105 protein-coding genes are annotated in these 115,343 nt (G+C 41.5%); 73 read left to right on the plus strand and 32 right to left on the minus strand.

Features of this window, described 5'->3' with window-relative positions:
* The 5 genes from NYF15_RS12440 to NYF15_RS12460 form a co-directional block, all read right to left on the minus strand.
* On the minus strand, positions 1-490 hold a 490-nt coding region (locus NYF15_RS12440; RefSeq protein ID WP_371353741.1), incomplete at its 3' end, for a hypothetical protein.
* A 52-nt stretch (positions 491-542) separates the two neighbouring features.
* Positions 543-1,100 (minus strand): hypothetical protein, encoded by a 558-nt coding sequence (locus NYF15_RS12445; protein WP_371353742.1) that lies wholly within the window; start codon positions 1,098-1,100, stop codon positions 543-545.
* Positions 1,101-1,330: 230 nt separating this feature from the next.
* Positions 1,331-2,398, minus strand: coding sequence for a zinc-binding dehydrogenase (locus NYF15_RS12450; protein WP_371353743.1), 1,068 nt, complete (start codon positions 2,396-2,398; stop codon positions 1,331-1,333).
* Positions 2,399-2,597: 199 nt separating this feature from the next.
* Positions 2,598-4,031 carry a sodium:proton antiporter NhaD gene (gene nhaD / locus NYF15_RS12455; RefSeq protein WP_371353744.1) on the minus strand — a complete coding sequence of 478 codons (1,434 nt, stop codon included), beginning with the start codon at positions 4,029-4,031 and terminating at the stop codon, positions 2,598-2,600.
* A 238-nt stretch (positions 4,032-4,269) separates the two neighbouring features.
* Entirely contained in the window at positions 4,270-4,998 is a 729-nt protein-coding gene (locus tag NYF15_RS12460; RefSeq protein ID WP_371353745.1) for a glutathione peroxidase, read from the minus strand.
* A 115-nt stretch (positions 4,999-5,113) separates the two neighbouring features.
* On the opposite strand from NYF15_RS12460, the gene NYF15_RS12465 reads away from it, so the two are divergent.
* The gene (locus NYF15_RS12465; RefSeq protein ID WP_371353746.1) at positions 5,114-6,013 is read left to right on the plus strand and encodes a LysR substrate-binding domain-containing protein; all 900 of its coding nucleotides are present in this window, start codon (positions 5,114-5,116) and stop codon (positions 6,011-6,013) included.
* Here the strand turns inward: NYF15_RS12465 and NYF15_RS12470 are convergent.
* Positions 5,996-7,186 (minus strand): flagellar assembly protein FlgT, encoded by a 1,191-nt coding sequence (locus tag NYF15_RS12470; RefSeq protein WP_130150448.1) that lies wholly within the window; start codon positions 7,184-7,186, stop codon positions 5,996-5,998. The genes NYF15_RS12465 and NYF15_RS12470 overlap by 18 nt on opposite strands.
* Before the next feature lie 111 nt (positions 7,187-7,297).
* Here NYF15_RS12470 and NYF15_RS12475 point away from each other — a divergent pair, with 111 nt between their 5' ends.
* The 3 genes from NYF15_RS12475 to NYF15_RS12485 all read left to right on the plus strand — a co-directional run bounded on the left by NYF15_RS12475 (position 7,298) and on the right by NYF15_RS12485 (position 10,545).
* Positions 7,298-7,756 carry an LPP20 family lipoprotein gene (locus NYF15_RS12475; protein ID WP_062569692.1) on the plus strand — a complete coding sequence of 153 codons (459 nt, stop codon included), beginning with the start codon at positions 7,298-7,300 and terminating at the stop codon, positions 7,754-7,756.
* A 120-nt stretch (positions 7,757-7,876) separates the two neighbouring features.
* Positions 7,877-8,584, plus strand: coding sequence for a transglutaminase-like cysteine peptidase (locus tag NYF15_RS12480; protein WP_371353747.1), 708 nt, complete (start codon positions 7,877-7,879; stop codon positions 8,582-8,584).
* The gene (locus NYF15_RS12485; RefSeq protein ID WP_237118121.1) at positions 8,578-10,545 is read left to right on the plus strand and encodes a LapD/MoxY N-terminal periplasmic domain-containing protein; all 1,968 of its coding nucleotides are present in this window, start codon (positions 8,578-8,580) and stop codon (positions 10,543-10,545) included. The genes NYF15_RS12480 and NYF15_RS12485 overlap by 7 nt, the downstream gene beginning before the upstream one ends.
* Here the strand turns inward: NYF15_RS12485 and NYF15_RS12490 are convergent.
* From NYF15_RS12490 to NYF15_RS12505, 4 genes are read right to left on the minus strand one after another with little or no spacing between them, the layout of a single operon-like run.
* The gene (locus NYF15_RS12490; RefSeq protein WP_130150451.1) at positions 10,542-11,129 is read right to left on the minus strand and encodes a response regulator transcription factor; all 588 of its coding nucleotides are present in this window, start codon (positions 11,127-11,129) and stop codon (positions 10,542-10,544) included. The genes NYF15_RS12485 and NYF15_RS12490 overlap by 4 nt on opposite strands.
* Before the next feature lie 38 nt (positions 11,130-11,167).
* Positions 11,168-12,589 carry an HlyD family type I secretion periplasmic adaptor subunit gene (locus NYF15_RS12495; protein WP_130150452.1) on the minus strand — a complete coding sequence of 474 codons (1,422 nt, stop codon included), beginning with the start codon at positions 12,587-12,589 and terminating at the stop codon, positions 11,168-11,170.
* Positions 12,586-14,724, minus strand: coding sequence for a type I secretion system permease/ATPase (locus NYF15_RS12500; RefSeq protein WP_371353748.1), 2,139 nt, complete (start codon positions 14,722-14,724; stop codon positions 12,586-12,588). Before NYF15_RS12500 ends, NYF15_RS12495 begins: the two co-directional genes overlap by 4 nt.
* A gap of 31 nt (positions 14,725-14,755) precedes the next feature.
* A complete protein-coding gene (locus tag NYF15_RS12505) occupies positions 14,756-16,774 on the minus strand; it encodes a TolC family outer membrane protein (protein WP_237118123.1) in 2,019 nt (672 codons plus the stop codon).
* 242 nt (positions 16,775-17,016) lie between these two features.
* On the opposite strand from NYF15_RS12505, the gene NYF15_RS12510 reads away from it, so the two are divergent.
* Positions 17,017-27,738: an Ig-like domain-containing protein gene (locus tag NYF15_RS12510; protein ID WP_371353749.1), complete on the plus strand. Its 10,722-nt coding sequence runs from the start codon at positions 17,017-17,019 to the stop codon at positions 27,736-27,738.
* A 275-nt stretch (positions 27,739-28,013) separates the two neighbouring features.
* Here NYF15_RS12510 and flgN read toward each other — a convergent pair whose 3' ends face one another.
* From flgN to flgA, 3 genes are all read right to left on the minus strand, one after another.
* Positions 28,014-28,445 (minus strand): flagellar protein FlgN, encoded by a 432-nt coding sequence (flgN, locus tag NYF15_RS12515; RefSeq protein ID WP_130150455.1) that lies wholly within the window; start codon positions 28,443-28,445, stop codon positions 28,014-28,016.
* Positions 28,438-28,758 carry a flagellar biosynthesis anti-sigma factor FlgM gene (gene flgM, locus NYF15_RS12520; RefSeq protein WP_130150456.1) on the minus strand — a complete coding sequence of 107 codons (321 nt, stop codon included), beginning with the start codon at positions 28,756-28,758 and terminating at the stop codon, positions 28,438-28,440. The genes flgN and flgM overlap by 8 nt, the downstream gene beginning before the upstream one ends.
* A gap of 78 nt (positions 28,759-28,836) precedes the next feature.
* Positions 28,837-29,541 carry a flagellar basal body P-ring formation chaperone FlgA gene (flgA, locus tag NYF15_RS12525; RefSeq protein WP_130150575.1) on the minus strand — a complete coding sequence of 235 codons (705 nt, stop codon included), beginning with the start codon at positions 29,539-29,541 and terminating at the stop codon, positions 28,837-28,839.
* A gap of 142 nt (positions 29,542-29,683) precedes the next feature.
* On the opposite strand from flgA, the gene NYF15_RS12530 reads away from it, so the two are divergent.
* The 17 genes from NYF15_RS12530 to fliD all read left to right on the plus strand — a co-directional run bounded on the left by NYF15_RS12530 (position 29,684) and on the right by fliD (position 48,046).
* A complete protein-coding gene (locus NYF15_RS12530; protein WP_130150457.1) occupies positions 29,684-30,616 on the plus strand; it encodes a chemotaxis protein in 933 nt (310 codons plus the stop codon).
* Positions 30,617-30,637: 21 nt separating this feature from the next.
* Positions 30,638-31,468 (plus strand): protein-glutamate O-methyltransferase CheR, encoded by an 831-nt coding sequence (locus tag NYF15_RS12535; RefSeq protein ID WP_130150458.1) that lies wholly within the window; start codon positions 30,638-30,640, stop codon positions 31,466-31,468.
* Between the two features lie 136 nt (positions 31,469-31,604).
* Positions 31,605-32,015 (plus strand): flagellar basal body rod protein FlgB, encoded by a 411-nt coding sequence (flgB, locus tag NYF15_RS12540; RefSeq protein ID WP_062569702.1) that lies wholly within the window; start codon positions 31,605-31,607, stop codon positions 32,013-32,015.
* A gap of 2 nt (positions 32,016-32,017) precedes the next feature.
* Positions 32,018-32,449, plus strand: a complete 432-nt coding sequence (gene flgC, locus NYF15_RS12545; RefSeq protein ID WP_062569703.1) for a flagellar basal body rod protein FlgC — start codon at positions 32,018-32,020, stop codon at positions 32,447-32,449.
* Between the two features lie 13 nt (positions 32,450-32,462).
* Complete coding sequence (locus NYF15_RS12550; protein WP_371353750.1) at positions 32,463-33,143, plus strand: flagellar hook assembly protein FlgD; 681 nt, start codon at positions 32,463-32,465, stop codon at positions 33,141-33,143.
* A gap of 56 nt (positions 33,144-33,199) precedes the next feature.
* Positions 33,200-34,567, plus strand: coding sequence for a flagellar hook protein FlgE (flgE, locus tag NYF15_RS12555; protein ID WP_371353751.1), 1,368 nt, complete (start codon positions 33,200-33,202; stop codon positions 34,565-34,567).
* A 192-nt stretch (positions 34,568-34,759) separates the two neighbouring features.
* The gene (locus NYF15_RS12560; protein WP_062569706.1) at positions 34,760-35,524 is read left to right on the plus strand and encodes a flagellar basal body rod protein FlgF; all 765 of its coding nucleotides are present in this window, start codon (positions 34,760-34,762) and stop codon (positions 35,522-35,524) included.
* 21 nt (positions 35,525-35,545) lie between these two features.
* Entirely contained in the window at positions 35,546-36,334 is a 789-nt protein-coding gene (gene flgG / locus NYF15_RS12565; protein ID WP_062569707.1) for a flagellar basal-body rod protein FlgG, read from the plus strand.
* A 15-nt stretch (positions 36,335-36,349) separates the two neighbouring features.
* Complete coding sequence (gene flgH, locus NYF15_RS12570) at positions 36,350-37,033, plus strand: flagellar basal body L-ring protein FlgH (protein ID WP_130150461.1); 684 nt, start codon at positions 36,350-36,352, stop codon at positions 37,031-37,033.
* A 12-nt stretch (positions 37,034-37,045) separates the two neighbouring features.
* Complete coding sequence (locus NYF15_RS12575; protein ID WP_130150462.1) at positions 37,046-38,140, plus strand: flagellar basal body P-ring protein FlgI; 1,095 nt, start codon at positions 37,046-37,048, stop codon at positions 38,138-38,140.
* 125 nt (positions 38,141-38,265) lie between these two features.
* Positions 38,266-39,222 carry a flagellar assembly peptidoglycan hydrolase FlgJ gene (flgJ, locus tag NYF15_RS12580; protein WP_371353752.1) on the plus strand — a complete coding sequence of 319 codons (957 nt, stop codon included), beginning with the start codon at positions 38,266-38,268 and terminating at the stop codon, positions 39,220-39,222.
* A gap of 13 nt (positions 39,223-39,235) precedes the next feature.
* Positions 39,236-41,233: a flagellar hook-associated protein FlgK gene (flgK, locus tag NYF15_RS12585; protein ID WP_130150464.1), complete on the plus strand. Its 1,998-nt coding sequence runs from the start codon at positions 39,236-39,238 to the stop codon at positions 41,231-41,233.
* Between the two features lie 2 nt (positions 41,234-41,235).
* Entirely contained in the window at positions 41,236-42,489 is a 1,254-nt protein-coding gene (gene flgL, locus NYF15_RS12590) for a flagellar hook-associated protein FlgL (protein WP_130150465.1), read from the plus strand.
* A 234-nt stretch (positions 42,490-42,723) separates the two neighbouring features.
* Complete coding sequence (locus NYF15_RS12595) at positions 42,724-44,130, plus strand: flagellin (RefSeq protein ID WP_371353753.1); 1,407 nt, start codon at positions 42,724-42,726, stop codon at positions 44,128-44,130.
* Positions 44,131-44,607: 477 nt separating this feature from the next.
* A complete protein-coding gene (locus NYF15_RS12600; RefSeq protein WP_371353754.1) occupies positions 44,608-46,026 on the plus strand; it encodes a flagellin in 1,419 nt (472 codons plus the stop codon).
* Positions 46,027-46,151: 125 nt separating this feature from the next.
* The gene (locus NYF15_RS12605) at positions 46,152-46,562 is read left to right on the plus strand and encodes a flagellar protein FlaG (protein WP_371353755.1); all 411 of its coding nucleotides are present in this window, start codon (positions 46,152-46,154) and stop codon (positions 46,560-46,562) included.
* Between the two features lie 44 nt (positions 46,563-46,606).
* Positions 46,607-48,046, plus strand: coding sequence for a flagellar filament capping protein FliD (gene fliD, locus NYF15_RS12610; protein WP_371353756.1), 1,440 nt, complete (start codon positions 46,607-46,609; stop codon positions 48,044-48,046).
* Between the two features lie 281 nt (positions 48,047-48,327).
* On the opposite strand, the gene NYF15_RS12615 is transcribed toward fliD, so the two are convergent.
* On the minus strand, positions 48,328-48,660 hold the full coding sequence (locus NYF15_RS12615; RefSeq protein ID WP_371353915.1) for a hypothetical protein: 333 nt from the start codon (positions 48,658-48,660) through the stop codon (positions 48,328-48,330).
* The gene (gene fliS, locus NYF15_RS12620) at positions 48,617-49,018 is read right to left on the minus strand and encodes a flagellar export chaperone FliS (RefSeq protein WP_062569718.1); all 402 of its coding nucleotides are present in this window, start codon (positions 49,016-49,018) and stop codon (positions 48,617-48,619) included. Before fliS ends, NYF15_RS12615 begins: the two co-directional genes overlap by 44 nt.
* A gap of 307 nt (positions 49,019-49,325) precedes the next feature.
* Here fliS and NYF15_RS12625 point away from each other — a divergent pair, with 307 nt between their 5' ends.
* The gene (locus NYF15_RS12625) at positions 49,326-50,765 is read left to right on the plus strand and encodes a sigma-54 dependent transcriptional regulator (protein WP_237118130.1); all 1,440 of its coding nucleotides are present in this window, start codon (positions 49,326-49,328) and stop codon (positions 50,763-50,765) included.
* Positions 50,766-50,876: 111 nt separating this feature from the next.
* Here the strand turns inward: NYF15_RS12625 and NYF15_RS12630 are convergent, their stop codons facing one another.
* Entirely contained in the window at positions 50,877-51,464 is a 588-nt protein-coding gene (locus NYF15_RS12630; protein ID WP_341803082.1) for a DNA-3-methyladenine glycosylase I, read from the minus strand.
* 128 nt (positions 51,465-51,592) lie between these two features.
* On the opposite strand from NYF15_RS12630, the gene NYF15_RS12635 reads away from it, so the two are divergent.
* The 31 genes from NYF15_RS12635 (at position 51,593) to NYF15_RS12785 (ending at position 81,594) form a co-directional block, all read left to right on the plus strand.
* The gene (locus NYF15_RS12635; RefSeq protein WP_237118132.1) at positions 51,593-52,705 is read left to right on the plus strand and encodes an ATP-binding protein; all 1,113 of its coding nucleotides are present in this window, start codon (positions 51,593-51,595) and stop codon (positions 52,703-52,705) included.
* The gene (locus NYF15_RS12640) at positions 52,702-54,108 is read left to right on the plus strand and encodes a sigma-54-dependent transcriptional regulator (RefSeq protein ID WP_371353757.1); all 1,407 of its coding nucleotides are present in this window, start codon (positions 52,702-52,704) and stop codon (positions 54,106-54,108) included. Before NYF15_RS12635 ends, NYF15_RS12640 begins: the two co-directional genes overlap by 4 nt.
* Positions 54,109-54,275: 167 nt before the next feature.
* Complete coding sequence (gene fliE / locus NYF15_RS12645; RefSeq protein WP_062569723.1) at positions 54,276-54,608, plus strand: flagellar hook-basal body complex protein FliE; 333 nt, start codon at positions 54,276-54,278, stop codon at positions 54,606-54,608.
* A 20-nt stretch (positions 54,609-54,628) separates the two neighbouring features.
* Entirely contained in the window at positions 54,629-56,344 is a 1,716-nt protein-coding gene (gene fliF, locus NYF15_RS12650; protein ID WP_130150473.1) for a flagellar basal-body MS-ring/collar protein FliF, read from the plus strand.
* Positions 56,337-57,374 (plus strand): flagellar motor switch protein FliG, encoded by a 1,038-nt coding sequence (fliG, locus tag NYF15_RS12655; protein WP_062569725.1) that lies wholly within the window; start codon positions 56,337-56,339, stop codon positions 57,372-57,374. Before fliF ends, fliG begins: the two co-directional genes overlap by 8 nt.
* 3 nt (positions 57,375-57,377) lie before the next feature.
* Positions 57,378-58,196, plus strand: coding sequence for a flagellar assembly protein FliH (gene fliH / locus NYF15_RS12660; RefSeq protein WP_371353758.1), 819 nt, complete (start codon positions 57,378-57,380; stop codon positions 58,194-58,196).
* A gap of 18 nt (positions 58,197-58,214) precedes the next feature.
* The gene (gene fliI, locus NYF15_RS12665) at positions 58,215-59,546 is read left to right on the plus strand and encodes a flagellar protein export ATPase FliI (protein ID WP_371353759.1); all 1,332 of its coding nucleotides are present in this window, start codon (positions 58,215-58,217) and stop codon (positions 59,544-59,546) included.
* Positions 59,546-60,001, plus strand: coding sequence for a flagellar export protein FliJ (fliJ, locus tag NYF15_RS12670; protein ID WP_062569728.1), 456 nt, complete (start codon positions 59,546-59,548; stop codon positions 59,999-60,001). Before fliI ends, fliJ begins: the two co-directional genes overlap by 1 nt.
* A gap of 92 nt (positions 60,002-60,093) precedes the next feature.
* Positions 60,094-61,944 (plus strand): flagellar hook-length control protein FliK, encoded by a 1,851-nt coding sequence (locus NYF15_RS12675; protein WP_371353760.1) that lies wholly within the window; start codon positions 60,094-60,096, stop codon positions 61,942-61,944.
* Between the two features lie 78 nt (positions 61,945-62,022).
* Positions 62,023-62,547, plus strand: coding sequence for a flagellar basal body-associated protein FliL (fliL, locus tag NYF15_RS12680; RefSeq protein WP_062569730.1), 525 nt, complete (start codon positions 62,023-62,025; stop codon positions 62,545-62,547).
* 9 nt (positions 62,548-62,556) lie between these two features.
* Positions 62,557-63,648, plus strand: coding sequence for a flagellar motor switch protein FliM (fliM, locus tag NYF15_RS12685; RefSeq protein WP_062569731.1), 1,092 nt, complete (start codon positions 62,557-62,559; stop codon positions 63,646-63,648).
* 22 nt (positions 63,649-63,670) lie between these two features.
* Positions 63,671-64,072, plus strand: coding sequence for a flagellar motor switch protein FliN (gene fliN / locus NYF15_RS12690; RefSeq protein ID WP_062569732.1), 402 nt, complete (start codon positions 63,671-63,673; stop codon positions 64,070-64,072).
* Positions 64,069-64,452 (plus strand): flagellar biosynthetic protein FliO, encoded by a 384-nt coding sequence (gene fliO / locus NYF15_RS12695; RefSeq protein ID WP_130150476.1) that lies wholly within the window; start codon positions 64,069-64,071, stop codon positions 64,450-64,452. The genes fliN and fliO overlap by 4 nt, the downstream gene beginning before the upstream one ends.
* A 4-nt stretch (positions 64,453-64,456) precedes the next feature.
* On the plus strand, positions 64,457-65,197 hold the full coding sequence (fliP, locus tag NYF15_RS12700) for a flagellar type III secretion system pore protein FliP (RefSeq protein ID WP_062569734.1): 741 nt from the start codon (positions 64,457-64,459) through the stop codon (positions 65,195-65,197).
* 39 nt (positions 65,198-65,236) lie between these two features.
* Complete coding sequence (gene fliQ / locus NYF15_RS12705) at positions 65,237-65,506, plus strand: flagellar biosynthesis protein FliQ (RefSeq protein ID WP_062569735.1); 270 nt, start codon at positions 65,237-65,239, stop codon at positions 65,504-65,506.
* Positions 65,507-66,286: a flagellar biosynthetic protein FliR gene (fliR, locus tag NYF15_RS12710; RefSeq protein WP_371353761.1), complete on the plus strand. Its 780-nt coding sequence runs from the start codon at positions 65,507-65,509 to the stop codon at positions 66,284-66,286.
* A gap of 9 nt (positions 66,287-66,295) precedes the next feature.
* A complete protein-coding gene (gene flhB / locus NYF15_RS12715) occupies positions 66,296-67,426 on the plus strand; it encodes a flagellar biosynthesis protein FlhB (RefSeq protein ID WP_062569737.1) in 1,131 nt (376 codons plus the stop codon).
* 71 nt (positions 67,427-67,497) lie between these two features.
* On the plus strand, positions 67,498-69,609 hold the full coding sequence (gene flhA / locus NYF15_RS12720; protein WP_062569738.1) for a flagellar biosynthesis protein FlhA: 2,112 nt from the start codon (positions 67,498-67,500) through the stop codon (positions 69,607-69,609).
* A gap of 20 nt (positions 69,610-69,629) precedes the next feature.
* On the plus strand, positions 69,630-71,105 hold the full coding sequence (gene flhF, locus NYF15_RS12725; protein WP_371353762.1) for a flagellar biosynthesis protein FlhF: 1,476 nt from the start codon (positions 69,630-69,632) through the stop codon (positions 71,103-71,105).
* Entirely contained in the window at positions 71,098-71,958 is an 861-nt protein-coding gene (locus tag NYF15_RS12730; protein WP_062569740.1) for a MinD/ParA family protein, read from the plus strand. The genes flhF and NYF15_RS12730 overlap by 8 nt, the downstream gene beginning before the upstream one ends.
* Before the next feature lie 26 nt (positions 71,959-71,984).
* Complete coding sequence (locus tag NYF15_RS12735) at positions 71,985-72,695, plus strand: RNA polymerase sigma factor FliA (protein ID WP_130150577.1); 711 nt, start codon at positions 71,985-71,987, stop codon at positions 72,693-72,695.
* A 40-nt stretch (positions 72,696-72,735) separates the two neighbouring features.
* Positions 72,736-73,119, plus strand: coding sequence for a chemotaxis response regulator CheY (gene cheY / locus NYF15_RS12740; protein WP_016708035.1), 384 nt, complete (start codon positions 72,736-72,738; stop codon positions 73,117-73,119).
* Positions 73,120-73,136: 17 nt separating this feature from the next.
* The gene (locus tag NYF15_RS12745) at positions 73,137-73,904 is read left to right on the plus strand and encodes a protein phosphatase CheZ (RefSeq protein WP_130150479.1); all 768 of its coding nucleotides are present in this window, start codon (positions 73,137-73,139) and stop codon (positions 73,902-73,904) included.
* A 15-nt stretch (positions 73,905-73,919) separates the two neighbouring features.
* Positions 73,920-76,202 carry a chemotaxis protein CheW gene (locus NYF15_RS12750; protein WP_371353763.1) on the plus strand — a complete coding sequence of 761 codons (2,283 nt, stop codon included), beginning with the start codon at positions 73,920-73,922 and terminating at the stop codon, positions 76,200-76,202.
* A gap of 75 nt (positions 76,203-76,277) precedes the next feature.
* Positions 76,278-77,402, plus strand: a complete 1,125-nt coding sequence (locus NYF15_RS12755) for a chemotaxis response regulator protein-glutamate methylesterase (protein ID WP_371353764.1) — start codon at positions 76,278-76,280, stop codon at positions 77,400-77,402.
* Positions 77,395-78,159, plus strand: coding sequence for a flagellar motor protein (locus NYF15_RS12760; RefSeq protein WP_237118149.1), 765 nt, complete (start codon positions 77,395-77,397; stop codon positions 78,157-78,159). Before NYF15_RS12755 ends, NYF15_RS12760 begins: the two co-directional genes overlap by 8 nt.
* A gap of 5 nt (positions 78,160-78,164) precedes the next feature.
* Positions 78,165-79,124: a flagellar motor protein MotB gene (locus tag NYF15_RS12765; RefSeq protein ID WP_371353765.1), complete on the plus strand. Its 960-nt coding sequence runs from the start codon at positions 78,165-78,167 to the stop codon at positions 79,122-79,124.
* 11 nt (positions 79,125-79,135) lie between these two features.
* Positions 79,136-79,906: a ParA family protein gene (locus NYF15_RS12770; RefSeq protein ID WP_130150484.1), complete on the plus strand. Its 771-nt coding sequence runs from the start codon at positions 79,136-79,138 to the stop codon at positions 79,904-79,906.
* Between the two features lie 2 nt (positions 79,907-79,908).
* Complete coding sequence (locus NYF15_RS12775) at positions 79,909-80,658, plus strand: chemotaxis protein CheW (protein ID WP_371353766.1); 750 nt, start codon at positions 79,909-79,911, stop codon at positions 80,656-80,658.
* A 21-nt stretch (positions 80,659-80,679) separates the two neighbouring features.
* Complete coding sequence (locus NYF15_RS12780) at positions 80,680-81,177, plus strand: chemotaxis protein CheW (RefSeq protein WP_058586379.1); 498 nt, start codon at positions 80,680-80,682, stop codon at positions 81,175-81,177.
* Positions 81,178-81,192: 15 nt separating this feature from the next.
* A complete protein-coding gene (locus NYF15_RS12785; protein ID WP_371353767.1) occupies positions 81,193-81,594 on the plus strand; it encodes a DUF2802 domain-containing protein in 402 nt (133 codons plus the stop codon).
* Positions 81,595-81,614: 20 nt separating this feature from the next.
* Here NYF15_RS12785 and NYF15_RS12790 read toward each other — a convergent pair whose 3' ends face one another.
* Both NYF15_RS12790 and NYF15_RS12795 read right to left on the minus strand, forming a co-directional pair.
* A complete protein-coding gene (locus tag NYF15_RS12790) occupies positions 81,615-81,923 on the minus strand; it encodes an EscU/YscU/HrcU family type III secretion system export apparatus switch protein (RefSeq protein WP_130150486.1) in 309 nt (102 codons plus the stop codon).
* Between the two features lies 1 nt (position 81,924).
* Positions 81,925-84,225, minus strand: a complete 2,301-nt coding sequence (locus NYF15_RS12795; protein ID WP_371353768.1) for a flagellar hook-length control protein FliK — start codon at positions 84,223-84,225, stop codon at positions 81,925-81,927.
* A 102-nt stretch (positions 84,226-84,327) separates the two neighbouring features.
* Between NYF15_RS12795 and ccmA the strand changes: the two genes are divergently transcribed.
* Genes ccmA through NYF15_RS12845 form a run of 10 tightly spaced genes read left to right on the plus strand, consistent with a single transcriptional unit; the run spans position 84,328 to position 92,040 of the window.
* Positions 84,328-84,948: a cytochrome c biogenesis heme-transporting ATPase CcmA gene (ccmA, locus tag NYF15_RS12800; RefSeq protein ID WP_237118153.1), complete on the plus strand. Its 621-nt coding sequence runs from the start codon at positions 84,328-84,330 to the stop codon at positions 84,946-84,948.
* Positions 84,948-85,634: a heme exporter protein CcmB gene (ccmB, locus tag NYF15_RS12805; protein WP_062569752.1), complete on the plus strand. Its 687-nt coding sequence runs from the start codon at positions 84,948-84,950 to the stop codon at positions 85,632-85,634. Before ccmA ends, ccmB begins: the two co-directional genes overlap by 1 nt.
* A 1-nt stretch (position 85,635) precedes the next feature.
* Positions 85,636-86,373 (plus strand): heme ABC transporter permease, encoded by a 738-nt coding sequence (locus NYF15_RS12810; RefSeq protein ID WP_371353769.1) that lies wholly within the window; start codon positions 85,636-85,638, stop codon positions 86,371-86,373.
* Between the two features lie 2 nt (positions 86,374-86,375).
* Positions 86,376-86,579, plus strand: a complete 204-nt coding sequence (gene ccmD, locus NYF15_RS12815) for a heme exporter protein CcmD (protein ID WP_130150489.1) — start codon at positions 86,376-86,378, stop codon at positions 86,577-86,579.
* Positions 86,576-87,055, plus strand: a complete 480-nt coding sequence (gene ccmE, locus NYF15_RS12820; protein WP_062569755.1) for a cytochrome c maturation protein CcmE — start codon at positions 86,576-86,578, stop codon at positions 87,053-87,055. Before ccmD ends, ccmE begins: the two co-directional genes overlap by 4 nt.
* Position 87,056: 1 nt before the next feature.
* Positions 87,057-89,012, plus strand: a complete 1,956-nt coding sequence (locus tag NYF15_RS12825) for a heme lyase CcmF/NrfE family subunit (RefSeq protein WP_062569756.1) — start codon at positions 87,057-87,059, stop codon at positions 89,010-89,012.
* On the plus strand, positions 89,009-89,581 hold the full coding sequence (locus NYF15_RS12830) for a DsbE family thiol:disulfide interchange protein (protein WP_371353770.1): 573 nt from the start codon (positions 89,009-89,011) through the stop codon (positions 89,579-89,581). Before NYF15_RS12825 ends, NYF15_RS12830 begins: the two co-directional genes overlap by 4 nt.
* Positions 89,578-90,039, plus strand: coding sequence for a cytochrome c-type biogenesis protein (locus NYF15_RS12835; protein ID WP_237118154.1), 462 nt, complete (start codon positions 89,578-89,580; stop codon positions 90,037-90,039). Before NYF15_RS12830 ends, NYF15_RS12835 begins: the two co-directional genes overlap by 4 nt.
* Complete coding sequence (ccmI, locus tag NYF15_RS12840; RefSeq protein WP_371353771.1) at positions 90,040-91,299, plus strand: c-type cytochrome biogenesis protein CcmI; 1,260 nt, start codon at positions 90,040-90,042, stop codon at positions 91,297-91,299.
* A 9-nt stretch (positions 91,300-91,308) separates the two neighbouring features.
* Positions 91,309-92,040 carry a VacJ family lipoprotein gene (locus NYF15_RS12845; protein WP_130150494.1) on the plus strand — a complete coding sequence of 244 codons (732 nt, stop codon included), beginning with the start codon at positions 91,309-91,311 and terminating at the stop codon, positions 92,038-92,040.
* A 61-nt stretch (positions 92,041-92,101) separates the two neighbouring features.
* On the opposite strand, the gene NYF15_RS12850 is transcribed toward NYF15_RS12845, so the two are convergent.
* Positions 92,102-93,325, minus strand: coding sequence for an EAL and HDOD domain-containing protein (locus NYF15_RS12850; RefSeq protein ID WP_130150495.1), 1,224 nt, complete (start codon positions 93,323-93,325; stop codon positions 92,102-92,104).
* 375 nt (positions 93,326-93,700) lie between these two features.
* On the opposite strand from NYF15_RS12850, the gene putP reads away from it, so the two are divergent.
* Positions 93,701-95,212: a sodium/proline symporter PutP gene (putP, locus tag NYF15_RS12855; RefSeq protein WP_130150496.1), complete on the plus strand. Its 1,512-nt coding sequence runs from the start codon at positions 93,701-93,703 to the stop codon at positions 95,210-95,212.
* 73 nt (positions 95,213-95,285) lie between these two features.
* Here the strand turns inward: putP and NYF15_RS12860 are convergent, their stop codons facing one another.
* Positions 95,286-95,591, minus strand: coding sequence for a YebG family protein (locus NYF15_RS12860; protein WP_371353772.1), 306 nt, complete (start codon positions 95,589-95,591; stop codon positions 95,286-95,288).
* A gap of 249 nt (positions 95,592-95,840) precedes the next feature.
* Here NYF15_RS12860 and NYF15_RS12865 point away from each other — a divergent pair, with 249 nt between their 5' ends.
* Positions 95,841-96,134, plus strand: a complete 294-nt coding sequence (locus tag NYF15_RS12865) for a helix-hairpin-helix domain-containing protein (protein ID WP_062569763.1) — start codon at positions 95,841-95,843, stop codon at positions 96,132-96,134.
* Between the two features lie 17 nt (positions 96,135-96,151).
* On the opposite strand, the gene NYF15_RS12870 is transcribed toward NYF15_RS12865, so the two are convergent.
* The 3 genes from NYF15_RS12870 to NYF15_RS12880 all read right to left on the minus strand — a co-directional run bounded on the left by NYF15_RS12870 (position 96,152) and on the right by NYF15_RS12880 (position 98,253).
* On the minus strand, positions 96,152-96,454 hold the full coding sequence (locus tag NYF15_RS12870) for a DUF6170 family protein (RefSeq protein WP_130150498.1): 303 nt from the start codon (positions 96,452-96,454) through the stop codon (positions 96,152-96,154).
* On the minus strand, positions 96,454-96,972 hold the full coding sequence (gene dsbB, locus NYF15_RS12875) for a disulfide bond formation protein DsbB (protein ID WP_371353773.1): 519 nt from the start codon (positions 96,970-96,972) through the stop codon (positions 96,454-96,456). Before dsbB ends, NYF15_RS12870 begins: the two co-directional genes overlap by 1 nt.
* Positions 96,973-97,101: 129 nt before the next feature.
* On the minus strand, positions 97,102-98,253 hold the full coding sequence (locus NYF15_RS12880) for a chorismate mutase (protein WP_062569766.1): 1,152 nt from the start codon (positions 98,251-98,253) through the stop codon (positions 97,102-97,104).
* Between the two features lie 333 nt (positions 98,254-98,586).
* Here NYF15_RS12880 and NYF15_RS12885 point away from each other — a divergent pair, with 333 nt between their 5' ends.
* From NYF15_RS12885 to NYF15_RS12895, 3 genes are all read left to right on the plus strand, one after another.
* Entirely contained in the window at positions 98,587-101,589 is a 3,003-nt protein-coding gene (locus tag NYF15_RS12885) for an EAL domain-containing protein (protein WP_341803070.1), read from the plus strand.
* 224 nt (positions 101,590-101,813) lie between these two features.
* Positions 101,814-102,047, plus strand: coding sequence for a hypothetical protein (locus tag NYF15_RS12890; protein ID WP_371353774.1), 234 nt, complete (start codon positions 101,814-101,816; stop codon positions 102,045-102,047).
* Entirely contained in the window at positions 102,044-102,433 is a 390-nt protein-coding gene (locus tag NYF15_RS12895) for a type II toxin-antitoxin system VapC family toxin (protein WP_237118159.1), read from the plus strand. The genes NYF15_RS12890 and NYF15_RS12895 overlap by 4 nt, the downstream gene beginning before the upstream one ends.
* Positions 102,434-102,637: 204 nt before the next feature.
* Here NYF15_RS12895 and NYF15_RS12900 read toward each other — a convergent pair whose 3' ends face one another.
* Entirely contained in the window at positions 102,638-102,967 is a 330-nt protein-coding gene (locus tag NYF15_RS12900; RefSeq protein ID WP_130150501.1) for a stress response translation initiation inhibitor YciH, read from the minus strand.
* Between the two features lie 141 nt (positions 102,968-103,108).
* On the opposite strand from NYF15_RS12900, the gene NYF15_RS12905 reads away from it, so the two are divergent.
* The 4 genes from NYF15_RS12905 to NYF15_RS12920 all read left to right on the plus strand — a co-directional run bounded on the left by NYF15_RS12905 (position 103,109) and on the right by NYF15_RS12920 (position 107,056).
* The gene (locus NYF15_RS12905; RefSeq protein ID WP_062569768.1) at positions 103,109-103,414 is read left to right on the plus strand and encodes an STAS domain-containing protein; all 306 of its coding nucleotides are present in this window, start codon (positions 103,109-103,111) and stop codon (positions 103,412-103,414) included.
* Positions 103,414-105,084 (plus strand): fused response regulator/phosphatase, encoded by a 1,671-nt coding sequence (locus NYF15_RS12910; protein ID WP_341803068.1) that lies wholly within the window; start codon positions 103,414-103,416, stop codon positions 105,082-105,084. Before NYF15_RS12905 ends, NYF15_RS12910 begins: the two co-directional genes overlap by 1 nt.
* 46 nt (positions 105,085-105,130) lie before the next feature.
* Positions 105,131-105,790 carry a GAF domain-containing protein gene (locus NYF15_RS12915; protein WP_237118161.1) on the plus strand — a complete coding sequence of 220 codons (660 nt, stop codon included), beginning with the start codon at positions 105,131-105,133 and terminating at the stop codon, positions 105,788-105,790.
* Between the two features lie 75 nt (positions 105,791-105,865).
* Complete coding sequence (locus NYF15_RS12920; RefSeq protein ID WP_130150504.1) at positions 105,866-107,056, plus strand: amino acid aminotransferase; 1,191 nt, start codon at positions 105,866-105,868, stop codon at positions 107,054-107,056.
* A gap of 75 nt (positions 107,057-107,131) precedes the next feature.
* On the opposite strand, the gene NYF15_RS12925 is transcribed toward NYF15_RS12920, so the two are convergent.
* The 8 genes from NYF15_RS12925 to NYF15_RS12960 form a co-directional block, all read right to left on the minus strand.
* Positions 107,132-107,881, minus strand: a complete 750-nt coding sequence (locus NYF15_RS12925; protein ID WP_237118162.1) for a DUF3379 family protein — start codon at positions 107,879-107,881, stop codon at positions 107,132-107,134.
* Complete coding sequence (locus NYF15_RS12930; RefSeq protein WP_130150506.1) at positions 107,881-108,396, minus strand: sigma-70 family RNA polymerase sigma factor; 516 nt, start codon at positions 108,394-108,396, stop codon at positions 107,881-107,883. The genes NYF15_RS12925 and NYF15_RS12930 overlap by 1 nt, the downstream gene beginning before the upstream one ends.
* Positions 108,397-108,499: 103 nt before the next feature.
* Positions 108,500-110,143 carry a BatD family protein gene (locus NYF15_RS12935; protein ID WP_371353775.1) on the minus strand — a complete coding sequence of 548 codons (1,644 nt, stop codon included), beginning with the start codon at positions 110,141-110,143 and terminating at the stop codon, positions 108,500-108,502.
* Complete coding sequence (locus tag NYF15_RS12940; protein WP_371353776.1) at positions 110,137-112,008, minus strand: VWA domain-containing protein; 1,872 nt, start codon at positions 112,006-112,008, stop codon at positions 110,137-110,139. The genes NYF15_RS12935 and NYF15_RS12940 overlap by 7 nt, the downstream gene beginning before the upstream one ends.
* Position 112,009: 1 nt before the next feature.
* The gene (locus tag NYF15_RS12945) at positions 112,010-112,996 is read right to left on the minus strand and encodes a VWA domain-containing protein (protein ID WP_237118165.1); all 987 of its coding nucleotides are present in this window, start codon (positions 112,994-112,996) and stop codon (positions 112,010-112,012) included.
* Positions 112,989-113,429 carry a DUF4381 domain-containing protein gene (locus NYF15_RS12950; protein WP_341803064.1) on the minus strand — a complete coding sequence of 147 codons (441 nt, stop codon included), beginning with the start codon at positions 113,427-113,429 and terminating at the stop codon, positions 112,989-112,991. The genes NYF15_RS12945 and NYF15_RS12950 overlap by 8 nt, the downstream gene beginning before the upstream one ends.
* A gap of 2 nt (positions 113,430-113,431) precedes the next feature.
* A complete protein-coding gene (locus NYF15_RS12955) occupies positions 113,432-114,376 on the minus strand; it encodes a DUF58 domain-containing protein (protein ID WP_205989527.1) in 945 nt (314 codons plus the stop codon).
* Between the two features lie 3 nt (positions 114,377-114,379).
* On the minus strand, positions 114,380-115,336 hold the full coding sequence (locus NYF15_RS12960; RefSeq protein ID WP_062569779.1) for a MoxR family ATPase: 957 nt from the start codon (positions 115,334-115,336) through the stop codon (positions 114,380-114,382).
* Positions 115,337-115,343: the final 7 nt, after the last annotated feature.

Here is a 115,343-nt window from a genome sequence, read left to right on the forward strand (position 1 = left end):
GTTTTTTATCAATATTTTTAACTTTGATCGCTTCAAAAATCGTGAGTAACTTTTTTAAGTCAGTTCTCTGTGATTTCGTTCCAACAATATATTCTTGAGTAATTATTGTGCAACCATACACAGGACCAGCTTGACCTATACTTCCAAAATATATGGCTCTTACTGACTCTGGGGTATTTTCTGAAGCTTCAATAATCGGTGTTCTAGTACCTGTCCTGCTCACTGAGAAAAACTTAATTTTATCACTTTCTATCCAGCCTGCATTCGCATCCACCTGTGTCACAAGTACACCTGATGGAGGAATATCGTATACCCGAGAATCACCTTCGTATTGTGGCGGCTTACCATTAGGGGCATTAAATATTACGTGTAATCTCCCAGAAAACCCATCAGGTATGAGAATAATTTCAGGCTCACTTTCTTTTACTTCTGTACAGGCTGACAGTAACGCAACTATTAAACCTATAAGCGATATTTTGAGAAACTTCATAGAGTTACCTTTTGAAGTTGTAGAGCTCCATAGAAATTACAATGAGCAAGCCTCAACACATACCTTCAAATAGTTTTTTATCAATATTTTTAACTTTGATCGCTTCAAAAATCGTGAGTAACTTTTTGGTATTTCTTTGCTCAGCATCTGTACCAACCGTAAAGTTTTTATTTATGACTGTACAGCCGTATATTGGACCTGAATGCCCTAAGCCACCGACATAAACGGTTCGTTCAGTTTTTGGTGTATTTTCTGACGATTCATACATAGGAGTTCGCTTGCCGGACTTACTTACAGAGAAGTACTTAATTTCACTGCTTTCACTCCAACCTTCATTGGCATCCATTTGTGTTACAAGCACACCTGATGGGGGAATATGATACACCCTTGAGTTACCCTCGTATTTGGGAGGTTTACCATTTGGTGCGTTGAATACAATATATAAAGACCCTACGTATTCTTCTGGTATCAGGTAAATTGCAGGCTCTCTTTTTTTTACCTCTGTACAGGAAGATAAAAACGAGATCATGAACCCGATTGTTAGGGTTTTAAAAAAGTGAGCATACAAGGGGACTTTACTAATTTCATAGTCTGCTAATTGGAGAGTCATGCGATAATTCCATTTATCAATAAGTTAAAGTCCGTTTCGATTAGGGTAACACCGAGCTTGGTTAAAAACAAACCAAAAAACACCGTGTAGCATCTCGGTAAAGGATGATAAAACTGAATGTAGGCAACTTGCTTAGTTTGTCGTTATATTTAGTGAGAAACCTGATGGTTGTATGGCTTTAAGCTATTCAAGCAGTATCAACAGCTTGAATAGCTTTTAAAGTAAGCGGCTTAGTTTGTTACTCTTTCTAATGCACCAGCACGCCATGGTTCAATGATGATTTTGATATGATCATTGGGTTTGAACAAGGTATCAAACGCCCCTTGTACGCCGTCGATACCCACTTTTCCTGTGCGCATTTTTTGCCATGCAATTTTACCTGAAGCGATGTTCTCAAGTGATTCTGCAAATTCTTCTGGTTGATAGTAATAAGAGAAAATAAGGTCGAGCTCTTTTACTGTTGCGTAGGCAAAGTTAACGTTAAGTGGGGCGGTATGAACGCCAGTAACAACAATTTTTGCTTTTGCGGGAGCACGTAAAATGTAGTCGTTTAATAAACGGCTTACACCTGCGCATTCAAAAATAACCACTTTATTGCTACCTGCAAGTGCTGTGGCTCTAGCTACTTCATCATCAGCCATTGGGTTAACATATTCTGTGGCGCCAAATTCAAGGGCAATTTGTTTTTTGCTCTCTTGCGGATCAGAAGCAATAATATGCTTAACGCCTTGTAGTTTTAGCGCGGCGATAGCGGCAAGGCCAATCGGACCACAGCCTACGACGATGGCAGCGTCGTCAGTATTTATCTGCGCACGATTTACAGCATGTAGGCCAACAGCGAGTGGCTCTGTAATTGCTGCCGCTTCTGAAGGAACAGCATCTGGAATAGGCAGTAGTAGGGCTTCATCAACAATGAAGTACTCAGAATAAGCGCCGTATAAACCGGGTGTGACGCCAACCCCAGCACCACCAGCCGAGAGTAAAATAGGGACTGATGTAACGCGAGTGCCTATGGCCAGCTCTTTTTTTGTTTCTGGCCCGTAGCTCACAATTTCTGCGGCATATTCATGGCCGAGTAAAACTTCCTGCTCATTACTTGCTTCCTGTTCCATAGTACCTAGGTTCTTATAGATATCGAATACATCTGCTGTGTGTCGAGTAATATGAATATCAGAACCACAAATACCGCAAGCCAAGCTCTTTACGAGCACTTGACCTGCACTTGGTGTTGGAATATCAATTTGTTTTACATGTAGTTGACCATTTTGCATAGCAACAGAATTCATTTTGTTCATCATGTGTATCCTCAATTAGGCGGGGAAGGGGTCTTCTCTTTAGGATCTACATTAAGGGAAATAGCCTGAGGATATCTTTACTTTTTGCGACAAAAACATGACAAATTACGACATGGGAATGTATAGGCGGATAAACCTGTAAGCGCGGCTGTTATTCGTTTTTAAGACAAGCCCTAGGCATATAGCTTAGGGCTTGGTTAACTTAGTTAAAGTAAGACGTGTTTAAATATAAATGGGTGAAAACCCCAGCAAAGTAGCCAAGTAATATTACCGGAGACCATTTTAAATGACTGTTAAAGGTGTAAATACCTCTTGCTTGGCCCATTAATGCAACACCCGCAGCAGAGCCAATAGACAATAAACTACCGCCAATGCCTGCTGTGAGGGTTATTAAAAGCCATTGCCCATGAGACATGTCTGGCATCATTTGCAGCACAGCAAACATGACAGGAATATTATCAACAACAGCAGACATTAACCCTAAGATGATATTTGCCCCTGTTGCAGACCAGTTTGTGTAAAGTAGGTCAGACAAGAGCGCTAAATAACCTATAAAGCCTAAACCGCCTACACAGATAACGATGCCATAGAAGAATAATAAGGTATCCCACTCGGCACGAGATACGCGACTAAATACATCAAAAGGAACCACATTACCTAAGCGACTGAGGCGTTCTTTGTCGCCTTCTCGTTCAGCCATGGCACGCTTTCTGGCAAGGGAGCCTGGTAGAGTAACACGAAGAAAATAGCCAAAAAATTGTAAGTAACCAAGGCCCATCATCATACCTACAACAGGCGGCAAGCCAAAGGCTGTTTTTAGGACGACAGCAGTTAAAATAGTCAGTAAAAATAAGCATAAAATGCGGATAGCACCGCGCTTAAGTTCAACCTCATCATCTACTGTTTTAGGGTGTTTATTATTAATGAAAAAAGACATGACAAACGCGGGAATAATATAGCTGACTAATGCCGGTAAAAATAATACAAAAAATCCGGTGAATTCTATGACATCAGCCTGCCAAACCATCAAAGTGGTAATATCGCCGAAGGGACTAAACGCACCGCCAGCATTAGCAGCAATCACGATATTAATACACGACATAGCAATAAAGCGATTATCGTCGGCGGCTACCTTCATAACCACGGCACATAAAAGCAAAGCGGTTGTTAAGTTATCTGCCACAGGAGAGATACAAAAGGCCAAAACGCCACTTATCCAAAATAGTTGTTTATAGCTAAAACCTCGTACTACCAGCCAACTACGCAGGCTATCGAATAATCTTCGCTCTTCAAGTGCATTGATATAAGTCATCGCGACTAATAAAAATAGCATTAACTCAGAGAATTCGAGTAAAGCATGACGAAATGCATCGGTACTTAACTCAGACATATTTTGCGCGCTGTACTGCCAGGCAATGAGTGTCCAAATAACACCTGCCGCGACAAGCACGGGTTTTGATTTACGTAAATGGATTTTTTCTTCAAGAATAACTAATACATAGGCAAAGATAAAAATAACGACACAGATGATGCCGACAGGGTGGGTAAGTAGGTCAATGGCACCGACTGATTCAGCTTGTGCATAACCGCTAAACCCCACTAAGGAAAGTAGAAATCCTAGCATTAGTTTATTCATTTATATGTTCCATTTAGTTCATTTTTAATTTCATCACAAAGACTGTGAATGTAGCTGGTGGCTATTTTAGATTTATTCTGGAATTTATGTAATAAACAAGTAATAAAAATGTAGGTATATTGAATATAAATGGGAGTAATGTTGAATATGCTTGGTGCTAAAGGCGTTTTAAGGTGATTTGTGGGGGGAGTGTAAGCACTAAGAGAGCCATATGTTAGCCCTCTTAGTGTCAGTTTGCTTATGCGAAGTGTTTCTCTAAATCATCAGAGTCACCAATGTGCTCTCCACCGATAAATACTTGTGGTACCGTTTCGCGGCCAGACATTGCTTTTAAGCTGGTAAGTGAAGCGTCTCTTCCTAAAATAATTTCTTCATACACATAGCCTTTACTTTCTAACAATGTTTTTGCCTTTGTGCAATATGGGCAGTTAGGCTTGGTAAAAAGACTAACAGGTTTTGGTTTTACCTGCGCTGGGTTAATGTACTCAAGCATGGTATCAGCATCAGAGACTTCAAATGGGTCACCTGGCTTTTGTGGCTCAATAAACATTTTTTCGATAACGCCGTCTTTTACTAGCATAGAATAACGCCAGCTACGTTTACCAAAGCCTAAATCATTTTTATCGACTAGCATGCCCATACCATCGGTGAATTCGCCGTTACCATCGGGTAGTAGCGTGATATTTTGCGCTTCTTGATTTTGTGCCCATGCGTTCATAACAAAAGTATCGTTAACCGAAATACAAACGATGTCATCGACACCATTTTGCTTAAATACCGGCGCAAGTTCGTTATAGCGTGGTAAGTGTGTTGATGAACAAGTTGGTGTAAATGCGCCAGGTAATGCAAACAGTACAACAGTTTTACCTTTGAAAATATCATCACTGGTCAGTGATTGCCATTGCTCATCAATGCGTGTTGCGAATGTAACGTTAGGGACTTTTTGACCTTCAATATTGTTTAACATAGTTTTAATTCCTCTTGATTAGTTGGGTGTTATTATGAGGTTATATAGATAATAGTTCCAATCGTTTGTTTTTATTACTATGATAGTTAAAAGCTATTGATGGTTGGTGAGTACTATGAACTTAAAAGATTTGGAATATGCAAAAGCGGTGGCTCAGTTTAAGCACTTTCGAAAGGCAGCTGATGCCTGTTATGTGAGCCAACCAACTTTGAGTGGTCAAGTTAAAAAGCTTGAACAAGAACTTGGGGTAACTATTTTTGATCGCTCCACTAAACAAGTGACAGTGACTGTACAAGGTCAACGGTTACTTGAACAAATTAACGTAATCCTTGAGCAAACCCAAGTATTGAAGGAAATTGCTGCAAGCTCCCATGATCCCCTTAAAGGCAAAATAAACGTAGGTATTATTCCCACTATTGCACCTTACTTATTGCCAACCTTGCTCACGTCAATGAAACAAGCCTTTAACGACACTCATTTTTCATTTATTGAAATGCAAACCGCGCAAACACTTATCGCCCTTGATAACGGAGAAATCGATATTGCAATTGTCGCTGATGTGCCTGACCTCGCTAATTACCATGTATCAGCATTATACAAAGAAGACTTTTTAGTAGCTGTATCTGAGCAGCATGCATTAGCTAACAAAGAGAAAGTTGCACTTACTCAGCTAAGTGATTGTGACTTACTTATGTTAAACGAAGGGCATTGCTTTAAAGAACAAGCTGAGCAATTTTGCTTTTCGGCAGGGGTTGAAGTTTCAAACCAATACAAGGGCAATAGTATCGAAACCCTACTTGCTTTGGTCGCGATGGACGATGGTATTACATTTGTTCCCAAACTTGCTTGCACGACGCGAGAGGGAATTAATTATTTGGCAATAACACCTAATCAACAACGACAAGTTGTTATTGCAACCCGTAAGCACTACCCACATATTGCGGGAGTAGAGCAATTAGCCGCTTGGCTAAATGCTCATAAAGGGTTACAGCAACATTTACTCGCCACCAGCTAATTCAACAATATCGTTTATTTGAATGTTGGGTAATGGCTGCTCATCAATACTCATGGCAACAGCCGACTGCTGATAGAGTTGGGTAATTTTCACTTGATTAAGGGTAGTGATCTTATGTGGTAGTTTATTACCTTGCGCATCTGTCATGTAGTTATGATGAGCAATATTTAATAACTCCCCTTGCTGTAAGCCATGCGCTTTACCAAGGTTGATTATTAATTTGCCATTCTCAATATGCAAAATTTTGCCTTGCGTAGGTAAACAAGCCATAGCCGCTTGTAAGTCATAGGTGAGGGTTTGGTTTACCTCACTGATGGCTTGACCATAATCGGTTTCCCAAAAGCGGTCGCTATACACATCAATGATATCGGTTTTTTTGTATGGCCAAATTCCCTCAGTTTGGTAACTTTTCTGCCATAGCTTTTCGTAAGTGGTGCCATCAAATAAAACATAATCGGCTTTATAAGCACGTTTAAAGCTATCATCTTGCCAAAATGCATAATCGTTATTGAGTTTACGGTTTACCGATAAATCGCGGATACGACTGAGTAATACATATTGTGAGTTACTACGACTGGTTATCTCTTCGAGTAATGCATCGCTGTAGTCATATTGTTGGGTGAAAAAATGATCCACGCGCAACGGCACATTGTAATATGCTGTCGGTTTTGCGGCCATTTGCGTATTACTTAAGCGAGTATAAAGCTGTTCACTAATAGCTTTATTGACGTCAAAAATTTGGCCCATTCTCGCTTGCTCTCTGTTAGCCAACTGACTTTGTGTTATTGCGATGAATTTAGCATACTTATTTGCAGGGCATTCTTCAGCTTCTGGAAAAATATCTAAGCGAAGTGTAATTGCATAGGTATCGTTATGACGATCTTCGCTAATAAGCTCTATTTTTTGGATCTCACCATGGCTACTAATTTTAAGCTGATCTTGCGTCAAAACTCCGTCTACTAAGGTTTGTACAGAGCTAACACGCGCCCCTGAAAACACTAATGCTTGGGTTATCGCATCTTTCATTGCGGCAGATTTGGCTTGACTTGTATCACCATCTTTAATCACTGCATGGCCTGTAGATTCAAACCATTGAGCTAAACTATTGTTAGAAAAAACAAGAGTAAAGGCCAGCCCCATGCTGTATAAACTCGTTTTTAATAGACACTTCATGCAAATACCTAGCGACACTGTTCATTGATACCAAGTACCGAGCAAGTAATGTACCAGATTGGCACTAAACGTGCATATTTGTAGAAAATGAGTTTTTAACGGAAACAAGTTATGCGAGCAATGTTAGTTTGTGGCCTAGCTGCCTGTATTGCACTAAGTGGTTGCAGTAGTATTTTTGATAAACACGTAGAGTACACTTATATCGAGCCTGATGACTACCCGATTTTAAAAGCCGTTGGTTATGCACCCATTAGTGCTCAACCGAGTGATAACAAATCACAACGAACTTTACTTGCAATTAAAGCCTCAAAACTTGAAGCATATCGTGAGTTAGCTGAACAGGTTTATGGGCAAAAGATTTCCGCAGGGACGACGGTACAAAACAGCATTGCACATAACGATCAGCTACAAAGCAAAGTGCAGGGTGTTATCAAAGGTGCTCAGGTCATTAAAACGTATGCGGTGGGCGACACTTACGCCACAGAGTTGCAACTCGACATGAAACGAGTACATGACTTATATATTGGCGAAATCAAACCGCGTGAAGTAAAAAAAGTGACTTATTATTAAGTACTAAATTCTCATAGTTGCAGCTTGGGTGCTATGCTTTTAAGACTGTTAGTTTTAACAAAAGCATAATGGCATTAACATATCATTTTAACCAAGCTTTTCTCCTTTTAGGAATTGTCTATGCTGTTTAGAGCATATGCGATTGCCTTTAATCAAACTTGGCGCAGTCATGCCTGCTGGTTAACCGTTGTCATTATTCTATGCTTAAGTCACTCTGCAATAGCTGATCGCTTAGTTATTGAATTTACCACTTTTATTCAACAGATGCAGCAGCGTTTCGGTGCCAATAGGGTCACTGTTGCAAGGCAGTGGCAAGGAATGTTGCAGCAGGCTTCTAATTTACCTGAACAACAACAGGTACTTGTTGTTAACGAGTTTTTTGCCCGTAGTCTGCGTTATCAAACTGATATTCAATTATGGAAGCAAGAAGACTATTGGGCGACCCCTCTTGAAACGCTTGGTAAAGGATTAGGTGATTGTGAAGATTACGCAATTGCCAAGTATATAAGCCTCAGAGCACTTGGTGTGAGTGACGATAAATTACGGCTTATCTATGTAAAAGCTCAACTACCTGGTACGCGAAAAACACAAGCGCACATGGTACTTGGCTACTTTACACACCCGAATGCACAACCACTTATTTTAGATAGTTTAATTGTAAAGGTATTGCCTGCTGCTAAGCGGACCGATCTTAGTCCTGTTTTTAGCTTTAACAGCAAAGGCTTGTGGGCCAATAATTCAACAAAGAGTGTGGCCGATCCTACTGCTAGGCTATCACGGTGGCGTCATATATTAGAGCAATCACGCAAAGAAGGAGTGCGATGGTGAAGGTATTTAATCTATTTAGACTCAAACGAAATAAAACCATTACCTTAAAGCAAGAGCTATGGATTGCTATTTTGCTATTAATCATTATTGGTTTTGTGAGTAGTTTGTTGATCAGTACTAATTCTGCAAAAGAGTACTTTACGACTGAGTTGCGAATGAAAAATATAGATAATGCCAACTCACTCGCCTTGATGTTGAGTCAAATGAGTAAAGACCCTGTTGAAATAGAGCTTTTAGTATCCGCCTCATTTGATACCGGTTATTACCACCGAATTGAGTTACAAGACCCACAAGGTAAAACAATAATTAAACGCCTTTATACGGGGGAGCTTACTTTAAACGCACCGAGTTGGTTTAGGCACTTTTATAAGTTAGAGGTTGCGCCGGGTGTTGCTCAAGTGAGTGATGGCTGGCAACAATTTGGTACTTTGTATGTTGAAAGCCATAGCCAGTATACGCAAGATGCTCTGTGGAAAAGTGCTGTACATTTATTCTTTAGTTTTTTAGTTGTTGCAGTGGCGGCTTGTATTGCAGGGGCTTATTTTCTATCTAAAATTCTAAGTCCACTCAATGATGTAATGAAACAAGCGGTGGCATTAAGTGAAAAACGCTTTATAAAGTCAAAAGTACCGCGCACCTATGAGTTTGCTAAGCTTGTGTCATCAATGAATTTGTTGTCGACACGTTTTAATCGCATTACTAAAGAAGATAATCGTCGCTTAGAAGAAATTCGTTTTAAAAGTCAACACGATGACTTAACAGGCCTTGCTAATCGAGAATACTTTAATGCAACTCTTGATACCTTTTTAGAAAACTCACAAGGACATGGGGGGCTCTTTTTATTCAGAGTGATAAATTTGGATACATTAACAGAGCAAGTTGGTCGCGTTGAAATGGTGGACTTTTTACGTCGTTTTTCAGAGTCATTAGTTTCTTTTTTAGAGTCGAATGAAGACAGCTTTAGGCAAAGCCAAATTGCACGTATGTCCCATGTTGATTTTTTAGTGTTATTTAGCGATGTGAGTAATCTCACAGCCTTGAGTGAGCAGATTTTAAAGTCCCATGAGCAACTTGTTGCAGATCATAAATCAGTAGAGCTTGCGGTATCACACAGTTGTACACACATTGAAGTTGATGACACCCGTGCCACACTTTTAAAACGAGTCGACCAGTGTTTGAAGGTTGCCGTTGCAAAACCAGGTTGCTGTGCTTATGTAGATGAAAAACAACAAACGCAAGACAACCATAATGATATTGATACTTGGCGAGAAAGATTAGAGTTTGCGCTGAAAGAAAACCAATTAGAAATCGCGTTATTTCCCGTAACAACTTTTGATGAGCGCTTAATACAACAACAAATTTCTTTAAGTTTATTAATTGAAGGCGAAAAATATCGCTTTGGCTTTTACTTTCAATGGGCTCAGCGTTTGCATTTATTAGCTCGCCTTGATTGGAGTTTAATGAAACTAATGATTAACGAGTATGGCCAGATTCAAGGGGATACGCTTTTAGGAATGGAAGTTTCAGCTGAAACTTTACAAGATGATATGGCGGTGGCGTCCATTTTAACAGGGTTATCTGCGTATCCTGCACTTGCTAAGCGTATATGCTTTGAGGTGCGAGCAAATTTCGCAATTAAAGAATTTGCCTTGTTTAGAAGCTTTTGTTCACAAGTTCATAGCATTGGCGCTAAAGTCGCGCTTAAGCGTGTGGGGGCTGAGTTTACTAAATTAAATAAAATCCAAGAGCTTGGTTTAGAGTTAATAAAAATAGACAGTGTTTATTGTCATAACATAAGCTTTAATGAAGATAACCAAAGTTTTCTTCGCGGTGTGTGTTCACTTGCGCACTCTTTAGGCATTAAAGTGGTAGCAGAAGGGGTTAAAAACCCAAGTGATCAAACTATACTGAAGGGGCTAGGCTTCGATGGGCTTGTTGCGGTTGAAGGCAAGAAAGATTAATGGCCTTTAACCGCTAACATTAACTGCATGCGGTCTCGCACATGTAGCTTATTGAAAATAGAACTCATATGTTCTTTTACGGTGCGCTCTGTGATATTCAACTTTTGTGCGACCTGTTTGTTTGTTGCCCCCGTCACAACTTCATCAACGACCTGTTTTTCTCGATTTGTTAGGCATGTTAAATCGCAATTGTGTTGGTAGTGAATTTGCTGATTAGACAGCACCCCAACTAAGTTTGATAACAGTTGCCCAGGTAGCCAAATACCTCCTTTACTCACTGTTTCAGCAACTTGCTCAATAATTGCTTTACTGGCGTATGCTTCTATATAGCCACGAGCACCGTGTTCTAATGCTTTACATAGCTGAGAAATATTAAGCTCAGTTGTCATCACTATCACAGGAATTCTTTGCTCGGTGAGTTTCGACAGAAGATTGAGCCAATCAGGTGTCTCTGCAAGTAGCCAAATTAGGCTATCAGCCATTAGCCGTTTAGGCACTGATGTTTGTACGCTACAGTCAGCAAATGCAGATTGCCAATGTGGAGAGACAAGTTCATCTTGTGTAATAAAAACACTCCTGCGCATAGTTACTCCATTACACTGGCGTGAAGGGCATTCATAGTTTACCTCTCGGTCATGGCTAATGAGGTTGCTCTTAAAATGGGTTTAAATAAATACTCAAGCACGGTTTTTTTTCCGGTAATAATATCGACCTGAGTTGTCATGCCAGGGATAATCGTTAGATTGTCGGCAAAGTGGTTTCGGTTCGTTTTCAATTGCACTAAATAAAAAGTGTTATCTCTATCATCGGTGATAGTATCAGCACTGATGTGAGTTACCTGGGCTTCAAGGCCACCATAAATAGCAAAGTCATAAGCACTGAACTTGATCATAGCCTCTTGCCCTGGCTGCAAAAACGCAATATCTTTTGGTAAAATTTTCGCTTCAACAACGAGCTGGTCATCTAAGGGAATAATTTCCACAGCATCACTACCAGGTTGTAAAATGCCGCCAACTGTATTTACTAATAAGCGTTGAACGGTCCCATTGACGGGGGAGCGGATCTCAGTTTGCGTAACCTTATCTGCCAATCCTGACTCTGTTTCTTTAATGGCATCAAGGCGAAGGAGTGCTTCTGAAAGTTCATTACTCCAACGGTTAATCATCGCAAGCTCTACTTCAGTCACTTTATTTTTTGCTTCATTGATAGCCGATAAACTTCGGTTTATTGCTGCTTTTGTTCGATTTATCTCACCTGTGTGCTCTACAACTTGGCGCTCCAAACGGATTATATCTATATCAGATACGGCACCTGAACGAAGTAATGGCCGTGTCACAGAAAGTTCTCTGTTCGCTAAACTGAGAGAGTTAGTGTGTTGTTGCAGTGCGGCTCTCGCTTCGGCATAGTCTTGGCGACGCTGCTCTAGTTGGCGCTTATGGATTGTAACTTGTTGTGTCAGCTCTTGATTACTGCTCTCAAACATGGCTTGTTCGTGTGCAACGGCATCCGGCGCTTTTTCGATTAAGTCGGGAGTAAACTCAAGTGGCTTTTTTTTAGTGAGCGCTTTAAGTCGCTCAACTTTCGCTGTTAGAGATAAAATTTTTGCTTGGTTTTCTCTAAATGAAGAGATAAAACGAGTTGGATCTATCTTCACCAATACATCACCCGCATTGACGATTTGTCCTTCTCGAACAAAAATTTGCTCTACCATGCCACCGTCGTATGATTGTACAACTTGTAGTTTATGAGAGGGGATCACTCTGCCTTCACCACGTGCAACTTCATCTAAGTGGGCAAACGCTGACCAAACAAGTAAGGCGACGATAGTTAAGCAAATTAAATACAATAATACTCTGGCACTGGCTGGCTGTTGTTGCATTTTCTCCCATTGCGCGTCAACAACCCAATCTTGAGTATTCGGCGGTGATAACCAACGAGAAAACAAATATGAAAATATAGATGGACGCTTTGCTTTTTGCTTATCCATCGCTTTATTCAAACGTTCGAATGAGCGTTGTTCAATTGGTAAGTCTTTTTTACTCATGATACTTTTCCAACCGTATGAGTCGACAAAGCAGATAAAACTTGGGATTTAGGTCCATCGGCTACAACTTTACCGTTATCTAATACGATGACCCGATCAACAAGCTCTAGCAGTGATGTTCTATGTGTAACAACAATCAGAGTCTTTTCTTGGCAGCTACGTTTTATGTTATTAATGATCTTAGATTCACTATTATGATCCAGTGCTGAGGTAGGCTCATCCATTAATAAAATCGGTGGATTGTTTAGTAAGGCTCTGGCGATCCCAACCGCTTGGCGTTGACCACCAGAGAGTAGGCGACCCTGTTCACCTACTTGCATATCAAATCCGTCAGGGTGTGAATTAATTAACTCAAATAACTGGCTTTGCTGGCACGCAGATAAAATTTGCTCGTCTTTTGCATGCCATGCACTTAGCGTTATATTGTCTTTTAAGGTGCCAAAGAATAGTGAAATTGTTTGGGGAACATACCCAATATTATGACGAAGCTCTGCAGGGTCAATTTGGTGAATATCATTGTTATCAATTAAAATTGATCCAGAATTGGGTTCATAAAGACCTAAAATAAGTTTTTCTACAGTGCTTTTTCCTGAGCCATTACGCCCTAAAATAGCGACTTTTTCACCTGCCTTTATTTTGAAACTTACACCGCATAACGCTTCATTGCTTTCATCTGAGTATTTGAATCGTACATCGTTAAACTCAATATCTCCGAGTAATACAGGGTGGCTTAGCCAGTGTTTACCAGGGGGGCGTTCGACTTCTTTTTCCATTATTTCATTTAATGAATGCATAGCAATTGCTGCATGATGGAACTGGGCAAGTACCGCCGCTGATTGGCTAATGGGTGCCATAGTTCGAGACGACAATAAATAGGCTGCAATTAGCCCGCCTTGGGTTAAGTCGCCTTCTATAATGAGATGCACACCAATCATCATGATCACCACACCGACACACTGCTGTACCCACGCGCCTGCATTGCTGATTGAAGATGAAATGAGGCGACTTTGAGCATTAACTCTAGCAATGTAAATTGTTGATTTTTCCCAATTAGATTGAGTTTTACATTCACTGTGAAAGCTTTTTACATCTTCAATGTTTGTTAAACTTTCTACTAGGACTGCATTTCGCATTGAACTGGCTTTCATTGTTTGCTCAGATAAGCTTTCAAGCTTTCTGTGTGCTGCTAATGCATAGCTCAGCAAAAGCACTGCGCCGATGATAATTGGCAGGCTAAGCTCTACCCCAATAATGGCAATAACAACAAGAAATAAAAGCACGAAGGGAAGATCAACGAGCGCAATTAAAGTGATCGAGCTAAAAAAGCTGCGAACGGCCTCGAAAGACTGAATATTACTCGCAAAGGAACCGGCTGATGTAGGGCGGTTCTTTAGTTTCATACCCAAAACTCGCTCCATGATTACCGCCGACACTTTTACATCAATTCTACTTGCGGCAAGCTCGACAAAATAACTGCGCACCAGTCTTAGTATGAAATCTGCGGTCAGAGCCAGCAGCACACCGATTGCTAACACCCACAGTGTTTCTGTCGCATGATTTGGTACAACACGGTCGTAGACGTTCATCACAAACAGTGGCATAGCAATAGAAAGTACGCCAAGTGCGATAGCGGAGACAATGACATCTTTATAAAGGGTTCGGCATTCTTTTATCACTCCCCAAAACCAGCCATCTTTTGATAGCTTTTGCAGTACCGGTGAGCGTGCATCGAAGGCAAATTCAGGTTGTGCATAAATGATCATACCTGAACTTGTTTCATTCAATTCATCAAGGCTTATTGTGACGGCAGAATCACTTAATTCTGGGTATATTACTTGTGCGGTATTATCTGTCAGGTTCAGCTTAGTGATAACACATGCTTGATTGTTCTGTAAGATTAATACAGCGGGTAATAAAGCCACATTGAGATCGCAAAGTGCTTTATGAACAACTTTGGTTTTAAAGCCTATCCGTTTCGCTGCACGTGAAAATCCGGAGGGATTTAATAAACCATTTTCCAGAGGCAAGCCGCTTAATAACGTTTCTCGGGAAAATTCGCGATCATGATAACGGCATAAAATCTCAAGGCAGTCTACAAGGCTACCACCATGGTTGAGTGCGTCATTTTCTTGCATACACTATCCATACATTAATTTACTGCTTAGCCTAAGACCAACCATTTTGTGCTGTAGCTGAGCGATTGCCAGCCTCCGTAATGACAGCTTCTATGCGACGATTTGCTGCATTTGCGCGAACGGAAATTTCGTTAATTCTTGGCTGATCTATTCCATAGCCTAAAGATGTGACGCGATTAGGCGCAATACCATATTGCTGGATAAGTAGCTCTGCGACTGAAAAAGCGCGCTTTTCTGATAGCTTGCGATTGTAAAGGGCAGGGCCTTCTAATGACGCATGCCCTTGAATTTCCACATGCTTAGTAGGGTGCTCCTTCAAAAACTCAGCTAATCTGGCGATTTCTTGCATATATTCAGGGCGCACTACACTGGAGTCAGCGAGAAAAGGAATACCAATTTCGACATTACTGGTATTACTGCGGTATTTTGTGCAACCTCTGTCATCGACTTCTGTAAATGCTGGGGTCGATGGGCAGTCATCTTGCTCATTTGCAATACCATCATTGTCATCATCAGCAAAGGTTGTTATGGGTGCCTGTGGTGCTGGTGTGGCAGGAATGTTCAAATAACTTGGCATCGCAGTCACACTCATATACGCGTTATCTTGCTTCTTTTTTTCTTGCAAAAACGCTTGTCGTCCCAATGTTGCTGCAACATCGTATTTAGGGCAAACATACTCAGCATTATGCGCAATTGGATCATCGGTAAGTTCACTTATTGATGGGAACTTGTCAGATTTTACATTCAATGTTTCTAGTAACTTACCCATCTCTGCAAGCATGGTTAAGATCGCAGTTTGACGGTCGTAAAGTGCCGCTGTATAGGCTCTATTTGACTGAAATGATTCGTTCTCTGCGTCAAGTACATCAAGTAAGGTGCGCTGACCAATATCAAACTGATCTTTATACGCAAATTTTACCTTATTAGAAGAATTTTTATGGTTTTCTAAAGAAGGGATTTTACTTTGCAGCACGAGTACATTGTTGTAAGCCACTTGAAGATTTTGTCTTATTTCGATACAGGTTTGATCACGTTGGTATTTCGCAACATTAACCTCTTGGTACGCTTGATCTAAGTTAGCACTATCACGACCACCACTGTAGAGATTATAGCTAATATCAATACCCACTCGTGCTTCAGATTGTGTTTCATCTAACCCCAGCTCGTTTCGGTCTTGCATACCGTAACGTGCTGATAAATCGACATTAGGATGAAAAGCGGCGCGTTGTGAGTCGGCGTTAGCTTGTTGCGCTTCTATATTATATAAAGAAGCATAAAAGTTAGGGCTGTTTTTATAAGCCAGATCCAGTGCTTGATTGATAGAAATAGGGATAGCATCGTCACTGAGTTTTGCTTTAACAACTCCTTTGGTCGGCAATTCGCCAACAATACGTAAATAGCGAGCGCTTACATCATGTAAGTTTGCATATTCGGTCATGACATTTGATTGAGCAAGTGATAAACGACCACTAATTTGTTCTAAGTCAGCGGCACGTGCCACACCGGCCCCAACACTTTGTTCAATTTGTTGGTACACCGATTGGTGTTCTTGTAGGTTGTTTTCTGCAAGTTGCACCAGTTCGGTAAATTTTTGTACATCTAAGTATGCGACACTAGCTTCAAGTGCTGTTTGCTCAGCTTGAGTAAGGAGCTCAAAGTAACGAATTAGCTGAATGCGTTCAAAGCGTCTTACCGTGTTCGAAGTTCGAAAGCCATCATAAAGCATCTGTCCTAGCGTTAATTCAGCTGTATTACGATTAAACTCCTCATCAATACCATAATTTCGCTTTTCATATCCTGCACTTGCAGATACATCTACCGTTGGTAAGTAGCCTGAGCGTGCTGCATCAATGCCATGCATCGACGCTTTAAATGCATGCCATGCTTGTTGGACTTCTGGGTTGCTTGCAATGGCTTTATCGGCGACATAATTAAGTGGCATAGATGAGGTTTGCTCTGCTTGAGCATTTAAAATACATCCGTTTGCAACAAAAAATAAAGCGATAGCACTGGTGAGTTTTCTATTAGTGAACTGTTTATTTATAGCCATATTATCCTCTTTTTTGACTAAATTTTATTCACGCTAAGTTAAGGTTTAGCTAACATTTTGAAATACTGCAACTACTACTATTGTTTAAATTTAAACTTTTATTTTGAATTTATGTCCCTGTTTTAATGGTTAAATAGTATTAAATAAGTGGCTGACCTGTACCATAGTCCAGTAACTAAGTACTGATTGTTTACTAGGCTTTACTTATATAAAAGTATTACTGGTACGTTGGGGAACAGCAAATGGATGCAAATCAGTTATTAGTTATCGATGTTCAAGGGTCTGCGGGGGTTATCCAAGCCGATGGCTCTATCAAGGCACTTGAAGTGGGTGATGTGATCACCGTGGGTGACACTGTTGTAACGGCTGAAAAGTCGACTTTAACAATAGATGTACAGGGCGAATCATTATCAATACCGGCCAGTAAAAGAATCACAATTACTCCCGATTTAGTTGCTAAAGGCAATCAAGATAGTTCTGAAAATACGGTGTTTGATGAGTCTATAGATGATGCGATTGCAAGTTTAAACCAAGCAAACTCAACGCCACCTCAGCAACAAGCAACTGGCGATATCAGCGACTTTCTACAAGCCTTAGAAGGTGATGGAGACATTCTTGAGAATTTAGAAGCAACCGCAGCGGGCGGCACTGGTGGTGCTACGTCAGGTGGTGGCACGTCCTTTGTTGAGCTTGCTCGTATTGCAGAAGGAATAGATCCCTCAGGTTTAACATTTGATGACAGCCTAAATGCAAGTAGTGATGGCATTTTTACGCCAAGGGATACCACCGATGGTGTTGTACCTAATGACGCTTTGGCAACATTAAGCGTTAATGAAATCGGCAATTCGAACAATCCTCAACCGGTTATTTCGGGTATAACAGAGAATCTTGTAGGTGAGACATTAACTGTCACAGTCACTGATGTGAATGGCAACACTCAAGTTGTTACTGTGATTGTCCAGCCTGATGGTACCTTTACGACTACACCGCTAGACCCCTTACCAGACGGACCCATTGTGATTGATGTGGATGTGATCGATCCTAACGGTAATCCACTGAATGATAATATCTTGGCAAATATAGATACAACGGGCCCTCAAGTGCAGCTCAATGCGCTTAATGACTCTGCTTCACCTAATGTTGAGATTTCGGGCACTGTTTCAGGCATTGAAGTGGGTGGAGATGTCACAATCACTGTGACTGATAGCCAAGGACGAGTACAAACCATTGTGACTCAAGTTGATGAACAGGGTAATTGGAGCATAACAGCGCAAGATCTTTCTGAAGGGCTATACAATGTTGTCGCCTCAGCAATTGACGAAGTAGGTAATGAGGGAGTTGATACTGATAGCAGCCTCATTGATTTAACGCCGCCTGATATTACGCTTATCGCGATTGCCGACACTAACGATACCACACCTACATTTGTAGGACGGGTTGATGATGTGCCAGAAGGAACTCAAGTACGTATTCAAGTGGTTGATAGTAATGGTCAGTCACAGATATTTACGGCTATTGTTGGCGCTGATGGTAGTTACACGGTAGATGCGACGGCGGGATTTCCTGAAGGTGCATTTACCGCTATCGCGACAGTGGTGGATCCTGTGGGTAATAGTGCGTCGGCCAATGCCAATGGAGAAATCGCATTTTCTCCAATTTCAATAACAATCAACTCAATTGCTGATAGCAATGACCCAACGCCATTTCTTAGCGGCCAAACCGAAGGAGTTGCGGCGGGCACAACCATCATGCTGATGATCACCGCCAGTAATGGACAAGTCATTAACTTGCTTGCAGTTACTCAAGCTGATGGTAGCTGGTCACTGCAAATGACAGAAGCGCTTCCTGAGGGGGACTTTACTATTGTAGCAACTGTTCTGGATCCTCAGGGCAATGAAGCACAGGCGACAGCGGTTGGGAATGTCGATTTAACGGTTAGCATTAACTTTATTATTGATACAAACGATACGACCCCTGTAGTGACAGGCTCAACTCAAGATGTTGATGCAGGTACAGTGGTTACCGTTACGTTCATTGGTAGTGATGGGGCTACAGAAACACTACAAGTGATTACCGATGCAAACGGGGATTGGTCAGTAGAAGCAACAACACCGCTGGTTGAAGGAACGTTCACTGTTACAGCAACAGTGACGGATGCGGTTGGTAATACGGCAACCGCGACTGAAATAGGCGAAATAGACTTAACTGATCCTATTATTTTTATAGACACATTAAATGATACTAATGACACGACGCCGACTATCTCAGGCTCCGTTTTAGATGTTCCTGCAGGAACAACAGTGACATTACTGGTCACAGACAGTGGCGGTAATGCACAAACACTCACAACAACAACGGATGCAGATGGTAATTGGCAAGTTGATGTTATAAATGATTTAGCTGAAGGGGACTACACCGTTACTGCGAGTGTTAGCGATGAGGCTGGTAATAATAGTACGGCCACAGCAACGGGTACAGTTGATTTAACACCGCCAATAATAACAATTAATACCATAGGTGATGTTAATGATTTAACGCCTACTATAGATGGCACAACACAAACCCTAGATGCCGGCACTGAAGTCACGATTACTGTGACCGATAGTAGCGGAGCGCAGCAGACTTTCATAACCACGACAAATGCTGATGGTAGTTGGTCAATAACCCTAACCGAGCCCCTTGCAGAGGGAGAGTTTACTGTTGTAGCCCAAACGCAAGATGCAGCTGGTAATACTGCGCAGGATACCGAAGTCGGTGTGATTGATTTAACTGGACCAACTATAGAAATTAATGATTTTACCCCGTCAAATGACGTAACGCCTATTATTTCTGGGGTGGTGAGTGGTGTTGATGTTGGTACGCAAGTAACAGTAACTTTAGTGGATAGTAACGGCAATCAACAAACATTAACTGCCACCGTTAATGCTGATAATAGTTGGCAAGTTGGTGCCAACCAAGCCATTGTTGAAGGGCCGTTTACAATTACGGCTACGGTAAACGATCTGGCTGGTAATCAAGCAACAGATACTGCACAAGGCATTATAGATTTAACCGCACCGATAATTACATTAGACGATCCTGGCAGTAGCGCTGATACAACTCCGACTATTTCAGGTGTCGTTGAAGGTGTTGACGAAGGCACTGCGGTGACCATTGTTGTGGTTGATGCAAATGGTAATAGTCAAGAATTAAGCGCAGTGACAAACATCAATGGTGGTTTTTCAGTTGATGCTGCTACAGAGCTTAGTGAAGGTCAGTATACCGTCACCGCAACAGTTGCAGATGCAGCTGGAAACCAAGCTTCTGCAACTGCAAATGGGTTAATTGATTCATCATTACTCACCATTACTATTGATGCAATCGGTGAAACAAATGATACCACCCCAACCATTTCAGGGACGACAATCAATGCTGCTCCAGGGAACGTAATCACGGTTGTTGTTACGCCTGCCTCGGGACCTGTGCAGAGCTTTGTGACTCAAGTCGGCCCTGATGGATCATGGAGTATTGAGGTGCCTACCGCGCTTGCTGAAGGTGAAGTTTCGATTGATGCGACTGTGACAAACTCTGTTGGAAATACGGCTAACGAAGTTATTAGCGGTATTATTGATATCACTGCGCCTGTGGTTTCTATTGATGAAATTGGTGTCACAAACGATAGTACGCCAATCATCACAGGTTCAGCAGAAGGTGCCTTAGCGGGAAGTACAGTGACAGTAACCGTGTTTGATTCTGTGAATAACAGCCAAACTTACACAACAACGCTGGATGCACAAGGTAATTGGGTTGTACAAGTTACAACACCTGTCAGCGAAGGTAATTTTTCAGTAACTGCGAGCGTGACTGATAACGCAGGTAATACAGGGCTCGATACTGAGATAGGCACATTAGATTCTACAGCACCACTAATAACAATTGATAACCTTGGCACAGTCAATGACCCTACACCAATTATCAGTGGTACAACAAATGAACCTGCTGGCAGTGTTGTACAACTGACGGTAAGTAACGGGGTTGATAGTTATGTTTTTACTGCCATTGTCAGTGGCGGTGGCACGTGGGCTGCTGAGGTACCTGAAGAATTACAAAATGGTACATTTGATATTGTAGCGTCGATTACTGATGCGCAGGGCAATGAAGCTGTAGCAACAAGTTCGTTTGTTTTAAATGCCAGTGCGCCAAGTCTTTCAATTGATACAATTAACGATACCAATGACACTACACCAACCATCAGTGGTACATCGGATGCGCCTAACGGTACCGTGGTGTCTATTATTGTCGAAGACAGTAACAGTAATTTGCAAGCCTTATCCGCCGTCGTTCAAAATGGAATTTGGGTAGCCAATGTCACATCGCCATTAAGTGAAGGGGCATTTTCTGTATCAGCTTCCGTTACTGTTAATGGTATAACTGGTGATGCAACAGCCCAAGGCCTTGTTGATATAACACCACCAACAGTCAGTATTGATGCACTGGCTGATACTACGGATATTACCCCTCTCATATCTGGACAAGCTTCAGGCTTGGCTATTGGCAGTGTTGTTACTTTACAAGTGACTGATAGCGCTGGAAATACTCAATCATTAGCGGCGGTTGTTGGTGCCAATGGTAATTGGTCTGTTGAAGTAGAGACAGGGTTAGCTGAAGGTACTTACACCGTTGAAGCCACTGTCGCAGACACGGCAGGCAATACAGCTTCAGACACTGCCACAGGCGTTGTCGACTTAACTGCACCTCTTGTCTCAGTTAATGGTCCTTTTCTAACAAATGATGATACGCCACTTGTAACTGGTACCTCTGATTTAGCGAATGCAAGTGTTGAAGTAACATTTACGGATGTGAATGGCGATAGTCATATTGTTGTCGTGCAAACGGACAGTAACGGAAACTGGAGTGCAGAGGCTTCGCAGTCACTCGCAGATGGTCGTTATAATGTTTCAGCAAGCGTAACGGATGCTGCCGGTAATACAGGTACTGATACTGATAGCGGTGTGATTGATACAATTCCTCCACAGCTTGCCTTTGAACCTACCTTATTATTAGGTCAATTGATTACTTTGAGTGGTACATCAGATTTACCGGCAGGAAGTGTGGTTACGGTTACTCAAAATTTAATTGGTGCACCAGCAGTCACAACAACCGTGACAACAGATGCTAATGGGAATTGGTCATTAACGGGGTTGAGTGTGCCTATTGTTAATTTGGCATCTATTACAGCAACCGCGTCAGATGCTGCAGGTAATGTCACAACAATTACTACAACTGACTTTGATGATACACCGCCGATTTTAACTGTCAGTGTAGATGCTTTAACTAATGATAATACTCCCCTTATTTCGGGCACCACTGATGCTGGCCAAGGCGCGCAAGTAACCGTTGTTGTTACTGACCAAGCAGGTAATAGTCAAACACTCAATGCGACTGTGAATGCAAATGGTGAATGGTCAATCAGTCCGAATGTGATACTGGCAGATGGCACATTTACTGTCAGTGCCAGTGTACAAAATAGTTTTGGTAATACCACAACAGAAACAGCCAGTGGCGTTATTGATACTGTAGCACCGAGTTTAACGCTTGATGGCGTTGGTAGTGGCAATGATGTAACACCTGTACTGAGTGGCACCAGTGACGAAATAGGTGCGACCATTAATATAGAAGTAACTGATAGCAATGGGACACAGCAAATTAGTGCAACAGTGGCAAGCGATGGCACATGGTCTGTAGAAGTGCCAAATGGTTTAGCTGAAGGAAGTTACACTGTTACTGCATCAGTCAGTGACGATGCAGGTAATACGACAACCCAAAACGCGACAGGTGATATTGATATTACCTTGCCTATAGTCACTGTGAATAATAACGGATTAGGAAACGATAGCACGCCATTATTAAGCGGCACATCTGGTGAGGCAGCAGGAACAGTTGTCAACCTTACAGTGACCGATATCAATGGTGATACGTATGATTTAACCGCAACGGTTGATGCAAATGGTGATTGGCAAGTAGAGGCGCCTTCACTCCCTGATGGTAATTACACCGTTTCAGCGAGCATAACCGATGATGCCGGCAATATTGGCACAGCATCAGGCACCGGTAATATAGACACTGTTGCCCCTGCGATTTCGATTAACAGTCTTGGTACTGTAAACACAAACACACCTACAATTAGTGGTACCTCAACAGAGCCGCAAGGCACACAAATATCTCTGATTGTGACTGATTCTAATAACGTTGATGTGTCTTTAACGGCTGTCGTTGATAGCAATGGAGATTGGTCGGTTACATCTATGGTATTAGCTGATGATGACTATACTGTTGTAGCCACAGTCGTAGATCCTGCAGGTAATACTGCCAGCGCCTCAAGTGACTTCACTGTTAACATCAGCGCGCCGAGTATGTCAGTTGATGCGATAGTCGATACGAATGATACAACCCCTACAATCACAGGTACCACTTCAGCGCCAAACGGCTCGACAGTGACCGTGGTGATTGATGATGGTACTAACCCGCCACAAACATTAACTGCGACTCTTCTTGATGGCATTTGGTCTGTGACACCACCTACAGCATTAGCAGAAGGTAATTTCACAGTGACAGCAACGGTTACTGTTGGGGGTGTTGATGGTGAGGCGTCAGCGATAGGCGTTGTTGATTTAACAGCACCTACTATCAGTATTAACAATATAGGCAGTACAAATGACGATACACCAACAATTAGTGGGGTCACTGATGCAAGTGCAGGCAGTACCGTTACATTAGAAATCACGGATTCACTTGGCGGCATCCAAACGATCACCGCGACTGTACAGGCTAATGGCACATGGTCGGTTTCGCCGAGCATAGCATTAGCAGAGGGCAGTTTTACAGTTAACGCCAGTGTATTTGATGTTGCAGGTAACGAAGGTACGGCAACTGAAACAGGCTTAATAGATACGACTGCGCCAACAATCGTGATTGATCCACTTTCTGATACAACAGACGTAACACCACTGATCAGTGGGCAAAGTAGCGGCGCTTCAGTAGGTACGCTTGTTACACTAACCATTACAGATGGTGCAGGGCAAGAGCAAATCGTTACCACGCAAATACAACCTGGCGGTATGTGGTCGGTTGAGGTAACCACACCATTGGCTGAGGGTGAATACACTGTTAATGCGACACTCGAGGATGCTGCTGGTAATCAAGGTACGGATACAGAAACAGGAAATGTAGACCTTACTGCGCCTAATATCACTATTGATGCACCTGAATTAACTAACGATAATACACCGACAGTAACCGGTACGTCTGATTTAGCAAACACGCAACTAGACGTGACCTTTTTAGATGCTAACAGTGTTAGTCATATTGTTACCGTAACCACAGATGCATCAGGTAACTGGAGTGCAGATGCAGGTCAAGCGCTTGCAGACGGTAGCTATACCGTATCAGCGACAGTTCAAGATAATGCGGGTAACACAGGCACAGCATCTGATAGTGGTGTTGTTGATACTATTGCACCTGATATTCGCATTATACCTTCGTTCCTATTAGGTAATTTAGTAGGGCTATCTGGCACATCTGATTTACCTCAAGGCAGTGTCATTACTATTACTGAGCAGTTAGTAGGCGGCTTAGTGGGCGCAACTTATACGGCTACGACTGATGCGAATGGCGATTGGGAGGTTGCAAATATCACTGTACCGCTACTTAACTTAGCTTACGTAACGGCCACTGCCACGGATGAAGCAGGGAACACCGCCACTGTGAGTACATTAAATTTTGATAATGTTGCTCCTGTATTAACACTTAATGTTGATTCTTTAACTAATGACACGACGCCGACTATCTCAGGAACAACTGATATGGGAGAAGGTACTGTTATTAACATTACCGTCACTGATAGTGCAGGTGGATCGCAAAGCTTTACAGCGACAGTGTTAAATGACCAGACATGGTCTGTTGATGTCCCTTCAGCGCTTGCAGAAGGTGGCTTCACGGTAACAGCGTCGGTTAGCGATGAAGTAGGTAATTTAACCACGGAGCAGGCTTCGGGTGTGCTAGACAGTGTAACCCCAAGCCTAGTTATTAACGATATTGGCGCTACTTCAGATGTTCGACCAACGATTTCAGGCAGTAGTAATGAAATTGGCGGTACGGTCGTTGTCGAAGTAGCAGGGCAAACAATTACAACGACAGTGGCAAGTGATGGAACGTGGCAGTTTGTTGTTCCCCTTGATATTAGCGATGGCAGCTACACCATTACTGCCACAATTACGGATGATGCTAATAATACGCAAACAGTAACAACCCCCATTACTGTCGATACGGTCGATCCTGTTGTCACACTGGATTCGCTTGTATTAGGTAATTCAAGTACGCCAGTTATTTCTGGAACATCGACAGAACCACAAGGTACGCTTGTCGATATTAGCGTTACTGATAGTAATGGCGATACTCAAACATTGACGGCAACAGTACAAATCGATGGTACTTGGCAAGTAACGCCTAGTGATTTGCCTGATGGTAACTATAGTGTGACTGCCAGTATTACCGACTCTGCGGGCAATTCAGGTAGTGCCTCAGATACCGGTGCAATTGACACCTTCGCGCCAATCCTTGTCATTAATGGTCTTGGCACGATAAACGACACTACACCAACCATTAGTGGGACAACGAGTGAACCACAGGGTAGTACGGTGAATATAACTGTTGAAAATGACGGCAATACTTATCCACTTACTGCAACAGTGCAAGCAGATGGTAGTTGGTCTGTCGATGTATCACCTGCTTTAACAGATGGGGCAGTCAGTATTACTGCAAGCATTACTGATGCAGCTAGTAATACGACAACGGCCACTGAAACAGCGACTCTTGATAGTAATGCACCTACTATCGCTGTTGACGCACTAACAGTGACGAACAATACAACACCGACTATTTCTGGCACCAGTGATGCCACAGACACCACGCAGGTGACTGTGAATGTAGAAGATGCACTTGGCAACATTCAGACCGTCTTTGCCACCGTAACAGGGGGTGTATGGAGTGTGCAATTATCGACACCATTAAGCGAAGGTAGTTTTAGTATTACAGCGAGTGTGACCGAAGGCGGGTTAACAGGCACTGCCACACGCAGTGGTGAAATCGACCTAACGGCACCTCTATTTAGTGTTAATACGCCAGATGTAACAAATGATACAACTCCTACGATCAGTGGCACCAGCGATGCTCCGCAAGGTACCTTGGTATCAATAACCGTAACAGATGCGCTCAATAATGAAGTCACAGCGAGTGCAATTGTTGGTGCAAGTGGTAATTGGTCTGTTGCACTTGCTTCCCCCCTTGCTGAGGGAGCTTATACAATTGATGCAAGTATTACAGACGCTGCGGGTAATACAGCAACAGATTCGGCATCGGGTAGCATAGACATAACACCTGCAGATGTCACGATTGATCCAATCGCTGTGACAAGTGATTTAACACCAAGCGTGACAGGTAGTGCAACAGGGGCTGCTGCGGGGAGTTTGGTTATTGTCACATTTGTCGATGCTGTGGGAGTAAGTCACAGTGTTGAAACAACATTAGATGCAAACCTTGAATGGCAGGTTGAGGCAACACAAAACCTTGCTGAAGGGGCATACACAGTAACAGCTGTTGTGAGAGACAGTGCTGGTAACGATGGTTCTATCTCAACAACGGCGGTGATTGATACGATTGCACCTATTATCAGTATCAACGCGAGTAGTTTGATACTCACAAATGATTCAACACCCACAGTGAATGGTACGTCTGATCTCGCTAACAGTAATATTATTGTTACTTTCACCGCAGCTGGTGGCGTTACGCACAGTGTGGCAGCTGTGACAGATGTGAACGGCGACTGGCAAGCAACAGCGACTCAAGCACTTGCTGATGGCGCTTATTCTGTTGCTGTAAGTATCACTGATGAAGCTGGAAATACTGGAACAGACAGTAAAACTGGCGGAGAAGTTGATACGGTTGCACCAGAGCTATCTATCACGCCATCCTTTTTATTAGGTAACCTTGTGTCGCTTTCTGGCACCTCTGATTTACCTGAGGGCAGTGTTATCTCAATTACTAATCACTTAGTTGGAGGAGGCGTCAGCGCACCCTATACAGCCACGGTTGATGCAAATGGGGATTGGCAAGTCCTCAACTTATCAGTCTCGTTACTGACGCTTGCGTATGTTGAGGCATCTGCAACCGATGCCGCAGGCAATACCACAACCATATCTAGCATTGACTACAGTAACGACCCAAGTTTAGATGCGTTTAATGTAACTAATTATAATCCAGGCGTTTTAGGACTTCTTCTCCCATCAGCTTCAGGGGAGGCAGAACCAGGCACAGAAGTTTATGCTATTGGTTCTAATTTACTTGGGCTTAATTTACTAAATATTGTTGATTTATCTTTACTTAATTCAGCGCAAACAGTAACCGCAGATAGTAATGGTGATTGGTTTATTAGCTTGTCAGTATTAGACTTAGGTAATGAATATTACTTTGCAATCGTTGACCCTGTAACAGGTGACTTCATTGTTAAAAATACTGAAAATGATTTAGTGGGCACTGGGGTGCTCGATACTGAGCCTGATGATGGTCTTATTGGCTTAGGCAGTGAACCTTTGTTAGCTGATTTTGATGAGAGTGAAGAGCAAATGGCACAAGGAACTGAGCCTCAACCACTTGGCGAAAGTATTGATTTGAGTCTGGTTATGACTGACACAAGCACAGATTCTACTATTGCTGAGGGGGCGACACCACTTGAACTGAGTATTGATGATGTACTCACCGATAGTGAGCAAACGGATGTACTTGCTCTTGATACTGAGAGCGAAAGTCAAAGTTTGGCATTTAATGGTGAGCCCGAAGTGACATCAGATGCAGCAAATGATATTCAAAATGACTCTGAGGAGTTAATTAAGAAACTCATCGAAGGAGGCAATAACTCTATCGATATTTAGAACGAGTTACTAAATACAAATAAAGCGCGATGAATCGCGCTTTATTTTTTACCCCAGCCAGCTGATTTTAGTAGATATAGCGTTAGGTTTTGCATAGGAAACTCACGAGCAAATCTTACTTTGTAGTCGCGACTTTACGTCGCGTTATTAATAAACAATAACTAAAGTTAGTCAGGTTTACAGAGCTATCTGTTAGGCAAATAGCAAAGTGGTTTCTCAGAGGGGCTATCAATTTGTGGGACTATTCGTAATAAAGGAGAGATAACCTAAACGCATTACGCTTTTAGGTTATGTACAATTTTATTCTCGCCCTGAATAACACTGCCACCTTGGTCATAGGTCATAGACGATGGTGCTCCAATTAAGATATCTTTTAATTGTTTTACACTTAGTTGGGCTTGATGTGCGGCATGTGCATTGACATCGTTTTTCTTTTTACAATTTGTAAGCAGCTCATTCACCTGCGTGATAAGCGAAGAAACGTCTTCATCTTGAGCATCATTTTTACTCACAAGCACCTGAACTTCTTTATCAAGCGTTTGAATTTTTTGTAATAAGGAGATTTTTTGTTGGGCAATCTCTTTTAAACCTTCACCTCGTTTTGAGGCAATGGCTGTTAGCTCATCATCTAAAAGCGCAGCAATAGACTCTAAACAAGAGACTTGCTGTGTTAATTTGCTGGCAATTAAATGATTATGATCAGCCATAGACGTCAAACTCGAATGCTGCGATGTTCTTTGCTAGTTTATCAGTATCAATTTGATACTTTCCTTCGCTGATTGCTTTTTTCAACTCAGCGACTTTTGCACTGTCAAAACCAGATGACTGCTCAGCCTTTTCTTGCAAAGATTTTAATTGCTTTGCTTGCGGCGTTAAACTCACTGAATCTGCACTGGCTTTAGGCGCAGCTGATTTAGCCGTTTGCGTGTTAAGGTTATCTTTTTGTAAATCAAGCTGTTTTTGCTTGGTATTCGTCAACACAGATGTTTGCTGACTATTATTATTGACGTTGCTTACCATTATTTTGACCTATACATTACCCAACATATGCCTTTGTATCGGCAGGCACACAAGATACTTTAACATAAATATTAAAAATTAAATATTCACCTGTACAGACTCGACACCATCCACGCGTGCATTTAATACTTTACCTGATTTTTTGTTTTTTACACGTACTAATTCATCAAGCGTACCATCTTCTAAAGCAACACCTGTTGTTTTGATTCTAAGCCCACGTATCGCTGCAATGATGGTTACATTATCCCCTTTGCACACCATACAAATATGGCTCATGACAATCGGAAGACCACTGCGGATATTACGTTTGCTCCGACTTCCTATTAGCACTGACTCATCTTGAATATATTGCGTACGAACAAATTGTTTAGGCTTCATCTCAAGGCGTAAATGTTCAGCTTTAATGACCTCTCCACGAGTTAAATTGGTTGTTACTACCACCACAGGCTCAAGTTCAATAATTCTGACATGTACATATTGCGTCCAACTATTTAAGTCTTCGCATTTAAGTTGTACGGTTACCTGCCGATTAAAAGGAGGTTCAGTCGGAACGGTTTTACTCAGCGGTAACTGACAAGGCCTATCTGGAATTCGGCTATCAAGAGGCAGCGCGCTGACTTGTGGTGTTGAATCCAGATCAGTAATTTGTTCGCTGATAAAATCGATAGCGATTTGTTGAAGTTGCTGGTGATTATAGACTTCAGCTTGAAGTTGCGTACTAAGCAACAGGCTAGCAAGAAAATAAAAAACACTGTATCTTCGGCTTTTTTTTAACAAACTCATCATGTTTCGACTATGCTTATGGTTGAAAACAAGGTATAAATATTTTGCGTCAAAAAACAGACGCTTTGTAACCTTATGTAGCTTTAACACAAAGAAAGCAATTATTGTTCCGACTCTGGTTGTTTATCTTTAGGAGATTGAAATGGCAGGCATTTTAGACTCAGTTAACCAGCGTACTCAGTTGGTTGGGCAAAACCGCCTTGAATTACTATTATTCAAACTCAGAGGGCGTCAACGCTTTGGTATTAACGTGTTTAAAGTAAGAGAGGTTTTACAATGCCCACCGCTTACAAACATGCCAAAATCAAACGCCTATATCCGTGGTGTGGCCCATATTCGAGGTCAAACTATCTCAGTTATCGATTTATCTATGGCTGTTGGTGGCCCTGCAATCGAGAATTTAAAGGATAGTTTTATTATCATTGCGGAATACAACCGCTCAGTTCAAGGCTTTTTAGTCGGTGGTGTTGAACGTATTGTAAATATGAACTGGGAAAAAATTATGCCTCCGCCATCGGGCGCTGGCCGTTATTCGTATTTGACAGCCGTCACCGAAATAGAGAACGAGCTGGTAGAGATCCTTGACGTTGAAAAGATTCTTAACGAGATCTGCCCTGTTAATACTGAGGTCAGTGCTGAGGTCGTGGGCGAGGGCGAAATTCAAAAAGACTTAGGTGAACGCATCGTCTTTATTGCTGATGATTCTGCGGTGGCAAGAAATCAAGTTAAGCGTGCACTTGAGCCACTAGGTGTGCAAACCGAGCTTGCTAAAAATGGTAAAGAAGCATTACTGAGGCTACGTGAAATTGCTGAACTTGATTGTCAAAACAATATCACCGAACGCGTTGGTTTGCTGATATCTGATGTTGAAATGCCAGAAATGGATGGCTATACCCTAACAGCAGAAATAAAAGCCGATCCAAAATTATCGCCGCTACATGTAATTTTACACACATCACTGAGTGGTGTATTTAATCAAGCAATGATTGAAAAAGTGGGTGCGGATGATTTTATTGCAAAGTTTAACCCTGATGAATTAGCGACAGCTGTTAAAAAATGGGTTCACTGTGATTAATAATTTATAGGTGGTATTACTTTGGAAAATAAGCACTTACAACAAAGCGAATACGATCAATTTCGCTCTTTTTTAGAGCAACAATGTGGGATTGTGTTAGGTGATAACAAACTTTATTTAGTTAAAAGTCGCCTCGCACCATTGATGGCTCGCTTTAGTGTGGAATCGTTATCACAGCTTGTGAGCAAAACGCTAAGTCCTCATGAGAGGCAGTTACGTGCCGCAGTTGTTGATGCGATGACGACAAACGAAACGCTTTGGTTCCGTGACCAATACCCCTTTGAGTTACTTAAAACTAAATTGTTTCCTGAATTTAAAGACTTGCATAGACCGGTGAAAATCTGGTCTGCGGCAAGTTCTTCTGGTCAGGAACCATACTCAATAGCCATGTCGGTTGCCGAGTTTCAATCTAAGCAGCCAGGTGTTTTAAAAATGGGTGCGCAGATTATTGGTACTGATATTTCAAATACCATGCTTGATATGTGTAAGAATGCAGAGTACGACTCACTTGCACTCGCTCGAGGCTTATCTATGGAAAGGCGGCAAAAGTTCTTTAAGGATAGTGGCAATGGTATGGCACAGGTGGTTGATCCAATTAGAAAAATGGTCAGTTTTAGGCATCTCAACTTATTAGATTCTTATGCCTTGATGGGCAAGTTTGATATCATTTTTTGCCGCAATGTACTGATTTACTTTTCACCAGAGGTTAAGGCAAAAATTATTGCGCAATTTGCTCAGGCACTTAACCCTAAAGGCTATTTATTTTTAGGCGCATCTGAGTCAATGGCGGGCTTAAGTGATAGCTTTGATATGGTACGTTGTAATCCAGGTATCATCTACCAGAAGAAATAATTCCCTTCTAGCAACCTAACTATTAGGTTGCTACATCTTATTTATTTTCAATTAGTTATAACCTTATTGATAGGCTCTTTATTTTTGGCTTGTCTTTTGCATTGTCCAATGCAGAGTCAAATTTTTGGAGATGGTTATGGCTATCAGTTTTGATAAAGCATTCGGTGTTCACCCCCATGCAATGTTGATCCGTTCACAACGTGCTGAGTTATTAGCGACTAATATCGCTAATGCTGATACGCCGGGCTACAAGGCAAAAGATGTGGATTTTGCATCTGCATTAAAAGCGGCAAAAAGCAACCAACAAAGCGGCAACACTATGGTACGTACAAACGAGAAACACCTTGCGGGTGGTAGTCGTTTTGTTGGTAACTCAGAAATGTTTCGCACGCCAAATCAAGCAGATACAGGTGATGGTAACTCTGTTGATATACAAGTGGAACGAAACTTGTATGTACAAAACTCATTAGAGTATCAGGCAAGCCTGCAATTTATGAGTAGTAAAATTAAAGGCCTTAAAAAAGCCCTCGGTAGTCAAGGAGCTTAATCATGAGTTTATATAATGTTTTTGATATTTCAGGTACGGGTATGAGTGCACAAAATGTGCGTTTAAATACCACGGCGAGTAATATCTCAAATGCAAATACGATTAGCTCTAGTCAAAATGAGACTTACCGAGCGCGTCACCCTGTGTTTGCCGCTGAGCTTACAAAAGCGTCAGCATCACAAAGCAATCCTCAGGGCTCTTCTGTTGGCGTTAAAGTACTGGGTATTGTAGAGAGCGACAAACCTCTGCAAATTGAATATAACCCGAATCATCCAAGTGCAGATGAAAACGGTTATATCTACAAGCCTAATGTTAACGTCGTAGAAGAAATGGCTAATATGATTTCTGCCTCTCGCTCTTATCAAACAAATGTGCAAGTTGCTGATGCAGCAAAGCAAATGTTAAGTAAAACACTGTTGCTTGGGCAGCGGTAACCGAGGATAAGTTATGAGTAACGACATCAGCAGTGCGTCATCCACGTATTTAGATAACTTACGTTGGCAAGACAATCAAACGAAAACAGAAGAGAAAGATGACACTTTAACACAAGAAGATTTCTTCTCGTTGTTAACTCAACAGTTATCGTTTCAAGACCCGAGTAAGCCCGCTGACAATGATCAAATGATTGCTCAGATGACAAACTTTACTATGGCAGAAGGTATTTCAAATCTTAATAGTAAATTTGAATCCCTTACGGCTTCAATGACATCTAACTCGGCGCTACAAGCATCTACTTTAGTAGGTAAGCAAGCGTTGCTTGAGTCAGATATGTTGGATTTAAACGAAACGGGTGTATCTAAAGGGTCTGTTGTTGCAGAAAGTCCGGTAGATGAGTTAACACTGCGTATTGAAGATGAATCAGGACAACTAGTAAGAACTATTGAGCTAGGGGCGCAATCTGCTGGTGCAATTCGTTTTGAGTGGGATGGCGAAAATGAAGATGGCGAACGTTTGCCACCTGGCGAGTACAAAATCAAAGCCGAGGGTAACGTTAATGGTGACTACACCAGCTTACCGATTGCGACTTTCAAGAATATTGAGAGTGTGAACATTAATGGTTCGAACGGCATCATCATAAATACAAAAGAAGGCGCGGTTAGGCTAACTGATGTAGCAGAAATCGCTTAATTATACAGATTAATTAGTTAGCCAAGTGCTACAGATTGACACTTTAGAGGTGACTTATGAGCTTCAATATTGCATTAACCGGAATTGCTGCCGCGCAAAAAGATTTAGATGTAACAGCAAATAATATAGCCAACGTTAATACGACAGGCTTTAAAGAATCACGAGCTGAATTTGCAGATGTATATGCATCTTCAGTGTTTAGCTCTGGTCGAACTAAAAATGGTGATGGTGTGCAAACAACCATGGTGGCTCAACAGTTCCATCAGGGGTCACTACAGTTTACCAATAACTCGCTTGATTTAGCTATCACAGGTGAAGGTTACTTCGCGATGAGCCAAGAGCTAGGTGCTCAAGACTTTACTTATACGCGCGCTGGTGCATTTAAGTTAAATAAAGATAACTTTGTCGTTGATGCTAAAGGAAACTACTTACAAGGCTTTCCAGTCGATCCTGCTACAGGTGACACAACGTCAGTGAGCTTAAGTACCTCTTCTGCTATTCAAATTCCAGACTCATCAGGCTCGCCGCGTTCAACCAATAACGTGTATTCATCGTTCAATCTTGATTCACGTTCTACTACGCCAACAGTCACGCCTTTTGACCCTGAAACTAGTGCGTCGTATAACAGTTCGACATCGACAACGATATATGACTCATTGGGTGAGCCGCACGTTTTACAGCTTTACTTTGTAAAAACAGATGCGACCGTAACGGGTAATGACAATGAGTGGCAAGTGTATGCTACGCTCGATGAAAAACCATTTAGCCCAGCAGGTGTTGAAGAAACAGCTGCGCCTTACACGCCATTATCAACATTTCAGTTTGATTCAAGTGGTTTACCATTAAATACAAATGGTGCGCCAAATACAGATGCTACCTTCAACCCACTTTCTATCCCAAATGGTGCGGGTGCAGGGGTTGGTTTATCTGACTTATTATCAAATGGTGCGAGTTTCCCTGAAGACGTTAATATTAACTGGCGTGATGAAGCAGGTACTACAAATAAAATACCAACCCAGTATGCCAGCCGCTTTGAAGTTAAAGCACTTGAACAAGATGGCGCAACAGTGGGCCGCTTAGCAGGTATTGATATTGGCACAGATGGTAAGGTTGTTGCTTCGTACAGTAATGGTGATACCTCATTCCTAGGGCAAGTTGCCATGGTTCGTTTTTCTAATTCACAAGGCTTACAACAAGTGGGTGATACATCGTGGAAGAAAAGCCTAACCTCAGGTGAGCCTATTGCTGGGGAGCCAGGCTCAGGTACGCTTGGTACTGTGAATTCTTCTGCTCTTGAGCAGTCAAATGTGAACTTAACAACTGAGTTAGTTGATTTGATTAGTGCACAGCGTAACTTCCAAGCAAACTCGCGTGCGCTTGAAGTGAACTCTACGCTGCAACAAAATATCTTACAGATCCGTTAATAATAGCGGATCTTCAACTTAATCCGACACAAGGGCTGCTCTTTAACAGGCAGCCTTTTTCATTTTAGTCATATAGACCACACCTGCTACAACACAGAACTCTACACTTCATAAGCGCTAAATAAGGCGTCAATTTTACTTTGGCACTGTTATTGCATTTATCAAATATCGTATTTTTAATGAGTCAATGTTATGGACAAAATGGTCTACATTGCCATGTCGGGTGCTAAGCAAAGTATGCGAGGTCTGGCCCTAAAGGCTAATAACCTTGCTAATGCTAACACCACTGGCTTTAAAGCTGATTTTGCACAAGCCCGCTCTATGCAAGCGTTTGGTGAAGGCATGCCTACACGCGTGTTTTCTATGCAAGAGCGACCTGGCTCAAATATGGAGTCGGGTGGGTATGTTGAGACTGGACGCGATCTTGATGTTGCATTGAGTGATAGAGGTTGGCTAAGTGTTCAAGATGCCTCAGGTAACGAAGCTTATACAAAAGCCGGTACATTAAACATTACTCCCGATGGCGCATTAATGACCAGCCATGGACGTCAAGTTATTGGCGAAGGTGGTCCGATTATTTTGCCACTGCCCATTGAAAAAGTTGAATTTAGTTCAGATGGTTCTATTCAAGTTCGACCTCAAGGTGCGCCAGCAAACTTTTTAGAAGTCGTTGACAGACTTAAGGTTATTGAGGCTGATAACACGCAACTTGAAAAAGGTAATGATGGCTTATTTCGGCCAAAACCAGAGACCTTAGTGAATGGTCAATGTACCTTTTGTGATGTGTCAGAAAATGTAGAGGTGTTATCAGGCACACTTGAAATGTCCAATGTGAATCCTGTACATGAAATGGTCGATATGATCAGCCATCAACGCCAATTTGAATTACAAGTTAAATTGATGAAAACAGCGGAAGAGATTGATGAACGTCAAGATCAGCTGTTACGCATCGTTTAATAGCACTGAGAGGGTAGAATTATGAATCCTGCATTGTGGATCAGTAAAACAGGGCTTGATGCCCAACAAACCGATATTTCGGTGATTTCAAATAATCTCGCGAATGCCAGCACAGTAGGTTATAAAAAAAGCCGTGCTGTATTCGAAGATTTACTATATCAAAATATCAATCAGCCTGGTGGTCGCTCATCACAAGATACTGAAATGCCATCAGGTTTAATGCTTGGTGCGGGTGCAAAAGTAGTTGCAAACCAAAAGAACTTTTCGCAAGGTAATATGCTTACCACCGAAAACTCACTCGATTGGATGATTTCAGGACCTGGCTTTTTCGAAGTACAACTGCCAGATGGAAATATTGCTTACTCACGTAATGGTCAATTTACAACCGATGAAGATGGCCGAATTGTAACCTCTGGTGCGGGTTTCCCTATTCAGCCTGAAATGAATGTCCCTGACGATGCGCAATCAATCACTGTTTCACAAGATGGTGAAGTATCTGTGCGGGTGGCAGGACAAGCAGAAAATGTCGTGATTGGTCAGCTTACAATCAGTGATTTTATTAATCCGTCGGGTTTAGAGCCGATGGGGCAAAACCTTTATACAGAAACCGCTGTAAGTGGTGCGCCTGTGCAAGGTAATCCAGGAATTGATGGCTTAGGTACTGTGGTTCAAGGATCACTTGAAACGTCGAACGTTAATGTAACTGAAGAGCTTGTTAATCTGATTGAAACGCAACGAATTTATGAAATGAATTCAAAAGTGATTTCAGCCGTTGATGAAATGCTTAGCTACATTAATCAGCAGCTTTAATGGGTAGGAGGTCGCATGCGTAATATTATCTTAGTCACATCGGCAGCACTTATGTTAGGTGGTTGTATGTCAACACAGAACCACCATGTGGTTCAGGATGACCCTTACTATGCACCTATGTATCCAGAGCCTTCTGCTGAACAAATGGTACCAACAGGTTCATTGTTTGATAGTTACCTATCAAATGATTTGTATTCAGATAAAAAAGCACTTAGAACAGGCGATATTATTACTGTTAAGTTGCAAGAGTCTACGCAAGCATCGAAAGCGGCAAAAACTGAAACAGATAAAGAAACGGATGCGAGCTTAGATCCAGTTATTGGCTTAGGTGGAAACCCAGTTAATATAGGCGGAGATAGCATCCAGTTTGGTATTGGCTCAGGTTCATCATTTAAAGGCGATTCAAAGTCAAACCAGTCTAATAGCTTATTTGGTGATATATCCGTCAATGTAATGCGCGTTTTGCCTAATGGCAACCTAGTGATCCGCGGTGAAAAGTGGCTAACCTTAAATACAGGCGAAGAATTTATTCGTTTAGAAGGCTTAGTTCGCCCTGAGGATGTGACCGCCGATAATACAGTCACATCGAATCGCATTGCGAATGCACGAATTCAATATTCAGGAAAAGGGCAAATGCAAGAGTCGCAAAGTGCAGGGTGGCTTTCACGATTCTTCAGTAGTTCACTTTTTCCTTTTTAGAGGTAACACATCATGAATGGGGTTAAATGCATCATCGCACTTTGCTTACTTAGTTTGCAGTTTAGTGTGCAGGCTGAGCGGGTTAAAGATGTTTCTATGGTCGAAGGTGTTCGCTCTAACCAATTAGTTGGCTATGGTCTGGTGGTTGGTTTGCCAGGTACTGGTGAACAAAGCCGTTTTACTGAACAAAGCTTTAAAGCCATGCTTAATGGTTTTGGCATAACTTTGCCGGCGAGTTTAAAGCCAAAAATTAAAAATGTTGCCGCTGTTGCTGTGCACGCAGAATTGCCTGCATTTAGAAAGCCTGGCCAAACAATTGACATCACGGTCTCTTCAATTGGTAGTGCAGGAAGCCTACGTGGTGGTACATTACTGCAAACCTTCTTAAAAGGGGTTGATGGCAACACCTATGCGATTGCCCAAGGTAGCCTTGTCGTTGGTGGGTTAGGCGCAGAAGGTGCTGACGGTAGCCGTGTTATTATCAACACACCCACTGTTGGGCGTATTCCTAATGGCGCAACGGTTGAGAGAGCAGTTAAAAGCCCGTTTATGCAAGGCGACTACATTACCTTTAACTTGAATCGCCCTGATTTCACAACAGCAAAAAGATTAGAGCAAACAATTAATGACTTAGTTGGTCCAAATAGTGCGCAAGCAATTGATGCGGCGTCAGTAAGAGTACTTGCACCTCGTGATGCATCGCAGCGTGTTGCTTATTTATCAACGCTTGAAAATTTGGAGTTCAAACCCGCTGACACTGCAGCAAAAATTATTGTTAATTCACGTACAGGCACGATAGTGATTGGTAAGAATGTTAAATTGCAACCGGCGGCGATTACGCATGGTGGATTAACCGTTACCATCGCTGAGCAGCAAAATGTTTCGCAGCCAAACGCATTTAGCGAGGGTGAAACAGTTGTGACTAATCAAAGCATTATCGATGTTGACCAAGATGATTCTCGTGCATTTGTATTTAATCCAGGAATTAGTCTTGATGATCTGGTGCGTGCTATTAACGAAGTGGGGGCAGCGCCAGGTGACTTAATGGCCATTCTTGAAGCACTTAAGCAAGCAGGGGCCATAAACGGACAACTTGTGATTATCTAATTAACTAAAAACGCGCGAAAGCGCGTTTTTAGTCTCTGCGTTATTATTCTAAATTCTTTTCTCTTATTTGTTGGCTCATTTTTTGCATTTGATTGGGTATTAATAATTATTGTGTCAAAAAGCTGATGGATACTAATCATCTCGACAAGCAAAACTTTTTTGATTTAGGTAACTTAGACTCATTACGTCAAAGTGCCCTAAAAAGTGATGCCTCTAGCGATGCGTCAAAAGAGGCGCTAAAAAAGGCGGCGGCACAATTTGAATCTATCTTCACACAAATGCTCTTAAAGAGTATGCGTAAAGCGAATGAAGCGTTCGAAGATAAAGACAGTCCTTTTAACACCAGTGGCGTAAAGTTTTTTGAAGAAATGCATGATCAGCAACTATCAGTCGAGCTGTCTTCAAATGGCTCATTGGGTTTAGCAGATCTTATTGTTCAGCAGTTATCGCCTGATGGCAAAAAATTTATGCCAGGCTCTGTGCTTAGGACTACAACTGAGTTTAACAGTGATAGACGTGCAAGTGGTGTTGAACAGCCAGATACGACGACTAAAGCTGTCGAGACTGCATCAGCCAATGAACAAACTGAAAATCGCTTTGATGATGCTGAATCATTTATCAGCACAGTGTGGGAACATGCTAAAAATGCAGCTGAGAAAATTGGTTTAAACCCTGCTGTCATGGTTGCGCAAGCTGCCCTTGAGACAGGTTGGGGAAAACACATTATTAGCAAAGCAGACGGCACCAGTAGTAACAACTTATTCAATATTAAATCTGATAAAAGCTGGCAAGGTGACAAAGCAAGCAAACTTACTTTGGAGTTTGAGCAAGGTGTGCCTGTTAAGAAACAAGCCAGTTTTCGTTCTTATCAATCGATTAAAGAAAGTGTTCATGATTTTGTGGATTTCCTCAATGAGAATCCTCGTTATCAAGAAGCACTTGAAAACACCGCAGAGCCTGCAGCATTTTTAGATTCTTTACAAAAAGCAGGTTATGCAACAGACCCAAATTATGCCGATAAAATAAAGCAGGTACTAAAGCGTGTTGAGCTTCAAAGTGTTGCTGCTTCATTGGTACGTTAAGGAGTAAGCCCTCATGTCATTTAATATTTATGACATTGCAAATGCTGGTATAAGAGCAAACTCACAGTTGCTGCAAACCACCAGTAAAAACATAGCCAATGTTAATACAGAAGGCTATGTACGTGAGCGAACAGAATTTACTACCATGATCGACAATCAAGTTGGTCGTGGTGAAACTTATCGTTTACTCAATGAGTTTGCGCAAAAACAGCTCAATCGTGACACGTCAAGTAAAGCATTTTTTGACCAATTTGTTACAGAAGCAAGCCGCATGGATAGCTTATTCTCAGAAGAGTCAAATAGTGTATCAACCAGTGTTAATTCGTTTTTTAATAATATTCAAGAAAGCCTAAATCAGCCATCGTCAAATGTTGCGCGTTCTTTAGTGATGACAGATGCACAGAATTTAATTGATCAGATGGATAGACTATCGGGGATTGTTTCAGAGCAAAAAGCGGTTGTGAATGAGCAGCTAGAAATCTTTTCCGAAGAAGCGAATAATTTAATTCAAAGTATAAGTGAACTGAATTCACAAATTGTTGCTGTTGATGGCACTGACCGTGAGTCACTTTCAAGTAGCCTTTATAATGAACGTGATAAAGCGATTCGTGATTTATCTGAATTAATTGATATTGAAACGCTTGATGGCAGTAACGGTGAAAAGCAAGTTTATTTAGGCACAGGCGAAGCCTTAGTTATGGAAAATGGTACATTTAATTTATTTTCTTTAACAGGCGATCCTGATCCGAGTTTTCAAGAACTTAAGTTAGATGTCAATGGTGGCAAAGCTGTGCCGCTTGAGGTGGATACGGGTAAATTAAAAGGCAAAATTGGTGGTCTTTTATCATTTCGTGATGACATCCTCGTGCCGGCACACAACCAGCTTGGTCAAATGGGGTTGGCGCTTGCTGATGCATTTAACCAACAGAATCACCTAGGTATGACTGCGAATGGTGAAATGGGCGGAGATATTTTTGCTATCCCTTCAACCAATGGCCTTGCGTATCAGGCAAATACGGGTAACGCATCAATGACGGCAACTGTTGAAGCTGGGTTTGGTAGTTCACTACCAGCCAGTGATTTTGTGATTAGTTATACCAGCCCTACGACAGTGGAAATCCAAGCAGTTGATAATAAAGGTGAGCCAATTGGTGCAGTAACCACCGCAGATGTAGTGGGTGGGGTTATTGACTCTTCAACTATTACACCTGCCGGTGGTGAGTCATTTGGTTTAGAGCTCAATGTTTCTGGCACGGCGAATGTCGGTGATAAGTTTATGGTTAAATTAAACTCTCACGCTTCTGGCAATTTAGAGCTAGCTACAAACAGACCCGAAGACTTAGCGCTTGCATCGCCTATTCGAACAGCTAATGATATCAACAACACCAGTGATGCCAGTATTACTGCTGGAACAGTAACCGATGCAGGCTATTTCGGTTCTCCAGTCAGTTTACCTAATGGCAGTATTACGATTTCTAAAACTGCAGAGCCAGATGAATATACAGTGTCTGATGGGGTTAATACTGAAACATTCAACGGAACACCGCCATTAAAAAATGTGCTTTCAGCAGCAGGCGGTAACTTTGTAAATTACGGTTTTGATTTCGATATAGAAGGTACGCCTGCTTTAGGTGATACATTTACTGTGGAAGCAAATGAAGGCGGAATTGACGATAACCGTAATGGTTTATTGCTAGCTGATATTCAGAATTCAAATATCGTGAGACGAAATGTTGACGGCTCAGCAGATAATAACCATCAAACCGTTAATCAAGCCTATACTGGTTTAGTGTCTGATATTGGTGTGGTTACAGGGCAAGCTCAAACGAATGGCGCAGCTTTTACAGCGTTGGCTGAGCAGTCTGAAGCATGGTATGAATCTTTGTCGGGTGTAAACCTAGATGAAGAAGCTGCTAATTTGCTTCGTTTTCAACAATCTTATGCGGCGTCTGCACAAGTGCTTGCGACTGCCCGTTCAGTTTTTGATACCTTATTAAGTGCGGCGAGGTAATTATGCGTTTATCTAATAATTTAATGTACCAAAGCAGTATCAACAAAATTCTTGAAGGGCAGCAAGGTGTTGCTAATGCACAAGAGCGCGTGAATACTGGGCAAAAATATTTATCGACTTCAGAAAGCCCGTCTGCCTACTCGCAAGCATCTTTATTTACAAATAAAATTCAGACAAACGAGCAGTATACTAAAAATATTAATCAACTGAATGGCCGATTAGAAACAGAAGAAAGTGTACTACAAAATATCAATACCACCATTCAGGCTGCGCAAGAGCTAGCAATTCGAGCCGGTAATGGGGCGATGAGCCAGACAGACTTACAAACCATTGCCAGTGAGCTGGAGGAGCTGCAAAAGTCTTTGCTCAGCTCAATGAATAGTCAATCTGAAGATGGCAAGTATATTTTTTCTGGTTATCAAGATAGCACGCAAACATACAGCCTGAATACGCTAACTGGCCTATATGAATATCAAGGCGATCAGGGACAGCATAAAGTAACAATAGCTAAAGGTGTTGATGTTCGCTCAAGTGATAATGGTTTTACTGCGTTCGAAAAAGTGAATGCCCGCCTTGATGTAGTATCAAATGAGGGAACAGCGGCAGGCGGTGTTACATCGGGTACTGTGTATGTCAAAAAACAAGCTGATTTTGATAAGTTCCATCAAGCGAATTACGACTTGAACCCGACGGCATTGCCTGCAGATAATACATTTCAAGTCGAACTTGTTCCAGGTGTTAACCCTGGTGACCCTGATACCTATGTTATTAATGACGGCTATGGTAATCCAATCACCCCAGCAGTGACTGGTGAATATACAGGCGAGCCAATTGAATATGCTGGTATGGAGTTTAAGCTAGAGGGCGCAGCCCCTGGTACGTTTGACTTTTCGTTGCAACAACCGCAAAAAGAAAATGTACTCAATACCATGCAAAACCTGATCACTAGCCTTAATAGTGGCCTTGAAGGTGATGAGCTGCACGATGCACTCGCTGATGGTTTGGTGCAATTACAAAATGCCAGTGATCAAGTTGTGTTTACTCAAGCAAGTTTAGGTGCACGTATGAACTTGGTTGAGCAAGTGACTGACTCAAATAGCGCGTTAGATATTAATAATAAAGAGAGTAAAGCAAACTTAGTTGAAGTCGATATGGCCGAAGCGATTAGCGATTTAACGAAACATGAAACAGCGTTGCAGGCATCACAAGCAACCTTTGGACGCTTAGCCAACTTAACATTGTTTGATTATTTATAGTGACAAAACATCGGAAATAGTTTGCCTATTTCTAAAAAAGCCAGTGGCAATAAATTGTCACTGGCTTTTTTATTATGAGCTTTATCATAAGGAGTGAATTAAAAACGCTTATAAAACATGGTTTTAAAATTTATTTTTGAGCTGGCACGCTTCCTGCTTTATGTGTTTTACAAAGCGCGTGGTTCCTCACATTATCATTGGACCACAGCCTAATTAAAACTAGGAGATGGTAAAATGGCATTAACAGTCAATACTAATGTGTCGTCACTAAACGCACAGCGTAATCTGAATAAATCAAGTCAAGGTTTAACAACCTCAATGGAACGCTTAGCGTCAGGTATGCGTATTAATAGCGCCAAAGACGATGCAGCGGGCCTACAAATTTCAAACCGTTTAACATCACAAATAAACGGTCTTGCAGTCGCACAGCGTAACGCAAATGATGGTATCTCAATGGCGCAAACAGCTGAAGGTGCGATGCAAGAGTCTACCAGTATCTTACAACGTATGCGTGAGCTTGCGCTTCAAGCTGCAAATGGTTCAAACTCAGCAGAAGATAGAGACGCGCTACAGCAAGAAGTTACAGCATTACAAACAGAATTAACTCGTATCTCTGATACAACAACGTTCGGTGGTGTACAGCTACTCGATGGAACCTTTGGCACTAAGCAATTCCAAGTGGGCTCAGATGCGAACCAAACGATTGATGTAACACTTGAGAGCACAGCTGCGGGTGATATCGGCTCACATGAAGTGAAAGGTGGCGGGTCAGTTTTTGGTGAGTTTAATGCTTCAACACTCGCAACAGAGTTTGCTAATGGTACTGGGGGCAGCGTAACTTTCTCTGGTTATAAGGGTGCTTATACACATACCTATGCAAATACACAATCAGCAGTGGATGTTGCTGAGGCAATTAATGCAGAGAATACAGGTATTGAAGCAAAAGCTTATGTAAATGTAACAATCGACAATTTAGGTGTTGATGATGATGGTACTTTAAACGTTGGTACTAAATCTTATGATTTAGCAACGTTTGCGGGTAACGCGGAGCGTTTATCTGAAGAGCTTGCTAAAGATGGCTTTAATGTAAAATTTGATGCAGATACAGGCTCTATTGATCTAACTGCTGAAGGTGTGAATGGGGTTGAAATCACAGGTTCAACGCTACCAGGTGCTACGGTGCAGTTAGATGGTAATGCAACAGCAGCTGATGTGAGTAAAACGTCTGAACTAAGACTTACCTCAACTCAACAGTTTACAGTGGGTGATGATGGTACGGCAGACGCGGCAGAACTTGTTGCAGGAACTGCCTCTACGCTATCTACTGTTAAAGATATTGATATTGCATCGTCTCAAGATGGTGCGCAAAGTGCTATTGATGTTATTGACTCGGCAATTGCACAAATTGACAGTATTCGAGCTGGACTAGGTGCGGTACAAAACCGTTTTGGTCACACAATTAGTAACTTAGCGAATGTTGCTGAAAACGTATCGGCTTCACGTAGCCGTATTCAAGATACTGACTTTGCTACAGAAACAGCGCACATGACGAAAAACCAAATCTTGCAACAAGCGGGTACGTCAATTTTGTCGCAAGCGAATCAAATACCACAAGCAGCAATCAGCCTGTTGGGTGGCTAATATTAGTTGTTACTTTAAAAACGCACTCACTGAGTGCGTTTTTTGTTTTAGGTGTCAGATCTTTTGCTATCCTAGGTGGATATCAACAATTAAATTTTGCCCAGAACTTACGGGCAACTTTATCTTGAAATAGCTATTAATAAGTACGATGAGTAATAGCTGTGACTCTTAGTCGCACAGTTTTATTAAGCATCACTGCGTTAGTAGAAAATGTAATAATGGCTCTTTTAAGCAATAAATGTAGGGATGGAATGCAAAACATCTTCTTTAAATAGACGGTTTAATGAATAATAAAATTCAATAATTTTAAATAGTTAAATTATTTTCTAATAAAAATATTAATTTTTTTGAAAAAAACTCTAAAGATAAATCTTCACCTGCCGTTAACTTAACCAGTACAGAGCTTGAACATACAATTGTGAAAGTTCTTGGTTAAATCAAAACAGATATATTACGAAAGTAATCAGGAGTTTTATCATGGCTTTATCAGTAAATACAAATGTATCTTCATTAAATGCTCAACGTAACTTGTCTCGTTCAAGTGAAGGCTTAGCAACTTCAATGGAACGTTTAGCATCAGGTATGCGTATCAACAGCGCAAAAGATGATGCGGCAGGCCTACAAATTTCAAACCGTTTAACTTCACAGGTAAATGGTCTAGCAGTAGCACAACGTAATGCTAACGACGGTATCTCAATGGCACAAACTGCTGAAGGTGCGATGAATGAGTCAACAAGTATCCTTCAACGTATGCGTGAGCTAGCACTACAATCAGCTAACGGTTCAAACTCTGCTGAAGACCGTGATGCACTTCAAGAAGAAGTTGTAGCACTACAAACAGAATTAACACGTATCGCTGATACAACGACATTCGGTGGTGTAAAACTACTAGATGGTAGCTTTGGTACAAAACAGTTCCAAGTTGGTTCAAATGCGAACCAAACAATTGACATCACATTAGATGGTACAAGTTCTAATGACCTTGGTGCAAATGAAATTAAAGGTGCAGGTTCAGTTTATGGTCTAGCTGCAGCAAGCGATCTGGCGACTAACAATGCCGTAACTGCCGGTGATGTAACTTTCTCGGGCTATAAAGGTGCAGCAACAATTTCTGTTGCCGCGACTGATTCAGCTAAAGATGTTGCAGATGCTTTAAATGCTCAAAGCACAGGTATCACAGCGGAGGCTTCTCTTGAAGTGACTCTTGGCAACCTATCAGTTGATGATGATGGTACTTTAGCGATTGGTGGCAAAACATATGATTTAGCTGACTACGCAGGTAACACTGAGCGTCTATCGGATGACCTTGCAAAAGACGGCTTCGATGTAACTTACGACGCAGATGCAAATACAATTGACCTAAAAGCAACTGATGTTGAAGGTATTGAAGTAACAGCTGCTTCGGCGGGTACGCTTTCATTCACCGATAGTGCAGGCACTGAGATTGTTGCAGGCGCGACTAATGCTGCGGTTTCTGTTTCATCAGAGCTTAAGCTAACATCGACTCAATCATTTACTGTAGGTGATGACGGTACTGCGGATACAGCTGAGATTTTATCTGGTGCATCGTCACAGTTGAATGATGTTAACAGCATCAATATCTCAACTAGCCAAGCATCTGCTCAAGAAGCAATTGATGTTATTGACTCGGCAATTGCACAGATTGATAGCCAACGTGCGAGCCTAGGTGCGGTTCAAAACCGTTTTGGTCACACAATCAGTAACCTTGCAAACATCTCTGAAAACGTATCTGCTTCACGTAGCCGTATTCAAGATACTGACTTTGCAACAGAAACTGCACACATGACTAAAAACCAAATCTTGCAACAAGCAGGTACATCAATCTTGTCGCAAGCGAACCAATTACCACAAGCAGCGCTTAGCTTAATTGGTTAATAGTGTGATTAGTTACAACAACTAATGGTTAAGTCAGCATTAGTTAACTAAAATAAAAAGGAGATTGGCTTAGCTAATCTCCTTTTGTTGTATTAGCCATAGGGTAAAATGTTTAAGGAGGCGTTATGAGTGCAATAACCCAAAGCCCTGATTTTGTAGTGGCTCCGCAAAAAGCTGATGATAAGTTAGCTGCGAGTCCACAACTGACAGCAACGGCGGTTGATGAATCAAATAAAACGGAAAATACACTTCAACAACAAACAGAGCAAAATTATCAACAAGTGCAACAAAGCGGTGAAAAAGATGAATTGGGCCGCGAGCAGCTTGAGAAAATGGCGCAACAATTGCAGGACTTCATGGGCGAAATGAATCGCAGTTTGCAGTTTCAAGTTGATGAAGAGTCGGGCCGTGATGTTATTAAAGTGGTTGATAAAAACAGTGGTGAGCTAATTAAGCAATACCCATCTGAAGAAGTGTTGAGCCTAGTGGCTAAACTTTCAGAAACCGCTGGTTTTTTAATTGATCAAACAGCTTAGCTTTTTGCTACTTTGATTTAAATAGGTAATTAAGAGGATGTGTTATGGCTATTTCATTTAATGGTTTAGGTTCAGGTTTAGCAGTATCAGATATTGTTGATGCGTTAGTTAATGCTGAGCGCACCCCTTTTACTTCACGTTTAAATAAAAGAGAAGCAACGTTAACAACGGATATTTCAGCAGCTGGTGCACTCAAATCAGCACTTGAAAAACTGCAAACCTCAATGGAAGCATTAGGTGATGTTGAAAACTATCAAAGAAGAAGCATTTCTGGTGGTGATGACTTTCTTTCCGTTGAATCAGATAAAGACGCTCAGCCTGGTGGTTATAATGTAAAGGTTGATGCGCTCGCACAAGCACATAAGTTGTCATCACCAGCCTTTGCTGCGGATGAGCCAATTGGTAGTGGCGTTATTACCATTAGCTCAGGCGAAAATAGTTTTTCTACTGTCTTGTCACCAACAAATACATTAGAGGATTTACGAGACCAAATAAATAATGGTCCATTCACGGGTACTGATAGCAATGACTCTGTGACAGCAACAATAGTTACTACGGACGCTGGACAACATTTAGTATTAACAAGTAAAGAAACCGGTGAAGAAAATGCCATCAGCATTACAGTGCAAGATAATGATGGTAACAACACTGATGCAGGTGGCCTTTCTCGCTTAGCATATGATGTATCAGATGCCGATCCTGCTAATCATGTTACTAATTTAACCGAAGTTGATGCTGCGCAGAATGCACAAATTACCATTGATGGCACACTCACCGTGACGAGTAACACGAATGAGTTTAAGAATGTTATTGATGGCGTAGATATCACAGCTAAAAAAGTGCACGATGCAGATGATGATGACAGCTCATTAAAGGTTACTGAGAATAATAGTAACATAAAGGCTGGCTTAAACAGTTTTATTGAAAGCTATAATGAGTTACTTGAGCTAAGCAAAAATCTTGGCCGCTCAGGTGAAGACGGAGCAGGGGTTATGGCCGGTGACTCTATGCTTCGTGGTGTGATGTCAAAGCTTCGCCAGCAGCTAACCAATGAAGTTGGCTTGAGTGATGGCAGCAGCTTGTCATTATCTAAGCTTGGGGTTGAAGCAGACCGTTACGGTAAACTGACCTTAGATACAGAGCGTTTAGATGAGCAAGTAAAAGCAGATGTGGATTTAGTTCAAGAATTCTTTTTAGGTGACAATGAAGACGAGGGCGGCTTTGCGCAGTCTTTTGATGAACTTATGAGCTTTTATACTGACTCTGATGGTATTGTTCAAAACAGAATTGACAGTAAACAAACTCAGTTAGATGGTTTAGATGATGAGCGCATTGATTTTGCAAGAAAAATGGAATCTTTAGAGTCTCGTTTATATGCACAATATAACAGCATGGATTTACTTGTTGCACAGCTAAACTCAACCAGTAGTTATGTTCAAGCGCAGCTTGATAATATGCCAGGGGTTGTTAAAAAGAGTAATTAGTAAACTTATCACTTTTCCTTATTTAAGCGCCAACTTCTTTGGCGCTTTTTTGTTTTTGGCGTACAAACTATTTTTTATCAAGAATTACGCTTTGCTTGAAAACCCCCACAAACATAATCAGTTTACCCACGTCGACCTTTATGCTGCGAAAATAAATAACAAAAGTGATATTAACTCGTATTTTAGTCGCGACCTTATGTCGCGCAACTGATATAGCAAAAGTAATATTAACCCGTGATGTAGTCGCGCAATTGAGGTAATAAAAACAACTAAACGCTTGATTAGCACTTAGTTGCTTTATATTTAGAGATAGCCTTGTTTGATTTTCGTTGGCTGAGAAGCTCGGCTTGTGTTTTGTCTCTTGCGCTTTTTAGTCTGGCCATGGCGGAAGAAATACGGGTTTGTATTGCTAAGAGCTCTTGTTCGGTTGGAGGCGTGCTACTTTCACACCAAGCTCTTAGCTTTTTATCGATAGCCACTAACGATTGGCTGGCAAGCTCAATCTCTGTTTTGTCTATATGCTCTGAAAGGGCAGTGAGTTGCTCGTCCAGAGTCAGATTATTAGGCATTTTATTGATCAGCTTTAGGTGTGCGCTCATCTGCTGGAATTGCATCCCAGCCTTCTTTTATTTCTTTTACGATTCGAATAACGTCATCAATTGCATCAATATCATTATTGATATTTGCTTCTGTTAGACGGCGTTGGCAAAAGTCGTAAAGTGATAAAAGGTTATTAGAAATTTCTCCGCCTTTCTCAAAGTTTAAAGCGTCTTGTAAAGCGCCAAACAATAAAATGCTACTAGAGATATTCTCACCCTTTTTTTCAAGTTCTTTACGTTCAATAAAGCCCTTTGTTGCCGCTAATCTGCCAATGATATTATTGAAGATAAGGTTTATCTGCTCGTACGGTGTCATTTCGTTGATGTTGCTAACGCTAACCTGACTGTACTTTTTTACTGAGATGTGTGCCATGAGAAAATCCTATAATTAAAACACCAATTAATAAAACAAATCTAAGCAATATTAGTGCCATAGATAGTATCGGCAGAATTAACTTTTTCTTTATCTTAGTCTAGATGAATTATACAAATGTGCGTAGCTGCACCAAAGTAAAAACTTCTCTATTGAGTTAAGTTAGTAGTTTAGTATTGCTTTTTCTACTAAGTGACTATTTTTTGGCGTTGATGTCAATAAATTGCCGCTTTGCGCTTGCATCCCGTTCAAACTCGCTTACAATTTAAAAATTAACTAACCGAGTGGTAACTGTGGTTCGCCAATAATGATCTTAATTTTAGACAATAATAATAATCGTGCGATAGGTTTACATGCAGCACTTACCTTTATAGGTGAAGCTGTTCAATTGGTTGATGAGTCAACACTTCAAACATTTTGTGAAAAGCACCAACAGCAAGAATGTATGGTGATTCTTGGGGCTTTACAGCAACTAAGTCATGAAACCGTTATAAAGCAGTTTCCTGCTATCCCATTCTTACTGATAGGTGAAACACTCAAGCCGTTATTGAGTATTGCTAACGTGGTGGGGTTAATTTGTGAACCCTTTAACCATGATGTAACTACCCAGCTTTTGCATGATTGTCAGCAATATCAACGTATGTTGCCAGGCGAGCATAAACAGTCTAAATCGCATAAATCATTTGATGGTTTAGTGGGTGAAACTGACGCAGTCAAAGATGTTCGATTTTTAATTGAACAAGTCGCAAAAACAGATGCCAATGTGCTCATTTTAGGTGAATCTGGCACTGGTAAAGAAGTTGTCGCCCGTAATGTTCACTTATTGTCAAAGCGTAACACAGGACCATTTGTTCCAGTAAACTGCGGAGCAATCCCTGGAGAGTTACTTGAAAGTGAGTTATTTGGTCATGAAAAAGGCGCTTTTACAGGTGCGATTTCTGCACGTAAAGGTCGCTTCGAATTGGCGCAAGGTGGCACGCTCTTTTTAGATGAAATTGGTGACATGCCATTGCAAATGCAGGTGAAGTTACTACGTGTTTTACAAGAGAGAAGCTATGAGCGGGTAGGCGGTACTAAGCCTATTCAGGCTGATGTGCGCATCATTGCTGCAACCCACAGAAACCTTGAGGATATGATCGAAAAAGGGGATTTTCGTGAAGATCTTTTTTATCGCTTAAATGTATTCCCGATTGAAAACCCATCACTAAGCGAACGCGCAGACGATATTCCACTGTTATTAAAAGAGTTAATGCGCCGTGTAAACGAGCAAAGTGGCACTACAGCCAAGTTCACTGAGCGCGCGATTCAAAGTTTAAAAGAGCATGCGTGGCCTGGCAATATTCGTGAGCTGGCGAACCTCGTTGAGCGTATGGTGATCATGTTCCCTGATAAGGTCGTTGATATACCAGACTTACCAAGCAAATACCGCTATATTGAAGTCGATGCCTATGAGCCTGAATACCCTGAAGAGTTAATGGAACGAGATGCCTTTAACGATATTTTCAGCAGTGGTTTTAGCGACTACGAGGACGAAGAGCCTGAGCTTTCAGCCGCGTCAGCTGATTCAGGTTTATTACCTGAAGAAGGTATTGAGCTAAAAGAGTATTTAGCAGATTTAGAGATAAGCCTGATTAGCCAAGCGCTTGAGCGTTATGACTATGTGGTGGCACGTGCCGCTGAAATTTTAGGTGTACGCCGTACAACCCTAGTCGAAAAAATGAAAAAGTATAATCTGTCGCGAGATTAACCTGCTTTAGCTTTTCATTATTCCCAAAAAATGTGTAGGTCATTTTAGCAACACGCTGTGATAGATGACCTACTTGTTTTTATTCGCTTCAAATTAACACTAATCGTGCAGTCAATACTGTGCAATTATTTCAGCTTTTCTAAAACAATCATTACTGTGGTCGTTAACCATGCCACAGGCCTGCATATGTGCATAAACAGTTGTTGGCCCTAAAAATTTAAAGCCGCGCTTTTTTAGATCTTTAGCAAAAGCGGTCGAGGCTTCTGTTATAGCAGGGTAATCTTCTCGCTTTTCAAGGTTATTCACCAGTGGTTTACCACCTACAAACTGCCATTGATAGTTTGAGAAACTACCAAACTCTTTTTGAATCTCAATAAAGCGTTGCGCGTTATTGATAGTGGCAGCGATTTTAGCGCGATTACGAATAATGCCTTCAAACTGCATTAACCGTTCGACGTCGTCTTCGGTCATTCTGGCAACCTCTTCGACAACAAAGTTTTTGAAGGCACTGCGATAGCCATCACGCTTTTTAAGTATGGTATACCAACTCAGTCCCGCTTGTGCTGACTCTAAGGTTATAAACTCAAATAAGCGGTGATCGTCATATAATGGCACACCCCATTCTTCATCATGGTAGGCTACATAATCTTCTTTATTGGTGTCGAGCCATGGGCAGCGACAAAGGTGTTCTTTTTGCATCGTTCCCTCGCAGTTGTCATTTTTTTGTCGTTGTTAAATTAACCTTTAATTTATTGAAATTAAACAATAATAAATTTGGTATAGTTTGTGCATTTACACTGTCAGACACGATTTTTGAGTAGTTAATTATGGCCTTGGCAAATGTACTAAAACCACAATTTATCACAGCTAATCAATATAACCCATGTTTACAGCAAGAAGAGTATGTGGGGGAATTAAGTGAGCTTCGCCAGCAGGCAAGTTGGCTTAGTCATTTGGTTGATACTATGCCTGCAGGTGTGGTGGTGCTAGATGGGCGCGGCATGATTGCAAAAGCAAATCAAATTGCAATAGACATGCTGGGTGAGCCATTAGAAGGTGAAAAATGGTTTAGCGTTATTCAACGCTCATTTCGCCCTAAGCAAGATGATGGCCATGAGGTGTCACTAAAAGATGGTCGTTTAATTAAGCTCGATATTACAGCTCTAGCTCCTGAGCCTGGGCAACTTATCCTAATGACAGATTTGACCGAAACGCGCAGGTTGCAAAAACGTGTAGCGCATATGCAGCGTTTAAGTGCCCTTGGCAAAATGGTTGCTTCTCTTGCTCATCAAGTCAGGACGCCGCTTTCTGCAGCTATGTTGTATGCTGCAAACTTAGGCTCGAAGCGATTACCAGAAGCATCGCGAGGTAACTTCCATACTAAGTTAATGTCGCGTTTAAAAGATTTAGAAACCCAAGTGAATGACATGCTTTTATTTGCCAAAAGTGGTGAGCAGCAAGTTGTTGAAAGTGTCTCGATGCAACAGCTTTTAAGCGAAGTTAAAGTGGGTGCCGATGCAATGGTTGCCCAAAATCACAGCGAGCTTGTTGTTAGTTTACCTGAGCCAGATATTGAAATAGTCGGTAATAAAACAGCACTGGCAAGTGCCGTTCAAAACCTTATTCATAACAGTATTCAAATAATTGGCAGTCAGGCACGTGTTGAGCTGAGTGCTAAGCGAGATGACAAAGATGAAAATTGCGTGCGCATAAGTGTCAGCGACAATGGCCCAGGTATTGATACTAGTTTAGCAGATAAATTATTTGAACCGTTTTTTACCACTAAAAGCCAAGGCACAGGGCTTGGACTGGCTGTTGTTAGTTCAGTCGCCAATGCCCATCAAGGGCGGGTTGAAGTTTATAACAACGCACATGGTGGTGCCTGTTTTAGTTTGATCTTGCCTATTAGTGCAGAACCTATGTTAGCGGAGGCAAAATGAGTACCCATCCTATTTTAGTCGTTGAAGATGACGCAGGCCTACGAGAAGCGCTGATTGATACACTAGAAATGTCTGGTATTGATTGTATTGCTGCCGACAGTGCCGAGCAGGCAATGGTCTTGTTAAAACAAAATACCTATGCATTGGTAGTCAGTGATGTGCAAATGGGCACTATGAGTGGTCTCGACCTATTGCGCAGCATTAAGCTGAACTACCCAGAATTGCCTGTTTTGATGATGACAGCGTATGCCACCATTGATGATGCGGTTGAAGCAATGCGCCTTGGTGCTATTGACTATATGGCCAAGCCGTTTGCGCCAGAAGTGCTTCTTAATATGGTCAGTCGTTATTTACCAGAGAAAGAAAAAGAGACCGAAGGTCCCATTGTCGCAGATCCATCAAGCATAAAGCTACTTGAGCTGGCCAGTAAAGTGGCTCGCTCTGACGCCAGTGTTATGGTGCTTGGCCCAAGTGGGTCAGGTAAAGAAGTCTTAGCGCGTTATATTCATGATAAATCAAGCCGTGCTGATGCGCCTTTTGTTGCAATTAACTGCGCAGCCATCCCCGAAAACATGCTTGAGGCAACATTATTTGGTTACGAAAAAGGTGCTTTTACAGGCGCTATTCAAGCTTGCCCAGGTAAATTTGAACAGGCGCAAGGTGGCATCATTTTACTTGATGAAATCACTGAGATGGACTTAGGGCTTCAAGCAAAATTACTGCGTGTATTACAAGAGCGTGAAGTGGAGCGACTGGGTAGCCGTAAAACGATTGAACTTGATGTTCGTGTTTTGGCAACCAGCAACCGTGATTTAAAAGACGCTGTTAGTAACAATCTATTTAGAGAAGATTTATACTATCGTTTAAATGTATTCCCCCTAATGTGGCGGCCACTTGCTGAGCGCCCAGGTGACATTATTATTCTTGCTGAGCATTTGATTGAACGACACTGCTTGAAAAGCAAAGAGCCAATTGCACTGATTACAGAAGGCGCAAAGCAAAAGCTTTTAGCGCACACATGGCCTGGTAACGTTCGCGAGCTTGATAATGTTATTCAACGGGCACTCATTTTATGTGATGGCAACAGTATTCATGAGAATGATATTTTCATCGAAGAGTTGTTATCAACAAGTTCAGAGCTAACTCAGCCAGCTCCATCCCATAATGCCCCGATTTATCAAGAGCAGCCTGTAGAGCCTCAACTTGCGAGTATTCCTCAAGTGAACGAGCAAGGTAATTATAAAGACGAACTCAAAGATAAAGAGCATCGTATTATTTTAGAGACGCTAGCCAAATGCCAAGGTAAACGCAAAGAGGTTGCAGAGACTTTAGGAATTAGTCCTCGTACACTTAGGTATAAGTTGGCGCAAATGCGTGATCTTGGGATCGCATTACCAGCCTAATCCATATTTCTTCTTACACAAACAAGCTCACATTATCGTGAGCTTGTTTGCTGTCAAAACTCTGACAACAATAAATATATCAATAAATACTTGTTTTTATTGGTTTTTATTTATGGCACGCTTTGTGCATTTTACTTGATAAGTGAACTGCATCGTCAGAGAGTATTATGAAAATTCAAAACAGCGCATTATTTCAAGAAATGCAATCTATGGCTCTAGAAGCGGGCCGTAGCCAGTCAGTTAATAACTTACCAACACAAGCTCAGCCGACTTCATCAGCACAGTTTGGTGATTTACTTAGTAATGCGCTTGATAACGTTAATGGCCTACAACAAGACGCTAAGCAAAAAGTCACCGCATTAGAGATGGGAGATCGCAGTGTTTCCTTGGCAGAAGTGATGATAGCTTCGCAAAAGTCTTCAGTGGCTTTTGAGGCGACGGTACAAGTAAGAAACAAACTTGTTGAAGCATATAAAGACATTATGAACATGCCTGTTTAACTAGGTAGTGGAGAATTATTGTGGCGCAATCTAATCAATCAACTGATCTAGCCTTAGCAGGTGGTGGAGTCGATTCACCTGATACTGAGGAACAACAAGAGCAAAAGTCTGGATACTTAAGTGCCCTGAACGGTGTGGATGTACTTCGTCAGGTTACGTTAGTTATTGCACTGGCTATCTGTTTGGCAATTGCTATTTTTATTATTATTTGGGCTCGTCAGCCAGATATGCGACCGCTTGGTAAAATGCCAACGGAAGAGCTTATTCAAACTCTCGACTTCTTAGATGCTCAAAAGATTGATTATGAATTAGATGGTAATGTCATTTCGGTTGAAGAAGGTGAATACCAAAATATTAAGCTATTGATGGCTCGTGAAGGCCTTGAGCAAGCGCCAAGCTCAGGTACTGACATCATCATGCAAGATATGGGATTTGGTGTAAGCCAACGTCTTGAACGTGAACGTTTAAAACATGGCCGTGAGCAGCAGCTTGCGCGCACCATTGAAGAGCTAAAAAATGTAACTCGCGCCAAAGTACTTTTAGCTATTCCAAAAGAAAACGTGTTTGCTCGTCGTGAAAAACAGCCTTCTGCTACGGTGGTGCTAACACTGAAGCGTGGCCGCACACTCGATGGTGAAGAAGTTGACTCAGTGGTTGATATTATTGCGTCAGCTGTACAAGGGCTGTCACCTGAGCGCGTCACAGTTACCGATCAAAATGGCCGTTTACTTAACTCAGGCTCACAAAATTCACTGGCAGCTCGCTCACGTAAAGAGTATGAAATTGAGCGCAAACGCGAAGAAGAATATCTTAATAAAATCGATAGTATCCTTATTCCTGTTGTGGGGTTAGGCAACTACACAGCGCAAGTAGATTTGAATATGGACTTTAGTGCTGTTGAAGAAACTCAAAAGCGCTTTAACCCAGATTTACCTGCCGTACGCAGTGAAACAACGTTTGAAGAAAATAACATTGGTGGTTTAGCGGTTGGTATTCCTGGTGCCTTAACAAATCAGCCGCCTGTTAACTCTGATATCCCTGAGGTAGCGGGTCAAGGTGGGGCTGGTACAGCAACTAACCCAAGTCGTTCTCATAAAGAAGCAACCCGTAATTATGAGTTAGATACAACGATTTCACATAAACGTCAGCAAACAGGGGTTATCCGTCGTATTAGTGTATCTGTTGCCGTTGACTACGTGCCTCAAGTCGGTGAAAACGGTGAAACAACAATGGTACCGCGCTCAGTTGAGGCATTGTCAAATATCCGTCGCTTATTACAAGGTGGTGTTGGCTTTGATATGCAGCGTGGTGATGCGCTAGAAGTTGTAACTGTGCCTTTTGTTCGCCAAGATACAGGAGAAGCAATCGAAATACCACTGTGGGAACAAGAGTGGTTTATGAAAATGCTACGTTTAGCGCTGGGCGCATTGGTAATCATTGTACTAATAATTGCTGTTGTTAAACCGATGCTGAAACGCTTAATTTACCCAGATGATACACTGGAAGAATATGATGAAGATGCGCTAAGCTCAGGTATAGATATTGGTGATAGTACACTAGATATGCTAAATAAAGACTTTGACTCGGCTGCTGTAGGATTCTCAAGTGATGGTACACTACAGCTACCAGATTTACATGGCGATGAAGATTTACTTAAAGCAGTGCGAGCACTGGTAGCAAATGAGCCTGAATTGTCTTCACAAGTAGTGAAAGCGTGGTTAACAGAAGATGACTGATCAAGAAAAACAATTACCTGCGGCGTTTGATGTCGACAAATTAGACGGCGTAGATAAAGCAGCGATACTTTTGCTGAGTTTATCAGAAGAGGATGCAGCACAAATCCTAAAACACTTAGAGCCAAAACAGGTTCAAAAAGTCGGGATGGCAATGGCCGCGCTGGATGATTTATCGCAAGCAAAAATTAGCGCTGTGCATAACTTGTTTATTGAACAAATTCAAAGCTTTAGTACTATTGGTTTCCAATCTGAAGACTTTATTAAGAAAGCACTAACCGCAGCCCTCGGTGAAGATAAAGCAGCAAGCTTAATCGATCAGATTGTCATGGGCTCAGGCGCGAAAGGCCTCGATTCGTTAAAATGGATGGACTCAAAACAGGTTGCTAATATTATTCGTAATGAGCACCCGCAGATCCAGACCATTGTTTTATCTTACTTAGAGCCTGAGCAGTCTGCTGAGATCTTGTCGCAGTTCCCAGAAAAAGTGCGCCTCGATTTAACCATGCGTATTGCTAACCTTGAAGAAGTTCAACCTGCGGCACTCCAAGAATTAAACGAAATCATGGAGAAACAGTTTGCTGGTCAAGCAGGTGCGCAAGCAGCGAAAATGGGTGGCTTGAAAGCCGCGGCAGATATCATGAACTACCTAGATACGAATGTTGAAGGTCAGTTGATGGATTCAATCCGTGAGCATGACGAAGAAATGTCGCAACAAATCCAAGACTTAATGTTTGTCTTCGAAAACTTAATGGATGTAGAAGATAGAGGCATTCAAGCGATTCTTCGTGAAGTGCAACAAGATGTACTCATGAAAGCAATCAAAGGTACCGACGAAGCACTAAAAGAAAAGATCCTAAGCAATATGTCAAAACGTGCCGCAGAACTGCTTGCTGATGACTTAGAAGCAATGGGGCCTGTGCGTATTAGTGAAGTAGAAACGGCACAAAAAGAAATTCTGTCAACAGCACGTCGCTTAGCAGATTCAGGTGAAATTATGCTTGGTGGCGGTGGTGGAGAGGAGTTCCTGTAAATCATGGATAAACCATCACTTCACCGAGGTAAACCTGTTCACGCCAGCGAAGCGGTTGATGAACTTTTAGAAAATTGGCCAATTCCTGATGTTGAACAAGATACTCGCAAGTATGCGGGACGCTCTACTGCATTTGGCACGCCTTTAGCTGATTTATATCGTAAAGAGCAAGAAAAAGCATCTGCAAAGGAAGAGCCTGAAGAGCCAGAAATACCCGCATTAACAATGGCTGAGCTAGAAAAAATTCGTCAAGATGCGTTTGAGGAAGGTTTAAAACAAGGCCATGAACAAGGCTATATTGATGGCTTTGAAAAGGGCGTAGGTGAAGGTAAAGAAGCCGGCTACAAAGAAGGTGTAGAGTTAGGTAAAACTCAAGGCCAAGAAGAAGTTAAACCTATAATCGAAGAGCAACTCACGATATTACGTGGCTTACTTGATAGCCTATCAAATCCTTTATCACAAGTGGATGAAAGCGCTGAAAAACAGCTTGTGCAACTGGCTGTGATGTTAAGTGAGTCACTGATTTTTCAAGAAATTAAAACCTCGCCAGATATTGTTTTACATGCGTTAAAGCAGGCGATAGATGCATTAGGTGATGAGCAAACAAAAGTCCGTATTCACTTACACCCTGATGATATTAAACTTGTCACAGAAAGTTATGGTGAACAAACTGTTGCAGATAATCACTGGCAGTTAGTGGCAGAACCGACCCTTGAACGCGGTGGATGTGAAGTTAAAACACCTCAGTCATCAATAGATATGACCGTAAAAACCCGCGTCAAAGAAACATTGGAAAACTTTTTGCATAACAGTGGTATCTAACCACTGTTTAGGCTCAGTATGAGTAGTCAAACACCCCTTGGCGAACGCTTAAAGCGTTATGAAAAGCATATAAAAGTCAGTAAGCCTGCTGTCGCAGGCATTTTGACGCGCGTTGTTGGTTTAACTCTGGAAGCGAAAGGTCTTCGCGCACCGGTTGGTAGCCAGTGCAAAATTGAAACGATCAATGGTTATGTTGATGCTGAGGTTGTTGGTTTTAATGAGCAAACCTTATATTTAATGCCGAATGATCATATTTCCGGCGTGTTACCTGGCGCACGGGTTATTCCTCAAGTTAACGAAACAGGTTTGCCTGTAGGTATGAGTCTACTCGGTCGTGTTATTGATGGTCTTGGTCGTCCACTTGACGGTTTAGGTGCAATTAAGGCTGAGCACTATCTGAAGTTTGCACAAAACGCGATTAACCCCCTTGCTAGACGTCCAATTAGCCAGCCAATGGATGTTGGGGTGCGGGCGATCAATTCCGTTATCACTGTTGGACAAGGTCAGCGTATGGGCTTATTTGCAGGCTCAGGTGTGGGTAAGTCAGTGTTACTTGGCATGATGACCAGAGGCTCAGAAGCCGACGTCATCGTGGTTGGCTTAGTGGGAGAGCGTGGCCGTGAGGTAAAAGAATTTATTGAAGAGATTCTTGGTGTTGAAGGGCGTAAACGTTCCGTTGTTGTTGCTGCACCTGCTGATGCATCACCGCTTATGCGTTTAAAAGGCTGTGAAAGTGCCGTCACAATTGCCGAATATTTTCGTGATCAAGGTCTCAATGTGTTACTGCTGCTTGATTCAGTGACTCGTTACGCGATGGCGCAGCGTGAAATCGCGCTCGCTGTAGGCGAGCCCCCGGCAACAAAAGGTTATCCGCCTTCCGTGTTTGCAAAATTACCCGCGTTAGTTGAGCGTGCTGGTAACGGTGGTGAAGGCCAAGGCTCTATTACTGCATTTTTTACTGTGCTGAGCGAGGGGGATGACATGCAAGACCCTATTGCCGATTCTGCCCGCGCTATTTTGGACGGTCATATCGTGTTATCGCGAGACTTAGCTGATAGTGGTCATTATCCTGCCATCGATATAGAAAAGTCTATTTCACGGGTTATGCCGCAAGTTGTTTCAGAGCCGCATATGCAACAAGCAAGAGTGCTTAAACAAGTCTATTCTATGTACCAGCAGAATAAAGATATGATTACGCTGGGTGCTTATCAAAAAGGAACAGATCCTATGCTTGATCAAGCAATTAATATGATGCCAGCAGTGAATCAGTTTTTACAACAAGGCATGAAAGATGTGATCAGCTATGACGATGGCTTACAAGGCCTAGCACAACTGTTAGGACAAGCATAATGGCTAAAAATAAACTTGATCTGTTACTAAAGCTTGAAAATGATAAAGAAGAATCGCTGCGTATGGATTACTTAAAAGCACAGCAACACTTGCAAAGTAATCAACAAAAGCTACAAGGCTTAAATAACTTTCGTCTTGAATATTCACAGCAACTGCATACCAAAGGGCGTTCAGGGTTATCAAGCGCAGGCTTTAGCCAGTACCACTCGTTTATTGCCAAAATAGAAGAAGCGATTCGTCAACAGGCAAGCACCGTGAATACCGCAAAGCAAGTCGTTGCGCAGCGAAAAACTTTGTGGTTAAAACAGCAAGTTAAAGCAAAAGCAGTTGCTAAGCTTATCGAAAAACAGGCAATTAAGCAGGCCGCGGCAGTAGCTAAAAGTGAGCAAAAGATGCTGGACGAGTTCGCTTCAAATCAATTCTATCAACGCCAGTTGAAAAATCCAACACTGTAATTTTTTAGGCATATAATTTGCATTCGTACTTGCTAGTAGCATTTATTTTGGCACTTACGGCGGCAAATTGCCCCTTTAAACTCAGGTGAATTATGGCGATCAGTGAAATTAATTTGCAAGTAAAAACAGAGCAAGGTACTGGTTTTTCAAGTAAAGAAACAGATTCTTCAGAGCAATCATCAGATGTAAGCTTTTTATCAACGCTTACACAAGCCCATGATGCGGCAAATGAAACCACCAGTAAGGATCGTCAAAGTGAACCTGCCAAACAAGTGGATGATTCAAAGCCGTCAGAAACAGCCGAAGATGAGTCTAAAAGTGAAGACAACACATTATTATCGCAAATTAATGCATCGCAAGCGATGAGTACCCACGTTAACGTCATCAATAACGCAGAAGCTGAACAGCCTGCGAGTGCTGCTAATACACAAAGTACTAAACCTGACGGAGCGTCAGTAAAAGACACGACTTCTGTTGCCAGCTTAATCGAAAAATCAAAGGTTGCGACAGCCGTTAATAACGAATTGAACGCTGCTAATTTACCACCAAAAGATAAAGTTGAACCAGTGGTGGGTAAAGCTGAAGCGCTGGTGGATAAAGTTGCAACTCAAAGCGGTGCACAAATAGATAAGCAACTTAACACTGATGAGTCAAAAGTTGCTATGCAAAGTGAGCCAAAAGTGGCAGCAGAACTAACGAAAGCTGCGAGCATTAGTGATGAACAAACAGTCCGTATACTCGCTCAGCTACAAAAAGGAGATGGCCAAGCCGTTAGTCAATTAGCTAAAGAGTTTGCTTTATCACCAGAACAACAGGCTAAGTTAGAACAGCAAGTTGCTGAATTAAAAGCAAACGGCGAACTCAAAAACAGTGATATTAAAGCGATTAAATCACTGCTTAGTGAAGTATTGAACACTCAATCTAGTAATAACCCAGTTAAGAGTGACAATGCTTTACAAAATAATGAGCAAGTTCTTGCAAATGAAAGTAAAGATACGAGCAATAAATTACCTCAATCAATAGAAAAGCAAATAAGCGCACTGACTAAAAATGAGCAACAAGTTTTATTGAATAAAGTGAATGAGCAGTTACAAACATTGCCTGAAGATTCTGAGCAATATAACAAGTTATCCGCAGTGCAAGCACGTTTAACTGAGGCTGTAAATCATTCAGATAAGAGCGCGGCCATCACAAGCTATGCGGCGGCGCAGTCAAATAAAGACAGCACTTCGCGTTCAGAACTGGCATCAGCTAAACCATCTGTAGATGTGATTGCAGAGGATGAATCACTTAGTGAAGCTGAGATTTTAGCTGTGAAGGAAGCAACCAAAGAGCCTGCATCAGCACGTGTTGTGCAATTATTCAATCAATTAGCAGCACAGACAACGACAGCACAACCAAGTGCCTATGAACTTGCAGCGCAGCAGCACGAACAAGCACTTGAGCTACAAAATATACAAACACAATCGGTACAACAGACGAGCAGTAAAACGGTGAGTGTTGACCCAGGCTTCATGCAAGCGATAAATATTGTAAAAAGCGACGCTGCTAAAATGTTGCAAGAGCGAGTCAGTGCATTATTAAATATCAATAATAAAGAAGCTGAAATTCGTCTCGACCCACCGGAAATGGGCAGTATGCACATTCGTATCCGTAGTGATGCGGAGCAAGCGCAAATTAACTTTGTGGTTCAAAACCAGCAAGCGAAAGAAGCGCTTGAGCAATCAATGCCACGCCTGCGCGAAATGTTGGCGCAGCAAGGTATTGAACTTGGTGAGAGTAGTATTCAACAAGGTGAATCTGGAGCGCAGCAAGACCCCGAACAAGGGCAAGGGAATCTAGCGGGTAATCAACATGAAGAAGAAAGTCAGACTAACACTGCTGCAACAAATGTCGAAACTTCTCGACAACAATCTTCATCATCAATAGATTACTATGCTTAAGTCCTGCTATTATAAGAAATAAATTAGTTACAGTATGTACTGCTTAAATAATATGCTGTAATCGTGAAGGAAGTGATAATGGCTGAAGATGTAAATTTAGAAATAGAAGATACCGGTAAAAGTAAAAAAAAGTTGATCATCATTATAGCTGTCGTTGCTATTGTGGTGGCAGCTGGCGCAGGTTATTTTCTATTTTCGGGTGATGATGCACCCGCTGAGTCACTTGCCGATGAAACAACCGTAGCCAATAATGCTGCAGCACCTTCAAGCTCTGCAGAAGTGGGCTCTGCGCTCTATGTTGCGATGCCACGTCCATTTGTTTTCAATGTACCTGGTGCTAGTCGAGATCGTATAGTGCAAATAAAAGTACAGCTTTTAGTGCGCGGCGAAGTCAATGAAGAAACAGCCAAAAAGCACATTCCTTTGATTGAGAGCACTTTATTAAGTGTACTTTCTACCACAACCGCCGACGAGTTGGGTACTAGCGAAGGAAAAGAAACGGTGCGAGTAGCTGCACTTGAAAAAGTTCAATCTGCATTAAACGATGTTGAGGGCAGTAAAGTGATTGAGCGGGTATTGTTTACCGGCTTTGTGATGCAATAAGGGGTCAGCGTGAGCGATTTATTATCCCAAGACGAAATTGATGCGCTATTACATGGTGTCGATGAAGTCGAAGAGGAAGATATTGGCGAAAGTGGTGATTCGGACAGTAGTACGCTTCAGTATGACTTTTCATCACAAGATCGTATTGTCCGTGGTCGTATGCCGACCTTGGAAATCGTCAACGAGCGCTTTGCAAGGCATATGCGGATCAGCTTATTTAACATGATGCGCCGTACCGCCGAAGTGTCTATCAACGGCGTGCAAATGATCAAGTTCGGCGAATACATCCATACTTTGTTTGTACCGACAAGTTTGAATATGGTACGTTTTCGTCCTCTCAAGGGGACAGGGTTAATTACCATGGAAGCACGCTTAGTGTTTATTTTGGTAGATAACTTTTTTGGTGGGGACGGGCGCTATCATGCCAAAATAGAGGGCCGCGAATTTACCCCTACTGAACGTCGTATCGTACAAATGCTACTTAAAATAATCTTCGAAGATTATAAAGAAGCATGGGCACCTGTCATGGACGTGTCATTTGAATACCTAGACTCTGAAGTTAACCCCGCAATGGCAAACATCGTGAGCCCAACAGAGGTTGTGGTAATTAGCTCATTTCATATTGAGCTAGACGGTGGTGGCGGTGATTTTCATATTGCACTGCCTTACTCAATGCTTGAGCCTATTCGTGAGCTACTTGATGCCGGTGTACAATCTGATACTGAAGATACAGATTTACGTTGGAGTAAAGCATTACGTGATGAAATTATGGATGTTGAAGTTGATTTATCGACCCAACTGCTTGAAGTCGATTTATCACTCGAACAAATAATGGAGCTCAAAGCCGGCGATATTATACCGGTTGAAATGCCAGAGCATATCACAGTGTTTATTGAAGAACTGCCAACCTTTAGGGCGAAAATGGGTCGCTCAAGAGATAATGTGGCACTTCAAATCAGCGAAAAAATTAAACGTCCTGAATCAGTTAAGTCGGAACTACATGTGTTTACAAAAGGTGGTAAAAAACTTGATTCAGATGCAGAATTAGCAGAACTAGAAGATGATTTGCACCTATCTGAAGGTGTTGATTTAGACTGGTAGTCGATTTATAAGGTTAAATATAATGAGTGATGATCAAGATACAATGGACGAATGGGCTGCGGCATTAGCCGAAGCTGAGGAAGCCGAAAATGGCACAGGTGAAGCTGCCGTCGCAGAACTTGATGAGCTTAAAGATGAAAAGCATGAATTGTCTGGCGAAGAAAAACGCAAGCTTGATACTATTTTAGATATTCCGGTTACTATTTCTATGGAAGTAGGGCGCTCAAAAATAAATATCCGTAACTTATTACAACTCAACCAAGGTTCAGTTGTTGAGTTAGACCGTGTTGCTGGTGAACCTCTTGATGTGTTAGTCAATGGCACCTTGATAGCGCACGGTGAGGTGGTCGTTGTTAATGATAAATTTGGTATTCGTCTTACAGATGTAATTAGCCAAGTTGAGCGAATTAAAAAACTACGATGATTACTTTAGCAGCACTAACAAGTGTAACCAGCACTACAATGCCTACAGCATCACCGACGGCAGATATTCTGTCTATGGTGATGTCGCTGTTTTTAGTACTTGTGGTTATTGTTGTACTTGCCTTCTTTGTCAAAAAACTTAACCCCAATCTAACCAACAGTGATGAGTTTAAGGTGATTCGTAGTTTACCGCTTGGTTCGCGAGAGCGCCTAATGGTAGTAGAGATAGATAACAGCCAGCACTTAATTGGTGTGACGCCTCACAGTATAAATTACCTACATAAGCTTGAAACACCGCTCAAAGAAAAGGAATTGCCTGAACTAGCAAAACGATTTGGCAGTTTACTTAACACTCAATCATCTATAAATAAAAAGAACTAACGCTATGATCAAGTGGCTACTTATTTTAGCAAGTGTACTGTTTTTACCTTCTGTTCATGCTGAGGGTATCGAAGCACTCACTATTACAACGAATCCTGATGGCTCGCAAGATTACTCTGTAACCTTACAAGTCCTTGCAATTATGACTGCGCTGAGCTTCATTCCTGCCGCAGTTATTATGATGACCTCATTTACTCGTATTATTGTTGTGCTCGCTATTTTGCGTCAAGCAATTGGTTTACAACAAACGCCCTCTAATCAAATATTACTTGGTATGTCGCTATTTTTAAGCATTTTCATCATGGCACCGATTTATCAGCAGGTAAATGAGCGGGCAATCGAGCCATATTTGAATGAGCAAGTGACGTCAGTACAGGCATTAGAGCTTGCAAAAGAACCCATGAAAGCGTTTATGCTTTCCCAAGTACGTATTAAAGATCTAGAGACTTTTGCAAAGATCGCAGGTCACGATAAGCTTGACTCTCCAGAAGACACACCGCTAATCGTGCTTATTCCTGCGTTTGTAACAAGTGAACTACAAACCGCATTTATTATCGGTTTTATGTTCTTTATACCGTTTCTCATAGTCGATTTGGTAGTTGCATCAGTACTTATGGCAATGGGTATGATGATGTTGTCGCCAATGATTGTATCTTTACCCTTTAAAATTATGCTGTTTGTTTTAGTCGATGGGTGGAGTCTTGTGATGGGGACCCTTGCAAAGAGCTTTGGTCTAGGGGTCTAGCGATGCTTAATGTGACCAATAGCAACTAGGAGCGATACGATGGAACCAGAAATCTTTGTTGATATTCTCAGTGGCGCACTTTTCTTAGTGATTAAATTAGTCTCGGCAATCGTTGTACCTGGTTTATTAGTGGGACTGGTTGTGGCTGTTTTCCAAGCGGCTACATCAATTAATGAGCAAACGTTAAGTTTTTTACCGCGTTTATTGATAACAATTAGCGCATTAATAATCGGTGGTCATTGGTTTACTCAAGAGCTGATGGATTACTTTAATGGTTTAGTATTATCAATTCCAGAGATTGCAGGGTAAATGGAATTTCCATTTGCAGTGGTCATTCAGTGGTTAAGTGACTTTTTACTACCGCTGGTGCGCATTAGCTCCATGATTATGATAATGGCGGGCCTAGGCGCAAAAAACGTTCCTGCACGTATAAAATTAGGTTTGGCGGTAGTTATAACCTTAGTAGCCGTGCCTGTATTACCTCCGGCGAGTTTTACTAACTTGTTTTCGTTTGAAATGATACTGGTCGTTATTCAACAAATGTTGATTGGTGTTGCTATTGGCTTTGCATCTGTTTTGCTGCTTAATACCTTTGTGCTGGCAGGGCAAATATTGGCAATGCAAACCGGTCTTGGTTTTGCGTCAGTGGTTGACCCTTCAAATGGTTTAAGCGTACCTGCGGTGGGTCAATTTTATCTCATATTAGCGACGTTATTGTTTTTTGTGTTCAATGGGCATTTGATGATGATTCAAATGGTCATCCACAGTTTTCAAATTTTACCAATTGATGGTAGCTGGTGGTCAGTGGACCATTACTGGGATATCGTCACTTGGGGTGGCTGGATGTTCACCACAGCCCTCGTTTTAGCCTTAGCGCCATTGACAGCCATGCTAGTCATTAACATGTCGTTCGGGGTGATGACACGTGCAGCACCACAGCTTAATATTTTCTCGATTGGTTTCCCGTTCACCTTAGTGGCTGGTCTTGTGATCATTTGGGCGACGCTGGGCAACTTTATGACTCAGTTCGAGTTCCAGTGGCTGAAAATGGTTGAGTTGATGTGTAGCCTTGTTGGTTGTACCCCTTAGGAGCGTGCTATGGCTGAAGATTCAGGTCAAGAAAAAACCGAAGAACCCACAAGTAAAAAAATAGAAGACGCGAAGAAAAAAGGTCAAGTAGCTCGTTCGAAAGAGCTTGGTACAATGTTTGTTCTCATGTTTTCTGCTATTTCGCTGCTTTTGTACGGGCCAGAAATTGGCAAAGGCTTGTATAACGTGATGGGGCGATTGCTTAGCTTAAATCGTAATGAAACCTATGACACCACAAAAATGTTCTCGGTTTGGGGTGTTGTGGGTGATGCCTTGCTCTTTCCTATGGCGATGTTTGTTTTTATCATCGTTATTGCTGCTTTTATTGGTAATACCTTATTGGGGGGCTTTAATTTTAGTTGGAAAGCCGCTGCGCCCAAAGCCAATAAAATGTCTCCAGCTAAAGGCATAAAACGTATGCTAGGCCCACAAGCGGGGGTTGAATTGGTGAAGTCGCTGCTAAAATTTGCGGTTGTGGCTGGTTTTGCAGTGTTTTTAATTAATACCTTTTTCGATGAGATACTGCATCTGAGTATAGAAAGTGCGCCTGGTAATATTATCCACTCCCTTGAGATTTTATCGTGGATGTTTTTAGGGCTGACATGTACTTTAATTGTTATTGCAGCTATTGATGCGCCTTACCAAAGTCATAAGCATCATAAAGAGCTGAAAATGACACTTCAAGAAGTCAAAGATGAGTATAAAAACTCAGAAGGTGACCCTCAAATAAAAGCACGTATTCGTCGTACGCAACGAGAAATGTCGCAACGACGAATGATGCAAGATGTGCCAGATGCAGATGTTATTGTCACCAACCCGACTCACTATTCTGTTGCCATTAAATATGACACAGCAAAAGCAGGGGCGCCTATCGTACTTGCTAAAGGCCTTGATGAGCTTGCTATGCAAATTCGTAAAGTGGGCAAAGGTAATGATGTTCCTATCGTTGAGTCGCCAGTACTTACGCGTGCGCTTTATCATACGACAGAAGTTGGACAGCAGATACCCGATCAACTGTTCACCGCGGTTGCACAAGTACTTGCTTATGTATTTCAGCTAAAACGCTTCAAAAAAGGTCGTGGTAAACGCCCAATCCCACTGAATAAAAAACTGCCAATACCTGATGATTATAAATATTAGCGAGTCGCTTTGTAACTTGGAATAGTTATTGCAAATTCCGTGTAGTGTCAATTTTTTGAAATTGTTGAATTATGGAATTTAAAGCGGTATTACAACAACTTAATAAAGATAAAAAAGAGTATGCTAAAGGTGTGGGTACACCCTTACTAGTGCTAGCTGCGCTAGGTATGGTGATTTTACCACTGCCACCTTTTCTTTTAGATATTCTTTTTTCGTTTAATATCGCACTCGCACTTGTGGTACTTCTGGTCACGGTTTATACCATGAAGCCACTTGAGTTTGGCATGTTTCCAGCCGTATTATTAATCGCCACGATTATGCGCCTTGCACTCAATGTTGCCAGTACTCGTGTTGTGTTACTTGAAGGCCACAACGGTGGTGACGCAGCAGGTAAGGTTATCGAGGCATTCGGCTCGGTGGTTATAGGTGGTAACTATGCCGTAGGTTTAGTGGTCTTCCTTATCCTCATTATCATTAACTTTGTTGTTATCACCAAAGGTGCTGGCCGTATTTCTGAAGTGTCAGCACGTTTCACCCTAGATGCAATGCCAGGTAAACAAATGGCGATTGACGCCGATTTAAATGCCGGTTTTATCAGTGCAGAGCAAGCGCGTGAGCGCCGTGATGAAGTAACTCGTGAAGCTGATTTTTACGGTTCAATGGACGGTGCAAGTAAGTTCGTTAAAGGCGATGCCATCGCCGGTATCGTGATACTTGTAATCAATATTGTTGGTGGTTTATTTGTTGGTATGATTCAGCACGACTTAAGCTTTAGTCGAGCGATGGAGGTTTATACCCTGCTAACGATTGGTGATGGCCTAGTAGCGCAATTACCATCACTGTTACTTTCAATTGGTACGGCGATTGTTGTGACGCGTCAAAATGAGTCGCACAACATGGGGGAGCAGTTTAAAACTCAGTTAGGTAACGAAAAATCTTTATATATTGCATCGGGTATTCTAATCACTATGGGCTTAGTGCCAGGTATGCCGCATATCGCATTTTTAAGTTTAGGTGCATTGCTTGGCTATCTTGCATATTTCACGCAAAAACAAAAAGCAAAAGCTGAAGCAGAGCAAGCAGAAATCGAAGCAAATGGCGGAGCACCAGGCACCGGTGTTGCTAATAAACAAGAGCAAAAAGAGCTGGGCTGGGATGATGTTCAGCAAGTAGATGTTATTGGTCTAGAGGTTGGTTATCGTTTAATTCCACTTGTTGACCAATCACAAGGCGGAGAACTACTTAATCGCATTAAAGGCGTGCGTAAAAAACTATCTCAAGAACTTGGTTTCTTAGTACCTCCTGTGCACATTCGCGATAACTTAGAGCTCGATCCAAATGCATATCGCATTACGATGATGGGTGTATCAAGTGGTGAAGGTGAATTAAAGCACGGTGATGAGCTGGCAATTAACCCAGGTCAAGTATTTGGCCCAATTAAAGGTGTTGAGACAAAAGATCCTGCATTTGGCCTTGATGCAGTATGGATCAAGCCAGATCAAAAAGACGAAGCCCAATCTCTTGGTTATACGGTTGTTGATTCTGCGACTGTGGTTGCTACACACATTAGTCAGTTGCTCACGAATAGCGCAGCCTTGCTACTTGGACATGAAGAAGTACAAAACTTATTAGATATGTTAGCGAAGAGCCATCCACGTCTTGTTGAAGGATTGGTGCCTGACGTTCTACCACTCACTACCGTTGTAAAAGTACTACAAAATTTACTTAATGAAGGGGTGGCAATTCGCGATATGCGTTCGATTGTTCAAACCCTTGTTGAATATGGCCCACGTAGCCAAGACCCTGATGTGCTAACGGCTGCAGTGCGAATTTCACTACGTAGACTTATCGTTCAAGATGCTGTTGGTATGTCTTCTGAGATCCCTGTCATAACCTTGGCGCCTGAGTTGGAACAGATGTTGCATCAGTCACTTCAAAATGCAGGTGACGAAGGTGCCGGAATAGAACCAAGCCTTGCAGAGCGACTTCAACAATCATTGAATGAAGCGCATCAAAACCAAGAAATGGCCGGTGAACCTTCAATACTGTTAACGTCAGGAATGTTACGCACTGTGTTATCTCGTTTTGTTAAGTACACGATTCCAGGTTTAAGGGTCATGTCTTATCAAGAGGTACCAGACGAAAGACAGATTAAGATTGTCAGCTCAGTAGGCCAACAATAGGATAGTAAAGGGGTTGAACCATGAAAATTAAACGTTTTTTTGCTAAAGATATGCGCACTGCACTTAAAGAAGTGAAAGATGAGTTAGGTGTTGATGCGGTTATTATGTCAAATAAAAAGCTCGCTAACGGTGTTGAAATCGTTGCAGCTGTAGATTACGACAAAGCAGCCCCAAAAGCCGAAGCCGCGCCCGCAGCAGTGCAATCAAAACCTGCGCCACAGCCTAACTTTGTAAAGCCTGAACCAATGCGTGCTAAACCTGAGCCGCAAGCAAAAGTTGCTGATAGCCTACAAGCGTTACTTGAGCGTCAAGCCCCACGCCCTCGTTCGCCTGAGCTTGCATCTATGTTTAGCCAATCTGGTATCGATACAGGCGAGCACTATCAGCCTAAAGAGTCAAGCTTTCAGCAGCAACCTGAGTTTGCTCAAAAGCCACGTTACCAAGAACAAGCTGCACCTCGTGTGCAAACGCAAGCTCATAGCTTAGGTTTTGATGACTTAGATGCAGGCTTTGATGATTTAGATTCGCCTGTTGAGCAGAAAAATTCTGCGCCTGCTAATCAATCAGAAATGGCGACAATGCGTGAAGAAATGAATGCGATTCGTCAATTACTTGAACATCAAGTATCGGGATTAATGCAGCAAGATATGGCCCGTCGTGATCCAACTCGTGCGTGTATGATTGACCGTTTAGCGGGGATGGGAATTGAGCGTGATGTTGCTGAGCAAATGGCGTGTTTTATTCCTGACGATGTTTCACGTCAACAAGCTTGGCAAGCACTCCTGCAAATGGTTGAAAACCAAATGCATACGACCAATAACGAAATCTTACGTCAAGGCGGCGTGTTTGCACTTGTTGGGCCTACAGGTGTTGGTAAAACAACCACTGTTGCTAAGCTTGCTGCGTTAGGTGCGCAAAAATACGGTGCTGACAAAGTTGCATTAATTACGACGGATACATACCGTATTGGTGCCTACGAACAACTTGCTACTTATGGCCGTATTATTGGCTGTGGTGTTAAACAAGTAAAAGATGCAAATGAATTAGCTGAAGTGCTATACCATTTACGTAATAAGCGACTAGTATTAATAGACACAGCAGGAATGAGCCAACGTGATTTACGTTTGACTGAGCAGCTTAATACACTAATGCGTAATCAGCGTGTTGATATTCGTAGTTACTTAGTATTAAGTGCTACAGCACAAATAAATGTGTTGCAAGAAACCGTAAGACACTTTAAAAAGGTGCAACTAAGTGGTTGTATATTCACTAAGTTAGATGAATCACTAAGTTTAGGTGAGATTATTAGCATAGCGATTCAAAATCGCCTTCCGATAGGGTATCTTACTAATGGTCAGCGAGTTCCTGAGGATATTCGTGTTGCAAATGCCGAAAAACTAGTGAAAAAGGCTGAACAATTGTATTTAAAACGAGCAAAAGCACAACATTCACGACGTCAAGCAGTAGCGTCGAGCACAGTAGGGATGTATGATTAACACAGTATTAGATCAAGCAAGCGGCCTGCGCAAAATGAATCAAAATAATAATAGTGGCGTTAAAGTAATCGCTGTGACTGGCGGCAAAGGTGGTGTGGGTAAAACCAATGTTTCATTAAATACCGCTATTGCACTCGGTCAGCAAGGAAATCGAGTATTAGTTCTCGACGCCGATTTGGGATTGGCAAACTGTGACGTCATGCTTGGCCTTCGTGTTGAACGTAACTTATCTCATGTTTTATCTGGCGAATGTGAGCTGGATGAAATCCTTGTTGAAGGCCCTGCGGGAATTAAAATAGTTCCTGCAACCTCTGGTTCGCAAAGTATGGTGGAACTTAGTCCTTCTGAACATGCTGGCCTTATCCGCGCGTTTAGCGAATTAAACACTGAGTTTGATATATTAATTGTCGATACCGCCGCGGGTATTTCTGACATGGTATTAAGCTTTTCACGTGCAGCACAAGATGTTGTTGTGGTTGTGTGTGATGAACCTACCTCGATTACCGACGCCTACGCACTCATTAAAGTACTGAGTCGTGAACACGGTGTGTATAAATTTAAAATTGTTGCCAATATGGTCCGCAGTATGCGTGAAGGCCAAGAATTGTTTGCTAAACTATCAAAAGTAACCGATCGTTTCTTGGATGTATCTATGGAATTAGTTGCAACAATACCGTATGACGAAAATATGCGTAAATCGACTCGACGCCAAAAAGTGATTGTTGAGTTGTTTCCTAGTTCGCCAGCAGCAGTCGCATTTAAAACATTAGCAACAAAAGCAGTTAAGTGGCCAATACCAAATCAACCATCAGGTCATTTAGAATTTTTTATTGAAAAACTAGTAAACGGCTAACTATGACAACATCGGTGAATAAAGCGATGGGATATCAATCAGCAAACAATTTGAATGCGATTGTCGAAAAGCATGCCTCTTTAGTCAAAAAAGTGGCATGTCATTTAATTGCTCGTTTACCCGCCAGTGTTCAATTAGACGATTTAATTCAATCAGGCATGATTGGCCTTATTGAAGCATCAAAAAACTTTGATGCGAGCAAAGGGGCAAGCTTTGAAACCTTCGCTGGTATTCGCATTCGTGGTGCGATGCTTGACGAAATTCGTCGGGGCGATTGGGCGCCTCGCTCTGTTCACCGAAATGCCCGCCTCGTTGCTGAAACCATTGCCTCATTAGAAAGTACTTTAAATCGAGAGCCAAAAGATACAGAAGTTGCTGAAAAACTTGATATTACGCTTGATGAGTACCATCATATCTTACATGATGTAAACTCCAGTAGAGTACTGGGTATTGAGGATTTAGGTGTTGATGAAGATGTCATCACACCAATGGGCCAAGATTTAGCACTAGACAAACCGTTTAATAACGTTAAAAATGAACGGTTTAACCAATCTCTATTAACGGCTATTCAATCGTTACCAGAAAGAGATGCGCTTGTTTTGTCTTTGTATTACAACGATGAAATGAATTTAAAAGAAATAGGGCACATACTCGATGTAAGTGAATCGCGTGTGAGTCAAATACATGGTCAGGCGATGATTAAGCTCAAAGCAAAAATCAATGACTGGATTAATTAGTAGTAAGTAAATATAGGTTCAAACCTCACCGGAGGATGTTTTGGATAAAAACATGAAAATTCTTGTTGTTGATGATTTTTCTACAATGAGACGTATCATTAAAAACCTGTTAAGGGATTTAGGTTTCACCAATGTGCAGGAAGCTGATGATGGTTCAACAGCATTACCAATGCTACAAAATCAAGAATTTGATTTTGTTGTCACCGATTGGAACATGCCTGGCATGCAAGGTATTGATTTGTTGAGAGCAATTCGTGCCGACGATAGCCTAAAGCATATTCCAGTGCTGATGGTGACAGCTGAAGCGAAAAAAGAACAAATTGTTGCTGCTGCTCAAGCGGGTGTTAATGGTTACATCGTTAAACCATTCACTGCTGCGACACTGAAGACCAAATTGGAAAAAGTGTTTGAACGTTTAGGTTAATCTAAGGGGAGAGGCTTATGTCAGCACTTGCTGCGCCTCAAATAAGTTTAGAGCAAGCTCGTCAACTTGTTGAGTATCTTGAAAATGGTGAACAAGAAAAAGCAGATAAGCTAATACTTGATACAGCATCAAAAGAACAATCAGAGTTGTTTGCAGAGGTCGGAAAATTAACGCGACAACTCCATGAAGCGCTAAAAAACTTTGATCTCGATACGCGTTTAACAGGCTTAACAACGGAAGCAATTCCTGACGCTAAACAGCGCTTAAATTATGTCATGGAAATGACAGAAAGCGCCGCTAATAAGACCATGGATGCAGTGGAAGCAAGTTTGCCAATTGCTCAGCAACTTGCAGACGATATAGCGACGATAAAACCTACATGGGATCGTTTGATGAATCGAGAAATTGAGCTCGGTGAATTCAAATCATTATGTCATAGCTTAGATAAGTTTATGAACAGCTCGCAAACTAAAACAGATGAGCTACAAGGCTTGATGACAAATGTGTTAATGGCACAAGATTATCAAGACTTAACAGGGCAAGTTATACGCCGAGTCATCGAGTTAGTGCGCGAAGTAGAAGACAGTTTAATCAATCTTTTAACTGTGTTTGGCAGTCAAGAAGATGGTCATCAAAAACAAGAAAAACAGGCCATAGAACAAGCACCTGCACAAAGCGATACGCTAGCAGGTCCTGAAGGGCCAATTATTGATAAAGAGTCTCGCGATGATGTTGTCTCAGGACAAGATGAAGTTGATGATCTATTATCAAGTCTGGGCTTCTAAGAGGAGAGTAGCTGCATGAGCTTTGAAGTCGATGAAGATATTTTACAGGATTTCCTAGTTGAAGCTGGGGAAATCTTAGAGCTTTTGTCAGAGCAATTAGTCGAACTGGAAAATAACCCAGAAGATAAAGATTTATTAAATGCTATTTTTAGAGGCTTCCATACCGTAAAAGGTGGGGCTGGCTTCTTAAGCATGACAGAACTTGTTGATGCTTGTCATGGCGCCGAGAATGTCTTTGATTTATTACGTCAGGGCGGGCGCACTGTTACATCTGAATTAATGGATGTTATTTTACAGGCTCTCGATACAATAAATGAAATGTTTACGACCATTCAGAATCGTGAGCAGCCAGAGCCTGCGGATCCTGTCCTCCTTGAAGCCCTTCATAAATTAAGTCACCCACCAAGCGCTGAAGAACTTGCTGGTGAAGACACATCAATAACAGAGGCTGTTAGCACCGCGCCTGAAGAGCCACTTGTTGAAGAACCTCTCATCGACAGCTCAGAAGTAACTGCTGATGTGGCAACGGATAACACCGATGAAGACGACCCGTTTGCATTTGATATGTTGTTTGACGGTGGTTTGGCTGATACTCAGCCTGATGCACAAAATATTGATGAAATAACCGAAGATGAATTTGAAAGCTTACTTGATGAGCTACATGGTAAAGGGCAAAGCCCTGCAGCTGTTGAAGCAGAAAAAGTAAGTAATGACAGTGATGATATCACTGATGATGAATTTGATAGTTTGTTAGATGAACTTCACGGAGTTGGTAGCTTTGGTGAAGTAAAATCAACGAGCACACCAGAACAAGTGTCGGCTGAAAAGCCTGTTAGCACAGCATCACAGCCTGCTGGCAGTGAGGGTGACGATGAAATCAGTGACGATGAATTTGAAGCCCTGCTTGATGAGTTACATGGTAAAGGAACGGCGCCTAAATCATTAGAGCCTTCATCACCAGCACAGCCTACAGAGCCAAAAGCGCCTGAAGCTGCGAAAGCTGAGCCTAGTAAACCAGTGCCTCAAGCAAAACCATCAACCCCTCCTCCTGCAAAAGCGGCTCAGCCTGCTCCTGTTGCAGCTAAAGCAGAGCCTAAGCCAAGTGCCGCTGCGAAAAAAGCACCTGCACCACAGGCGGAAACGACGGTACGTGTTGATACTAAACGTCTTGACGAGATTATGAACATGGTTGGCGAACTGGTACTTGTTCGTAACCGCTTAGTCAGTCTTGCTAATAATACCAATAGTGAGTCTATGGGTAAGGCTATCTCGAATTTAGACGTTGTCACAGCTGACTTGCAAGGTGCTGTGATGAAAACACGAATGCAGCCGATTAAAAAAGTATTTGGCCGTTTCCCTCGCGTTGTTCGTGATTTAGCACGTAGTTTGAAAAAAGATATTAATTTGCAGTTGGTTGGTGAGGAGACTGATTTAGATAAAAACTTAGTTGAAGCCCTTGCTGATCCACTTGTGCATTTGGTCCGTAACTCAGTTGACCATGGTATTGAAATGCCTGATGTACGTGAGGCCGCAGGCAAGCCTCGTACAGGTACTGTTACGCTATCAGCATCACAAGAAGGCGACCATATTCTACTTACCATCCGTGATGATGGTGCCGGTATGGACGCTGAGAAACTGAAAAAGATAGCAATCAGTAAAGGTGTTATCGATCATGACCAAGCTAGCAGACTATCTGATACAGAAGCGTATAATTTAATTTTTGCTCCTGGCTTCTCAACGAAAGAAGAGATTTCTGACATTTCGGGCCGTGGTGTGGGTATGGATGTGGTGAAAACCAAGATTACCCAATTAAATGGCTCAGTGAATATTCAGTCAGAACTTGGGGTCGGTACTGTACTTGAAATTAAAGTGCCGCTTACATTGGCCATTCTTCCAACATTGATGGTTATTGTTGGAGAGCAAACATTTGCGTTGCCACTTGCAGGTGTTAGTGAAATTTTCCACCTCGACTTAACCAAGACGAATGTTGTCGATGGGCAGCTGACGATTATTGTTCGTCAAAAAGCTATTCCGCTCTTTTATCTAGAGCATTGGTTAGTGAAAGGTGCAAATAGCCAAGAACGCAAAGCCGAAGGACATGTTGTTATTGTTCAAATAGGTACAAAACAGGTGGGCTTTGTTGTTGACTCATTGATAGGTCAAGAAGAAGTCGTTATCAAACCGCTAGATGCTTTATTACAAGGTACACCAGGCATGGCGGGTGCGACGATTACCTCTGATGGTGGGATTGCACTTATTTTAGATGTGCCAAGCATGCTTAAACATTACGTTGGCTAGCATTATTTAAACTCACTATTCTAAGTGCGCATTAATAGTGCGCACTTACACTGAACACATAACAAGAGAGTGCCAATGGCAGTCAAAGTATTAGTAGTCGATGATTCGAGCTTTTTTCGCCGCCGTGTTAGCGAAATTTTAGAGCAAGATAGTAATATCCAAGTTGTAGGCTTTGCCGTGAATGGCAGAGAAGCTGTTGATAAGGCAAAAGAGCTTAGGCCTGATGTTATTACTATGGACGTTGAAATGCCTGTTCTTGATGGTATTAGTGCCGTCAAAGAGATTATGGCTGCAACACCAACGCCTATTTTAATGTTTTCTTCATTAACTCGTGATGGTGCAACAGCAACACTTGACGCGCTTGATGCGGGGGCTTTGGACTTTTTACCGAAAAAGTTTGAAGATATCGCTCGAAATAATGAAGATGCAATCGCACTTTTACAAAATAAAGTAAAAGAAATTGGTCGCCGTCGCATTTCACGTTTTACACGTCCTGCTCCGCCACCTAGTCCTGCATCTACAAGCACAAGAAGCGGTGGTATTGTTCAGCCTGATCGTAGTTTCAGCCGCCCAGCACCAGCTCCGGCTTCATCGACGAGCAATGTGCGAGCTTCAGGCAAGCAGTATCAAGTTGTCGCAATTGGTACATCAACAGGGGGCCCTGTTGCTTTACAAACCATATTAACTCAATTGCCAGCTAATTTTCCGCACCCTATTTTGCTGATTCAGCATATGCCTGCTGCATTTACACCTGCTTTTGCTGCGCGACTAAATGGTTTGTGTAAAATTAAAGTGAAAGAAGCGCAACAAGGCGACCGATTAGTACCAGGCACCGCTTATTTAGCACCGGGTGGTCAGCAAATGCTGGTAGAAGGGCGTGGAAGCTCTCGAACATTACGTGTTTTCGAGGATGATAGTCCTCGCATTACATACAAACCGAGTGTGGATGTAACATTTGCAAGTGCTGCTAAAGCATTTGGTGGTGATGTATTGGCAGTTGTACTTACTGGTATGGGGGCTGATGGTCGAGATGGTGCCCGTATGTTAAAACAAGCTGGTGCGACGATATGGGCGCAAGATGAAAAAACCAGTGTTGTTTATGGTATGCCGCAAGCCGTTGCCAATGCAGGCCTTGCTAGTGAGAGCTTAGCGCTTAACGACGTTGCTGCACGTTTAACACGAGAGACCGGTTGTGGATAAACTGTCGTTTCTTGGTTTAATTGTTGCTGTTAGCGCCATTGCTTTTGGTTATGCGCTTGAAGGTGGGGTGGTAAGCGCTCTATTTAATGGCCCCGCACTGATTATCGTGCTAGGTGGTACCTTAGGCGCTGTAATGTTACAAACACCAAGCAGTGTATTTTCTAAAACAGTAAAAATTAGCCATTGGGTATTTTTCCCCCCTTATCACGATATAGATGCAGCCATTGAGCAGGTGAAGCGTTGGTCTCAAAAAGCGCGCCAAGAGGGGTATCTTTCGCTTGAAGACGAGTCCTTAGCACATCACGATCCTTATGCGGCAAAAGGGCTAAGTATGTTAGTTGATGGAGCCGGTGAAACTAAGCTTAGAGACACACTTGAAATCGACTTAATGCTCGAGCGTGAAAGGTTAATGGAAGTGAGCCGTGTATATGAAGCCATGGGTGGCTACAGTCCAACCATTGGTATCTTAGGTGCGGTACTTGGGCTTATTCAAGCAATGCAATTTATAACTGATCCTGAAAAGCTTGGAGCAGGGGTCGCGACAGCATTTATTGCGACCATTTACGGGGTTGGTTTAGCAAACTTACTTTTCTTACCAATGGCAAATAAATTAAAGCAACAAATTGAACAAAAAATGCTGTACCACGAATTACTTGCAGAAGGGATTATAGCTATTGCTCAAGGTGAAAGTCCGTTAAATATTGAACTCAAACTTGAGGCGTATCGTGTTGAGCGTCCAAGCTTAGTTCGCGAGTAATTCCTATGATGCGCCGTCGCATGCGTCATAAAATTCAAAAAAGCCAACATACAGAGCGTTGGCTTGTTTCTTATGCTGATTACATGACCATTATGTTTGCCTTTTTTGTGGTCATGTATGCAATTGCCATTAGCAAGAATGAAGATTTCCAAGTGTTATCTGATTCACTAGAGCAAGTATTTGATAAATCAGCGCGTACTCATCAGCAGGCTGGAACTGGGATACACGGTACTGGCATTTTAACTGACCGCGTTACGCCTGAAAGTGACGTTTTATATGGCGAAAGTATACTTAAAGAAGAGCAAGGACCTAAATTAATCGATGGGCAAGCTGATACCAGTAATATCGAAAAAAAGCATTTAGGAAAACCGCTAGATAGTTTACTTAGCAAGCTACAATCAGCATTGATTGATGAGATCCGTAATGGAGAGGCAAACCTTGAGCTTAATCAAGACTGGCTGATAATTGAATTAAGTTCAGGCATGTTGTTTTCATCGGGAAGTGCTGTTGCTCAACAACGTGCTAAACAAGTTGTTGCATTAGTTAAAGATATTATCGCTCCTGTAGATAATTACATTCGTGTAAGAGGTTATACCGATAACGAAGGTATTCGTAATGAAATATTTCGATCTAACTGGGAACTGTCGGTCGCAAGAGCAACATCAGTATTGGTTGAGCTTGAAGAGCTAGGAATAAACCCTGCTCGCATGGCCATTGAGGGATATGGTCAATACTCACCCTTTTCTAGTAATGACACAGAGCAAGGGCGTGCAGAAAACCGTAAAGTCGTTGTGGCTCTTTCTAAATATGGTTTACCAGAACAAGCACAGCAGGATACCAATGAGCAGGCTAATCCTAGTGTAAAAGAGAGTACAGAAATTGAGTTGCCAAGCAATGACAACACGATTAAAGTGATCCAATTACCTCACGGTGGCATTCGAATTACCACGCGCAATGAACAATAATAAGGTGTGATGTGAAAATTTGGACAGTAGCGAATCAGAAAGGCGGAGTGGGGAAAACCACAACCGCTGTTAGTCTTGCTGGCACGCTTGCATTACAAGGGAAGCGGGTATTATTAATAGATACTGATCCACATGCTTCATTAACTTATTATTTTGGTATCGATTCAGAAGAGTTAGAGATTAGCGTCTACGATATTTTTGCTCGTGGCAACAGTATGGCCAGCGAAGAAATCTTACAAGCACTTTGCCCGTCAACACTTGAGAACCTAGATATTTTACCTGCAACCATGGCGATTGCGACCCTCGATAGAAGTATGGGCAATAAAAATGGTATGGGTCTTATACTAAAAAAAGCGCTGGCAAAAATTAGCGAACATTATGACTATGCAATTATCGACTGTCCGCCTGTATTAGGTGTATTAATGGTTAATGCCTTAGCTGCCAGCGAACGTATTTTAGTGCCAGTACAAACAGAGTTTTTGGCTCTCAAAGGCCTTGATCGCATGATGCGCACCATGGAATTGATGCAAACATCGCAATCTAAACAATATCAGTATACGATTATACCAACAATGTACGACAAACGGACTAAAGCATCCCTTGAAGCCTATAAAACTCTGCAGGATAATTACAAAGATAAAGTGTGGTCGGGTGTAGTACCGGTTGATACCAAATTTAGAGATGCAAGTTTGGCGCAGCAAGTACCTATTCAATTTTGTCCTCGATCACGAGGGGTATTTGCGTATCGCGCACTGCTTGATTATTTAGTTGCACAAGGTTAAAGATGAGTAACAAACACTTATTTGCTAACGAAAAAGTGATGACCCAATACTTGGGGGCATTACTGTGCGAGGAAGAACCTGAACAGCAAAACCTTGAACCTGTGGCTAAGCTACTTGAACAAGTAAATGAGTCAAAAGATAACCCGTTACCTTTAGAAGTAGAGCAAAAAGTAGAAACACCGGTTATTGAACCTATTAAAGAGCTTGAGAAAACCGAGAACCAAGCTAATATCAAAGATATAGTAGAACAAAAACAGACTGAGATTGTTGCTAAAACCTCGTCTGAGCGACAAGAAGACTACTTTGATGGTGAATTTCAAGCACTGTTTTTTGAGGTTGCAGGCTTAACGTTAGCTGTTCCCTTGAAAGCATTAGGGGGCATTCATCAATTAACAGAGGTTAATCAGTTATTTGGCAAACCTAAGTGGTTTAAAGGTGTGATGCTAAATCGTGATGAAAAACTGAATGTAGTGGATACAGCACGTTGGGTGATGCCTGAAAAGTATGATGAAAAATTAGAACAGTCACTCGATTATCAATATTTAATCACCTTAGGTGACAGTCAATGGGGATTATTGGCTGAGAAGCTTGTAAATAATATTACACTTCGCGAAGAAGATGTAAAATGGCGAGCAAAATCAGGCAAGCGGCCTTGGCTTGCTGGCGTTATCAAAGAGAAAATGTGCGCCTTGATTGACGTTGAAAATTTATACCAATTGCTAGAGCAGGGCTTAGACAGCCGTGAGCAGTAACTATTTTTACGGAGTAATAGCATGAGTGAAGAAAGACTACTGTCAGCGAATAAAAATGCTGATAGCAACGATGAAGTGTTACAGTGGGTAACCTTTAAACTTGAAGAAGAAACGTACGGCATTAACGTAATGCAAGTACAAGAAGTGCTTCGCTATACCGAAATTGCTCCTGTTCCAGGTGCGCCTTCTTATGTGCTTGGAATTATTAACCTGCGTGGTAATGTTGTGACTGTAATCGACACCCGCGCACGTTTTGGCTTGATGGGCGCAGAGGTAACGGATAATTCTCGCATTGTTATTATCGAAGCGGAGAAGCAAGTTATCGGTATCTTGGTTGATAGCGTTGCTGAAGTTGTGTATCTACGTAGCTCTGAAATTGACAGTGCGCCGAATATTGGCACAGAAGAAAGTGCTAAGTTTATCCAAGGTGTATCTAACCGTGATGGTGAGTTACTGATCTTGGTTGACCTTAATAAACTTTTAAATGACGAAGAGTGGGATGAGCTGAGCGCATTATAAACGCTCAGAATTTATATGCTGTTATACTCTTTGTTTGGAGCCTCAATCTTACTATTTTTGGTATGTTTGGGGCTTATTTTTGTTAATAACAACAAGCACGCTGCGGCGTTAAAAGCAAAGCAACAACAAGTGCAAGATGCTCAGCAACAGTTGAGTATTTTACGCAGCGAGGTGGCTGAAATGCGAGCTGGCATGCTAAGTATTGGCAAAAGATTGGTTGCTGTTGAAGATAAAAATCAAGAACTTGAACAACTTCAAGATGCGCAAAAATATGATGACCCCAATGCGAAAATTTATTCGCGTGCGGTAAAAATGGTAGAACTTGGTGCCGATTTGGAAGAGATTATTCGCGAGTGTGAATTACCCAGAGCTGAGGCTGAGTTACTCATGTCATTACATAAACAAAAGGGCGCTTAATTAGCGCCTTTTCTCTTTATTTAAGCCTGAATGTTCAGCTTTCCTTGAAAGTCCTGCCAACCAGGGGGAAATTTTCCTCTTAATACATATGAAAAAGCAATGAGCTCGGCGATTACGTAGTATAGTTCCTTAGGTATTTCTTCACCTAACTCAAGATGTGCAAGTGTTTTTGCTAAATCAGCATCTTGATGAATTAAAATACCTTTTTCTTCAGCCAGTTTTACTATTTCATCAGCAAGCTCGCCAAACCCTTTCGCTGTTACTTTTGGTGAATTGCCTACCTCATACAAGAGGCCTATGGCGGATTTATGTTTGAGGTCATCTTTCATATTAAACCTTTACATTAATTATTGCATGAGACTGGTAAAATGCATGGTGTGTTGGCACACCTTGTTTTAAGTTTAGTTCAGCGATATTTAAACCGTGACTGGCGAGTTTGTGGCGTAACGTTTCTAAATGTGGGTGAGCTAATGCAGTTACATCTTGTGATGATGCCAATAATTGACATTCAACGGCTTTATCCATTATTTCAGCAGTTACTTGTAGCTGACCAAGCTCAGCATAGTCAAAGTTAAGCCTCACGAACCATACATCCTTACTTTCTAATTTATTTTTGCTCGGTTTTTTATAATGACCTAGGCTAATTTCAGTTTGCCCAATTTCTGGCGGTAATTTCATTGGTAAAAAGAATTGCGCTAAAGGGTTAGAGTCTTGCTGCTGGTTTATCGGGGTTGTTTGTACCTGTGATAAGTTCGATTTCAATTGGCCAATTTCATTAGCAAGAGTTTGGAGGTTAGTTTGCTGTAACTGCTCAAGCATTTTGTTACTGTCGAGGGCTTTAAAGTTTGGTACTAATACTTGCAATAGAGCATCAAGCCCATGTTGGTTGTTAAAACCTATTGCAGTGGGAGACTGACTAATTATAGGCGCTGCAAGGGTTGTAACTGCGAGCTGCTCAAGTCCTTGATTAAAACTAGCCTGTAGATTCTGTGGCGATAATGATGCAGGCCTTAAAATACTCAACAGTTCACGCTCGATAGTTACTGGAAGTGTATTTTGAGCAGAGATCATTCTGTTGAATGCTTGATTCACCAATCGGTTTAAGTCTATTGATGGGGTGTTATTACTTTGGCTTAGCTGATCAAGTTTTTGACTTAATTGAACAGGCACAGTGGTACTAATAAGTTGCTTACTCTCACTTTGAGGTATTAATGTTGCGACGAGCTTAGCCTCAAGTGGCTGCATTAATTGTAAGGGCCGCGCTAAATTTGGTTCTTTAGATGCTAAAAACGCTGCATTAGCATTGTTGTTATTCGTTGCAGTTTTGCTGTGTTGTAATAGTTCGGTATTTGTTGTGAGTGCAGCTAAACCTGCTTTTACCTGTTGAAAAAGCTGAATCATCGGCGGCGAATTATTATAGTGTGTGGGTAGCATGACTTGGGCTGTGGTCATTGGTACCTTTGAAGATCTATTTGCCCACGGAGCGTGTAGTTCAGCCAACTTAATAATATCTATTTTTTTTGTATTAAAGCCAAGATCTGCCAAAGATGAAGCGCTTTTCAATAAAGGCGAGTTTAAATTTGCTGTATGTTTTTGAGTTGCTGGCAGCTTTTCAAAATACCGTACCGCATCGCTTATACGTGTTTTTAAATCAGCAAAACTGTCTTTTAACCAAGAGCGTATAGGTGAATCAGTTGAACTCAAAGGCTGTGCCGATGGTATAAAGGTACTTTTATTTGGTTGCTCTTTAAGTAATTGATGAAATGTGTCAGTTAAAGAATTTTTTAAAATAAACTGCTCATTGATGGGTTTACTTACCAGCTTTAATCCATTGCGGATTACCTGTGGGGTTAGTTTAATGTCTTTAGAATTTAGCTGTAGCTGGGTTAGTAACTGTTTACTTTCATTTGTGGGAAGATCTTTTAATTGCAGTATCATCGATGCCATTGCTTTGTTTGCAATGGTAAGCTGTAGCTGCTTCGCAGATAAATTGAGTGCGAGTTCAGGTGCTAATTTAGCTAAGATTTCTGCCACTTTTTGCTGGCTAACAGCTTGTTGATGTAAAGAGTCACCATAACGGTTCAAAATATTTAATGTAAACTCAGCGTGTTTAGTCGTTGCAGGTAACATAACTGCTTGTAGAGGTGCTGCTGATTTCAAAAGTGTGCTGAGTGTGTTGTTTAACATAAACTCGGCTTTTAAAGTCGGTATGCTTAAAGCCGGTTTATTGTTCGGAATTGTTGCAGGAAGTATTGCTGTTGTTTGACTGTCGCCTTGCGCTAAAAGGTTTAAAAGAGCTTGCAACTGAGGAGCTTTAGTTAATGTCATACTAACCGGTGTCGGTGTGATGCTAAGCTGCTTACCATCATGATTCAACGAAACGTTAGCTGATTCATACTTAGCTAATTGGTTATTCGTTTGCTGGGTAGATAAACGTAATGTTTGCCACGAATCATCGAGTAATACATCCATTTGCACTGAGTGTTTGCTAATAACAATATTACGGGCACTTAGAGTTTGTTCACCAAGTGCTTGTATCGCTTCGTTTGATGAATTTTGCGCAACGCGAGTGACTCCTGTGCTCTCAAGGTTTAGTTGTGTAGTTAGCGTTAACGGGCTCTGTTTATTCATTATTTTAGATCAAATATAAGTTAATCGTTTTAAAGCAATATTCGTATTACCCTATCATTATGGTAGACTATCGCCTAATTTTGGGTATAGAGAATCGTCATCTTGTTACACATTAAGTCCGTCACCTGCATCAAACAAGATCGTTGTTTGTTTGCGGATCTTAATTTCAGCTTGAAATCGGGACAAATTATGCAGTTAGCTGGTCCAAACGGGGCTGGTAAAACATCATTATTGCGTATTATCGCAGGTTTCGCTACGGCGGATGAAGGTGATGTTTTGTTCCAAGAGCGATCGATTGCCAAGTACTATGACGAATATGCACAAGAGCTGTTATTTATTGGCCACAAAACCGGTGTAAATACGCAGCTTACTGCACTTGAGAATGTCGCTTTTTGGCTAAAAATAAATGGCTACGATACGCACCAAGATTTATACCCTATTTTAGCTAAAATTGGTTTGGTTGGCCTAGAAGATGTTCCAGTACGTATGCTCTCAGCAGGGCAACAACGTCGGGTTGCTTTGGTAAGGCTTTGGTTGAATAACGCTAAACTTTGGATTCTTGATGAACCATTTACAGCCCTTGATAAAAGCGGTGTTATATTTTTACAAGAGCGCTTTGTTGAGCACCTAAATGCAGGTGGGGCTATTTTACTGACCACCCACCAAGACTTAACCACCCATTTTAGTGATCTAAAAACAGTGACTTTGGAGTATCGCCACTGATGGTAAAGCAGCATTCTTATTGGCAATTATTCTCTGCGGTTTTTTTTAAAGATCTTAAATTAGCGTTTCGTCAGCGAGCTGAAATCGTTAATCCTATTTTATTTTTTCTTATCGTTATTACACTTTTCCCGTTAGCTATCGGCCCTGAACCGGGTCTACTAGCACGCATGGCACCTGGCATTATTTGGGTTGCTGCCTTGCTTTCAACTATGTTGGGCTTAGATAAATTATTTCGTGATGATTATCACGACGGCACATTAGAACAGCTGATTGCGTCGTCATATCCGTTACCATTAACGGTGCTTGCTAAAGTGGCCGCACACTGGGTGATCACTGGATTACCGTTGGTGCTGATGACACCTGTATTTGCTTTATTATTGAATTTAGAAAGTTCAGCGCTTTTGGCAACGGTGCTTACTCTTTTATTGGGTACACCTTTGCTTAGCTTTATAGGTGCAATTGGCGCTGGACTGACTGTGGGGTTACAAAAAGGCGGCATTTTGATGAGTTTGCTTGTTTTGCCTTTGTATATCCCCGTACTAATTTTTGCAACCTCTGCTATTGATACCAGCTCTATGGAGCTTGCCTATAGCGGACAGCTTGCAATCCTTGGTGCCATGCTAATCGTAGCGATTATAGCGGCACCAATTGCCATATCGTCAGCATTGAAAGTGAGTGTAAGTTAATATGTGGAAGTGGTTACATCCCTACGCAAAAGCAGATCGTGCTTACCAATTGTGTAACACCTTACTGCCTTATTTCGCCGTCGTTACGGTGGTTTGTATGATTGTTGGATGGATCTGGGGGCTTGCTTATGCGCCAGCAGATTATCAACAAAAAGACAGCTATCGAATTATTTTTATCCATGTGCCTTCAGCTATTTTGTCTATGGGTGCGTATTCTTCTATGGCGATCGCAGCTGTGATCGCACTAGTATGGCAGCTACGTAATGCAGAACTTGCAGTGATTGCAATTGCACCTGTTGGGGCGTGTGTGACAGCAATTGCATTGATCACCGGTGCTGCATGGGGAAAACCTATGTGGGGTGCTTGGTGGGTGTGGGATGCACGTTTAACATCAGAGCTTATTCTATTATTTTTATATTTGGGGGTATTATCGCTTTATCATGCCTTCGAAGATAAAAAATCGGCAGGGCGTGCCGCGTGTATTTTAGCTATTGTTGGCGTGATTAATCTGCCAATTATTCATTTTTCGGTAGAGTGGTGGAATACACTTCACCAAGGCGCAACAATCACTAAGTTTGATACTAAAGCCATCGATCCTAGTATGTTCTGGCCGCTTATGGTGAACATAGTTGCCTTTGCTGGCTTTGTAGGTACAGTGACATTAATTCGTCTTAAAAACGAAATTTTACAACGTGAAAAGCACCGCCCATGGGTGCGTCAGTTGCTTGAGCGAGGTTAATCATGCAGTTTGATTCTTTTGCAGATTTTATTGCCATGGGAGGCTATGGCTTTTATGTATGGTTGTCTTTTGGCACGTGTGCATTAATTTTACTTGGTATTTTATTTAGTTCGTTAAACGATACGAAACGTATTTTCTCTTCAGTTAAGCAACAAGTGCAACGTGAAGAGCGCATTAAAAAAGCGAAACAAGGGGCAGGTCAATGAATCCAAGACGTAAAAAACGTTTATTAGCTGTTGTAGCCATCATTTTTGGCGTGGGTGCAACCATAGGTTTAGTGCTCTATGCGCTGCAAGAAAACATCAATTTATTTTATACCCCTAGTGAATTAGTCGACGGTAAAGGTCCGAATAAAGAGAAGCCACACGTTGGGCAAAAACTACGTATTGGTGGCATGGTTGTGCCAGGTTCTGTAGTACGCGATGAATCAAGTTTAAAGGTGAGTTTTAAGCTAATTGATACTGGCCCAATGGTGACTATAAATTACCAAGGTATCTTGCCGGATTTATTCCGCGAAGGGCAAGGGATTGTTGCGCAGGGCGTACTTGTTAAAGCGAATGAAATTGATGCCTTTGAGGTACTTGCCAAACATGATGAAGAGTACATGCCAGCGGAAGTTGCAGAAGCAGTGAAAGGTATTAAGCATGAAAAACCGACCTATAACTTAGATAACGGCAATTAATATGATCCCAGAACTCGGTTATTTTTCTTTAACACTGGCCATGGTGCTTAGTGTTTTATTATGTATTTTTCCTATTTGGGGAGCGCACACTGGTAATTTACGCTTGATGCGTGCTGCTCCTTCGCTAGCAATTGGTCAATTTGTGTTTGTACTTTTGTCTTTTGCAGCGCTTATTTATGCCAGTTTAACCGATGATTTTACCGTTTCGTATGTCGCTTATCATTCAAGTAGTACTTTACCTTGGTACTATAAAATCACCTCAACCTGGGGTGGTCATGAAGGCGCTATTTTACTTTGGCTTGTAATGCAAGCGGGTTGGACAGCAGTTGTTGCCATGCGTTCTAAGTCACTACCATGGGTTTTGCGTGCTCGTGTACTGGGTGTGCTAGGCTTTTTGGGTGTTGGCTTTATGCTTTACACCTTGCTGATGTCGAGCCCATTTGAGCGCTTATTACCTTACTTCCCCGTAGAAGGTCGTGATTTAAATCCATTATTGCAAGACCCTGGTATGATTATTCACCCGCCATTGCTTTATATGGGCTATGTGGGTCTGTCTGTGTCGTTTTCATTCGCCATCGCTGCGCTGCTAACAGGTAAACTTGATAATACTTGGGCTAAGTGGTCTCGTCCTTGGACTATGACGGCATGGGGTTTTCTAACATTAGGTATTACTATTGGTAGCTGGTGGGCTTACTCTGAGCTTGGCTGGGGTGGCTGGTGGTTCTGGGATCCCGTTGAAAACGCATCATTAATGCCATGGCTGGTGGCAACCGCGTTGTTGCACTCACTATCAACTACAGAAAAGCGTGGTGTATTTAAGTCATGGACCGTATTACTGGCTATTGCTGCATTCTCTTTAAGCTTACTCGGTACGTTTATTGTTCGTTCAGGCATTATTGTCTCTGTGCATGCGTTTGCGTCAGATCCTAACCGCGGTATGTTTATTTTAGCTTTCTTAGCTATTGTTGTCGGTGGTGGTTTATCGCTTTACGCATTACGCGTTTCACAGGTTAAAAGTGAAGGCCGTTATAAGTTTGCTTCCCGTGAAGTGGCACTTTGGTTAAATAATATTTTCTTAGTGGTCGCTACACTAATTGTTTTATTAGGTACGTTATTACCAATGATTCATAAAGAGCTTGGTTTAGGTAGTATCTCGATTGGTGAACCATTCTTCAACAAGATGTTTGCTATCTTACTTGTGCCATTTGCTATCTTAATGGGCATCGGTCCTTTGCTTCGTTGGAAGCAAAATAAGTGGTCGATGCTACAAAATAAATTAGCTTTATCAGCCATTGTTAGTATTGTCGCAACTGCTGCGTGGTTGTATTCGAGCTACGACGTAATAGCGCCTCTGACCTTTATCGCTACGGCACTTGCTGTTTGGATTTTCGTGACAACCTTAGTTGATTTAGCAGCTAAAGTGACTATTCATAAAACACTGGCTGAGGGCTTTAAGCGTTTAGGTTTAAGTTATTGGGCTATGGTACTGGGGCATGTTGGTTTAGCGTTTGTTATTGCAGGTGTTACATTAACGTCTGCTTATTCAGTTGAACGTGATGTCTCAATGAAGCCAGGTGATAAAGTGGCGCTTAATGAATATCAGTATCGTTTTGATGGCGTTAAAAGCATTCGCGGTGCTAACTATAGCGGTCACGCTGGTGTCGTTACGGTGCTTAAAAATGACAAGCAAGTAACAGTGTTACATGCTGAGAAGCGTCGTTATGACATAGGTATGCAATTTATGACGGAAGCAGCAGTCGATGCAGGTTTTACCCGTGACTTATATTTAGCACTTGGCGAGCAACTTAGCCAAGGAGCATGGTCGCTGCGTATTTACCATAAACCGTATGTCCGTTGGATGTGGCTCGGTGGTATTTTAATCTCCATTGCAGGTTTCCTTGTACTAGGTGATAAACGTTATCGTCAAAAATCAACGAAAGAGGAGGCTATGGCATGAACCGTAAGCTATTAGCGTTAGCCCCTTTACTGGTGTTTGTTTTACTGTGTGTGTTCTTGTATCAGGGATTGTTTGCCAACCCCCGTGAACTACAAACAGGGCGTATAGGTCACACAATGCCGGCTTTTAACCTTCCTGACTTAATGGATGAATCTAAGCGCTGGACTGATACCGATTTGAAGGGCGAGGTATACCTGCTTAATGTGTGGGGCACGTGGTGCCCAACTTGTTTAGCTGAGTTAGGTTACCTAACAGAACTCAGAGAGCAAGGTGTGAAAATTATTGGCTTGTATTATGAACAAGGATATGACCCTGACTTTGATGGGCAGTTTGATATCAACGCATTGCGCGAAGATGTAACGAGCATGCTTAATCGCGCTGGTGACCCGTATCAGTTTAATATTTTAGATTTAAAACGCACCTTGGCGCTAGATTTAGGTGTATCGGGGGCGCCAGAAACGTTTCTTGTAGATAAGCAAGGAACTATTTTGCTACATCATACCGGTGATATTAACCCGCGTGTATGGCGTTCGAAGTTTGCACCTTTGATGCAGGAGTTACAGCAGTGAGATTAATTATTTTTTTAGCAAGCTTGTTAATTACTTTCAGCGCATTCGCACAGCAGGATAAGTATCAGTTTGATAATGACGAGCAAGCAGTGCGCTTCAGTGAGTTAACAAAAGAGCTACGCTGCCCAAAATGCCAAAATCAGAATATTGCCGATTCTGATGCCGTCGTCGCTAAAGATTTACGAGATAAAGTACTAGCACTTGTGAAGGATGGCAAAACCAAGGATGAAGTCATTGAATATATGATTGATCGTTACGGTTACTTTGTTCATTACGATCCGCCAGTTACACCTGCAACTTTAGTGCTTTGGGTATTGCCTGTTTTGATAGTTGTGCTTGGCTTTGGCTTTATTGTTATTCGACAACGAAAAGCCTCGGTGAAGCAAACATGGACTCATGAAGACGAAGCATTACTTGCTAAGTTAATTAAACAAAATCAACGTCAGGAGCAAAGCTAAATGGCATTAATGTGGGCTTTATTTGTTTTACTCACACTGATTGCATTGCTATTTGTTGTGGTACCCTTTTTTAAGCGCGAAAAAATTCAACGTCTTGATCACAATGCAAACTCGGAATTGATCCGTATCTACCATCAACGTTTAGAAGAGTTAAACGCTGACCTTGAAAATCAGCGTATAGATGCTCAAATGCATGAAGAATCTGTTGTTGAGCAAAAGCGACGCTTGTTAAACGAATTATCGCCTGAAAAAGCGTTAAATAGTTCTGGTAATAATCGCATTATTGCCTTAACTGGCGCTGGTTTTTTAGTTGCGTTAACCGTTATTTTTTATAGCTTCACAGGTAGCCAGCAACAAATAAAGGGCTGGCACGATGCAATGGCAAACTTAAAGTCATATGGTGAACGTGCTGTAATGCAGGATAAAGAGCCATTGACTCCAAATGAGCTTCAAGCATTTGCACTTGCGCTGCGTACTAAGTTAGACAGAAGCGGTGATGATGAAGTTGCGTGGATGTTGCTAGGGCGTGTGGCTATGTCGTTGAATGAATATGACATGGCTATGCAATCATTTGATAAAGTGTTAAAGATGAACCCAGATAACAAGCAGGTGCTAATTAGCTATGCACAAGTTTTGTTAATTGAGGGAAGTGATGCAAATATGTCGCGTGCTGCGACAATGTTGTCGAAGGTTCTTAAATCAGAACCAACCAATGTTGATGCAATCTCATTACTGGCATTAATTGCTTATGAGCGTAAAGATTGGCTACAAGCGAAAACGGCATTTGAAGTATTACTGGCTAGTATGCAAAAGGACGATCCTCGCTATAGCATGATAGCGCAGCGAATTGCTGAAATAGATGCGAAAATGGGCAGTGAACAGGTTACTGATAACACACAAGCTGAAATAGCAAACAGTGAAATAAAAGTCACCGTTGACTTAGCCAGTGAGTTAAAAACACAGCTTCCGGATGATGGCACATTATTTGTTTTTGCAAAAGCCGCGAATGGTCCGCCTATGCCATTAGCTGTTGTTAAAATGACAGAATATAGCTTTCCACTAGAGGTAACACTCAGTGACAGCAATGCCATGGTTGAAGGATTAACGCTTTCTAGCACAGATAAAATTATCTTAACTGCGCGTTTATCAAAAGATGCAACTGTGGTACCTTCTAGCGGCGAATTAGAAGGTAAGTCGGATATTTTAGAGCGTGCTGAAGTTAAAGAGTACGCATTGCTGATTAATGAATTGATACCGTAAGGACAGTTGATGTTTAAGCACAGTTTATTTTTTATTTTTTTTGCGGTGCTCGCAGGATGCGCACAAGTACCTGACGAAAAACTAGATGACCGTGATCCCCTGCAGTCATTTAACCGCCCTATGTATGACTTTAATATGGATGTATTGGATGCGTATATCCTTCGTCCTGCGGCTGTTGGTTATGTAACAGTGACGCCTGTGCCGGTTAGACGCAGTATCGTGAATTTTACAGATAATATAACTGCGCCGACCGATATGGTGAATGCTGGCTTACAAGGCAAACCGGGTAACATGAGTATTAGCTTAGCACGCTTTTTAGTTAACTCGACTGTAGGCTTATTTGGCTTTTTTGACGTTGCGTCATCGCTTGGCTTAGAAATAGTTGATGAGGATTTTGGTCAGACTCTAGGTATATGGGGAGTCGGTGATGGTGCTTATCTTATGTTGCCAGGTATGGGGCCAACCACAGCAAGAAACCTAACCGGTGATGTAGTTGATAATGTTGTTTTACCAGAAATTGCGCTTACTACGCCACAAACTATACTCGTTTTTGCATTAAAGGCTGTAGAGGCGAGGGCATCATTAATACCACAAGAGAGTTTATTAAATGAGTCGCTAGATCCCTATATCTTTATGAAAGATATTTATTTTCAGCGCCAATTGTATGAACTACATGACGGTAATCCGCCCATCGAAGAAGAGCCTGATGATTTTGATGAAGACTTCTTAGAAAATCTTTAACAATCTATTAGAATAAAAAATGCCAGCTTTTGCTGGCATTTTTTATTCACTATATGTTTGTTTAATCGCCAAAAACTGACATTTGTTCATTTGCCCAGTTAACAGCATCATGATAAGCATCGGGCACCTCTTCAGGGGCTAGACCAAGCTCTTGTTGAATATCTTTAGCGCCTTGCCAGTTTGCTTGCTCATATTGCTTTACAAGCCGTAAGTAAACGGCAAGTTGCCCTTCTTCATCGAGCAGTGCGGCTTTTATATCATTACTTAATGGCAGTTTTTTCATCACGCTTGGCATATCTTCATCTAAGATAGCGTCCATTAATGACATCATGCCCGTTAAAAATGCCATGCCAGTATCACGTAGCTGACCGTGGTTAATGGCAAGTAGTTCGGTGAAGCGAGCTCGCGTTAATGACAGTCGAATTAGCTCAGCTGGTTTATCTGCGGCAACTTGTGCTGCAAACAACAGTGATAAGAAACGTTTTATCTCTTCGTTGCCTAATACAATAAGCGCTTGCTTAATGGTGCTTATTTCTGCGCGGCGCTTAAATGCCGCTGAGTTTGAGTAGCGTAGTAGCTTGTATGATAGGTTAACGTCTCGCTCGAAAACCTCAGTGATTTTTTTAAGGTTTACATCAACGCTTGATGTTTCATACAAAAGCTCTGCAAGTGCCATTTCTGAAGGGGGAAGTGTTTTACTTTGTACCATCTCTGGTTTTGAGAAGAAAAAGCCTTGAAAGTAGCTAAAGCCCATATCAACGGCAAGTTGATATTTCTCATATGTTTCAACTTTTTCCGCCAAAAGCTGGATCTGAGGGAAAGGTTTGATTGCTTCTATGACTTCTTGTATTGATTCCTTTGTACAGGTTAAAAAGTCGATTTTAATAATATCAATAAAAGGGTAAAAATGACGCCAAACAGGTTGATGAATATAATCATCAAGCGCAAGGGTGTAGCCTTTTTCTTTTAAGTCTTTGACTATAGCTAAAAGGCGTTTCCCAGGTTGGATTGTTTCAAGAATTTCTACAACAATCTGGTCTTTACCAAGCAGTAATGGGTAGCCTTTTTGCAGCGTTTCTAGGGTAAAGTTGATATAGGCAGGCTTATTATCAGTTAAATCATCAAGTCCAAAGTTGAATTGGCTGCCTTCAATGAGTCGAGAAGTCGCTTCATCACCATCAATCTCAGGAAACACGTTATCTACACCATCTCTAAAGAGAAGTTCATAGCCTACAAGTTTCTTTTCTTTGTCTAGAATTGGTTGGCGCGCAGCGTAAAAGTACATATTTGAAGCAAATCCACATCAGTTAAATCATTTTTCCCCGCAATATATTGCATTGCGTTTGAAATAGCATTAGTTAAAGAGCTGAAACGGGGAAAAGTTGTTTTATTATTTCACTTTAGATCCTAAGACTAGGATAAATCGTAATAGAATTCTATTACTTGCGTCTAAATAATAGAAAAATTGTTAGCAAAGTGTTTATTGCGTCAAAGCCGCTACCCATCGGCTAGATTGGAGTTGGAGGGTAGAAGCATGATATAGTCGTGAGTGATATCGGTTTTTACCCCAATAATGTCTTAAAATTAAATGGCTTGCGAGTCATTATTCGGATTAAAAGCCAACATTAATCAATAATTGGAGGCTAATTTGGAAACAGGAATGATAATTTCGTTAGCATTGTACTTCATCGTAATGTTGGGGATTGGGCTTTATGCTTACAAACAATCAACAGATGATGTATCGGGATACATGCTAGGTGGTCGTAATCTATCACCAAGTGTCGCTGCACTATCAGCAGGTGCATCAGATATGAGTGGTTGGTTACTGATGGGTCTGCCAGGTGCAATGTACTTGTTTGGTTTAAGTAAGGTATGGATCGCAATAGGTTTGGTACTTGGTGCTTGGGCAAACTATTTTCTCGTCGCACCACGTTTGCGCGTGTATACAGAGAAAGCGAATGATTCAATCACCATTCCAGACTATTTTGCAAATCGCTTCGATGATAATAAAAATATTCTGCGCGTAATTTCAGCTATTGTTATTATCGTATTCTTCACATTATACACTTCATCAGGGGTTGTTGCGGGTGGTAAGCTGTTCGAAAATTCATTCAACATGAGTTACGAGATGGGCTTGTATATCACAACGGGTGTGGTTGTTCTTTACACATTATTCGGTGGTTTTTTAGCAGTTAGTTTAACTGATTTTGTGCAAGGTTGTATCATGTTCGTGTCGCTGCTTGCAGTACCGATAGCGACCTATACTATGCTTGACCAGCCGTTTATGGATACGTTAGCTAATGCTCGCTATGACTTATTATTAAGCTCACCGAAAGAATCAGAAATTCATGCACTTAATATGATGGACTGGTTTGCAGGTGGCTCAACAATTGCCATCATCTCGGCAATGGCGTGGGGACTAGGTTATTTTGGTCAGCCACATATCATTGTACGCTTTATGTCTGTTCGCTCAGTGAAAGATATGCCGACCATGCGCCGTGTGGGTATGTCGTGGATGACATTATCGGCAATTGGTGCTGTGCTAACTGGTCTGTTTGGTGCCGCTTACATGCTGGAAAACCAAATGCCAATTGATGACAAAGAAACTATTTTCTTAGTGCTGTCTGAGCTTATTTTCCACCCACTGATTGCAGGCTTCTTACTTGCTGCTATTCTTGCGGCGATTATGAGTACTATTTCGTCGCAGCTATTGGTGTGTTCAAGCTCATTGACTGAGGATTTCTATAAAATATACCTCAACCGCAGTGCGTCTCAGAAAGAACTTGTTTTAGTTGGCCGAATTAGTGTTATTTTGGTTGCGCTGTTTGCTATCTACTTAGCTTATGACCGTAATAGTTCTATTCTTGACCTAGTCAGTAATGCATGGGCAGGTTTTGGTGCTGCATTTGGCCCACTTGTGTTATTCAGCCTTTACTGGAAACGTATGAACCTTCAGGGGGCTATAGCGGGTATGGTTGTGGGTGCTGCGACAGTTCTATTTTGGATTTATGCACCAGTTACGATTGATGGGCAAAAATTAAGTGCAATTATCTATGAGATAGTGCCTGGGTTTATTCTATCAAGTATTGCGATAGTCGCTGTGAGTTTAAGTACACCAGAACCTAAAGAAGAAATTACTAAATTATTTGATGACGTTGAGGCATCACTGTAGTTTTTAATTAGACACTTTTGATTAGATACAAAAAGGGCAACATAGAGTTGCCCTTTTTATTGGATTTTTATTTTTAACCTGCTGCTTTTTCTTTTATATCTGCAACATTGTCGGTGGTTGCTTTTGCTTTTTTAGGTTTTACAGGAGCCTCTTTAGCACCTTTCAAAACAGCCATAAATTGGTCTTTTTCTTTTGCCATCTCAAGTGCAAGAGATTCAATTTGTTGCTCACTAAGTGGTACGTCAACTTTCTCAAGCATCATTTCTAGTGATTCAGCAATGTCGAGCATCTTGTCATATGCGTCAGCTTCTTTTTTAGTAGTAAACGTCATTCGCTCGACTCCGTTTCTTTCTACAACATATTTAACAACAACAGCCATGATTTCTCCTGCATTTAAGCGTGGCATTTGTAGCGTAGCAACGCCACTTCGATTACTGTTTTTATATACAGTAATCGTTTGTGGCGGAATTTGCAAGTTTGATGAGTCTATTTTTTGTGGTGATTATTTGACATTGGGGTTGGTTTTAGGTTTATTTAATGATGTCACCATTGTAGAAACGGTAGGGATGCAATAAGCGTTAGGTGACAATTAACTTAACTATCCATAATGGATATCACGGAGGAAAATATGAAACTATTATCAACTCTCTTTCTATCAATAGGCTTAACTTTATTGCCCACTTTACCTATTAGCGCAGCTGAAGATAAAGGAGCTGAGCAAGTTAAACAGCAAAAGGTGAATATAAATAAAGCCAGTGTTGAGCAACTCACTTTGCTTCCTGGCGTGGGTGAGTCAAAAGCCAAAGCGATTATAGAACACCGAACTCAGCAGGGGCCTTTTAAATCATTAGAACAACTCAAAGATGTAAAAGGGATCGGTGAAAAGGTGTTCTCGCAGTTAGAAGGAAAAATTATTCTTTAAATAAGTAAGCAGGGCGGTTATTCGCCCTGTTTAAACTCTTTAATTGCTACTTGTAAATGAGGGAGCGCAAACATGTTTTCTATCGGTGTTGTTATGAGTGGATAGCTCAGACCAGCTAGTAGCAGCCAAGGCACAAGCGACCAGCCCTGAAAATAAGCTAAACCTAAAAACAGGGGCGCTAAAAAAACAAGTTTACATACCGATAAAATGATCTTCTGTGTAGGACTTAAATGCGCAAGTGCAAGGGCAATAATTTGCTGACGTTGTCTTACTTTAAACTCTTTTAAAGCAGGAATTTGACTAGAAAAAAAATACAACATTACAACGACTTTTTAATTACTAAACGACTCGCTACAACAGCGATAAAAACAAGTGAATAGGCTGCAAAAATAACTTCCATCCACGCAGGCATACTCATTGACGCAAATTGCCAATCTATGTTTCCACAATCACCTGTTGCAGCAAAGAAGCTTGGGATCCATTCGTGTAGAGGCATAAAGCTTGGAAAGTTTGGCTCAAATGCACAGCTAAATGCAAACGGGTCTGTATTGTTTTGCATCGCGATGTGTTCTTTGGCGATAAAGTAGCCCCAAATTGAAGATATCCCCCAAGTAACAAATGCGATAAGTCTACATAGGGTACTTTGTGGGTTGATTGCGCCGACAATACCTGCACCAAGAAGGCCAAGCATAGCAAAACGTTGGTAAATACACATTATGCAGGGCTCAAGTCCCATATTGTATTGAAAGAACAGTGCTGTTATTTCAAAAACAAATGCGGTTAAAGCGAGTAAAACCCAAGGTGTTCTTTTGCTTGCTAATTCAGCTAACCTATTCATGAAAGATCCAATTTTGAAGTGTTTTCAAGATTATGCTTAGGGAGTGCCTTGGGTGCAAGTGTCTGCGGTGAATATTCGTAACAAAAAGGAGCTTGCTAGCTCCTTTTGGTGTTACGACTAGTTTTTACGTTAAACGCTGACAGCTTGTAAAGACTCGCTTTGGTAGCAGCCTAGAATACGAATATATTGGGTGTGCTCTTTCAGCTCTTCGAGTGCTTGTTTGACATGTAAATCGTCAAGGTTAGCCTCTAAATCTACATAAAAAACCTCTTCCCACGGGTTACCGGGTACAGGGCGAGATTCAAGTTTTACAAGGTTTATTTGATGATGCTTAAATACCATTAACGCATCAGCTAATGAACCAGCTTGTTGCTTGGTTGCCATGATCAAGCTTGTTTTTGTTGGTATTTGTTTAGAAACCTGCAGTGGTTTACGTGCAACAACAATAAAACGGCTATGGTTTTCACTTTGATTAGCCAGTCCTGTTTTTACAACCTCTAGACCAACATTTTTCCCTGCTTGAGCTGAGCCGATTGCTGCGCTATTGGGCGTATCTAATGCTGATTGCAGTGCATGGAAAGTTGAATCACATGTTTCATGTTGAATATCACCGAGCCCTTGTACAAAGCGGCTACATTGGGCGAAAGGTTGCGGGTGAGCATAGATTTTATTTATGTGAGACAGTTCTGTGTCTGGCAGGGCAAGCAAACAATGTTCAACACTGTGGGTCACTTCACCAACAATAGATACTTGCGCATGTTGTAAGAGATCAAATACCTCATTAATACTACCAGAGCTAGTATTTTCAATGGGGAGTAAGCCGAAGTCAGCTTGTCCATTTTCAACGTTCCCTGTAATTTGTTCAAAGCTTGAACAGCCAATTTCTATTACCTTTCCTGGACGTCGGCTAAAGTATTTATGGCAAGCCAATTGACTATATGAACCTTGACCACCCAAGTAAGCGACGCGGTGTGTTTCACTCATCGCATCTGGATTGAGGCTTTTTTGTAGCATTGCTTGCTGGTTGAGTACAGAGTCTTCAAGAATGGTTTGAAATACATTGTTAATGTAATAGGCATCTAAACCAAGCGACTTTCCGTAACCAATTAGTTTTTCGAGCAACGCTTGCTCACGTGCTTCATCGCGGATTGGTTTATTGTTGGCAATTTTATATTCAACAACGCTGTGGCTAATACGGCGTCGTTTGGCTAGTAAGACAAGTAAGTCTGAATCTATTTCATTTATATCATGTCTTAACGCATTTAATGTATCAATGCTCATATTGGTTTCCTCATTCCAAAACAGTGCACAAACAAAAAAGCCTCCCAAGTGGGAGGCTTTAGCTATTCGGTGAAATTATCTCGCAAACAGTTAAGCCTCCTCTATCTAAAGAAGCTAAAAAAAGAAAAGTAAGTGCGAGCGTTAATTTGTTTCATTCAGTTAATGTAAGAAGTGTGGTTTATAAAGTCAACTGCATATTGTACGTAATTTGCAAATCATCGGCTAAGTGAGGAAAATTCATCAATCTTCATAAAAAATTTATAAATCTAAAAATGAATCTGGTATATTTGCCTTTGGAGAACAAATAATAACAATTATTAATAAGGTAGCCTAGTGGTGTATCGACGCCCGCCATCTCGTTTTGGTGTGAATTCGTTAAGTATGAAGTTATCGCTGCTGATTTCTGCAATTTGTTTGATTGCAGGTATATGTGCAGCCGCTTTGATGCTTAAGTCAGAAGAAAAACAGCTTGTTTTTGAAGAACATGAGCTTTTAAAGCATTCGAGTGAACGCTTAAGCCGTCAATTCGACCGTTTAATAAAAACAAAAATCAATATTGCAGAGCAAGCAAACAATGTCGTTAGCAGCCAGCTGTTAAATAGTGAGTCTCATATACTCAGTAAACACAGTGCTGATATTAAGTTTGCAGTTGATGGCAGTGTTCGCAGCACCTCAGAAGATGGTTTATCTGCTGCCTTTATCCCAGAAGAAAACTATTCAGAATTTTACAAGCAATTGATCAACGACTCAGAGTCGTTATGGAAAATTGTTTCACCAACACTTATCCAAGACTTTTTTAATTTTTATCTAGTTACAAAAGATAACTTTATTCGTATTGCACCACCAAACTGGGCACTCAATGTACCTGGCGATTTTGATTTCACAAAAGGTGAAACTTTTAATTACGCTCAGAATGTGCTCAACCCGAGCAGGGAAGCTGTGTGGTCAAAAGTGTATTACGACACTATTTGGCATAAATGGGTGGTGAGTGTACTTGTTCCCGTTTATCGAGGTAATGAATTTTTTGGTGTTACAGGCAGTGATATTGCGCTCGAAACGCTATTGGCTCAACTGCCGATAGGAGATCGTGAGCAACACCTATTAGTATTCGATGCAAAAGGGCAGTTACTCGCACACCCAGATTTAGAAAAATCGATGCTAGAGCAATATGGTCGAGAAGGTAAAGTGTTACGAACAGAGGATTTTGTTAATCCTGACTTACAAAAGCTCATCGCAGAAACAATTCGCCTAAAATTACCTGAGTCAGCTAATTCATTTGTTCAAAATGACGAAACACACATTATTAATATTCGTAAAGTTGAGCATTTAAACTGGTATATCGGAATTTACAAAAAACGTTCTTCAGCATTATCTGCGTTAGAAGAGTTAAAAGTGAAGTTCTTTGGTTTGTTTATTCTATACGCTATTTTAGTGGCGCTGTTGTTGCATCAAGCATTGTATCAACTGGTACTTCGCCGTATCCATTCATTAGTAAATGCGGTCGTGAGTTTTGGCAAAGGTCAGCTACAAACTGAGTTTCCAAAAGCAAATAAAGACGAAATTGGTACACTAAATGGCTCTTTTAGAGACATGGCTATTGAAATTAGAAAGCTGATTGATGGATTAAACCAGCGTATAAGTGAAAAAGAGATAGCAGAGAAAGCTGCAAATAGACTGTCAAAAGCAGTGGCATTCTCAGGAACCGGTGTGGTTATTACCAATCAAAACTTTGAGATTGAATATGTTAACCCCAAGATGGTTGAAATGACTGGGTTTGAAGAGCGTCATTTCATGGGGTCATCACTTTTAAGCATTATTTCGCAGGAAATGGCAATTTTAGTCGATGATATTGATGTTGATCTTCGAAGTCGTAATTATTGGCGTGGTGACACTTTACTGCAAGGAAATGAACGTCAGTCAGTGTGGGTGTCGTTAAGTATTTCGCCTATTCGTGAAGACGCAGGAGAAATCACCAGCTATGTTGCCTCAGCACAAGATATATCGTTTGTAAAAGAGAGCCAGCGAAAAATGGAGCAGCTGGCATATTTTGATACGCTCACCGGCCTTGCTAATCGTACATTTTTTAGAATGCAGTTACGCAAGTCGATGGCACTTGCAGAGCGTGGTCATTATGCGTTTGCCTTATTCTATTTTGACTTAGATGAATTTAAACGTATTAACGATACACTTGGCCATGATGCGGGCGATCAATTATTAGTAGAAGTAGCAAACCGTTTGAAAAAACGCTTGCGCACCGAAGATACCATTGCTCGCCTTGGTGGTGATGAATTCGCGGTCCTATTAAGTGGTATAGAACACCAAACTCATGCTATGGAAGTGGCTAATACGATTCAAAAGACACTGAATGAGCCAATTAAACTCGGCAATAATGAAGTGATCATTAGTGGTAGTATAGGCATCACGATGGCGCCTTTTGACAGCCAAGAAGAAGATCAGCTGTTAAAGCATGCAGACCTTGCAATGTATGAAGCAAAAGCCAAAGGCAGAAACACCTATCACTTTTATAGCCAAGAGCTAAATGCCGCTGCCAATGAACGCTTATTCATCGAAAATGAGCTACGCACTGGTATTCGCGACAAGCAATTTGTTATTTATTATCAGCCACAAGTTGATAGTCGAAATCAACATGTTGTTGGTTACGAAGCGTTGATTAGATGGTTCCACCCAACTGAGGGAATGATCCCCCCAACAAAGTTTATTCCGATTGCTGAAGCAACAGGGCTTATTGTTGAACTAGGGGCGTGGGTATTACAAGAAGCGTGTGAATTTGCCGCACGTTTAGAAAGAAAAAATTTAAAGAATAACATTTCAATAAATCTCTCGGCGCGCCAATTTAAAGACGCTAACCTAGTACTCACCTTAGATAAAATCATCAAACAAACAGGTGTTGAACCCAAACGCTTACATTTAGAGTTAACTGAGAGCATGTTAATGGGGCATGTTGAAGCCGCCATATTACAATTACATCAGCTAAAGGCATTGGGTGTATCAATCTCAATTGATGATTTTGGAACAGGCTACTCTTCACTCAGCTATTTGAAACGCTTCCCAGTTGATATTTTGAAAGTGGATCGCTCGTTTGTAAAAGACATTCCTGATGATTCAAATGACATGGAAATTACAGCGGCGATTATTGCAATGGCACAAAAGCTTAAACTCAATGTGGTAGCAGAGGGTGTTGAGACGATTGAACAGATTGAGTTTTTACAAAACAATAACTGCTATATTGTACAAGGTTACTACTACAGCCCACCAGTTAGCGAGGCTGACTTACCTGCGTTGTTTGAGCGTTTAGAACAAACAGATAAAATATAGTCGCTTATATTTTATCTGTTCTTTGGTAAATTTAGTTAGGACTTCATCTGGCTGGCGGCTATGTGCGAAGAGCAGATGTTAAAATTTATTCAGGCTAAGCTATTATTCCCTATATTCATGAAAATGAGCAAGTTGTGCACTATTAAGTTGCTATACGTTTGCGTAGTGCGTTGCACTGTCGATTTAGCTATACTGTGTGAAGTATGACCTGAAGGAGATTTTGTATGTATGTTGAAATTGACGAAGATGAAGTTAAACACTTACATTTAGAAAAGTTATCCGTCGGTGAGGTCGTAATTTTACGTCAGGCCGGCAAGGAAATTGCCCAGATTGTTCCTATTGCTTCTAGTAAATCCCCTCGTGTTCCAGGTCAGTATCGAGGGCAGGTCAAAATTGAGCCAGAGTTTTATCAAGCAGATGCCGATATAGAGAGTATGTTTCATGAGGACTCACAGTGAGGAGTATCATTTTAGATACTTGTGCATTTTTGTGGTGGATAGACGACTCTGCGGAGTTGGGTGAAGCTTCAAAGGCTCTTATTGCTGACCCAAATAATAACATTTACGTTAGTGCTGCCACAGCTTGGGAAATTAGCATTAAAACGAACCTTAAAAAACTTACAGCGCCTTCGAATATTCCCTTGGTTATACAAAATCAGGGGTTTATCGAGATACCAATATTAGGTAAGCATGGTGAGCAAGCTGGTCAGTTACCTATGCACCATAAAGATCCATTTGATCGCGTGATAATTAGTCAAGCGATGGAATCTGGTTATGAAGTCATGACTTCAGACACAAAATTTTCTCTATATAAGACCATCACCGTACTTGATTCAAGAAAATAGGCCTATACAAGCATTTAGAATGATCCCCAATACTTGGCATTTCCAGTTTAAGGTAGTGTTTACGGTGAAATGGTTTAATTTTTGGTAGCGTTGCCACTGTTCGTAAATGGCGCATTTTCGACAGTCAGATTTGATTAAGTTCTATTAATGGAGATTTGACTAATCTAGTTCAAGTCTATTCAGATAAAATAAAAAGGGGCATTTTTAGCCCCCTGCAATTTTCACCTTGAACTTAAGGCCTTCAAGAATCGCTTTGAGCTTTTCTCTATCATCGCCTTGCACCTCAATAATGCCATCTTTCACCGCACCGCCTTGACCCATCTTACTTTTAATGGTCTTAGCAAGTTTTTTCAGGTCATGCTCTTGGCTATCAATACCAACCACTAACATGACACCTTTGCCTTTACGGCCTTTTGTTTGACGCTCAATTCGTAAAAAACCATCTTTAAAGATTTTACCTTGGATTGATTTTTCCTCTTTAGGCTGTTCAATGCGGCCTGTAGCGGTTGAATATACTAGATTATTATCACTCATTTTAGATCTCACTTTAAATGAAGGTTGTATGCTGTAAATCATAACAAATTTCCCTCTAAGTGTTTTAATTTTTGGCTTATTTCTCCTAAGCAGTTATATTTAGATTAGTCTTCGGAGAGATTTGATTAATAGGAGTTTATTATGAGTTTGACGCGCAGCACTTCTGCTGATGGCGCTATCTTGACCGTACAAATCAAAGGAAAATTTGATTTTAATCTGGTTCAATCTTTTCGTCAGGCTTACGCTGACCTAAATGATAATATCAATAAAGTGGTTATTGATCTTAGAGAAACAGATTATATGGATAGCTCGGCACTTGGTATGCTTCTTAATATGAAGAAAAACCTAACCGGTAAAGTGGATAATATCCAAATTAGTAATTGCCAACCACAGCTAAAGAAAATCCTGCAAATCTCTCGTTTTGATAAAAAGTTTGATATTGATTGATGCTTAACATTCTAGTGGTGGATGATCTTGCTTTAAATCGTCGATTATTAACCGTTATGTTGGAGCATCAAGGTTATCAAGTTCACACAGCTGAGAATGGCCTTGTTGCGCTGCAAATACTCGAAAAGCACACTATTGATATTGTGCTCCTAGACGTTGTTATGCCTGTTATGGATGGTTTTGAAACCGCCGCTATTATCAAAGAACGTTTTAGCCAAGTTTACCTACCCATTATTTTTATCACCTCCCTTGAAAATGAAGAAAGCTTTGAGAGATGCCTTGCTGTAGGTGGAGATGACTTTCTCCATAAACCATTTCAAGAGGTTATTCTTAACGCTAAAATTAAAGCTCACTGCCGTATAAGAAATTTAAGTCAAAAGGCACGAGAGCAAAACCTACAGCTAGAATATCACCAGAACCAAGTTGAACGTGAGCATGAAATAGTTGAGCATATCTTCAATAATGCGTTAGAAAACCAATATACATTTACGCAGCATTTAGATTTTCATTTATCTCCAGCGGCTATGTTTAATGGCGACATGTTCCTTGTTGCGCAAAGCCCAATAGGTAGCTTGTATTGTATGTTGGGTGATTTTACCGGGCATGGCCTAGCGGCTGCAGTGGGGGCATTACCGGCTTCTCGCGTGTTTTATACCATGGTTAACAAAGGTATGTCCGTTAGCGACATTGCAGCGGAAATAAACGCAGTATTAGGTAATTTATTACCTGGGCACATGTTTTGTGCGGCTACTATTATTGAGTTAAGTAACTCAGGTAAGAGTTTGTCTGCGTGGTTAGGTGGCTTACCCGATACCTACATTATTGATCAGCAAGGCCATATATTACGTACATTAGAATCCCAGCACATGGCGTTAGGGATTTTAGAAGAAGATGAATTTGAGCGTGGTCTTATTCATCTCGAAGTCAACGAAACAATGCGGCTTGTTATGGCAACCGATGGCATTATAGAAACCGTTAACTTACATGATGAGTTTTTTGGTGAGCATCGATTTATTGAAGCATTAAGTTCAAAAGAAAATATTAATAGCCAGCAGCTAATAGAGACTGTAAACCAGTTTTCTCAAGGTTATGAACAACAAGATGATTTAAGTTTAGTGCTATTAAATTGTTTACCAGCACCGGAGCCTGAGCAAGAGGCGGAGCCTTTTTCACCTTTACCTTTTAATTTTTCACTTAGTTTAAATTCAAAACAAATAAAAAGCACAGATCCCGTGCTTGAAGTTGTGGATGTGATATCTAAAGTAGCGGGTTTAAATGCACACCGTGCGAATATCTTTTTAATCCTCTCAGAGGCTTACAATAATGCGCTTGATCACGGCGTATTAGGACTCGATTCTGATATAAAGAATCAAGATGATGGCTTTTTAATTTATTATCAAGAACGTGAGCAGGCATTAGAAAAACTGACTGATGCACTTATTATTATTGATATTCGTTATTGCCCAGATACCTTGGCTCTTTATTTTACTATTTGCGACTCTGGCAATGGTTTTGCGAATAAAAATGACGGCCAGCATAACTTGCAGCGAGAGCATGGCCGCGGGTTATCTTTACTAGGTGAAGTAGCGTCAAGCGTAGCTTTTAATGCGTCTGGAAACCAAGTTGAAATTTGTTACCAATTATCCATAAACAGTGCTAGCTCTGATTGAAAGCCCGTGTTATGCTTTCTAGCATTATAGATGTTTGGATGGCTAAATGATTTCTACATACTTATCTGTCGCTCAGCTTGATTTATCAGAGACTTTAGTGGCAGAGCAATTATCAAACCTAGAGCAGTACCTTGCACAGTCACAGTTACCTGAAGTACGTTGGCAGTACCAAATTCCTGAGCTTGGCGAGGGTGGGGCATGTAGCTTATTTGGTTACTTGCAAGATGAACCGTTTAAGTTAAACGATTATGTTGATGATGATGCGATAAATACTGCAAAGTTAGCAAGGCTTCAGCAAATCATCGATTATGTTGTCCAACAAACACAAGTTGATTGGTTTGGTATTTATCAATCAACTAATACAGATGAAGGTGATCAGCTGTTAAAGCTTGTTTATCATGGTGCACCAAGTCGCCCATTGTTTCCACTCACTGAAGACTTTGCAAAAGGCAGTAACAATGTTCAAGTTGCTTTGTCTAAAAAAGGTCGTGTGATTAATAATGTTGCAGATTATTTGGCGCAAGGTGGTGAATATTATACGTGCGATCCTAAAGTAAAAGCCGAAACCTGTTTGCCAATTTTATCTAGTGAAAATACCTGTTTAGGCATTATTGATGCAGAAGCATTTAGTAATGATTTCTTTGATCAGCAAACCCTTGCTTTACTTGCAGCTTGTTGTATTAAAATTCCTCAACTATTGGTCTAATTTAACTAGTAATCAGGCTCGGTTTTTATGTTAAGCTAGTGGCAACGCTAACCCCCTATATAAAAGAGATAGTCAATGTTCTCAGAATTAAAACCATTACCAACAGATCCTATTCTTGGCCTAATGGCGGCCTTTAAACAAGATACAAACCCAAAGAAAATTGATTTGGGTGTAGGTGTTTATAAGGATGAGCAAGGCAATACGCCAGTTCTTAAAGCGGTTAAAAAAGCGGAAGCGTTTCGTTTGGAAAACGAAACCAGTAAATCGTACATTGGCTTGGCGGGTAATCTAGATTACTGCCAAAAAATGGAAAACTTATTACTGGGTGAGCATCCTGCGTTATTAGCAAACCGTGTTCGCACAGCACAAGCACCTGGCGGTACAGGTGCACTTCGTGTTGCAGCTGAATTTATTAAGCGTTGCAACAAAGATGCAACTGTATGGGTTACAACCCCTACGTGGGCAAACCATATCAGTTTATTTGAAGCGGCTGGTTTAACAGTAAAAGAGTACCCTTACTACGACTACGAAAATAAAGACCTTTTATTTGATGAGATGATTAACACGCTTAAGCAGGTGCCTAAAGGTGATGTTGTGTTATTCCACGCATGTTGTCACAACCCGAGCGGTATGGATTTAAATGCTGAGCAATGGAGCACAGTGGCAGATCTTGCTGTTGAAGTTGGTTTTACACCACTGGTTGATATTGCATACCAAGGTTTTGGTTCAAGCCTTGAAGAGGATGCTGCAGGCCTACGTAAATTAGCGGCAGCGGTTGATGAGCTGATCATTTGTTCTTCATGTTCGAAAAACTTTGGTTTATACCGTGAGCGTATCGGCGCATGTTCAATCATTGCTAAAGATGCAGCAACTGCAGATATCTCTAACTCTGTATTGTTAAGTGTTGTACGTAGTATCTACTCAATGCCGCCAGCACACGGTGCTGATATAGTTAGCACTATTTTAGGTAGTACTGAGCTTACGCAAATGTGGCATGACGAGCTTGATGAAATGCGTAATCGTATTAATGGCTTACGTACTCTAATCAAAGAAAGCTTAGCAGCGAAAGGTATTGAGCAAGATTTCTCATTTATTGACCGTCAAAATGGCATGTTTTCATTCCTAGGCATTAATAAAGATCAAATTGAGCGTTTACAAAAAGATTATTCAATCTATATTGTTGGTTCTAGCCGTGTAAACGTTGCAGGTATCAGCGATGCAAACATTGACTACTTTGCAAATGCAGTAGCAGACGTTTGTAAGTAATCAGCTGTATAGTGATAAAAAAACCGCATCATTTTGATATGATGCGGTTTTTTTGTATCGGCTATTTTAACTCACCTAATGAAGCCAGCGTATAGCACTGGTCACCATATTATTGTAACGCTCTAATGGTGCACCTATGCTAGCAATTAAAATTGTATCGGCTTTTTCTCCACGACTTATGTGGCCTGCAAAACGCTCATCGCTAAACTCATCAGAACCAGAGCCAAAAGGCTGCTCCTCTGAAGGTACAATAAATACAGTCATTGGGCCAAAGTCAGACTCAAATACTAAGTGCAATCCTTTTTGACCTTTAAAATCACAAAACATCAAGTACGTGACTTTACCTGGAAGCTCATCTAAGTGGCCACCAATGGTGGCAAATTTTTCATTAACGTACTCTAAGTCAATTGCTTTATGTTTATCTAAAGAGCCAATTTCATAGTATAAGTGTGCTAAAGCATGCTCTCCAACGCTATATAATGAATGCTGTTTAGTAGTAACAAAAAATACGCTTATAGCAACTAAGAATGACGCTGCAGCCGCTAAATAAAAGCGATTAAATGCAAAGCGTGATTTAGCTTCAACGACGTTGTCGTTTTGCTGCTGTTCAACATGTTCTTCAGATGCATAGGTATTTTCAATAATGCGCGCAGCTAAATCGTCTGGCACAGGAACATTTAAAGCGGCGTTCAACTCGTCGTCAAATGCACGAATGTCGTCAATAAATGCTTGTTTATCACTGTCCTGCTCGGCAAACGCTTCAAGTTCCTTATCAATAGTGCTTGGCTCGGCGAGGATGCGGCGGCGAAACTCGAGTTCATCCATTATTTTGATGCTCCTCTAAGTTGGTCATCATCACTGCTTAAAGCCTCTTTAAGCTGGTTTCTGGCACGAAATAATCGTGTCATGACGGTATTTTTGTTTAAATCGAGAATCTTAGCGATTTCATCACCAGAACAGCCCATTACTACTTGCAAAAGTAGAGGCTCTCGATATTCGTCTGCTAACTTTCCAATTTGTCGTTGGATCACTGTTTGTTCCATTTCAGCATCAAGGGATGTGCTTTTATCATCCACTAAGGTATCGTTTTCAACATCAGCGTAATCAAATTGCTTTCTTTCAAAACGTCGCGCATTTTCGCGACGCAAAATAGTAAGTAGCCAAGGTTTAGCAGCGTGTTGATCTTGGAGTGAATCCAAGGCACGCCAAGCCCTCAGGAATGTTTCCTGCACTAAATCTTCAGCAATAGTTTGATCACGGCATAACCAATATGCAAAGCGATAAAGCTCACTGTGGTAGATATGAACGAGCTCTTCATATCGCTTTTGTTTTTCCGTCATAGTTATCTAGACCTGCCCTTAAGGAAAAAACTTTCTGGATTTATTATTTTTTTCAATGCGGCTAATCGCTGTTAGCCGCTTGATGTGTATTGTTTAGTTATTATTAATCGTAAAGTTTTTTTAGCCCCTGATTTTTGTCAAATGATTGAGCACTTTTTGTTTGGGCTAAACCATCAATGATGATTGCTAAATCAGGCTGCTCATCACTTGAACTATAGAGTTTTGCACGCAATTTAGCAATTTCTTCGCTTAGTTTAGAGCTTGATCTTGTGCCCATGAGCGTATCAATCGCGTTATGTGTTTGCCCTGTTTCATGTTTGGCGTAACGTGAAAGGGCTAAATAAAATGCTGAATAGTCTTTTGTCTTTGCATATTTCTTTAGTTCAGATAAAGAAACCGAAGACACTTCACTCTTAACGTCATTTTTATTGGGAGAGTTGCTAACAGGTCGTTTTCTTAAGAAGAACACGAGTGTTGCAATCCATAAAAGGTATCCTCCAGCAGCAACAATTATAAGCCAAATAGGCTGAGTTACTTCAGTAATAGTGCGAACAGCAGGAATTTCACCTGTTAGTTCTTGGCTGGTGTTTGGTGCTGTATTATTGGTATTTGCTGTCAGTGCATTAGTGCTAGGTATCACTGTGATAGTACGTGCAGGGATCGTTGCGTAACTAATTCGATTAATTTTTGTATTAAACCATGGCAGCTTTACTTCTGGTAATGTAAACGTACCAGGTGTCTGGGGGAGCAGCGCATACGAGGCTGTTTGTTGAGAGATAACACGTCCATCCCTAACTAAATGATTTGTCTCTTTTTCGTCAGGGTAGCTTCTAAAACCTTGTACTTGGGGCATCTCAATATCTGGCAATTGCTCCTTGGTTACACCGAGCGCAGTTAAAGTGATTGTACGTGTGATTGGTGTGCCAACCTCGACTGTATCGTCTTTTGGTTGCCACTGCTCATCTAAGTTTACTAGTTCACTTGGTAACCATGCACCTTGGTAATTTTCTGGAATAGGTTTAATGTCGAGATCAAGGTCTTCACCCATTGCCGATATTTCCATCTGACGATAGTTCTGCCTAATTCGGCCATTAAATACTGGCGCAGTAATTGTGTGTTGACCACTTTTTTGCGGTTGTAGTAAATATTCTCGGGTAATAACGAGATAACGTTTACCATCGATTAATTCATAGCTTTCTGACTGTTTACCAATAGCATTGAGTTGAGCATCATCCATTTGAGGAGTACTTAGGTTTCCATCAAGTAGCTCTTTATTGTTATCTAAGTAAAGTTTAACGGTATATACACCGGCTTCTTGGACATACAAGCTATCTGATTTTACACTTGTTTTTATAAATGCATCTTTATTTTGCTCAGCGTTTTGGCTGCGTTTAGACACTTCTAACTCTATTGGTTTTGAACTAACACCTGCAACTGTAAAGGCAGGGATAGTGTAAGTACCTTCTTTACGCGTCATTAGTTTTACTGACCAATTAGTTTGCTTACTGATCTCACCATTTACGATATTGGTTCGAGAGCTTACGCTGGTGGGCCCAACAACAAAGTCTTTTAATAGTACAGAGGTATCAGGCTGCTCGCTTTTGACACTATCATCTACGGAGATTGTTAAAATAAAAAACTCGCCAGCAAGTACTGGGTTTTTATCAACACTTGCCTGCAGTTGGCTGGCGGCCCATAGCGGCGCTGCCGCGATTAACAATAAACAACATAATAATCGCATTACCATGATTTTTCGGCTCCTCGTGGACGACGTTGATAGGTTCGTTTTTGTGCTTCTAGCTGCATTTTATTTCTTAATAAGATTGCAGGATCATCGGGGACTTTGCGCAACAGTTGATTCAGTTGTTGTGCTTTCTCTTTTTCTTCATTGGTTAGTTCGGCTGCCTGTGCTTGCATCGCCTGTTGCTCAGCTTGCTGCTTGGCTTGTGCATCATTTTGCATAGGCTCAGGTTGAGTCTCTTTTTGCTGATCAGATTGCTCAGGCTTTTGTTCATCGGATTGTGATGACTGCTCTGATTCAGACTCCATTTCAGGTTGATTTTGCTGATCTTTATTAGACTTGCTTTGTTCACCTTTTTGATCTGACTGCTCACCTTGCTCAGACGGTTGTTGGTCATCTTGTTGCTCAGTTTGCTCAGAGTTTTCGCCTTGCTCTGAATTATCGCCTTGTTGCTTTTGCTGGTTGTCTTGTTGACTGTCTTCGTTTTGTTGATCGTTATTTTGCTGCTGATCTTGCTGCTGTAGCTCTTGCTGATTCAACAACTTTTCAACCAGAGCTTGGTTTTCCTTTGCTTCAGTGAAGTTATCTCTAAGCTGTTGTGCTTGCTTGTAAGCATTTATAGCTTGTTCAAGCTTACCTGCTTTTGCAAGGGCATTACCGTAGTTATACAAGCCCGTAGCAGATTTATCTTCACTAAACGCATCCATTGCCGCTTGGTAATTACCTTGTTGGTAAAGTGCAGCACCTTTTAGTTGAGAGTTCTCAGCTTGGGCGGCTTGTTCAAATTGCTTCTGCTGATAAGCATCGAGTGCGCGTTGATCTTGGTTCTTGAACATTTCTGGTAGTTCAGCGGCATACACGTGTTGCTGCGGCAATAGCATAACGAACATAAAGCCAAGTACTAGGCTACTACGGCGAATTAAAAAGAGTGCCAGTGGTATTAAGATCAGCAGTCCATAAATACCTGCATCTACACGCCAGAGTGTTTGGCTTTGCTTTTCATCTTTAAGTATTTCAGCATTTGCACTAGGTGCAAAGGTTTGAATATCTTGATTGTTGGTCTGATAAAGTGCAAATTTGCCACCACTATTACGTGCAAGCGCGCTTAAACGACTGATATTCAGCGTTGGAATCACAATCTGCCCCTGCATATCTTTCAAAAAGCCACCTTCAGGTAACTTAATAGGTGCACCTTGCTCAGTGCCAACCCCGTAAACATTTAAGCGATAATGTGACTGATCCGTAAAACGACTAATATCTTCTTGATCTAGGCTATCAATACCGTCGGTGACTAGAATGATATCACCTTCTAAGTAACCCGCCTGATTGAGCAACTCGTTCGCTTTTTCAAGTCCTTCGATTACATTAGAGCCTTTACTAGGCATGATTTCAGGGCTGAGGCTTGGAATCAGATTCGCTAATGTACTGGCATCGTTTGTTAATGGTGAAATGGTAAAGGCCGAACCTGCATAGGCGACTAATGCTGTATCACCTTCTTTAAATAGCTCAATCATATCAAGGGCTTTAAAACGTGCTTGTACTAAACGACTTGGTGCAATATCTGTACTGAACATGGAATAGGACATATCCATAACAATAACGCGGGCGTTTTTCGCTTGAAACACAGGGACTTGTTTCTTCTCAAAGCTTGGTCCTGCACTAAACACGATAGCGAGAATCGTAAAGAGAGCAACTAACCAAAGTGGCTGACTTTGTTTTTTATGATTGTCGCTCATAACAAATTGCGCTAAATGTGGGGCAATTAACGCTGCCGGTGCGTTCTTTTTATTACGTACCAATAACACACTAAAAATAATGACCGCAGGTATTAATAACCAAAGTAGGGCAGGGCGAATAAATTCGAAATCCATATTACTTCTCCTGCTTAAGTTGGCGAGTAAAGCTAATGAATACAGCAAGAACAATTAAACCAAGTGCTGCCAATAGCGGAATATAAAACAATGAAATTTGAGGGCGAAAAGTCTGCTCATCACTACTAACAGGTTCGAGCTTATCGAGTTCTTGATAAATCTGCTGCAAACCAGCCACATCTTTTGCTCTAAAGTATAAGCCGCCAGTTTGCTCGGCAATACGTTTTAGCAAGCTTTCATCAAGGTTGCCGCCACTCATACCGCCCATATTAAATAGACTAAAACCACGTGGGTTATCTGAGCCGACACCAATGGTGTATACTTTTATGCCTTCCTCGCGAGCTAACAGTAGCGCATCTTCAGGATTGAGGTTACCAGCAGTGTTTTGTCCATCAGTTAAGAGCACCACGATTCGATTGCTCTCATCTTTGTTAGCAAAACGCTTTACAGATAAACCTAAGGCATCACCGATGGCTGTTGCGCGGCCTACAAGGCCAATTTGTGCTTCACCAAGCATTTGGCTTACGGTTTTAACATCACGCGTAAGCGGTGTTTGTAAAAATGCGGTATCACCAAATAAAATTAGACCAAGGCGATCGCCTTGACGTTGTTCAATAAAGTCACCTAGTACGGCTTTAACCATGGTTAGTCTGTCGACATATTGGCCTTGATAAGCCATATCTTGCTCAGTCATTGAGCCTGATAAGTCTACCGCCAGCATAATGTCACGGCCTTCATTGGGTAAAGTAATTGGTTCATCAAGCCATGTTGGGTTTGCAATCGCAATGACCAATGAGACCCATACCGCCCATTCAAGCAATGATACTTTGTGACTATGTTGTTGCACGGCTTGGTTGTTAAGCCCAAGCTTAGCAAAGCCTGGAATACGTAGACGTAACTGACCTTGCTGTTTTGAAGGCATAAAGCGACTGACTAACCAAGGCAAGGGTAAAAGCACAAAGAACCAAGGCCAACTAAACTCAAACATTGATAGGCTCCTTGAGTTTAAAGTTGTGAATGGCGCTGCGTAATTTAGCCGCAAGCTCTGCATTATTATTTTGCTGTTGGTAAAGTGGCATGAGCTCATCGTAGCTAAAAGTGTCTCCACAGAGCTTTGATAAACTCTCTGACCATTGTGCCAAAGGCTGTGAAGCAAGCTGACTATTATAGTAATGACGTGTTAAGCGCTTAAGAATAATATGCAACGCTTGTGCATCATCTTTAGCCACATTTTGACTCATTTTAATCGCTTGCTTTTTGGCTTTCTTGAATTGCTGATTTTTATATAGCAACACTAAACCAACTACCAGTAGTGCAACTAAAAATACAATAATTAGCCACCAAATAGGAGCCAGTGGCCACCATGCGACCTCTGAAGGTGCAATGACATCATGTAAGCCATCGAGCGGATTTGTTTGCATTATTACTTTCTCACTAATTGCAGCTCAAGCGGGGTGGCTGCACTGAATGAAATTAAACTAAGTCCAGATTTTTGTAAGCGTTTTAGCCTCAAAGCGAATGACTCTTGTGCCGACTTAGCAAAGCGTTCCCGAAATTGCTTATCCATTAACGGCAGAGCAAGATCTTGCCCATTAGCAGATACAGTCACTGTTTGCTTAAATGCAGGAAGTTGATGTTCGAATGGGTCGCTTACGTGGCAACCAATTAACTCGCAGTGACGGCTTAGTATTTCAAGTTGTTTAAAGCTTGCTTCGTCTAGTGCGCTAAAATCTGAAACGATATAAACTAAGCTACCGGGCTTAGCTAAATGGTTAAGACGCTTGAGGTTCTCACTAAATAAACTGGTCGCGCTTTTATCAACATTGGCTAACGCCTGACTATGAATGTCACATAAATTATGGCAAAGCTTTAATACTGCTTTTTCCCGTGATGTGGGTTTTAGTTCATGATGACTGTGTTGGTTAAATACCAAACCACCAATTCGGTCGCCACGCTGACAAGCTGACCATGCAACCAAAGCGCTGATATGTGCTGCTTGCACTGACTTTAACAATAACTTTGAGCCAAACAACATGGAGTTTGAAAAGTCGGTGAACACAAAAACGGGGCGCTCTTTCTCTTCTTGGAACAGTTTTGTGTGAGTTTCGCCAGTGCGAGCGGTGACTCGCCAGTCTATTGAGCGAATGTCATCACCAGTTTGGTAATGGCGTACCTCAGCAAACTCCATGCCTCGTCCTTTGTGCGGCGCAAGGTATTGCCCAGCTAAGCTGTTTTTGATTTTTACTTTCGGTGCAAGTTCAAGTAAGCGCGCTTTGGCTTTGTAATACATCAACTCTTTGAGTGATAAATTAACACCTTGGCTATGGCTTTCATGCAACCAAGTAGCTATATCTAATTGACCTGACATAACTTATGGTACTGCAACCAGTTCTAAAATGCGCGTGATCACATCATCTTTGCTGATGCCGTCTGCTTGGGCTTCGTAGCTTAAAATAATACGATGGCGTAATACATTATGCAGTACCGCCTGAATATCGTCAGGGGCAACAAAGTCACGGCCTTCAAGCCAAGCATGGGCTCTAGCACATTTGTCTAGGGCAATGGTTGCACGTGGGCTGGCACCGTATTCAATCCAGCGACCAAGCTGCTCATCTAGTTCAGAAGCTTCGCGGGTCGCAATGATTAGTTGTACCAAATACTTTTCAAGTGGTTCAGCAAGGTACAAACCCAAAATTGATTTTCGTGCTGCGAAAAGATCACTTTGGCTAATTTGCTGTGTTTCAGCTTGTTTATCAGATATTGCTTCACCACGGGTCAGGCGAAGAATATCAAGCTCGTGTTCTGCCCCAGGGTAATCAATACTTAAATGGAGTAAGAAGCGGTCAAGCTGTGCTTCAGGAAGAGGGTAAGTCCCTTCTTGTTCTAGCGGGTTTTGGGTTGCCATAACCATAAATAGCTCAGACAGTGGGTAAGTATTTTTACCAACCGTTACTTGGCGCTCAGCCATGGCTTCTAATAAAGCAGATTGTACTTTTGCAGGCGCACGGTTGATTTCGTCAGCTAAAATAAGATTGTGAAATAACGGCCCTTTTTCAAATACGAATTCACTAGTTTGCTGACGGTAAATGTCGGTGCCAGTGACATCCGCAGGGAGTAAGTCAGGAGTAAATTGTACACGTTGGAAGCTACCTTCAACGCCTTTTGCTAAAGCATTCACTGCACGTGTCTTTGCAAGACCAGGAGGACCTTCAACAAGTAGGTGACCATCTGCCAAAATAGCGATTAACAGTGCTTGAGTTAATTGAGGTTGGCCGATAATTTGCGTGTCTAAATATGATTTTAATTGTGAAAATGCGTTAACTGCCATAATAAAA

The sequence above is a fragment of the Pseudoalteromonas sp. 68 DY56-GL68 genome (assembly GCF_041414825.1).
Taxonomy (GTDB): Bacteria; Pseudomonadota; Gammaproteobacteria; order Enterobacterales; family Alteromonadaceae; genus Pseudoalteromonas.

What these genes read in the sequence shown, in the direction of transcription:
- NYF15_RS12605 (WP_371353755.1), top strand. Translation starts at nt 46,152, where the DNA reads ATGAGTGCAATAACCCAAAGCCCTGATTTTGTAGTGGCTCCGCAAAAA.
- flgN (WP_130150455.1), bottom strand. Translation starts at nt 28,445, where the DNA reads ATGGCTGATCATAATCATTTAATTGCCAGCAAATTAACACAGCAAGTC.
- NYF15_RS12910 (WP_341803068.1), top strand. Translation starts at nt 103,414, where the DNA reads ATGCTTAACATTCTAGTGGTGGATGATCTTGCTTTAAATCGTCGATTA.
- NYF15_RS12880 (WP_062569766.1), bottom strand. Translation starts at nt 98,253, where the DNA reads ATGAGCATTGATACATTAAATGCGTTAAGACATGATATAAATGAAATA.
- NYF15_RS12925 (WP_237118162.1), bottom strand. Translation starts at nt 107,881, where the DNA reads ATGGATGAACTCGAGTTTCGCCGCCGCATCCTCGCCGAGCCAAGCACT.
- NYF15_RS12630 (WP_341803082.1), bottom strand. Translation starts at nt 51,464, where the DNA reads ATGCAAAAAGAACACCTTTGTCGCTGCCCATGGCTCGACACCAATAAA.
- NYF15_RS12485 (WP_237118121.1), top strand. Translation starts at nt 8,578, where the DNA reads ATGGTGAAGGTATTTAATCTATTTAGACTCAAACGAAATAAAACCATT.
- NYF15_RS12780 (WP_058586379.1), top strand. Translation starts at nt 80,680, where the DNA reads ATGAGTGAAGAAAGACTACTGTCAGCGAATAAAAATGCTGATAGCAAC.
- flgC (WP_062569703.1), top strand. Translation starts at nt 32,018, where the DNA reads ATGAGTTTATATAATGTTTTTGATATTTCAGGTACGGGTATGAGTGCA.
- flgG (WP_062569707.1), top strand. Translation starts at nt 35,546, where the DNA reads ATGAATCCTGCATTGTGGATCAGTAAAACAGGGCTTGATGCCCAACAA.
- NYF15_RS12845 (WP_130150494.1), top strand. Translation starts at nt 91,309, where the DNA reads ATGTTTAAGCACAGTTTATTTTTTATTTTTTTTGCGGTGCTCGCAGGA.
- flgA (WP_130150575.1), bottom strand. Translation starts at nt 29,541, where the DNA reads ATGAGTTTGTTAAAAAAAAGCCGAAGATACAGTGTTTTTTATTTTCTT.
- NYF15_RS12615 (WP_371353915.1), bottom strand. Translation starts at nt 48,660, where the DNA reads ATGCAATTCCAGCAGATGAGCGCACACCTAAAGCTGATCAATAAAATG.
- fliI (WP_371353759.1), top strand. Translation starts at nt 58,215, where the DNA reads ATGAGTAGTCAAACACCCCTTGGCGAACGCTTAAAGCGTTATGAAAAG.
- NYF15_RS12745 (WP_130150479.1), top strand. Translation starts at nt 73,137, where the DNA reads ATGTCAGCACTTGCTGCGCCTCAAATAAGTTTAGAGCAAGCTCGTCAA.
- fliG (WP_062569725.1), top strand. Translation starts at nt 56,337, where the DNA reads ATGACTGATCAAGAAAAACAATTACCTGCGGCGTTTGATGTCGACAAA.
- NYF15_RS12785 (WP_371353767.1), top strand. Translation starts at nt 81,193, where the DNA reads ATGCTGTTATACTCTTTGTTTGGAGCCTCAATCTTACTATTTTTGGTA.
- flgE (WP_371353751.1), top strand. Translation starts at nt 33,200, where the DNA reads ATGAGCTTCAATATTGCATTAACCGGAATTGCTGCCGCGCAAAAAGAT.
- fliQ (WP_062569735.1), top strand. Translation starts at nt 65,237, where the DNA reads ATGGAACCAGAAATCTTTGTTGATATTCTCAGTGGCGCACTTTTCTTA.
- flgJ (WP_371353752.1), top strand. Translation starts at nt 38,266, where the DNA reads ATGGATACTAATCATCTCGACAAGCAAAACTTTTTTGATTTAGGTAAC.
- NYF15_RS12675 (WP_371353760.1), top strand. Translation starts at nt 60,094, where the DNA reads ATGGCGATCAGTGAAATTAATTTGCAAGTAAAAACAGAGCAAGGTACT.
- NYF15_RS12905 (WP_062569768.1), top strand. Translation starts at nt 103,109, where the DNA reads ATGAGTTTGACGCGCAGCACTTCTGCTGATGGCGCTATCTTGACCGTA.
- NYF15_RS12940 (WP_371353776.1), bottom strand. Translation starts at nt 112,008, where the DNA reads ATGGATTTCGAATTTATTCGCCCTGCCCTACTTTGGTTATTAATACCT.
- NYF15_RS12860 (WP_371353772.1), bottom strand. Translation starts at nt 95,591, where the DNA reads ATGGCTGTTGTTGTTAAATATGTTGTAGAAAGAAACGGAGTCGAGCGA.
- NYF15_RS12765 (WP_371353765.1), top strand. Translation starts at nt 78,165, where the DNA reads ATGATGCGCCGTCGCATGCGTCATAAAATTCAAAAAAGCCAACATACA.
- flgL (WP_130150465.1), top strand. Translation starts at nt 41,236, where the DNA reads ATGCGTTTATCTAATAATTTAATGTACCAAAGCAGTATCAACAAAATT.
- fliP (WP_062569734.1), top strand. Translation starts at nt 64,457, where the DNA reads ATGATCAAGTGGCTACTTATTTTAGCAAGTGTACTGTTTTTACCTTCT.
- fliL (WP_062569730.1), top strand. Translation starts at nt 62,023, where the DNA reads ATGGCTGAAGATGTAAATTTAGAAATAGAAGATACCGGTAAAAGTAAA.
- NYF15_RS12920 (WP_130150504.1), top strand. Translation starts at nt 105,866, where the DNA reads ATGTTCTCAGAATTAAAACCATTACCAACAGATCCTATTCTTGGCCTA.
- NYF15_RS12865 (WP_062569763.1), top strand. Translation starts at nt 95,841, where the DNA reads ATGAAACTATTATCAACTCTCTTTCTATCAATAGGCTTAACTTTATTG.
- NYF15_RS12830 (WP_371353770.1), top strand. Translation starts at nt 89,009, where the DNA reads ATGAACCGTAAGCTATTAGCGTTAGCCCCTTTACTGGTGTTTGTTTTA.
- NYF15_RS12530 (WP_130150457.1), top strand. Translation starts at nt 29,684, where the DNA reads ATGGCAGGCATTTTAGACTCAGTTAACCAGCGTACTCAGTTGGTTGGG.
- NYF15_RS12960 (WP_062569779.1), bottom strand. Translation starts at nt 115,336, where the DNA reads ATGGCAGTTAACGCATTTTCACAATTAAAATCATATTTAGACACGCAA.
- NYF15_RS12470 (WP_130150448.1), bottom strand. Translation starts at nt 7,186, where the DNA reads ATGAAGTGTCTATTAAAAACGAGTTTATACAGCATGGGGCTGGCCTTT.
- NYF15_RS12550 (WP_371353750.1), top strand. Translation starts at nt 32,463, where the DNA reads ATGAGTAACGACATCAGCAGTGCGTCATCCACGTATTTAGATAACTTA.
- NYF15_RS12755 (WP_371353764.1), top strand. Translation starts at nt 76,278, where the DNA reads ATGGCAGTCAAAGTATTAGTAGTCGATGATTCGAGCTTTTTTCGCCGC.
- NYF15_RS12480 (WP_371353747.1), top strand. Translation starts at nt 7,877, where the DNA reads ATGCTGTTTAGAGCATATGCGATTGCCTTTAATCAAACTTGGCGCAGT.
- NYF15_RS12475 (WP_062569692.1), top strand. Translation starts at nt 7,298, where the DNA reads ATGCGAGCAATGTTAGTTTGTGGCCTAGCTGCCTGTATTGCACTAAGT.
- putP (WP_130150496.1), top strand. Translation starts at nt 93,701, where the DNA reads ATGATAATTTCGTTAGCATTGTACTTCATCGTAATGTTGGGGATTGGG.
- NYF15_RS12930 (WP_130150506.1), bottom strand. Translation starts at nt 108,396, where the DNA reads ATGACGGAAAAACAAAAGCGATATGAAGAGCTCGTTCATATCTACCAC.
- fliH (WP_371353758.1), top strand. Translation starts at nt 57,378, where the DNA reads ATGGATAAACCATCACTTCACCGAGGTAAACCTGTTCACGCCAGCGAA.
- fliE (WP_062569723.1), top strand. Translation starts at nt 54,276, where the DNA reads ATGAAAATTCAAAACAGCGCATTATTTCAAGAAATGCAATCTATGGCT.
- NYF15_RS12510 (WP_371353749.1), top strand. Translation starts at nt 17,017, where the DNA reads ATGGATGCAAATCAGTTATTAGTTATCGATGTTCAAGGGTCTGCGGGG.
- NYF15_RS12775 (WP_371353766.1), top strand. Translation starts at nt 79,909, where the DNA reads ATGAGTAACAAACACTTATTTGCTAACGAAAAAGTGATGACCCAATAC.
- ccmD (WP_130150489.1), top strand. Translation starts at nt 86,376, where the DNA reads ATGCAGTTTGATTCTTTTGCAGATTTTATTGCCATGGGAGGCTATGGC.
- NYF15_RS12640 (WP_371353757.1), top strand. Translation starts at nt 52,702, where the DNA reads ATGAGTACCCATCCTATTTTAGTCGTTGAAGATGACGCAGGCCTACGA.
- flhB (WP_062569737.1), top strand. Translation starts at nt 66,296, where the DNA reads ATGGCTGAAGATTCAGGTCAAGAAAAAACCGAAGAACCCACAAGTAAA.
- NYF15_RS12460 (WP_371353745.1), bottom strand. Translation starts at nt 4,998, where the DNA reads ATGTTAAACAATATTGAAGGTCAAAAAGTCCCTAACGTTACATTCGCA.
- NYF15_RS12490 (WP_130150451.1), bottom strand. Translation starts at nt 11,129, where the DNA reads ATGCGCAGGAGTGTTTTTATTACACAAGATGAACTTGTCTCTCCACAT.
- NYF15_RS12600 (WP_371353754.1), top strand. Translation starts at nt 44,608, where the DNA reads ATGGCTTTATCAGTAAATACAAATGTATCTTCATTAAATGCTCAACGT.
- NYF15_RS12950 (WP_341803064.1), bottom strand. Translation starts at nt 113,429, where the DNA reads ATGCAAACAAATCCGCTCGATGGCTTACATGATGTCATTGCACCTTCA.
- flgM (WP_130150456.1), bottom strand. Translation starts at nt 28,758, where the DNA reads ATGGTAAGCAACGTCAATAATAATAGTCAGCAAACATCTGTGTTGACG.
- nhaD (WP_371353744.1), bottom strand. Translation starts at nt 4,031, where the DNA reads ATGAATAAACTAATGCTAGGATTTCTACTTTCCTTAGTGGGGTTTAGC.
- flgH (WP_130150461.1), top strand. Translation starts at nt 36,350, where the DNA reads ATGCGTAATATTATCTTAGTCACATCGGCAGCACTTATGTTAGGTGGT.
- NYF15_RS12915 (WP_237118161.1), top strand. Translation starts at nt 105,131, where the DNA reads ATGATTTCTACATACTTATCTGTCGCTCAGCTTGATTTATCAGAGACT.
- NYF15_RS12945 (WP_237118165.1), bottom strand. Translation starts at nt 112,996, where the DNA reads ATGTTTGAGTTTAGTTGGCCTTGGTTCTTTGTGCTTTTACCCTTGCCT.
- NYF15_RS12850 (WP_130150495.1), bottom strand. Translation starts at nt 93,325, where the DNA reads ATGTACTTTTACGCTGCGCGCCAACCAATTCTAGACAAAGAAAAGAAA.
- NYF15_RS12575 (WP_130150462.1), top strand. Translation starts at nt 37,046, where the DNA reads ATGAATGGGGTTAAATGCATCATCGCACTTTGCTTACTTAGTTTGCAG.
- NYF15_RS12560 (WP_062569706.1), top strand. Translation starts at nt 34,760, where the DNA reads ATGGACAAAATGGTCTACATTGCCATGTCGGGTGCTAAGCAAAGTATG.
- fliJ (WP_062569728.1), top strand. Translation starts at nt 59,546, where the DNA reads ATGGCTAAAAATAAACTTGATCTGTTACTAAAGCTTGAAAATGATAAA.
- NYF15_RS12955 (WP_205989527.1), bottom strand. Translation starts at nt 114,376, where the DNA reads ATGTCAGGTCAATTAGATATAGCTACTTGGTTGCATGAAAGCCATAGC.
- NYF15_RS12735 (WP_130150577.1), top strand. Translation starts at nt 71,985, where the DNA reads ATGGGATATCAATCAGCAAACAATTTGAATGCGATTGTCGAAAAGCAT.
- NYF15_RS12500 (WP_371353748.1), bottom strand. Translation starts at nt 14,724, where the DNA reads ATGCAAGAAAATGACGCACTCAACCATGGTGGTAGCCTTGTAGACTGC.
- NYF15_RS12450 (WP_371353743.1), bottom strand. Translation starts at nt 2,398, where the DNA reads ATGATGAACAAAATGAATTCTGTTGCTATGCAAAATGGTCAACTACAT.
- NYF15_RS12935 (WP_371353775.1), bottom strand. Translation starts at nt 110,143, where the DNA reads ATGGTAATGCGATTATTATGTTGTTTATTGTTAATCGCGGCAGCGCCG.
- NYF15_RS12495 (WP_130150452.1), bottom strand. Translation starts at nt 12,589, where the DNA reads ATGAGTAAAAAAGACTTACCAATTGAACAACGCTCATTCGAACGTTTG.
- fliD (WP_371353756.1), top strand. Translation starts at nt 46,607, where the DNA reads ATGGCTATTTCATTTAATGGTTTAGGTTCAGGTTTAGCAGTATCAGAT.
- flgB (WP_062569702.1), top strand. Translation starts at nt 31,605, where the DNA reads ATGGCTATCAGTTTTGATAAAGCATTCGGTGTTCACCCCCATGCAATG.
- ccmE (WP_062569755.1), top strand. Translation starts at nt 86,576, where the DNA reads ATGAATCCAAGACGTAAAAAACGTTTATTAGCTGTTGTAGCCATCATT.
- NYF15_RS12810 (WP_371353769.1), top strand. Translation starts at nt 85,636, where the DNA reads ATGTGGAAGTGGTTACATCCCTACGCAAAAGCAGATCGTGCTTACCAA.
- NYF15_RS12595 (WP_371353753.1), top strand. Translation starts at nt 42,724, where the DNA reads ATGGCATTAACAGTCAATACTAATGTGTCGTCACTAAACGCACAGCGT.
- NYF15_RS12795 (WP_371353768.1), bottom strand. Translation starts at nt 84,225, where the DNA reads ATGAATAAACAGAGCCCGTTAACGCTAACTACACAACTAAACCTTGAG.
- fliO (WP_130150476.1), top strand. Translation starts at nt 64,069, where the DNA reads ATGATTACTTTAGCAGCACTAACAAGTGTAACCAGCACTACAATGCCT.
- flgK (WP_130150464.1), top strand. Translation starts at nt 39,236, where the DNA reads ATGTCATTTAATATTTATGACATTGCAAATGCTGGTATAAGAGCAAAC.
- NYF15_RS12505 (WP_237118123.1), bottom strand. Translation starts at nt 16,774, where the DNA reads ATGGCTATAAATAAACAGTTCACTAATAGAAAACTCACCAGTGCTATC.
- NYF15_RS12445 (WP_371353742.1), bottom strand. Translation starts at nt 1,100, where the DNA reads ATGACTCTCCAATTAGCAGACTATGAAATTAGTAAAGTCCCCTTGTAT.
- fliN (WP_062569732.1), top strand. Translation starts at nt 63,671, where the DNA reads ATGAGTGATGATCAAGATACAATGGACGAATGGGCTGCGGCATTAGCC.
- dsbB (WP_371353773.1), bottom strand. Translation starts at nt 96,972, where the DNA reads ATGAATAGGTTAGCTGAATTAGCAAGCAAAAGAACACCTTGGGTTTTA.
- fliS (WP_062569718.1), bottom strand. Translation starts at nt 49,018, where the DNA reads ATGGCACACATCTCAGTAAAAAAGTACAGTCAGGTTAGCGTTAGCAAC.
- ccmI (WP_371353771.1), top strand. Translation starts at nt 90,040, where the DNA reads ATGGCATTAATGTGGGCTTTATTTGTTTTACTCACACTGATTGCATTG.
- NYF15_RS12825 (WP_062569756.1), top strand. Translation starts at nt 87,057, where the DNA reads ATGATCCCAGAACTCGGTTATTTTTCTTTAACACTGGCCATGGTGCTT.
- NYF15_RS12870 (WP_130150498.1), bottom strand. Translation starts at nt 96,454, where the DNA reads ATGTTGTATTTTTTTTCTAGTCAAATTCCTGCTTTAAAAGAGTTTAAA.
- fliR (WP_371353761.1), top strand. Translation starts at nt 65,507, where the DNA reads ATGGAATTTCCATTTGCAGTGGTCATTCAGTGGTTAAGTGACTTTTTA.
- NYF15_RS12465 (WP_371353746.1), top strand. Translation starts at nt 5,114, where the DNA reads ATGAACTTAAAAGATTTGGAATATGCAAAAGCGGTGGCTCAGTTTAAG.
- NYF15_RS12790 (WP_130150486.1), bottom strand. Translation starts at nt 81,923, where the DNA reads ATGAAAGATGACCTCAAACATAAATCCGCCATAGGCCTCTTGTATGAG.
- NYF15_RS12900 (WP_130150501.1), bottom strand. Translation starts at nt 102,967, where the DNA reads ATGAGTGATAATAATCTAGTATATTCAACCGCTACAGGCCGCATTGAA.
- NYF15_RS12890 (WP_371353774.1), top strand. Translation starts at nt 101,814, where the DNA reads ATGTATGTTGAAATTGACGAAGATGAAGTTAAACACTTACATTTAGAA.
- ccmB (WP_062569752.1), top strand. Translation starts at nt 84,948, where the DNA reads ATGGTAAAGCAGCATTCTTATTGGCAATTATTCTCTGCGGTTTTTTTT.
- NYF15_RS12635 (WP_237118132.1), top strand. Translation starts at nt 51,593, where the DNA reads ATGGCCTTGGCAAATGTACTAAAACCACAATTTATCACAGCTAATCAA.
- flhF (WP_371353762.1), top strand. Translation starts at nt 69,630, where the DNA reads ATGAAAATTAAACGTTTTTTTGCTAAAGATATGCGCACTGCACTTAAA.
- NYF15_RS12625 (WP_237118130.1), top strand. Translation starts at nt 49,326, where the DNA reads ATGATCTTAATTTTAGACAATAATAATAATCGTGCGATAGGTTTACAT.
- NYF15_RS12730 (WP_062569740.1), top strand. Translation starts at nt 71,098, where the DNA reads ATGATTAACACAGTATTAGATCAAGCAAGCGGCCTGCGCAAAATGAAT.
- flhA (WP_062569738.1), top strand. Translation starts at nt 67,498, where the DNA reads ATGGAATTTAAAGCGGTATTACAACAACTTAATAAAGATAAAAAAGAG.
- NYF15_RS12750 (WP_371353763.1), top strand. Translation starts at nt 73,920, where the DNA reads ATGAGCTTTGAAGTCGATGAAGATATTTTACAGGATTTCCTAGTTGAA.